The organism is Paenisporosarcina quisquiliarum (genome assembly GCF_027563315.1).
GTDB classification, from domain to species: domain Bacteria; phylum Bacillota; class Bacilli; order Bacillales_A; family Planococcaceae; genus Paenisporosarcina; species Paenisporosarcina quisquiliarum.
Genome location: NZ_JAMKBJ010000011.1, coordinates 1 through 88,977 on the forward strand (window position 1 = coordinate 1; position 88,977 = coordinate 88,977).

At 38.5% G+C, this 88,977-nt stretch carries 95 protein-coding genes and 1 other annotated feature; of the genes, 88 read left to right on the forward strand and 7 right to left on the reverse strand.

What is annotated here, in order from left to right; all coding sequences use genetic code 11:
• Window positions 1-559: 559 nt before the first annotated feature.
• The 25 genes from M9R32_RS12215 (at window position 560) to M9R32_RS12335 (ending at window position 21,289) form a co-directional block, all read left to right on the forward strand.
• On the forward strand, window positions 560-982 hold the full coding sequence (locus M9R32_RS12215; RefSeq protein ID WP_269927015.1) for a hypothetical protein: 423 nt from the start codon (window positions 560-562) through the stop codon (window positions 980-982).
• A 60-nt stretch (window positions 983-1,042) separates the two neighbouring features.
• Window positions 1,043-1,486, forward strand: coding sequence for a type II 3-dehydroquinate dehydratase (aroQ, locus tag M9R32_RS12220; RefSeq protein WP_269927016.1), 444 nt, complete (start codon window positions 1,043-1,045; stop codon window positions 1,484-1,486).
• A complete protein-coding gene (locus M9R32_RS12225) occupies window positions 1,487-2,548 on the forward strand; it encodes a M24 family metallopeptidase (protein ID WP_269927017.1) in 1,062 nt (353 codons plus the stop codon).
• Window positions 2,549-2,564: 16 nt separating this feature from the next.
• Window positions 2,565-3,125, forward strand: a complete 561-nt coding sequence (gene efp / locus M9R32_RS12230; RefSeq protein WP_269927018.1) for an elongation factor P — start codon at window positions 2,565-2,567, stop codon at window positions 3,123-3,125.
• 167 nt (window positions 3,126-3,292) lie between these two features.
• Window positions 3,293-3,493 (forward strand): SpoIIIAC/SpoIIIAD family protein, encoded by a 201-nt coding sequence (locus M9R32_RS12235; protein ID WP_269927019.1) that lies wholly within the window; start codon window positions 3,293-3,295, stop codon window positions 3,491-3,493.
• A 3-nt stretch (window positions 3,494-3,496) separates the two neighbouring features.
• Window positions 3,497-3,874 carry a hypothetical protein gene (locus M9R32_RS12240; RefSeq protein ID WP_269927020.1) on the forward strand — a complete coding sequence of 126 codons (378 nt, stop codon included), beginning with the start codon at window positions 3,497-3,499 and terminating at the stop codon, window positions 3,872-3,874.
• A gap of 29 nt (window positions 3,875-3,903) precedes the next feature.
• Window positions 3,904-4,809, forward strand: coding sequence for a stage III sporulation protein AE (locus tag M9R32_RS12245; RefSeq protein WP_336283212.1), 906 nt, complete (start codon window positions 3,904-3,906; stop codon window positions 4,807-4,809).
• Window positions 4,809-4,970: a hypothetical protein gene (locus M9R32_RS12250; protein WP_269927022.1), complete on the forward strand. Its 162-nt coding sequence runs from the start codon at window positions 4,809-4,811 to the stop codon at window positions 4,968-4,970. The genes M9R32_RS12245 and M9R32_RS12250 overlap by 1 nt, the downstream gene beginning before the upstream one ends.
• 56 nt (window positions 4,971-5,026) lie before the next feature.
• Window positions 5,027-5,467 (forward strand): hypothetical protein, encoded by a 441-nt coding sequence (locus tag M9R32_RS12255; RefSeq protein WP_269927023.1) that lies wholly within the window; start codon window positions 5,027-5,029, stop codon window positions 5,465-5,467.
• Window positions 5,464-6,006, forward strand: a complete 543-nt coding sequence (locus tag M9R32_RS12260; RefSeq protein WP_269927024.1) for a SpoIIIAH-like family protein — start codon at window positions 5,464-5,466, stop codon at window positions 6,004-6,006. The genes M9R32_RS12255 and M9R32_RS12260 overlap by 4 nt, the downstream gene beginning before the upstream one ends.
• 480 nt (window positions 6,007-6,486) lie before the next feature.
• Entirely contained in the window at window positions 6,487-6,999 is a 513-nt protein-coding gene (accB, locus tag M9R32_RS12265) for an acetyl-CoA carboxylase biotin carboxyl carrier protein (RefSeq protein ID WP_269927025.1), read from the forward strand.
• 10 nt (window positions 7,000-7,009) lie between these two features.
• Complete coding sequence (accC, locus tag M9R32_RS12270; protein ID WP_269927026.1) at window positions 7,010-8,362, forward strand: acetyl-CoA carboxylase biotin carboxylase subunit; 1,353 nt, start codon at window positions 7,010-7,012, stop codon at window positions 8,360-8,362.
• A gap of 15 nt (window positions 8,363-8,377) precedes the next feature.
• Window positions 8,378-8,785, forward strand: coding sequence for an Asp23/Gls24 family envelope stress response protein (locus M9R32_RS12275; RefSeq protein WP_269927027.1), 408 nt, complete (start codon window positions 8,378-8,380; stop codon window positions 8,783-8,785).
• A 126-nt stretch (window positions 8,786-8,911) separates the two neighbouring features.
• Window positions 8,912-9,301, forward strand: a complete 390-nt coding sequence (nusB, locus tag M9R32_RS12280; protein ID WP_269927028.1) for a transcription antitermination factor NusB — start codon at window positions 8,912-8,914, stop codon at window positions 9,299-9,301.
• Between the two features lie 19 nt (window positions 9,302-9,320).
• A complete protein-coding gene (gene folD / locus M9R32_RS12285) occupies window positions 9,321-10,181 on the forward strand; it encodes a bifunctional methylenetetrahydrofolate dehydrogenase/methenyltetrahydrofolate cyclohydrolase FolD (protein ID WP_269927029.1) in 861 nt (286 codons plus the stop codon).
• A gap of 90 nt (window positions 10,182-10,271) precedes the next feature.
• Window positions 10,272-11,630 carry an exodeoxyribonuclease VII large subunit gene (gene xseA / locus M9R32_RS12290; RefSeq protein ID WP_269927030.1) on the forward strand — a complete coding sequence of 453 codons (1,359 nt, stop codon included), beginning with the start codon at window positions 10,272-10,274 and terminating at the stop codon, window positions 11,628-11,630.
• Window positions 11,627-11,869: an exodeoxyribonuclease VII small subunit gene (locus M9R32_RS12295; protein WP_269927031.1), complete on the forward strand. Its 243-nt coding sequence runs from the start codon at window positions 11,627-11,629 to the stop codon at window positions 11,867-11,869. The genes xseA and M9R32_RS12295 overlap by 4 nt, the downstream gene beginning before the upstream one ends.
• A complete protein-coding gene (locus tag M9R32_RS12300; protein WP_269927032.1) occupies window positions 11,866-12,747 on the forward strand; it encodes a polyprenyl synthetase family protein in 882 nt (293 codons plus the stop codon). The genes M9R32_RS12295 and M9R32_RS12300 overlap by 4 nt, the downstream gene beginning before the upstream one ends.
• Before the next feature lie 87 nt (window positions 12,748-12,834).
• On the forward strand, window positions 12,835-14,739 hold the full coding sequence (gene dxs, locus M9R32_RS12305) for a 1-deoxy-D-xylulose-5-phosphate synthase (protein ID WP_269927033.1): 1,905 nt from the start codon (window positions 12,835-12,837) through the stop codon (window positions 14,737-14,739).
• Window positions 14,736-15,554 (forward strand): TlyA family RNA methyltransferase, encoded by an 819-nt coding sequence (locus M9R32_RS12310; RefSeq protein WP_269927034.1) that lies wholly within the window; start codon window positions 14,736-14,738, stop codon window positions 15,552-15,554. The genes dxs and M9R32_RS12310 overlap by 4 nt, the downstream gene beginning before the upstream one ends.
• 593 nt (window positions 15,555-16,147) lie before the next feature.
• Entirely contained in the window at window positions 16,148-16,597 is a 450-nt protein-coding gene (gene ahrC, locus M9R32_RS12315; protein WP_269927108.1) for a transcriptional regulator AhrC/ArgR, read from the forward strand.
• A gap of 16 nt (window positions 16,598-16,613) precedes the next feature.
• On the forward strand, window positions 16,614-18,308 hold the full coding sequence (gene recN / locus M9R32_RS12320) for a DNA repair protein RecN (protein ID WP_269927035.1): 1,695 nt from the start codon (window positions 16,614-16,616) through the stop codon (window positions 18,306-18,308).
• A 145-nt stretch (window positions 18,309-18,453) separates the two neighbouring features.
• Window positions 18,454-19,380: a SpoIVB peptidase S55 domain-containing protein gene (locus tag M9R32_RS12325; protein WP_269927036.1), complete on the forward strand. Its 927-nt coding sequence runs from the start codon at window positions 18,454-18,456 to the stop codon at window positions 19,378-19,380.
• A 263-nt stretch (window positions 19,381-19,643) separates the two neighbouring features.
• Entirely contained in the window at window positions 19,644-20,435 is a 792-nt protein-coding gene (gene spo0A, locus M9R32_RS12330; RefSeq protein WP_269927037.1) for a sporulation transcription factor Spo0A, read from the forward strand.
• Window positions 20,436-20,563: 128 nt separating this feature from the next.
• The gene (locus M9R32_RS12335) at window positions 20,564-21,289 is read left to right on the forward strand and encodes a glycerophosphodiester phosphodiesterase (protein WP_269927038.1); all 726 of its coding nucleotides are present in this window, start codon (window positions 20,564-20,566) and stop codon (window positions 21,287-21,289) included.
• Window positions 21,290-21,357: 68 nt separating this feature from the next.
• Here M9R32_RS12335 and M9R32_RS12340 read toward each other — a convergent pair whose 3' ends face one another.
• The gene (locus M9R32_RS12340; RefSeq protein WP_269927039.1) at window positions 21,358-21,609 is read right to left on the reverse strand and encodes a DUF2627 domain-containing protein; all 252 of its coding nucleotides are present in this window, start codon (window positions 21,607-21,609) and stop codon (window positions 21,358-21,360) included.
• Window positions 21,610-21,916: 307 nt separating this feature from the next.
• Here M9R32_RS12340 and M9R32_RS12345 point away from each other — a divergent pair, with 307 nt between their 5' ends.
• The 13 genes from M9R32_RS12345 (at window position 21,917) to M9R32_RS12405 (ending at window position 39,367) form a co-directional block, all read left to right on the forward strand.
• Complete coding sequence (locus M9R32_RS12345) at window positions 21,917-23,968, forward strand: sigma-54-dependent Fis family transcriptional regulator (protein ID WP_269927040.1); 2,052 nt, start codon at window positions 21,917-21,919, stop codon at window positions 23,966-23,968.
• Between the two features lie 135 nt (window positions 23,969-24,103).
• Complete coding sequence (yqiS, locus tag M9R32_RS12350; RefSeq protein WP_269927041.1) at window positions 24,104-25,009, forward strand: phosphate butyryltransferase; 906 nt, start codon at window positions 24,104-24,106, stop codon at window positions 25,007-25,009.
• A gap of 30 nt (window positions 25,010-25,039) precedes the next feature.
• Window positions 25,040-26,134, forward strand: a complete 1,095-nt coding sequence (gene bcd / locus M9R32_RS12355) for a branched-chain amino acid dehydrogenase (RefSeq protein ID WP_269927042.1) — start codon at window positions 25,040-25,042, stop codon at window positions 26,132-26,134.
• Window positions 26,135-26,214: 80 nt separating this feature from the next.
• Window positions 26,215-27,303, forward strand: a complete 1,089-nt coding sequence (gene buk / locus M9R32_RS12360; protein WP_269927043.1) for a butyrate kinase — start codon at window positions 26,215-26,217, stop codon at window positions 27,301-27,303.
• A 16-nt stretch (window positions 27,304-27,319) separates the two neighbouring features.
• Entirely contained in the window at window positions 27,320-28,750 is a 1,431-nt protein-coding gene (gene lpdA / locus M9R32_RS12365; RefSeq protein ID WP_269927044.1) for a dihydrolipoyl dehydrogenase, read from the forward strand.
• Between the two features lie 29 nt (window positions 28,751-28,779).
• Complete coding sequence (locus M9R32_RS12370) at window positions 28,780-29,790, forward strand: thiamine pyrophosphate-dependent dehydrogenase E1 component subunit alpha (protein WP_269927045.1); 1,011 nt, start codon at window positions 28,780-28,782, stop codon at window positions 29,788-29,790.
• A complete protein-coding gene (locus M9R32_RS12375; RefSeq protein ID WP_269927046.1) occupies window positions 29,790-30,773 on the forward strand; it encodes an alpha-ketoacid dehydrogenase subunit beta in 984 nt (327 codons plus the stop codon). Before M9R32_RS12370 ends, M9R32_RS12375 begins: the two co-directional genes overlap by 1 nt.
• A 20-nt stretch (window positions 30,774-30,793) precedes the next feature.
• Window positions 30,794-32,110, forward strand: coding sequence for a dihydrolipoamide acetyltransferase family protein (locus M9R32_RS12380; RefSeq protein ID WP_269927047.1), 1,317 nt, complete (start codon window positions 30,794-30,796; stop codon window positions 32,108-32,110).
• Window positions 32,111-32,286: 176 nt separating this feature from the next.
• On the forward strand, window positions 32,287-33,942 hold the full coding sequence (locus M9R32_RS12385) for a methylmalonyl-CoA mutase family protein (RefSeq protein ID WP_269927048.1): 1,656 nt from the start codon (window positions 32,287-32,289) through the stop codon (window positions 33,940-33,942).
• Complete coding sequence (scpA, locus tag M9R32_RS12390; protein ID WP_269927049.1) at window positions 33,932-36,085, forward strand: methylmalonyl-CoA mutase; 2,154 nt, start codon at window positions 33,932-33,934, stop codon at window positions 36,083-36,085. Before M9R32_RS12385 ends, scpA begins: the two co-directional genes overlap by 11 nt.
• Window positions 36,085-37,179, forward strand: a complete 1,095-nt coding sequence (gene meaB, locus M9R32_RS12395) for a methylmalonyl Co-A mutase-associated GTPase MeaB (RefSeq protein ID WP_269927050.1) — start codon at window positions 36,085-36,087, stop codon at window positions 37,177-37,179. The genes scpA and meaB overlap by 1 nt, the downstream gene beginning before the upstream one ends.
• Before the next feature lie 62 nt (window positions 37,180-37,241).
• Window positions 37,242-37,682: a BrxA/BrxB family bacilliredoxin gene (locus M9R32_RS12400; RefSeq protein ID WP_269927051.1), complete on the forward strand. Its 441-nt coding sequence runs from the start codon at window positions 37,242-37,244 to the stop codon at window positions 37,680-37,682.
• Between the two features lie 692 nt (window positions 37,683-38,374).
• Complete coding sequence (locus M9R32_RS12405) at window positions 38,375-39,367, forward strand: aromatic acid exporter family protein (RefSeq protein WP_269927052.1); 993 nt, start codon at window positions 38,375-38,377, stop codon at window positions 39,365-39,367.
• Between the two features lie 21 nt (window positions 39,368-39,388).
• On the opposite strand, the gene prli42 is transcribed toward M9R32_RS12405, so the two are convergent.
• On the reverse strand, window positions 39,389-39,484 hold the full coding sequence (prli42, locus tag M9R32_RS12410; protein WP_269927053.1) for a stressosome-associated protein Prli42: 96 nt from the start codon (window positions 39,482-39,484) through the stop codon (window positions 39,389-39,391).
• A gap of 127 nt (window positions 39,485-39,611) precedes the next feature.
• Here prli42 and mce point away from each other — a divergent pair, with 127 nt between their 5' ends.
• From mce to rnz, 5 genes are all read left to right on the forward strand, one after another.
• A complete protein-coding gene (gene mce, locus M9R32_RS12415; RefSeq protein ID WP_269927054.1) occupies window positions 39,612-40,022 on the forward strand; it encodes a methylmalonyl-CoA epimerase in 411 nt (136 codons plus the stop codon).
• Window positions 40,023-40,027: 5 nt separating this feature from the next.
• Complete coding sequence (locus M9R32_RS12420) at window positions 40,028-41,575, forward strand: acyl-CoA carboxylase subunit beta (protein ID WP_269927055.1); 1,548 nt, start codon at window positions 40,028-40,030, stop codon at window positions 41,573-41,575.
• A gap of 12 nt (window positions 41,576-41,587) precedes the next feature.
• Complete coding sequence (locus tag M9R32_RS12425; protein WP_269927056.1) at window positions 41,588-42,712, forward strand: M20/M25/M40 family metallo-hydrolase; 1,125 nt, start codon at window positions 41,588-41,590, stop codon at window positions 42,710-42,712.
• A gap of 87 nt (window positions 42,713-42,799) precedes the next feature.
• Window positions 42,800-44,065 (forward strand): DNA polymerase IV, encoded by a 1,266-nt coding sequence (locus tag M9R32_RS12430; RefSeq protein WP_269927057.1) that lies wholly within the window; start codon window positions 42,800-42,802, stop codon window positions 44,063-44,065.
• A gap of 1 nt (window position 44,066) precedes the next feature.
• Window positions 44,067-45,014, forward strand: a complete 948-nt coding sequence (gene rnz, locus M9R32_RS12435; RefSeq protein ID WP_269927058.1) for a ribonuclease Z — start codon at window positions 44,067-44,069, stop codon at window positions 45,012-45,014.
• A gap of 40 nt (window positions 45,015-45,054) precedes the next feature.
• Here rnz and M9R32_RS12440 read toward each other — a convergent pair whose 3' ends face one another.
• The gene (locus M9R32_RS12440) at window positions 45,055-45,732 is read right to left on the reverse strand and encodes a YdeI/OmpD-associated family protein (RefSeq protein WP_269927059.1); all 678 of its coding nucleotides are present in this window, start codon (window positions 45,730-45,732) and stop codon (window positions 45,055-45,057) included.
• Window positions 45,733-45,986: 254 nt separating this feature from the next.
• Between M9R32_RS12440 and M9R32_RS12445 the strand changes: the two genes are divergently transcribed.
• The 12 genes from M9R32_RS12445 to M9R32_RS12500 all read left to right on the forward strand — a co-directional run bounded on the left by M9R32_RS12445 (window position 45,987) and on the right by M9R32_RS12500 (window position 52,949).
• Window positions 45,987-46,199: a hypothetical protein gene (locus M9R32_RS12445; protein ID WP_269927060.1), complete on the forward strand. Its 213-nt coding sequence runs from the start codon at window positions 45,987-45,989 to the stop codon at window positions 46,197-46,199.
• Window positions 46,200-46,273: 74 nt separating this feature from the next.
• Window positions 46,274-46,714 carry a hypothetical protein gene (locus M9R32_RS12450; RefSeq protein WP_269927061.1) on the forward strand — a complete coding sequence of 147 codons (441 nt, stop codon included), beginning with the start codon at window positions 46,274-46,276 and terminating at the stop codon, window positions 46,712-46,714.
• Window positions 46,715-46,750: 36 nt separating this feature from the next.
• Window positions 46,751-47,284: a GrpB family protein gene (locus M9R32_RS12455; protein ID WP_269927062.1), complete on the forward strand. Its 534-nt coding sequence runs from the start codon at window positions 46,751-46,753 to the stop codon at window positions 47,282-47,284.
• A gap of 391 nt (window positions 47,285-47,675) precedes the next feature.
• Window positions 47,676-47,990: a hypothetical protein gene (locus M9R32_RS12460; RefSeq protein ID WP_269927063.1), complete on the forward strand. Its 315-nt coding sequence runs from the start codon at window positions 47,676-47,678 to the stop codon at window positions 47,988-47,990.
• Between the two features lie 72 nt (window positions 47,991-48,062).
• Complete coding sequence (locus tag M9R32_RS12465) at window positions 48,063-48,506, forward strand: hypothetical protein (protein WP_269927064.1); 444 nt, start codon at window positions 48,063-48,065, stop codon at window positions 48,504-48,506.
• Between the two features lie 236 nt (window positions 48,507-48,742).
• Window positions 48,743-49,288 (forward strand): sigma-70 family RNA polymerase sigma factor, encoded by a 546-nt coding sequence (locus M9R32_RS12470; RefSeq protein WP_269927065.1) that lies wholly within the window; start codon window positions 48,743-48,745, stop codon window positions 49,286-49,288.
• On the forward strand, window positions 49,263-50,360 hold the full coding sequence (locus M9R32_RS12475; protein WP_269927066.1) for a DUF4179 domain-containing protein: 1,098 nt from the start codon (window positions 49,263-49,265) through the stop codon (window positions 50,358-50,360). Before M9R32_RS12470 ends, M9R32_RS12475 begins: the two co-directional genes overlap by 26 nt.
• Before the next feature lie 300 nt (window positions 50,361-50,660).
• A complete protein-coding gene (locus M9R32_RS12480) occupies window positions 50,661-51,539 on the forward strand; it encodes a GNAT family N-acetyltransferase (RefSeq protein WP_269927067.1) in 879 nt (292 codons plus the stop codon).
• 28 nt (window positions 51,540-51,567) lie between these two features.
• Window positions 51,568-52,119, forward strand: coding sequence for a GNAT family N-acetyltransferase (locus M9R32_RS12485; RefSeq protein WP_269927068.1), 552 nt, complete (start codon window positions 51,568-51,570; stop codon window positions 52,117-52,119).
• Between the two features lie 20 nt (window positions 52,120-52,139).
• A complete protein-coding gene (locus tag M9R32_RS12490) occupies window positions 52,140-52,568 on the forward strand; it encodes a YhfM domain-containing protein (protein ID WP_269927069.1) in 429 nt (142 codons plus the stop codon).
• Window positions 52,569-52,605: 37 nt separating this feature from the next.
• Window positions 52,606-52,788 carry a hypothetical protein gene (locus M9R32_RS12495; RefSeq protein WP_269927070.1) on the forward strand — a complete coding sequence of 61 codons (183 nt, stop codon included), beginning with the start codon at window positions 52,606-52,608 and terminating at the stop codon, window positions 52,786-52,788.
• A 32-nt stretch (window positions 52,789-52,820) separates the two neighbouring features.
• Window positions 52,821-52,949, forward strand: coding sequence for a hypothetical protein (locus M9R32_RS12500; RefSeq protein WP_269927071.1), 129 nt, complete (start codon window positions 52,821-52,823; stop codon window positions 52,947-52,949).
• 175 nt (window positions 52,950-53,124) lie between these two features.
• On the opposite strand, the gene M9R32_RS12505 is transcribed toward M9R32_RS12500, so the two are convergent.
• Window positions 53,125-54,381 (reverse strand): TolB domain-containing protein, encoded by a 1,257-nt coding sequence (locus M9R32_RS12505; protein ID WP_269927072.1) that lies wholly within the window; start codon window positions 54,379-54,381, stop codon window positions 53,125-53,127.
• 228 nt (window positions 54,382-54,609) lie between these two features.
• Here M9R32_RS12505 and speD point away from each other — a divergent pair, with 228 nt between their 5' ends.
• Window positions 54,610-55,410 carry an adenosylmethionine decarboxylase gene (speD, locus tag M9R32_RS12510; protein ID WP_269927073.1) on the forward strand — a complete coding sequence of 267 codons (801 nt, stop codon included), beginning with the start codon at window positions 54,610-54,612 and terminating at the stop codon, window positions 55,408-55,410.
• Between the two features lie 44 nt (window positions 55,411-55,454).
• On the opposite strand, the gene namA is transcribed toward speD, so the two are convergent.
• Both namA and proC read right to left on the reverse strand, forming a co-directional pair.
• Window positions 55,455-56,477, reverse strand: coding sequence for an NADPH dehydrogenase NamA (namA, locus tag M9R32_RS12515; RefSeq protein WP_269927074.1), 1,023 nt, complete (start codon window positions 56,475-56,477; stop codon window positions 55,455-55,457).
• Between the two features lie 49 nt (window positions 56,478-56,526).
• Window positions 56,527-57,339 (reverse strand): pyrroline-5-carboxylate reductase, encoded by an 813-nt coding sequence (proC, locus tag M9R32_RS12520; RefSeq protein ID WP_269927075.1) that lies wholly within the window; start codon window positions 57,337-57,339, stop codon window positions 56,527-56,529.
• 45 nt (window positions 57,340-57,384) lie between these two features.
• Window positions 57,385-57,594, reverse strand: a binding site (T-box leader).
• A 229-nt stretch (window positions 57,595-57,823) separates the two neighbouring features.
• On the opposite strand from proC, the gene M9R32_RS12525 reads away from it, so the two are divergent.
• The 9 genes from M9R32_RS12525 (at window position 57,824) to M9R32_RS12565 (ending at window position 64,992) form a co-directional block, all read left to right on the forward strand.
• Window positions 57,824-58,768 carry an MBL fold metallo-hydrolase gene (locus M9R32_RS12525; RefSeq protein ID WP_269927076.1) on the forward strand — a complete coding sequence of 315 codons (945 nt, stop codon included), beginning with the start codon at window positions 57,824-57,826 and terminating at the stop codon, window positions 58,766-58,768.
• Entirely contained in the window at window positions 58,755-59,507 is a 753-nt protein-coding gene (locus M9R32_RS12530; RefSeq protein WP_269927077.1) for an SDR family NAD(P)-dependent oxidoreductase, read from the forward strand. The genes M9R32_RS12525 and M9R32_RS12530 overlap by 14 nt, the downstream gene beginning before the upstream one ends.
• Window positions 59,508-59,666: 159 nt before the next feature.
• Complete coding sequence (locus M9R32_RS12535) at window positions 59,667-60,875, forward strand: argininosuccinate synthase (RefSeq protein WP_269927078.1); 1,209 nt, start codon at window positions 59,667-59,669, stop codon at window positions 60,873-60,875.
• Complete coding sequence (gene argH, locus M9R32_RS12540; protein WP_269927079.1) at window positions 60,872-62,242, forward strand: argininosuccinate lyase; 1,371 nt, start codon at window positions 60,872-60,874, stop codon at window positions 62,240-62,242. Before M9R32_RS12535 ends, argH begins: the two co-directional genes overlap by 4 nt.
• A 153-nt stretch (window positions 62,243-62,395) precedes the next feature.
• On the forward strand, window positions 62,396-62,857 hold the full coding sequence (locus M9R32_RS12545; protein WP_269927080.1) for an immunoglobulin-like domain-containing protein: 462 nt from the start codon (window positions 62,396-62,398) through the stop codon (window positions 62,855-62,857).
• 149 nt (window positions 62,858-63,006) lie between these two features.
• The gene (locus M9R32_RS12550; RefSeq protein WP_269927081.1) at window positions 63,007-63,234 is read left to right on the forward strand and encodes a helix-hairpin-helix domain-containing protein; all 228 of its coding nucleotides are present in this window, start codon (window positions 63,007-63,009) and stop codon (window positions 63,232-63,234) included.
• 116 nt (window positions 63,235-63,350) lie between these two features.
• Complete coding sequence (locus M9R32_RS12555; RefSeq protein ID WP_269927082.1) at window positions 63,351-63,842, forward strand: hypothetical protein; 492 nt, start codon at window positions 63,351-63,353, stop codon at window positions 63,840-63,842.
• A 47-nt stretch (window positions 63,843-63,889) separates the two neighbouring features.
• Window positions 63,890-64,453 carry a signal peptidase I gene (lepB, locus tag M9R32_RS12560; RefSeq protein ID WP_269927083.1) on the forward strand — a complete coding sequence of 188 codons (564 nt, stop codon included), beginning with the start codon at window positions 63,890-63,892 and terminating at the stop codon, window positions 64,451-64,453.
• Window positions 64,454-64,482: 29 nt separating this feature from the next.
• Window positions 64,483-64,992 (forward strand): hypothetical protein, encoded by a 510-nt coding sequence (locus tag M9R32_RS12565; protein ID WP_269927084.1) that lies wholly within the window; start codon window positions 64,483-64,485, stop codon window positions 64,990-64,992.
• Window positions 64,993-65,125: 133 nt separating this feature from the next.
• On the opposite strand, the gene M9R32_RS12570 is transcribed toward M9R32_RS12565, so the two are convergent.
• The gene (locus M9R32_RS12570; RefSeq protein WP_269927085.1) at window positions 65,126-65,359 is read right to left on the reverse strand and encodes a hypothetical protein; all 234 of its coding nucleotides are present in this window, start codon (window positions 65,357-65,359) and stop codon (window positions 65,126-65,128) included.
• Window positions 65,360-65,586: 227 nt separating this feature from the next.
• Here M9R32_RS12570 and M9R32_RS12575 point away from each other — a divergent pair, with 227 nt between their 5' ends.
• From M9R32_RS12575 to M9R32_RS12685, 23 genes are all read left to right on the forward strand, one after another.
• On the forward strand, window positions 65,587-66,453 hold the full coding sequence (locus M9R32_RS12575) for an ABC transporter permease subunit (RefSeq protein ID WP_269927086.1): 867 nt from the start codon (window positions 65,587-65,589) through the stop codon (window positions 66,451-66,453).
• A 4-nt stretch (window positions 66,454-66,457) separates the two neighbouring features.
• Window positions 66,458-67,540, forward strand: coding sequence for an ABC transporter permease (locus tag M9R32_RS12580; protein ID WP_269927087.1), 1,083 nt, complete (start codon window positions 66,458-66,460; stop codon window positions 67,538-67,540).
• A 4-nt stretch (window positions 67,541-67,544) separates the two neighbouring features.
• The gene (locus M9R32_RS12585) at window positions 67,545-68,135 is read left to right on the forward strand and encodes a hypothetical protein (RefSeq protein ID WP_269927088.1); all 591 of its coding nucleotides are present in this window, start codon (window positions 67,545-67,547) and stop codon (window positions 68,133-68,135) included.
• Window positions 68,136-68,137: 2 nt separating this feature from the next.
• Window positions 68,138-68,530 (forward strand): hypothetical protein, encoded by a 393-nt coding sequence (locus M9R32_RS12590; RefSeq protein ID WP_269927089.1) that lies wholly within the window; start codon window positions 68,138-68,140, stop codon window positions 68,528-68,530.
• 134 nt (window positions 68,531-68,664) lie between these two features.
• The gene (locus M9R32_RS12595) at window positions 68,665-69,081 is read left to right on the forward strand and encodes a hypothetical protein (RefSeq protein ID WP_269927090.1); all 417 of its coding nucleotides are present in this window, start codon (window positions 68,665-68,667) and stop codon (window positions 69,079-69,081) included.
• 143 nt (window positions 69,082-69,224) lie between these two features.
• The gene (locus M9R32_RS12600) at window positions 69,225-69,434 is read left to right on the forward strand and encodes a hypothetical protein (RefSeq protein ID WP_269927091.1); all 210 of its coding nucleotides are present in this window, start codon (window positions 69,225-69,227) and stop codon (window positions 69,432-69,434) included.
• Between the two features lie 59 nt (window positions 69,435-69,493).
• Complete coding sequence (locus M9R32_RS12605; protein WP_269927092.1) at window positions 69,494-69,781, forward strand: hypothetical protein; 288 nt, start codon at window positions 69,494-69,496, stop codon at window positions 69,779-69,781.
• Between the two features lie 201 nt (window positions 69,782-69,982).
• Window positions 69,983-70,198 (forward strand): hypothetical protein, encoded by a 216-nt coding sequence (locus M9R32_RS12610; RefSeq protein ID WP_269927093.1) that lies wholly within the window; start codon window positions 69,983-69,985, stop codon window positions 70,196-70,198.
• Between the two features lie 779 nt (window positions 70,199-70,977).
• On the forward strand, window positions 70,978-71,598 hold the full coding sequence (gene lepB, locus M9R32_RS12615; protein ID WP_269927109.1) for a signal peptidase I: 621 nt from the start codon (window positions 70,978-70,980) through the stop codon (window positions 71,596-71,598).
• A 239-nt stretch (window positions 71,599-71,837) separates the two neighbouring features.
• Complete coding sequence (locus tag M9R32_RS12620) at window positions 71,838-73,184, forward strand: 3' terminal RNA ribose 2'-O-methyltransferase Hen1 (protein WP_269927094.1); 1,347 nt, start codon at window positions 71,838-71,840, stop codon at window positions 73,182-73,184.
• A gap of 2 nt (window positions 73,185-73,186) precedes the next feature.
• A complete protein-coding gene (locus M9R32_RS12625; protein WP_269927095.1) occupies window positions 73,187-75,796 on the forward strand; it encodes a polynucleotide kinase-phosphatase in 2,610 nt (869 codons plus the stop codon).
• 523 nt (window positions 75,797-76,319) lie between these two features.
• Window positions 76,320-77,570, forward strand: coding sequence for an MFS transporter (locus M9R32_RS12630; protein WP_269927096.1), 1,251 nt, complete (start codon window positions 76,320-76,322; stop codon window positions 77,568-77,570).
• A gap of 592 nt (window positions 77,571-78,162) precedes the next feature.
• On the forward strand, window positions 78,163-79,419 hold the full coding sequence (locus M9R32_RS12635) for a Y-family DNA polymerase (RefSeq protein WP_269927097.1): 1,257 nt from the start codon (window positions 78,163-78,165) through the stop codon (window positions 79,417-79,419).
• 233 nt (window positions 79,420-79,652) lie between these two features.
• Entirely contained in the window at window positions 79,653-81,407 is a 1,755-nt protein-coding gene (locus M9R32_RS12640) for an ABC transporter transmembrane domain-containing protein (RefSeq protein WP_269927098.1), read from the forward strand.
• Window positions 81,407-83,191, forward strand: a complete 1,785-nt coding sequence (locus tag M9R32_RS12645; protein ID WP_269927099.1) for an ABC transporter ATP-binding protein — start codon at window positions 81,407-81,409, stop codon at window positions 83,189-83,191. Before M9R32_RS12640 ends, M9R32_RS12645 begins: the two co-directional genes overlap by 1 nt.
• Before the next feature lie 97 nt (window positions 83,192-83,288).
• Window positions 83,289-83,516, forward strand: coding sequence for a hypothetical protein (locus tag M9R32_RS12650; protein WP_269927100.1), 228 nt, complete (start codon window positions 83,289-83,291; stop codon window positions 83,514-83,516).
• Window positions 83,517-83,711: 195 nt separating this feature from the next.
• Window positions 83,712-84,233 (forward strand): RNA polymerase sigma factor, encoded by a 522-nt coding sequence (locus M9R32_RS12655; RefSeq protein WP_269927101.1) that lies wholly within the window; start codon window positions 83,712-83,714, stop codon window positions 84,231-84,233.
• Window positions 84,217-84,894: a hypothetical protein gene (locus M9R32_RS12660; RefSeq protein WP_269927102.1), complete on the forward strand. Its 678-nt coding sequence runs from the start codon at window positions 84,217-84,219 to the stop codon at window positions 84,892-84,894. Before M9R32_RS12655 ends, M9R32_RS12660 begins: the two co-directional genes overlap by 17 nt.
• A 389-nt stretch (window positions 84,895-85,283) precedes the next feature.
• Complete coding sequence (locus M9R32_RS12665; protein WP_269927103.1) at window positions 85,284-85,961, forward strand: hypothetical protein; 678 nt, start codon at window positions 85,284-85,286, stop codon at window positions 85,959-85,961.
• 110 nt (window positions 85,962-86,071) lie between these two features.
• Window positions 86,072-86,617: a hypothetical protein gene (locus tag M9R32_RS12670; protein WP_269927104.1), complete on the forward strand. Its 546-nt coding sequence runs from the start codon at window positions 86,072-86,074 to the stop codon at window positions 86,615-86,617.
• 179 nt (window positions 86,618-86,796) lie between these two features.
• A complete protein-coding gene (locus tag M9R32_RS12675; protein WP_269927105.1) occupies window positions 86,797-87,501 on the forward strand; it encodes a DUF5694 domain-containing protein in 705 nt (234 codons plus the stop codon).
• Window positions 87,502-87,637: 136 nt separating this feature from the next.
• Window positions 87,638-88,075: a hypothetical protein gene (locus tag M9R32_RS12680; protein WP_269927106.1), complete on the forward strand. Its 438-nt coding sequence runs from the start codon at window positions 87,638-87,640 to the stop codon at window positions 88,073-88,075.
• 181 nt (window positions 88,076-88,256) lie between these two features.
• Window positions 88,257-88,685: a hypothetical protein gene (locus M9R32_RS12685; protein WP_269927107.1), complete on the forward strand. Its 429-nt coding sequence runs from the start codon at window positions 88,257-88,259 to the stop codon at window positions 88,683-88,685.
• Window positions 88,686-88,977: the final 292 nt, after the last annotated feature.

An 88,977-nucleotide genomic window follows, 5' to 3' on the forward strand; every position in this document is an offset into this window, starting at 1 on the left:
TCATGGAAGTTTAAATTATCTTTCACCTTGCCAGTTTTTAAGACGTTTTCAAGAAAATAATGGCCATTCACAAAAGATTAGTCTTTAATTTTTAAAGATGGTGTCTAAATAGAGGGGGCCAAACCGTCAACGTCTATAATTCCTACGTCAACTTCAATTTCTCCTACGTCAGCGTCACTTATTACAATTAAGCGTAATGTTTGTCCTACAGCAACAACTGATAACGCGTTCACACTATATACGATATAGAAATAAGCTTCGCACAACCGGATAAAAATTGAAGGGACCAGCCAAAATTCCATCTTTAGCTGGTTTTTTCTCGAAACGAGGTGTCGAATCTTTCGTTACCCAAAAGCACTTACACATGGGACGATGAGATTCCAGGCAAATGCATCGAGAAAGACTTTTCCTAGTCAGATTCTATTTTTAAACAAGTCTTTTTTCATCCTGAGAAAGTTAAGTTACCTATTGTACTAAATTTTTTGAAAAAAGACTATATCTATGAATAGAGAGAGTGAGGTTAGTCAAAATTGAGGAGATAGAAAGGATAGTGATAAGAATGAAAGCAATACACTTTATAACAATATCTTCAGCACACGCCTTGGTCTTCACCATTATGTTGAAGTTTCTGTTTGTATTTGATTATATTACATGGAATCCAATACGTTGGACTCAAAAATGGCAAGTGTTTTCCGCGGCACACCCATTTGTGAAATGGATACTTACTTTCCTCGTTATTTTTTTAGTTATTAATATTACGATGGGCCTGTTTTTACTGATTAAAAAAATGCCTGCATTTGCCACTTCAATCGTTGTCGGATTGGCCATTTGGATTTTGTTGGAATGGAGTATTTATCAAGATTTTTCACATATCAGTTGGAACTCGATTCCTATTGTAGCTTCGATATTAATCATAAGTCGAGCGCTTGCTGAGACAATTGTTTATTATGATCAAGAGGTTTACGAGGACAAACGAAAGTAGTTGCTGCAACTATTTGTTATGATAAAATGAAGGGGGCACGATGGAACTGGAGGGAAAAAGATGAAAATTCTTTGTTTAAATGGACCGAACCTGAATCGTTTAGGTAAACGTGAACCTTCTATTTACGGACATGAGACATTGGAAGATTTGGAACAAATGATGATAACCCGAGGAAAGCAATCGGAAGTTCACGTCCAATGCAAGCAATCGAACCATGAAGGTCAATTGATCGATTGGCTTCATGATGCTGAAGATGATGAAATAGATGGCATTATTTTCAACCCGGGAGCGTATACGCACACAAGTTACGCGATTCGTGATGCCATTTCTTCTATAACAGTTCCGGTAATAGAGGTTCATATTTCCAATATCCATAGCAGGGAAAGCTTTCGTCATCAATCTGTCCTGGCTCCTGTATGTGTCGGTCAAATTTGTGGTCTGGGAACATTCGGTTATACATTAGCACTAGAAACATTTTTACATAGAAGAAAAGGGGAATCTTAAATGGAGAAATTGTCTAAATTACGTTCAGCATTAGAGGAACATCAGATTGATGCATTGCTTATTACAAGCGGTCACAATCGCCGATACATAACTGATTTCACGGGGACGGCTGGTGTAGCAATCGTTTCTAAAGATCAAGCGGTTTTTATTACGGATTTCCGTTATACGGAACAAGCAGCAAAACAAATCCAGAACTTTGAAATCGTTCAACATACGAAAACGATGTTGGAAGAAGTCAGTGTGCAACTGGAAAAAATGAATGTGAAAAAAGTAGGTTTCGAGAAAGACGACATGAGCTATGCGATGTATGAGAGCTATAAAAAAGCAGTTAACACAGAACTTGTACCCGTATCTGGCCTTATTGAGAAAATCCGCTTGATTAAGACGCCTCAAGAGATTACTATTATTAAGGCTGCCGCTGATATTGCCGAAGCGGCTTTTGAACACATCCTAACATTTATTGCACCTGGCAAAACGGAATTGGAAGTTTCCAATGAACTTGAATTCTTTATGCGCAAACAAGGTGCAACATCTTCTTCATTCGATATCATTGTAGCATCAGGACTTCGATCAGCACTTCCACATGGAGTTGCAACGGATAAAGTCATCGAAAAAGGCGATTTTGTTACATTGGACTTCGGTGCATTGTATAATGGATATGTATCTGACGTAACAAGAACTGTAGCTGTCGGGGAACCGAGTGAAAAATTGAAAGAAATTTATCAAGTTGTCTTAGATGCACAATTATTGTCTCTGGAGAAAATTAAACCAGGTATGACTGGTATTGAGGCAGACGCAATCGCTCGTGATTATATTAAGTCCAAAGGATACGGGGAAGCGTTCGGTCATTCATTAGGACATGGTATCGGATTAGAAGTACATGAAGGCCCTGGATTATCGTTCCGTTCGGAAACAGTTCTCGAAGAAGGTATGGTGATTACGATTGAGCCAGGCATTTATTTACCTGGTATCGGTGGGGTTCGTATTGAAGATGATGCAGTTGTGACAGCGACAGGACTTGAAAAATTAACACATTCTACAAAAGAGTTACTTATCTTATAATTTTGGAGGAACACTCATGATTTCAGTAAACGATTTTAAAACAGGTTTAACAATTGAAGTAGACGGCGGGATCTGGCGCGTACTAGATTTCCAACACGTAAAACCAGGTAAAGGTGCTGCTTTTGTTCGTTCGAAATTACGTAACATTCGTACTGGCGCAGTGAATGAGAAAACATTCCGTGCTGGTGAAAAAGTGGAAAAAGCTCAAATTGATAACCGCAAAATGCAGTATTTATACGCAAATGGCGATACACACAACTTCATGGATACTGATTCGTATGAACAAATTGAACTTGATTCAAACCAAATCGAGTACGAATTGAAATTCCTTCGTGAAAACATGGAAGTTCAGATCATGCAATACCAAGGGGAAACTCTAGGGGTTGAATTGCCAAATACAGTTGTTTTGGAAGTTACAGAAACAGAACCAGGTATTAAAGGCGATACAGCAAGTGGCGGAACAAAACCTGCGATTTTAGAAACAGGTCTTTCTGTACAAGTTCCTTTCTTCATCAACCAAGGTGATAAATTAATCATCAACACATCAGAAGCGGCTTACGTTTCAAGAGCTCAATAATTAAAGGATTAATATGCGAACACAAGCTTGGATTCGCATATTCCTAATGACACGTAAAATAAAAAAAGAGTTGCTAATTGCACATTGTGCAGTTGGCAACTTTTTTTCATGTCTTCGCCCGTTTTTGCATACGATGAATAGACAGAGGAGGGGACAAGTCGGAATTTATGGATGTAATTCGAGTGGCGGGAATTGGATTGATTCTTGCATTGTTGCACCTTTTCTTTGAACAGACGGGGAAAAAAGAATTCTCATTTTTTTTATTTGTATTTGGATATCTGTATATGACCGTGGAAATGTTGCGTTTTCTACGTTTCTTCTTTGAAGAAATCACCACTTTTTTCGAATGGCTTACCATTTCGGTGTAAGATATGCAAATCATCCTGGTCACAATCGTAATTATGTTTCTGATGTTGTTGCTAAAGCAAATCCTTCCGCAATTTTCACCTCTGATTCTCAGCTTTTTCTTTTTTATTTTACTCTCAAATATTTTATTCCAAACGCTCTTTCCAATCGTTAGACATGTACTAGAACAAGCACCGAAAGAAGCACTTCCCATTGCACGGGTACTGTTAATCTCTGTATTCCTGACATTTTTAGGAGAAGCGTTGATTGAATGGTGTCGAAATTTAAATCTGAATACGTTTGTTCCAATCATATCTGTAAGTTGTCATGTATTGATTCTCACCTATTGGTTGCCACTCATACAGCAAATGTTTAATACGCTGACTCGGCTTTTGATCGAATAATTTTAGGTGTAAAAGAGGTGGGAAGGTTCATGCTTGAACCCTTGTATACCTATTTTTTTGGTGTAACCCGATACTTTATCGTACTACTCATCGCAATTATTTTTGCGATGATTATCGATATTTTATTTCCTGAGGCCAAACGATGGACAAGGTTATCCCTTTTTTGTATTGCGGTGCTGTACACTCTGACGCCAGCAATTGATGCGATGCATATTATGCAGCAATTTGCGCGACAGATGGTAACTGTTTTTATGAGTGTCTATCCCGTATTGACGGCTGGTTTGTTGATGAATAGCGGAACGATGGCATTTTCTATTTGGAATCCTGCACTCTATGTATTTATTCAATTTACCGTGGTGCTTACCGAGAGAATTCTTATCCCGTTATTAATGACCACTATCCTGCTAGATTTCATCAGTCGTTTCCATCCGGCTACCCCGTTTTCAAAACTGACCGATATTATACGGACGTCTTTACTCAGTATCGTTTCCGCAGTTGTCGTTATCTATAGTTTTTTCATTTCAATTCAAGGCTTCATTTCCTGGAACATCTCAAGTGCAGTTACAGAACCCATCAAAAAAATCATTCAACAAAACATTCCGTTTGTGGGTTCTTTTTTTTCCGAGAGTTTAAGTACATTTACACGTTTTTCATCATCCATCACCTCCATTACCGGTGGTGGTATTGCATTTACCATACTCCTGGTTGTGTTGATTCCTACATTAAAAACAATCAGTATTGCATTTTGCTATCGATTGGTGGCCGCAATTATTGAACCATTCGGACCTGAGGATCTGGCCAGTTTTCTGGATGATATCGGCAAATCGATTTTCGTCTTAAGTATTTTATCTTTCTTGATTGCCTTCGCCTTTTTCTATACGGCCATTTTCATTGTGATATTGGTTAAATTCTCGATGCTGATGAGGGGTTCATAATGGCTGATTGGTTAAAAGGATTAGTGTTCATTATTCTTCTCAGTGAGATCCTTCAGGCAATTTTTCAGAACTCTGATTCCACAGATAAGATTGAGGAATATACCAAACTGGGACTAGCCATGTATATCTTATTGTTTATCTCTTCTTTTTTCTATGAATAGTTGAGGAATGCTTGTCATATAGTTTATCAAATGCCTGTCTCACTTAAGAGAGGAGCGTGATTCCATCCATTAAAACGAATCGAATGAAAAGCGGGATCCTGCTCGCTAGTCTCTTGGTATTCATGGTGTTTTTCTTGTTCAGTGAATCCATATTCACCAAGCAATCTAACACATCCAGTCAGTCACAAGATGCAATAACGCAAGAAAACTCATTGAAAACGGCATTGGAAAAAATGGCTGGGGTAGGTGAAGTCGAATTATTCTTTTATACAGGCACGAACGAGCCTCATCAAACAGTTACGGAAAAACCTAGCTTTGCCTTGTTTGATCAGACAACCAGTGATCAATCAACTATTCAATCCGTATTGGTAGTAGCCAGTGGAGCGGATCAAGCAAAAACCAGATTAATGTTAAAAGAATATTTATCGGCAGTTTTATTGCTGCCAGAACATCGAATTGTCGTCGTCCCGATGGATGAGAAAGGGGTTTCTAAATGAAAGTCAAAAAACGTACAGTGTGGATGCTAACTCTATTAAGTTTGGTAGCAGTAATTTCGGTGTATTACGTGAACGAACCCAACAATATGCCCTTTGATGGTTTAGCTATTTTCTCAGATGAAGAACTTGATCAAATGAAGGTCGATGACACAACTGCAGATGAATCAGTGACACCAGTATATGCTCAAAGTGCGTTATTTGAAGAAATGAGAATGGAATTACAAAACGAACGCAGTCAGTTAAAAGAACAATTGACAGCAAGAATTGCTTCAAACGAAATGTCGGCTGACGAAGTGAATGAAGCGTACTCAACAATGGATGATTTAACAGTACGCGAATCAACGGAAGCTATGCTTGAAATGCTCATTCGTTCACTAGGATATTCAGATGCCTTGGTACAAACAGATACAGGTAAAGTGGATGTAACCGTTATCGCTGATGAACTTGGAAAATCCCAAGCAAATGAAATTATTCACACTGTCATGAAACAATGGGAAGATGCGAAAAAAGTAACGGTAACATTCCAACCAGCTTCATAATGAACGAAAAGGGCCGAATTTAGGTCCTTTTTTTTTCGAATAAATGAGATTAGTAGTGTGTTACTTTTGGTGAGCAGACGCTCAGTCTGACTTTTAGCGATTGACATCTGAAAAAATGAAGATGACGTCTGAAAATCGAGGCACGACGTCTGAAAAAACGATCATGACGTCTGAATCACCAATGATCAATTCTCGTTAAAATTTTCCGCACCATGCACTGCTTTATATTCCAGGAATAACCACGCAAAAAGGTATTTGTTCTGTTGTCAAGACTCTTATTGTTATTTTCAGGTTTCAATAATAAGAGCAGAATTGTATTTATAAGCTACAATAGTGGATTAATAATTAATATCTAACTTCTCCGAACTTTCCGAATTAGTACCAACTCTTAAAAAGTTTTGGTTATCTATTTCAAATTTTCTCAATAACGTCTAAAATAGAAGAGGTACGTAATTCGATACGAGGTAAGGGGAGTTCGGAATGTTAAAAGTACAAGAAATTCGTGAAATTATTAAATTAATTGACCATTCATCAATCGATGAGTTTATTTACGAGTCTGAAGGCACAAAAGTGAAACTGAAAAAAAATGGTGTACAGGTAACTACTGAAACGGTGGTTCCTCAACCGAAACCAGCAGCACCTGCTGTTGAAACTCCAGCTTCAGTAGAAGTAAATCCAGCACCGGTTGCTCCAACTGCTAAAGAAGCAAAAGCTGATGTTGAAGTTAAAGAATCAGCTGTAAATGATGCTTCTCTACATCAAATCACTTCACCAATGGTAGGGACATTCTATCAATCTTCCTCACCGGATACGCCGGCGTATGTTCAAGTAGGCGATAAAGTAACGGAAGATGGCGTTGTATGTATCGTAGAAGCAATGAAATTATTCAACGAAATCGAAGCAGAAGTGTCTGGCGAGATTGTAGAAATTTTAGCAAAAGATGGACAACTCGTAGAGTACGGCCAACCTCTGTTCTTAGTAAAAGCGAACTGAGGGGGAACGGATGATGAAAAAAGTTTTAATTGCCAATCGTGGTGAAATCGCGGTTCGTATTATTCGTGCGTGTAAAGAGTTGGATATTGAAACAGTTGCTGTCTATTCGGAAGCAGATCGTGAAGCGTTGCATGTTCAAATGGCGGATGAAGCTTATTGTATCGGTCCAAAACAATCGAAAGATAGTTACCTGAACTTCAGCAATATCATTAGCGTTGCAAAGTTGACGGGTTGTGATGGTATTCATCCTGGATATGGTTTCTTGGCTGAAAATGCAAGTTTTGCTGAGCTGTGTGAACAATGCAATATCACGTTCATCGGTCCAACTTCTGACGCTATCTCAAGAATGGGTACAAAAGATGTTGCGCGTGAAACGATGCGAAAAGCTGGCGTTCCTGTCGTGCCTGGCTCTACAGGCATTGTAGCGGACGAAAAAGAAGGTTTGGAAATCGCCCGTGAAATAGGCTTCCCAGTCATTATTAAGGCAACTGCCGGTGGTGGCGGTAAAGGGATTCGTGTGGCACGTACGGAAGAAGAACTGGTCAAAGGCATTCAGATTACTCAAAAAGAAGCTGCGGCTGCTTTCGGCAACCCGGGTGTCTATATTGAAAAGTTCATTGAAATCTTCCGCCATGTTGAAATCCAAGTTTTGGCTGATAATTTCGGAAATGCAATTCATTTAGGTGAACGTGATTGTTCAATCCAACGTCGTATGCAAAAACTGGTAGAAGAAGCGCCGTCTCCAGCTTTATCTCCGGAAATCCGTAGTCAAATGGGCGATGCGGCTGTAAAAGCTGCTCAAGCAGTGAACTATCGCAGTGCGGGAACAGTTGAATTTATATTCGACCATATTAATCAAAAGTTTTACTTTATGGAAATGAATACACGTATTCAAGTTGAACATCCTGTTACTGAAATGGTAACTGGCATTGATTTGATTCAACAGCAGCTTAAAGTAGCTTCTGGCGAAACGTTAGCGTATACGCAGGAAGACGTGACCATTAAAGGATGGGCAATTGAGTGTCGTATCAATGCAGAAAATCCTTCGAAAAACTTCATGCCTTCAGCTGGTAAAGTTGAAATGTATCTAGCGCCGGGCGGTAACGGTGTACGTGTGGATTCAGCAATGTATTCAGGCTACAGCATTCCTCCATACTATGATTCAATGGTGGCCAAACTGATTACTTTCGCGGATACCCGTGAAGAAGCAGTTGCAAAAATGAAGCGTGCGCTAAGTGAGTTTGTTGTGGAAGGCGTTCATACAACAATTCCTTTCCATGCGAAATTGATGGACCATGAAGAATTCAAATCTGGTGATTTCGATACGAAGTTTTTAGAGAAATACGACGTCATGAATTCCTAGGAAAGGATGATTGAAATGGCTGAAAAAACAACAACAGCTTATTTGCAGATGACTCCTGCTGGTAAGGAAGAGTTAGGTAAGATCGAAGTAGCTCCTGAAGTACTCGAAGTAATCGCAGGCATTGCCACAACAGATGTTGAAGGAGTGGCAGGTACACGCGGAAGTTTTGCAACAGGAGTTGCCGAGCGTTTAGGCAAAAAAGTTCACGGTAAAGGGATCAAAACTGAGTTGACTGACCAAGGTCTTTTTGTTGAAATTTATTGCACCGTGAAATATGGCGCATCAATTCCTAAAGTAGCTAAAGAAGTGCAAAGCCAAGTGCGTCAAGCAATCTTGAATATGACACTGCTTGAAACACAGGAAGTAAATGTTCATATTACGGGCGTCCAGTTTGAACAGCAAAAAGAAACAACTAACGAATAACCTTAAACATCGTTCGGTCAATCCGAACGATGTTTTTTTCTGAACATTCGAACTTCCCTTTGAGGATGTCTTGTGTACGCGAAATATGCTATGATGTGTTCGAATGCATATAAAAGGAGACTACCCATGAAACGTAGAGAAGCTCGTGAAAAAGCGTTGCAAACTTTGTTTCAGTTAGAGAACACGGAGTTAACAATTGAAGAAGCAATGAGCCACGTTTTAGATGGCGACAATGATTCTTTCTATGAAAAACTTGTTCGTGGAACGACTGAACAGCTGGCGCAAATAGATGAATCACTTAAAACAAAATTAGAGAACTGGTCTTTGGATCGTTTACCTAAGATTGAACGCACAGTATTGCGTTTGGCAGTTTATGAATTGTTATTTATGCAAGATGCACCTTCAAAAGTCGTAATGAATGAAGCGATTGAATTATGCAAAACGTTTGGTGATGAGAAATCAAGCAAGTTTGTAAACGGAGTTCTATCTAAATATACGGTCGAAACTTCTAACTGACAACAGGGGGAATTAAGACATGTCGAGTGCATTAATTAGCGGAAAAGAAATTGGACAAGAGATACGCGATGATTTAACCGAACGAATCATTTACTTGAAAAATCAAGGCATTACTCCGGGCTTAGCGGTTATTTTAGTTGGTGATAACGCAGCTTCGAAGACCTATGTTTCCAATAAACAAAAAACGTGTGAAGCACTTGGCATGAATTCTCGTTTACTTTCTTTTGAGGCGGACTTAACGGAAAGTGAACTTTTGCAAACGATACATTCTTTAAATCAAGACCCTAGCATTCATGGCATTTTAGTACAATTGCCGTTACCGGTACACATTGGAGAATCAGCTGTATTGGCTGCCATAGATCCAGCGAAAGATGTGGATGGTTTCCATCCCATCAGTGTTGGAAAAATGATGCTCGGACAGGAAACTTTCCTGCCTTGTACGCCATATGGAGTGATGAAACTCCTGGAATTCTCTGGGATAGATCCCGCAGGCAAACATGCAGTTGTAGTAGGACGCAGCCACATTGTCGGAAAACCAATGGGCCAATTACTTTTACAAAAAGATGCAACCGTTACTTATGCGCATTCCAAGACACCCAATCTAAAAGAAATTACCTTACAGGCGGACATACTTGTGGTTGCAGTTGGTAAAACAAAAATCATAACGAGTGATTATGTTAAAAACGGTGCCGTCGTCATTGATGTCGGCATGAATCGGGATGAAAATAATCGTTTATGTGGGGATGTGGATTTTGAAACGGTAAAAGAAAAAGCGTCATACATAACTCCAGTTCCAGGTGGAGTCGGACCCATGACAATCACCATGTTAATGGCCAACACCGTGCAATCCGCAGAAAATGAGTTGCGTCAAGACAAATGAAGTTAAAACAGGTAAAATAAAGGGAAGAAGCTGTTTTTCTTATAGAAAGACAGCTTTTCTATTTCTTCTTCGTGAGGAGTTTGAATGCACGTGACTGCAACTTCATATTTAACAGTGAAAGCACTGACTAAATACATAAAAAGAAAATTTGATGCGGATCCCCATTTGCGTAATGTTTACGTCAAAGGGGAATTATCCAATGTCAAAATACATACGAGTGGACATATTTATTTCACCATAAAAGACGATCAAACAAGGATGCCTGCCGTCATGTTTGCGGCTCAAGCAAGAAGTTTGAAATTCAGACCAGAAAGCGGAATGAATGTCCTTTTGCAAGGTGATGTAAATGTTTATGAAGGGTCAGGCCAATATCAGTTATATGCTCAAGTAATGCAACCAGATGGAATAGGTGAATTGTTTGTGGCGTTTGAACAACTGAAAGAAAAACTGGCGAAAGAAGGGCTTTTCCATCCTTCGAGAAAAAAACAGATTCCTAAATACCCTCAAAAAATCGGGGTCATCACAGCTTCCACAGGAGCGGCGATCCGCGATATCGTTACGACGTTAAGTCGACGTTATCCGTTAGCGGAAGTTATTATTTTTCCTGCTTTAGTTCAAGGCGCGGGTGCGGCACCGAGTATCGTCAAAGCATTAAAACGTGCTCATAGTTATCCTAATTTGGATGTTTGTATCGTCGGGCGGGGTGGCGGTTCGATTGAAGATTTATGGGCTTTCAACGAAGAAATTGTTGCAAGGGAAATCGCGAACAGTACCATCCCTATAATTAGTGCTGTAGGTCATGAAACGGATACAACAATCGCTGACTTTGTGTCTGATCTGCGCGCGCCAACTCCCACTGCTGCAGCAGAACTTGCTGTTCCAAATCAACTGGATTTGCTCGAACGAGTATCTAATAGAAAGTCACAAATGGTTTCAATTGTGACAGCCATCTTATCGCAGGAGCGAAAAAGATTAAATCGGGTTGTATCTGCATATCCTCTTGCATACCCAGAAAGATTGTATCGCCCATTTGTTGAAAGGCTGACGCGAGCCAATGAACAGTTGGAGAAAAATGGACGGGCAATTTTACAACAAAAACAACAACAGCTTGCGCAGCAAACCATGCGTTTGACTTTGCAAAACCCGCAGAGAATGGTATTACAACATCAAAAAAATGTAATCAGTTATGAACAACGATTGCAGCTGGCTGCTCAAAAAAATGTGCAGGCTAAGGGTCGATCGTTCAGTAACATGATTCAGTTACTGGAAGCATTAAATCCATTGAAAATAATGGATAGAGGCTACAGTCTAACGTACCAGAATGACCAGGTTGTCAAATCAATTGAAGAGATCAATCCTACTCAGCCACTTCATATCAAATTACAAGATGGAGTCGTAATTGCATCGATAGAATCTATTAACAAACAGTCTAAAGGAGAATCATCATGACAAAAAACACTGTATCTTTTGACCAAGCCATTGAACAATTAGAAGAAATTGTGCGTCAGTTGGAGCAAGGCGATGTCCCTCTTGAGGATGCCATTTCTCTTTATAAAAAAGGCATGGAATTGTCAACGGTTTGCCACGAGAAGCTGCATAATGCAGAAAAACAATTGATTTCCATTATGGATGATAGCGGTGAAAAAGTTCCTTTTGATGCTATTGAAAATGAGGACGCAACCCGATGACTTTTCTTCAAACTTTTACCGAAGTGCATATTCCTAAAATCGATCAGCAATTGACTAAGCAAATCCAGTCAATAAATGCACCTGATATTTTAAAAGAGGCCATGAATTATTCTTTGGCGGCAGGTGGCAAAAGAGTAAGACCTTTATTTTTACTAGCTGTCCTTGATTTTTTTAAAGTGCAACATTCTGAAGCAACAACTGTTGGAGCAGCAATAGAAATGATCCATACCTATTCTCTCATCCATGACGACTTACCGAGCATGGATAATGATGACTTCCGCAGAGGGAAATTGACCAATCATAAAGTTTATGGCGATGCAATGGCTATATTAGCTGGAGATGGATTATTAACTTACAGTTTCGGTGTTCTTTCACGTCTGAAATCCGTTTCACCCGACAATAAACTTGAACTCATTCAGCTAATGAGCGAGGCAGCAGGAGCTGAAGGAATGGTTGGCGGACAAGTTCTGGATATTGAAAGCGAAAGAAAAACCATTTCAGTAGAAGAATTGGAAACCATACATATCAACAAAACTGGTGCACTTTTGACATTTAGTATTGTAGCGGGGGCAATTTTAGCTTCTGCTGATGCTCATGCAAAGAAGGCATTGAAAGATTTCGGTTTCCATATCGGACTGGCCTTTCAAATACAGGATGACATTTTAGATATCGAAGGCACAACGGAATCTTTAGGGAAAACGGCTGGAAAAGACGTTGCAAGCGAAAAAAATACGTATCCAGCATTATTGACTCTCGATGGAGCAAAAATGAAACGCGATTGGCATTATAACCAAGCCATCGAATCACTTCGCCTTATTTCAAGTGAACCTGGTCTATTAGATGAATTAGCTGCTTTTATCGTTAATCGCAACAAATAGTTATCAGGTAAATGTTTGTACATTCAGTTGACATTGATATAATGAAAGATAATAATCGCAAGTATTGTGTAAAGGTGTGTGATGTCGATGGATTTAAATACAATTACAAGTCCATCCTTTATAAAAGATTTAACTCACGAAGAACTATTGACGTTAAGTGAAGATATACGTTCGTTTCTAATTGAAAAATTATCGATCACTGGTGGACACATCGGTCCAAACTTGGGTGTCGTCGAACTGACTGTATCTCTTCACCGAATTTTTAATAGTCCTGATGATAAATTTATATGGGATGTTGGACATCAAGCGTATGTCCACAAAATTTTAACGGGTCGGGCTAATCAATTTGATACACTTCGCCAATTTAAAGGGTTGTGTGGTTTTCCAAAACGCATTGAAAGTGAACATGATGTTTGGGAGACAGGTCACAGCTCTACTTCCTTGTCAGCAGCAATGGGTATGGCGGCTGCAAGGGATATCAAAAAAGATAAAAATCATATTATCCCAATTATCGGTGATGGTGCCCTGACAGGCGGAATGGCACTGGAAGCATTAAATCATATCGGTCATGAAAAAACGGATATGATTGTTATCTTGAATGATAATGAAATGTCGATTGCACCTAACGTTGGTGCACTTCATACCGTACTAGGAAAACTTCGTACAGCCGGTAAATACAACAAAGCAAAAGATGAGTTAGAGTACTTGCTGAAAAAAATTCCAGCAGTAGGCGGGAAATTGGCAGCGACGGCCGAACGAGTAAAAGACAGCTTAAAATATTTACTAGTTTCAGGTGTGTTTTTCGAAGAACTTGGATTTACGTATTTAGGTCCTATTGACGGACATAATTACGAAGATTTGCAAGAGAATTTATTATATGCCAAGAAAATGAAGGGACCAGTATTGGTTCATGTCATTACGAAAAAAGGCAAAGGGTACCGCCCTGCTGAAGAAGATAAAATCGGTACTTGGCACGGAACAGGTCCTTATAAGATGGAAACTGGTGCATTCGTAAAATCATCGACAACTGCTCCGTCTTGGAGTGGATTGGTAGCTGAAACCGTGCGTAAACTTGCTCGTGAAGATGAGCGAATTGTCGCTATTACACCTGCAATGCCGGTAGGTTCGAAATTAGAAGGCTTCGCTTCTGAATTCCCTGGACGCTTCTATGATGTTGGAATTGCTGAGCAACATGCAACTACAATGGCTGCAGGTCTTGCTACGCAGGAAATGAAACCGTTTTTAGCGATTTATTCAACTTTCCTTCAACGCGCATATGACCAAGTATTACACGATATATGTCGACAAAATTTAAATGTCTTTATCGGTATTGACCGTTCAGGTTTAGTCGGTGCAGATGGTGAAACACATCAAGGCGTATTCGATATATCGTTTTTACGACACTTGCCAAACATGGTAATTATGATGCCTAAAGATGAAAATGAAGGCCAACATATGGTGAAAACCGCCATTGATTATAATGATGGCCCGATTGCTTTGCGCTACCCAAGAGGAAATGGTATTGGAGTTCCGATGGATGCAGATTTAAAAGCGATACCAATCGGTTCATGGGAAGTTTTGAAAGAAGGTACGGATGCGGCGATTTTAACATTCGGTACAACAATTCCGATGGCAATGGAAGCTGCAGCACGACTATCTCTTGAAGGTATTCAAGTAGAAGTAATTAATGCAAGGTTCATAAAACCACTAGATGAGAGAATGCTCCATCAATTAGTTGAGCGCGATCTTCCACTATTCACAGTTGAAGAAGCGATTTTACAAGGTGGTTTTGGCAGCAGTATTTTGGAATTCATACAAGATCATGAGTATACGGGCGTCTCTGTCAGTCGTATGGGGATTCCAGACCAATTTATTGAGCACGGAAACGTCGATGAATTGTTAAATGAAATACATTTAAATTCCGATGAATTAGTCACGCGTATACAAAATAAAATGAATAAGATTGGTAAGGCTGGTACTCACGTATTATGATAAAAACCCCAAAAGAAAGAGTCGATGTCCTTTTAGTGGAACGTGGACTTTGTGAAACAAGAGAAAAAGCAAAACGAGCTATTATGGCTGGAACTGTTTATACGAATGAACTTCGTTTAGAAAAACCAGGCGAAAAAATTGCCATTGATTCTCCTTTGCAAGTGAAGGGGAATGAACTGCGCTATGTCAGCAGAGGCGGCTTGAAACTTGAAAAGGCACTTGAATTTTTTCAATTGGATGTAAAAGATAAGTTAATGCTCGATATAGGAGCCTCCACTGGCGGTTTTACTGACTGCGCCTTGCAAAACGGAGCACGTCACTGTTATGCGTTGGATGTAGGTTATAATCAGCTTGCCTGGAAAATCCGCCAAGATGAACGAGTAACGGTTATGGAACGTACCAATTTCCGTTATGTAACAGCAGCTGACTTAGCAGAAGGTATGCCGGAATTTGCAACGATTGATGTTTCATTTATTTCGTTGAAGCTAATTTTGCCTGTTCTAAAAACTTTGCTGGTGCCTGGCAGCGATGTCATAGCGCTGGTAAAACCTCAATTTGAAGCAGGAAAAGCAAATGTCGGGAAAAAAGGCGTTGTGCGCGATCCCAAAGTGCATGTAAACGTACTTCAAACAATCGCGAGCTTTGCACAACAAACCGGCTTCACGCTAAAAAATGCTTCTTTCTCACCAATTACAGGTGGGGAAGGGAATATTGAATTTTTGTTTCACTTAGTAGCTACTGAGGAAAATGAAACAACCTTTACAGAAGAACATTTAAAAGAAATTGTGCGTGAAGCACATTCACAACTATCATGACACGGCCTACATTGTAGGTCTTGTCAGACGTATACAAACAAAAAATTGAGTGAAAATAGCTACACTATAGAAAAAGTACCAATGCATGCAAATGTTGATTTCCTTTGCGGCGGACGCGTTTCGCGGGCACGGTTTCAGTCTCCTCGTCACTTCGTTCCTGCGGGGCCTTCAACTCGTGCTGTTCCCGCTGAAGTCGCCGCCTCCACTCCAATCAACAGAAATCGCTTTTAGCAGTGTTTCTCTTTCATAATATTTATTTAGGAGTAGGAAAAGTGGTCGGCTATTTCTGAAGACTCCTGCGGAAAAAACGGAACAAGCTAGACCCCACAGGCTCAGTTGTCATAGACAACTGAGCCGAGGAGGCTGGCGTTACGTCCGCGGAAAGCGAAATAAATAGCCGACCACCTTCTTATTTTGATCTAGGGTAAAGAATAGAATCCGACTTTTTTATACTGTAATTATTATTAATAATCTTTTATCGTCAATCTGACACGGCCTACTTTGTAGGCCGTGTTTTTCTTGTACGCAAGACCAGTAAATGGTACGATATTAATAATTAAGCATAATTATTCATTTTTAGGAGTGACCATATGATGAACAAGGGGCAAAGACATATACGGATTCGCGACATTATTTCGAATCATGAAATTGAAACTCAAGATGATTTAGTAGAGATTCTGAAAAATGCCGGATACAATGTAACGCAAGCTACTGTTTCCAGAGACATTAAGGAACTTCACTTAGTCAAAGTTCCTTTACAGGACGGACGTTATAAATATAGCCTGCCGGCTGATCAACGATTTAACCCGATGCAAAAACTGCATCGTGCATTAACGGATGCTTTTGTAAGTATCGACGGTGCAAGTCATTTTCTTGTAATGAAAACGTTGCCAGGGAATGCCCATGCAATTGGCTCTTTAATCGATCACTTGGATTGGAAAGAAATACTTGGGACGATCTGTGGAGATGACACATGTTTAATCATTTGCAAAGATACCGACGAGCGAGATATCATTCGGACAAGATTACTTGAAATGCTTTAAAAAGAGGTGATTCATTGTGCTAAAAGAATTATCAATAAAAAACTTTGCCATAATTGAAGAAGTATCAGTGAGCTTTTCTGATGGTTTGACGGTTCTAACCGGCGAAACAGGGGCAGGAAAATCGATCATTATTGACGCTGTTCACTTACTGGCCGGTGGAAGAGGTTCGCAGGAATTTATTCGACACGGAGCAAAAAAAGCAGAGCTTGAAGGATTGTTTTTCATACAGAATGCTCAGCATCCTGTTTTTCAGAAACTGCAGGATGTCGGAATTGAAGCAGATGATGATTCTGTAATTTTACGTAGAGATATTAACGATCATGGTAAAAGTGTTTGCCGGGTCAATGGGAAATTAGTTACTATTGCGATTTTGAGAGAAATTGGCGGGTCATTGATTGATATACATGGACAACACGAAAGCCAGGAATTGATGGATGAGCGTTTACATATTTCCTTGCTTGATCAATTTGCAGGAAGTAAAATACACCGAGCAAAAGAAAGTTACAATGGTCTTTATCAAAGATACATAAAGTTGAAAAAAGAATTAGCTTCAGTCAGTGACAATGAACAGCAAATTGCCCAAAGAATTGATTTGTATCAATATCAGATCAATGAAATTGATGCCATGCAATTAATTGAAAATGAAGACGAAGAACTCCAAATGGAACGTAAGAAGTTTCAAAATTACCACAAGACATTTGAACGTATTTCTGCTGCATACGAAGCTTTGAATGGGGAGTCAAAAGGTTTAGATTGGATCGGAAATGCCATGAGCGAACTTGAAGACATTGCTTCATTTGATGAATCGTATAAAGAGCAAGCAGAACTTGTATCAAATTCTTTCTATTCACTCCAGGAATTGTCCTATCAACTGAAAAATGAGATGGACGAATCGGAATTTGATGAAGAACGGTTAAATGTCATTGAAGAAAGATTAGCTGCGATTCAATCATTAAAAAGAAAATACGGGAATTCTATAGAAGAAATTCTTTTATACCGACAGAAGATAGGTGATGAACTGGATGCTCTTGTGAATAGAGATGAACGCATTCAGCAACGTCAAAAAGCGTTAGATCAGGTGGAAAAAGACTTGGAAGTTGAATCTAAAGAACTAACGCTAATCAGAAAAAAAGCAGCAAAAAAACTGAGCGAAGCTATAGTTGTACAGCTTCGTGAATTATTTATGGAAAAAGCTACTTTTGAAGTAATTTTCAAATCTACGAACGTTTTTGATAAAAACGGAAAAGATGATGTATCTTTCTATATGTCAACAAATGTAGGGGAACCTGCAAAACCGATATCAAAAATTGCTTCGGGCGGAGAGCTATCAAGAATGATGCTTGCCCTAAAAGGGATTTTTTCAAAACACCAAGGAATTACTTCTATCATTTTCGATGAAGTGGACACAGGTGTAAGCGGAAGGGTTGCTCAGGCAATTGCTGAAAAAATAGCTAACATTTCCCGTTCTTCACAAGTATTGTGTATTACGCATTTGCCTCAAGTTGCTGCGATGGCTGATCAGCAATTATTAATTGAGAAACAAGTTATGGGCGAACGGACGATGACGAAGTTAACGGCAGTAACTGGAAAAGACCGCGTCCAAGAGTTAAGTCGTATGATGTCCGGTGCTGAAATTACTTCGTTGACGCTGGAACATGCCAGTGAATTATTATCAATTGCAGAGCAACGAAAAAAAATATCGCATGTATAAAATCGTCAAGCACTGCTGCTACAGCATGTGCTTTTTTTTTTCGAAAATTTACCGTTCATAACAATGCGGTTCAGACACATAGTAAGAACATCCTGTTAAACGGAGGTGAAATATGCGATGTGTTGCGAATAAAAGGATTGTAACCATGTTTTTGGGATTCTTGCTTTTGCTACCAGCTCATTCGTTGGCCGAGAAGAATGACAATGCTTTAATCCCGCTTGGACAGTCTATAGGTGTGCAATTAAAATTAGAAAAACCAACATTTGTTCATGACGTTCTAATCAATGATAAATGGTGGTTCAAAAGTGGAGACCAAGTAATTTCTTTAAATGAAAAAACCATCGGCTCTATTGCCGATTGGAAAAAATTAAGCAAAAATGTAAATGAAGAGCAAGTATCCATCGAAATCCTTCGTGAAAATAAAAGAAAATCTGTATTAGTATCAACAGATAAGTTGGAAAGTATGCTTCCTTTCATTCGTGATCACACCGAAGGTATTGGAACCATCACTTACGTTGACCCAAAAACCAAGGAATATGGAGCTCTTGGGCACCAAATAGTGGATCAACAAATTTCACAACCTCCGCCATTTTTGGGTGGAACGATTTTCTTATCTGAAATTGCCCGAATACACAAAAGCACGCCTGGTAATCCAGGATACAAAATTGCCAAACAGGCAGCTGTTCATGTTCAGGCAGGCAATGTAAAACAAAACACGGTTTATGGTGTTTTTGGGGAATTGCTTGAATCTGATATGCAACAAGGAGACGCAATTCCGACGCTGACTGCCAGAAATATAAAAAAGGGTAGTGCGGAGTTGTTTACGGCAATCGATGGAAATGATGTTCAAGCTTATGATATCGAAATCATAAAAGTCGAAGAAACAACATTTCAGTTCATCGTCACAGATCAGGAACTGATTAAAAAGACCGGCGGAATTCTCCAAGGGATGAGTGGTTCTCCAATTATACAAAATGGGAAATTTGCTGGAGCCATCACACATATGGTGGTGGATAATCCTGTTAAAGGAGCAGCCATCCCAATCCAAGAGATGATGAAAAAACATCCATGATAAAATTTTTTACCACACTGTAAAAAGTGTGGTATTTTTTTGCGTTATTGTTTATGATGTATGTAACGATTATTCGACATTTTGTTAGAAAAACTTGACAATAGACGAAAATTGTCTAAATCATCCAACTAAGTACTCGTTTTTTAAATCATTAAAGGGATTGCGTTGTAAATGTCGAATTAACTTTGCAGTGTGAAATTGGTAGAATGTGCCGTGTAACAAACAACCATGTTCGCAAGAGACGTTTTAAGTGGGAAATACCATTGGAAAAAATAAAGGTCGCAATCGCAGATGATAACAAAGAATTAGTGAAAACTCTTGAGTCCTATTTGTCGAGTCACCCTCAAATCGAAGTAATTACAACTGCTCCAAATGGAAAAGTGATACTTAGCATGATGGAAAATGAGTTACCAGACGTATTGTTACTTGATATTATCATGCCGCACTTAGATGGTTTGGCAGTACTTGAAATGATGCAGTCAAATGAAAACCTTGCAAAAGTGCAAGTAATTATGCTGACAGCTTTCGGTCAAGAAGATGTAATGAAACAAGCAGTGGAATTAGGTGCTTCCTACTTTATGCTAAAACCATTTGAATTTGATCGCTTGGTTAATCAAATACTTCAAGTGGCTGGCCACAAAACAGAAAGTGCACCACGCACAAGCATTCTGCAAAGCCAACCGCAGCCGAAAGTGAATCAAAAAATGATTGATACAACAATCACGGCAGTCATTAAAGAAATTGGTGTACCGGCTCATATTAAAGGCTACGCATACTTGCGCGAAGCTATTCACATGGTCTATGAAGATATCGAATTATTGGGATCGATTACAAAAGTCCTCTACCCAGAGATTGCAATTAAATTTAATACAACGTCTTCCCGAGTAGAACGTGCAATCCGTCACGCGATTGAAGTGGCTTGGAATCGTGGAAACTATGAATCTATCTCCAAAACTTTCGGTTATACAGTGCATCATTTGAAGAGCAAACCAACAAACTCTGAGTTCATTGCGATGATCGCGGACAAAATTCGTTTGGAAAATATGGCTAGTTAATTTTAAAACACAGATGTCGTTTTTTTGGCATCTGTGTTTTTTTGCCCCAGTTCTATGGAAAAAGATGCATATATTAGGGAAGAGAGGGTAAATAAAAACTATACATATAGACAAGGTGTTGACGATAGATGATGAGAGTTCCGATATATGCACATCGAGGTGCATCTGCATACGCACTTGAAAATTCATCTGCCGCTTTTACAAAAGCGATTGAACTGGGAGCGGATGGGTTAGAAATTGATTTACAGTTAACAAAAGATTTAGTACCCATTGTTACTCATGATTTGGACTTTTGGCGGTTAGCTAAAATTCGAAAAAATGTTTCGTCAATGTATTATGAAGAAGTTAAGAAATTAAAATTAGGAACCTCTTTTTGGCGTTTGGTAAATGGGGATTCTATTCAAACTTTTGAAGAAGTATTGGCATTTGCTGCAAAAAATGAACTTGCTCTTAATGTAGAGTTGAAAGAGACTTTTTTGAATGCACCTGAACAAATTGATCTTCTGTTCAAACGTTCGTACACTCATTTGAACATTCATTTTTCGTCTTTTCATTATGAGTTACTAGAACGAATTAAAAAATGTAATCCGATGTTACAGACAGCTTATATCGGGACGAAAAAAACAAATTGGGAAGAACTCGGTCGGTTGACTGCAGCTGATGCGCTTCATATGCATAAAAGGCACTACAATCAGAAAAAACTCGATTTGGCCTTTAAATCGAACATGCCATTACGGTTTTACGGAATTGATGGGAACGAAAAATATTTAGTTGATCCGCACCCGGTCGTATTAGGGTGGATTACGGACTATCCAGATAAAGTATTAATGAAACAATTAAAAAAGGAATCCTGAGTTCGAACTCGGGATTCCTTTTTTTATGGAACTTAACGTTTGCGGGACTTTCTATAAAACTATATGTTCTACAGTTTTTTAGGTTTTTCTTTAGCGAATTTTGCTTGCACTTTTCCATTTTTTCGGTCTCTATGCAATAAGAAACCTGCGAAAAATCCAAAACCAATAACTAATAAAACAATGCCGATCAGTAACTGTAACCATAAAAATGGGATAGGACCAATTAATTTACCGAAAATGGTATCGCGTATAAGTTTAATTCCTCCGGCCGCCATTAAACCGGGAATCAATAATACAAGAAAGGCTAACATTCGTACCAATAGTATTCATCTCCTGCTGTTGTGATTGGCTTCTGATATTTGTTCTATCGATTTGCAATAATTTAGCGAGAAATTTGAACCCACGAAGATGTAGACCCAAGCTTGCTAGACCATGTCGGACTAACAGGCTAAACAATTATACAATAGAAAATAGCATAACGAAGAAATAATAATCTATTATAGTTTAACATGAAATCAAAAGTTCGTTCCAATTTCCTAGCCGCGAAATCGTTGCTTCACACTTGTCGATAAGGTATGATAAAAGGAGCTTTTGCAATAGATTGCACAGGATGAAAGAGGGATTTGAATGTCTTTGCAAAATGTTTTAATAATTGGTGGCGGCGTAGGTGGTACTGCGATTTTAAAGCTATTACTATCAGCTGAATTTTTTTGTGTTAAGCGAGTAGTAGATATTAATGAACAAGCACCAGCCATTCAGATTGCCAAGGAGAATAACATTCCGGCAAGTGCCGAGTGGAAGCCCTATTTAACAGAAGAGTTACATATGATTTTTGATTTAACTGGCCAGCCTGAGGTCTTCGAGGAACTTTTAAAGGCACGTCCTGCCCGTACCGTGTTAATACCTGGAGCGGTAGCGAATATGTTGATTCGATTGTTGCGGGAGAAGGACCATTTTATTCAGACAATCCGCGAGGAAACCCATAAGCAACAATTAATTTTTAATTCGATTGAAGAAGGCATGATTGGTATTGATGCCAGAGGATACGTCAATTTCTTCAACAAAAGTGCTGAACGCATGACGGATATTTCAATGGACCGAGCATTGGGCAAACCGATTTATGAAGTGATTCCTTCCAGTGAGTTACCCCGTATTTTTGAGACGGGTCGAACGGAAGTCAATCGTGAATTAATCCTAAGCAATGGCACGAAAATTGTCACTTCAAGATTTCCTGTCATAGATGAAAAAGGTGAACGTATTGGTGCGTTTTCCGTATTCAAAGACATTACGGAAGTCGTAAATTTAGCAGGGGAAATAACCAATCTAAAAGAAATTCAGACCATGCTTCAAGCCATTATTCAGTCCAGTGACGATGCAATCTCTGTTGTGGATGAAGAAGGTAAAGGTCTTTTGATTAATCCAGCCTATACAAGAATAACAGGTTTGCAAACGGACGATATTATAGGGAAACCAGCCACTGCAGATATTAGCGAAGGGGAGAGTATGCATTTAAAAGTATTGCAGACACGTAAACCGATTCGCGGAGTCAATATGCGAGTTGGCCCTTTAAAGAGAGAAGTCATTGTTAATGTTGCGCCGATTATCGTCAACAATCGATTGAAAGGCAGTGTAGGTGTTATTCACGATATGACGGAAATCAGTTCACTGATGAAAGAACTGGATCGTGCACGAAGCATCATTCGTACTTTGGAATCGAAGTATACTTTTGATGATATCATCGGTGATTCACATGAAATGCGCATTTCGATTGAACAAGCTAAATTGGCAGCGAAAACACCGGTTACCGTTCTATTACGTGGAGAATCGGGAACTGGAAAAGAACTTTTTGCCCATGCAATTCATAGTTCGAGTGATCGGAAATACAATAAGTTCATTCGTGTAAATTGCGCGGCTATTGCCGAACATTTGCTTGAGAGTGAATTGTTTGGCTATGAAGAAGGAGCTTTTGTGGGAGCAAAACAAGGTGGCAAAAGAGGACTATTTGAAGAAGCCAATCATGGCAGCATCTTTTTGGATGAAATCGGTGAACTTTCAAGTAATACGCAAGCGAAGTTACTTCGCGTCCTGCAAGAAAATGAAATTGTCCGCGTTGGTGGAACGAAATCAATTCATATTGATGTAAGAGTTATCGCTGCAACCAATATACATATGGAAAAAGCGATGCTTGAAGGAAAGTTCAGGGAAGATTTATATTATCGATTAAATCGAATGCCGATACAAATTCCTCCACTAAGAAACCACAAACAGGATATCCCGGCAATTGCTGAGCGTTTATTGGTGAAGCTTAACCAGGAATATGGTCGAAATGTCGAAGGTATATCCGAAGTAGCTTTACAAAGACTGATTGTTTACTCCTGGCCAGGAAATGTACGCGAACTGGAGAATATCATAAGCAGGGGCATGATATTCATGAAGCCGACTGAATCCATTTTGGATGATCATCACTTGCCATTGTCCATGTTAAAACATCAGGAACCTGACGCCAGCAAACCTGCGCAGGAAATCCTGCCACTTGCTGACCAAATGGAACGTATGGAAAAAGAAATTCTTTCTTCCACGATGGAAATGGCAAAGGGAAACAAATCAAAAACCGCCAAACATTTAGGTATCTCGCTTCGAACTTTATACTATAAATTAGAAAAATATGGGCTTGAATAGTATTGTGTGCAATAAATTGCATGGTTTGCAATCATTTGCATACCTAAAAGTACGAATTCTTGCCAAATAAAGCGTTTTCACGATTGTTATCAAGGTACTTTTTATGCTTAAATTATGAATGTTGAGGTGATTCCATTGAATCTAAACGATTTAATCCGACAAGCTTCGTCTTCCGACGATAATGTGGTTGCGGTTGCATCTGCTGCTAGCTTGGAAGTACTAGAAGCGGTTAACTTGGCCATTGAACAAGATATGGCAAGTTTTCGACTTTATGATGATGAACACAAATTAAAAGAAATGATGGTCATGCACTATCCCCACTTGTTGCATCATCCAAAAATTTACACACAACATGTAAAAGATGATCAACAAGCAGCGATTGCGGCAGTCAAAGCTGTCCATTTGAATGAAGCGAATGTATTAATGAAAGGTCATATTCCAACAGCTGTGATTCTTAAAGCTGTGTTGAATCCGGATTTCGGACTCAGAACTGGAAGTGTGCTTTCACATGTTGCAGCTTTTGAGATAAATGGTTTTGATCGTTTGATTTTCGTAACGGATGCCGCTATGAACATTGCACCTGATTTACAGCAAAAAGCACAAATTGTGCAAAATGCTGTTAAAGTAGCTCACGCAGTGGGTGTCGAAACACCAGTCGTTGCGCCATTGGCAGCGGTTGAAACGGTAAACCCATCGATGCAACCGACTCTGGATGCAGCCGCTTTGGTGGCGATGAATATAAGAGGACAAATTAAGGGCTGTGTAATTGATGGTCCGGTTGCCCTTGATAATGCAATCTCAGTTGAGGCAGCTCATCACAAAGGTTTAACTGGTCCGCACGCTGGACAAGCGGATATTCTGCTTGTGCCGAATATTGAGTCCGGAAATATTTTATACAAGTCACTTGTCTATTTTGCCCGTGCAAAAGTTGGCGCAGTGATAGTAGGAGCAAAAGCTCCAATTGTCCTGACTTCTCGGTCTGACAGTGCGGAGAGTAAATTAAACTCGTTAGCATTAGCAATTTGTACATCTAAGAATTAAGGTACGACCAAATCAAAGGAGGAATTTAAAATGGAAATTTTTAAATATATGGAGACTTATGATTACGAACAATTGGTATTCTGCCAAGATAAAACTTCTGGTCTAAAAGCAATTATCGCAATTCATGATACAACATTAGGGCCTGCACTTGGTGGTACTCGTATGTGGACTTATGCTTCTGAAGAAGATGCTATTGAAGATGCACTTCGCCTTGCAAAAGGTATGACGTATAAAAATGCAGCAGCTGGATTAAACCTTGGCGGTGGTAAAACGGTAATTATCGGTGATCCATTAAAAGATAAAAACGAAGAAATGTTCCGTGCGTTCGGTCGTTTCATCCAAGGCTTAAATGGTCGATACATCACTGCAGAAGATGTTGGTACAACTGTAGCGGATATGGATTTAATCCATGAAGAAACGAACTACGTAACTGGAATCTCACCTGCATTTGGTTCTTCAGGTAACCCATCTCCAGTAACAGCATACGGTGTTTACCGTGGAATGAAAGCTGCTGCAATGGAAGCATTCGGTAGCGATTCACTAGAAGGCAAACGCATTGCAGTTCAAGGTGTTGGTAACGTTGCATATAACTTATGCCGTCACTTACACGAAGAAGGCGCGAAATTGATTGTTACGGATATCAATAAAGCAGCAGTTGATCGCGTTGTTGAAGAATTCGGTGCTATTGCTGTGAATACAGATGAAATCTACTCACAAGATGTAGACATCTTTGCTCCATGTGCACTAGGCGCAATTATTAACGACGAAACAATTCCTCAATTGAAAGCAAAAGTTGTTGCTGGAGCAGCTAACAACCAATTAAAAGAAACAAAACATGGTGATCAGTTACACGAACTTGGTATCGTATACGCACCTGATTATGTAATCAACGCTGGTGGCGTAATTAACGTTGCTGATGAGTTGAACGGTTACAACCGTGAACGTGCAATGAAACGTGTAGAAACAGTTTACGACAACATTGCAAAAGTAATGGAAATTTCACGTACACAAGGAATTCCAACATACGTAGCAGCTGACCGTTTAGCTGAAGAACGTATTGCTCGCGTTGGTAAATCACGCAGCCAATTCTTACAAAACGGAAAACATATCTTAAGCGGACGTTAATATAAAAAAGTAAGAGCAGATACTTTCATTTATGGTTGTATCTGTTCTTATCTTTAAAGACATTTTTGGGAGGAATCATTGTGCAAGAACATTCATATCGCATTCTTGTCATCAACCCGGGTTCCACATCTACAAAAATTGGTGTTTTTGAAAACGATGTATTATTGATGGAAAAAACGATCCGACACTCTTCCGAGGAAATTGGACAATTTTCTTCTATCATTGATCAATATGAATTTCGTAAGCAAACCATTTTAGAAGCTTTGGATGAAGAAGGAATCAATATTTCGAAGTTATCTGCTGTATGTGGCAGAGGCGGGCTCCTTCGTCCGATTGAAGGCGGAACTTATGCGGTTAATGACGCAATGCTAGCAGATTTAAAAAAAGGATACTCAGGTCAACACGCTTCCAATTTAGGTGGGATTTTAGCATTTGAAATTGCAACAGGTTTAAATATTCCATCTTATATTGTCGATCCAGTGGTCGTCGATGAGTTGGCTCCGATTGCACGCATTTCAGGATTCTCGTTAATTGAACGAAAATCGATATTTCATGCATTAAATCAAAAAGCTGTTGCACGACGATATGCTAAAAAGTGCGGCAAAGCCTATGAAGACATGAGACTGATTGTCACTCATATGGGTGGCGGTATAACAGTCGGTGTTCATGAAAATGGGCGAGTAATTGAAGTGAATAATGGATTACATGGTGATGGACCATTCAGTCCAGAACGTGCAGGAACAGTTCCTGCAGGCGATTTAATCGACCTTTGTTTCTCAGGGGAATATTATCGTCATGAAATTATGAAAAAATTAGTCGGTCAAGGTGGACTAGTTAGCTATCTTGGAACGAATGATGCTGTAGCGGTTGAAAAACGCATTGCAAAAGGCGACAAAGAAGCTGAACTTGTATACGAGGCAATGGCTTACCAAGTTGCCCGTGAAATCGGCTCAGCAAGTGCCGTACTTGAAGGTAAGATTGACGCCATCATTTTGACGGGTGGTCTGGCTTATGGCAAAGATTTTGTTGAAGCAATTTCAAAACGCATTAACTGGATTGCTGATGTAGTTGTCCAGCCTGGTGAGAACGAATTGCAAGCACTATCTGAAGGGGCCATTCGCGTATTGAACGGTGAAGAACAAGCAAAAGTATATCCGAACCTCAAATAAAAGGAGGCCGAAAGTTATGGCTCACAATTACGATATCGTTATTCTTGGAGGCGGAACAGGCGGGTATGTAGCAGCAATCCGCGCGGCTCAATTAGGTCTTAAAACAGCAATTGTTGAAAAAGGGAACTTAGGTGGAACTTGTCTACATAAAGGCTGTATTCCAAGCAAAGCTCTACTTCGCAGTGCTGAAGTATATTCGACAACAAAAAATCATGCAGCTGACTTTGGTGTAAATACTGGAGAAGTTTCTTTAGATTTCTCACGTGTACAAGCTCGTAAAGAAAGCATCGTGTCACAACTTCATCAAGGTGTTCAAGGATTGATGAAAAAAGGCAAAATTGATGTATACGAAGGTACAGGCAGAATGTTAGGACCTTCAATCTTTTCACCATCTCCAGGCGGCACAGTTTCTGTTGAAATGAACAACGGCGATGAGAATGAAATGCTTATCCCGAAAAACGTCATTATCGCAACTGGTTCACGTCCACGTACACTACCTGGATTAACAATTGATGGAACGCATGTCATGAGTTCCGATGAAGCACTTGCAATGACCGAATTGCCGAAATCGATTTTAATCGTAGGTGGCGGTGTCATTGGAATTGAATGGGCTTCTATGTTGAATGATTTCGGTGTTGAAGTGACTGTCATTGAATACGCTGATCGTATTATTCCTACGGAAGACGCTGACATTTCAAAAGAAATGCAGAAGTTATTAGCGAAAAAAGGCATTACATTTGCAACAAGTGCAAAAGTTTTACCGGAAACATTGGAAATAGCAGAAGGAAGTGTAACGATTTCTGCCGAATTCAAAGGAGAAACAAAAACATTTACTGCTGAGAAAATGTTGGTATCGGTTGGCCGTCAAGCGAATGTTGAAGGCATTGGAATCGAAAATACGGATATCGTTGTCGATAAAGGATTTATCCAAGTAAAAGACACATTCCAAACAAAAGAATCACATATTTATGCAATTGGTGATGTAATCGGAGGATTACAGTTGGCACACGTTGCTTCACATGAAGGAATTACTGCAGTGGAACACATTGCTGGCCAAAAAACGCACGCGATTGATTACAATTTGGTTTCACGTTGTATCTACTCGAATCCTGAAGCAGCTAGCGTTGGAATTACTCAACAGCAAGCAAAAGATCAAGGGTTTGATGTGAAGGTTGGTAAATTCTCTTTCAAAGCCATCGGTAAAGCGCTTGTCTACGGTGAATCAGACGGCTTCGTGAAAATTATTGCTGATAAGAAAACAAATGATATTTTAGGTGTACACATGATTGGACCGCACGTGACAGATATGATTTCTGAAGCGGGTCTGGCTATGGTTCTAGATGCAACACCATGGGAAATTGCGAGCACAATTCACCCTCATCCAACACTTTCAGAAGTGATGGGCGAAGCAGCGTTGGCAGTAGAAGGTAAAGCAATTCACATGTAAAAATCACAGATTAAAAGGGGGATGTACAGATGCCAAAAAATCGTCATGAAGAACTAGGGTTATCTAATGATGACGTACTGAAAATTTTTGAAACAATGCTTATGGCACGTCGAGTGGATGAGCGTATGTGGTTATTGAACCGCGCAGGGAAAATTCCTTTCGTTATTTCTTGTCAAGGTCAGGAAGCAACACAAGTAGGTGCTGCTTTCGCACTTGATAACACAAAAGATTATATTGCTCCTTATTACCGTGATATGGGTGTTGTTTTACACTTCGGTATGACAGCTCGCGACTTAATGCTTTCTGCTTTTGCAAAAGCGGAAGATCCAAACTCAGGTGGACGTCAAATGCCTGGTCACTTCGGACAAAAGAAAAATCGTATTTTGACAGGTTCTTCTCCTGTTACAACACAACTTCCACATGCGGTTGGTGTAGCATTAGCTGGTAAAATCCAACAAAAAGACTTCGTCACTTTCGTAACACTTGGTGAAGGTTCATCCAACCAAGGAGACTTCCACGAAGGTTTGAACTTTGCGGGTGTTCATAAATTGCCTTGTATCACAATGGTAGAAAACAATAAATATGCGATTTCTGTACCTTATGACAGACAGGTAGCAGCTAAAAACGTTGCAGACCGTGCAATTGGATATGGTATGCCTGGATACACTGTTGATGGAACGGATCCTTTAGAAGTTTATAAAGTGGTTAAAGAAGCTGCAGACCGTGCACGTAACGGAGAAGGCCCAAGCCTTATCGAAGCGGTATCTCACCGCTTGACTGCTCACTCATCTGATGATGATCACCGTCAATATCGTACTGCAGAAGATCTTGCTGAAGGGCAAGCTGCTGATCCAATCGGAAAATTCGCTGCATATTTGACAGAATTGAACATTTTGACTGAAGAACTCGAAAAAGAAATGAATGACCGCATTATGAAAGAAGTAAATGAAGCAACGGATTATGCAGAAAACGCTCCATATGCTGCACCTGAAGATGCTTTAAAATACGTCTATGCTGAAAAAGACGGGGGGAACGCATAATGGCAGTTATGTCTTATATTGACGCGATTACACTCGCAATGAAAGAAGAGATGGAACGTGATGAAAACGTATTCGTCCTTGGTGAAGACGTTGGTAAAAAAGGCGGCGTGTTCAAGGCTACTCAAGGCTTATACGATCAATTTGGAGAACACCGTGTGATGGATACTCCGTTAGCAGAATCTGCTATTGCTGGTGTCGGAATTGGTGCAGCAATGTATGGAATGCGTCCGATTGCAGAAATGCAATTTGCTGATTTCATCATGCCTGCTGTTAACCAAATCATTTCTGAAGCTTCTCGTATTCGTTACCGTTCAAATAATGACTGGTCTTGTCCAATCGTATTCCGTGCACCTTTTGGTGGGGGAATTCATGGAGCTCTTTACCACTCACAATCTGTTGAAGCAATCTTTGCTAACCAACCAGGTTTGAAAATCGTTATTCCTTCAACACCATACGATGCAAAAGGCTTATTGAAAGCAGCAATCCGTGATGAAGATCCAGTTATGTTCTTCGAGCACAAACGCGCTTACCGCTTAATCAAAGGCGAAGTGCCTGAAGATGATTACACAATCGAAATCGGAAAAGCGGATGTAAAACGTGAGGGTGAAGACATCACTGTTATTACTTACGGTCTTGCTGTCCACTTCGCATTGCAAGCTGCTGAGCGTTTGGAGCAAGATGGTATTTCAGCTCACATTCTTGATTTGCGTACAATTTATCCATTAGATAAAGAAGCAATTATTGAAGCGGCTTCAAAAACAGGAAAAGTTCTTCTTGTTACTGAAGATAATATGGAAGGTAGCATTATGGGAGAAGTTGCAGCGATCATTGCTGAAAACTGCTTGTTTGATTTAGATGCACCTATCAAACGTTTAGCTGGTCCAGATGTACCTGCAATGCCATATGCACCTACAATGGAGAAATTCTTTATGATCAATCCAGATAAAGTCGAAAAAGCAATGCGTGAACTTGCAGAATTTTAACCTGAAAGGAGGAGTTACAATTGGCAATCGAACAAATTAAAATGCCCCAGCTCGGTGAATCCGTAACGGAGGGAACAATTGAAAAATGGTTGGTCCAACCGGGTGATAAAGTGAACAAGTATGATTCACTAGCTGAAGTCAATACAGATAAAGTAACAGCTGAAATTCCTTCATCATTTACAGGTGTGATCAAAGAGTTGATCGCAACTGAAGGTCAAACTTTGGAAGTTGGCGCAGTTGTTTGTACAATCGAGACAGAAGGTGGCGCAACTTCAGAAGAATCTACTTCTGAAGAAGTTCCTGCTGAAAAAGAAACAGCAGCTGAAATGCCAGCAGCTGAATCTAAAAAGGCTGCAGCTCCTGCACCAGTACGTGATAAAGGGTCGAAAGCACGTTATTCACCGGCCGTACTAAAACTTGCTCAAGAAAACGACATCGATTTATCACTTGTTGATGGAACTGGGAATGAAGGTCGTATCACTCGTAAAGATTTACTAGCGATAATCGAAAGCGGTAATATCCCAACAGCTAAGGCTGAACAAGCTGCTCCTAAAGCAGAAACTGCAGCACTGGCTCAAAACACAGCTCCAGCTGCTAAACCAGCGGCTGCACCTGTAAATGTACCAGTAGCTGTAGGTGATATCGAAATCCCTGTAACGGGCATTCGTAAAGCCATCGCTGCCAACATGTTACGTAGTAAACATGAAGCTCCGCATGCGTGGACAATGATTGAAGTAGACGTAACAAATCTAGTTCAATACCGTGATTCCATCAAAAATGAATTCAAGAAAAAAGAAGGCTTCAATGTGACTTATTTCGCATTCTTCGTTAAAGCTGTTTCTCAAGCTTTAAAAGAATTCCCAATGATGAATTCAATGTGGGCTGGCGATAAAATTGTACAGAAAAAAGACATCAACATTTCGATCGCTGTTGCTACAGAAGATGCTTTATTCGTACCAGTTATTAAAAATGCTGATGAAAAAACAATCAAAGGCATCGGTCGTGAAATCAATGAGTTGGCAGGCAAAGTGCGTGCTGGTAAATTGAAATCTGACGAAATGCAAGGTGGTACATTCACAGTAAACAACACCGGTTCATTCGGTTCGATTCAATCAATGGGCATCATCAATTACCCACAAGCAGCAATTCTACAAGTAGAATCAATCGTCAAACGTCCAGTTATTATGGATGGCGGTATGATTGCAGCTCGCGACATGGTTAATTTATGTTTATCTCTTGATCACCGTGTGTTGGATGGCTTGGTTTGCGGACGCTTCTTAGCTCGCGTGAAAGAAATCTTAGAAAACATGACGAAAGAAAACACGTCAGTTTATTAAAAGTCAGTGTAAGGCGACCTCAAGTTAGACACCAGCTTGGCGCATGCAACTGGACATAAATATAACCCGATGCCGAAACTCTCGGTCATCGGGTTTTTTGTGCTTTAATCATAGCCCAAACTCAGTTAGACTAAGAGTGAACAACAGTTTCGAAGGAGGGAAGCGCAAGCGACCACATGACAATCGAACAAATGAAAAAGACATCTTTTCCGAAAGCGAATTTTGAAAATTGGCAAGAAGAAGCTGTTCGTACGTTAAAAGGAAAGCCGTATGAGCAACTGATTACTCCAACATTTGAAGGCATCGACCTACAACCACTATATACGGCTGAATATTTACAAAAAACATTGAATCACTCTGCCGTGATTTCGCATTCGAAAAAACAAGCAAATTGGCTAATTGCACAAAAAACAAAAGCCAATTCTGCATCAGATTTCTTACATAAAGCAAAAGAACAATTAAGTCTTGGGAATGACATGATAGTTTATAAAGGCACATCGTCTTCATGGTCCTGGACCGCCAATGAACTAGAGCAATTGGCTGAAATGTTGACTTACCATCCATTCCATTTATCGATAAAAGCAAATGACGATCAAATCATGGAAGTTTTTGACGGTATGACAGAACTTCAGTTAAATGAACTGGTAGGCTACTTAGATGGTCCAGTCTCTGCACCTACTCTAAACACAGTACTAACAACGAGTACGATTCACTACGCTGGTGGAACGGCCGTTCACGAATTGGCCTATGCATTGCTTGTGCTCTCGAAACAAGCAGAAAAACAAACAGATTTATCAAAAGTAGCGATACAATTTGAAATTGACACGAACTTCTTTATGGAAGTCGCTAAATTACGTGCATTCCGCGTTTTATGGAAAGCGTTTTCAAGTGCTTACAAACAAAACGAAAATGCGATTTCTGTCTTTGCTAATACTTCTATGAGGTCTTATTCAAAATTAGATCCAACAGTCAATCTACTGAGAGCAGGAAATGCTACATTTTCAGCAGTGCTTGGTGGAGCGGATATCATATCGGTTGTGCCTCATGATGAATTGACAGGAAGTTCACCAACTTCAGAGAGAATTGCCCGAAATGTACAACTGGTAATTCGTGAAGAGACCATGGTCAATAAGATGATTGATCCTTCGGCAGGTTCATACTATGTCGAATCTTTAACTGCGGAACTTGTTCACCAAGCATGGGATTTGTTCCTGAAAACGCTTGAAATGAAACAGTCAGATCAAGAAGATTACTTACTGTCACTGGCTAGAGATGTCCAATCATCCAGAACTCAGGCAATTGCAAAGCGCAAAGCTTCATTAATTGGAACGAATGTTTATGCTAATCCGACAGATGCTGTCGTAACTACACATTCAGATGATGAAATTGAAAGGTTAGCGGTTCCTTTCGAACAGCTTCGAAACTATTTTAGTGAACAACCTCTACGTACTGCTGTTGTGATGTTTGGAGTTTTGAAAGACGTGAAACCAAGAGCTGATTTTGTCCAGGGATTCCTGCAAGCGGGTGGCTTGAACCCAGTTATGAGCCCGGTATTTGCAGATGCTCAAGCTGCATGGCATTGGGTTAAATCGAACCAGATGGAATATGTGGTATTTGCAGCGAAGGATGAAATCACAAACGAAATTCTGCCACAATTCTTAAAAGTTGCCGATCTATCTACAATTATTGATGTTGCTGGTCGACATGCGGTTGAAAACCAATGGCGTGAACAAGGTCTGAATGGTTCTATTTTTGCAGGTCAGGATGTCATTGCCAAAATGCAGCAATTGATAGATGTTAAGAAGAACGGGGGCCACGAAAATGAAGCCTGATTTCAAAAAAGTTCAGCTGGACCAATTTGTCTCACAACAATATGAGTCACAAGCATCTGACGAATCCTACTTAACGAATGAAGGCATTCGTCTGGCTTCAAGATATTCTAAAGAAGATATAGAAAACCTCGATCACATGACGGATTTCCCGGGTATAGCACCAAATACGCGCGGACCTTATCCTACGATGTATGTATCACGTCCATGGACTGTCCGACAATATGCAGGCTTTTCAACTGCGGAAGAGAGCAATGCTTTCTACCGCCGAAACTTGGCAATGGGACAGAAAGGGCTTTCTGTAGCATTTGATTTGGCGACCCATCGTGGATACGATTCTGACCATGAACGTGTAACAGGAGACGTGGGGAAAGCAGGAGTAGCAATCGATTCGATAGAAGATATGAAAATATTGTTCGACGGTATCCCACTTGATCGAATGTCAGTCTCCATGACAATGAACGGGGCTGTATTGCCGATTTTAGCCTTTTACATTGTGACAGCTGAAGAGCAGGGAGTATCGCATGAGCAATTAACCGGTACGATTCAAAATGACATTTTGAAAGAATACATGGTACGTAACACATATATTTATCCACCGAAAATGTCGATGAAGATCATCGCGGATATTTTCGAATATACGTCGAAGTATATGCCGAAATTCAATTCAATTTCGATTTCTGGGTACCACATGCAAGAAGCTGGTGCCACTGCAGATATTGAACTTGCCTATACATTGGCAGATGGTTTGGAATATGTCCGTACTGGCTTGAAAGCAGGAATCGACATTGATTTGTTTGCTCCCCGATTGTCGTTTTTCTGGGCTATTGGCATGAACTATTTCATGGAAGTAGCAAAAATGCGTGCAGCAAGAAGAATTTGGGCACAAATGATGCAAACATTCGATCCGAAAAATCCGAAATCTCTAGCCCTGCGTACGCATTCGCAAACGTCAGGTTGGAGTTTAACGGAGCAAGATCCGTTTAACAATGTCACGCGTACTTTAGTTGAAGCCAATGCTTCTGCTATGGGTCATACCCAGTCCCTTCATACGAACGCATTGGATGAAGCAATTGCGTTACCAACGGATTTCTCTGCACGTATTGCGCGTAACACCCAGCTGTTCCTGCAGGAAGAAACGATGATGACGAAAGTAATTGATCCGTGGGGCGGTTCGTATGCTGTCGAGAAGTTAACAGATGAATTGATGCAAAAAGCTTGGGCATTGATTGAAGAAATCGAAGATCTAGGTGGAATGGCAAAAGCGATTGAAACGGGATTACCGAAAATGAAAATCGAAGAAGCAGCCGCTAAAAAACAGGCGCAGATTGATTCGGGCAAAGAAATCATCATCGGTGTTAATAAGTTCAGACTGGCTGAAGAAGAACCAATTGATATCTTGAATATTGACAATACTGTAGTGCGTCAAAAACAAATTGAACGTATCGAAAAAATGAAACAAACTCGAAATGAAGATGACGTGCAAAAGGCTTTAACGGCTCTGACAAAAGCAGCTGAAACAGGGGAAGAGAATTTATTGGCATGTGCTGTTCAAGCTGCACGTGTTCGTGCTACTTTAGGCGAAATTTCTGATGCAATTGAACGTGTATCAGGTCGACATAAGGCGGTGATTCGATCCGTGAGTGGTGTATACAGTTCAAACTTTTCAAATGAAGAGGAAATCCAGGCTGTCAAAGATATGACGGAAGACTTCAAGGAAAACGAAGGGCGTCGTCCAAGGATTTTGATTGCCAAAATGGGGCAGGACGGACATGATCGCGGAGCAAAAGTCATTGCTACTGCCTTTGCTGATTTAGGTTTTGATGTTGATATTGGCCCATTGTTCCAAACACCTGAAGAAACAGCGGGACAAGCGGTTGAAAACGATGTACATGTTATCGGAGTCAGTTCACTTGCAGCTGGGCATATGACGTTAGTACCTGCACTACAAAGTGAACTGAAGAAAATGGATCGTGAAGATATTCTGATTGTAGTCGGGGGCGTCATTCCGGCTCAAGATTATGCATTTTTACGTGAAAATGGTGCCGCTGCGATATTTGGTCCAGGGACAGTCATTCCGGTTGCAGCAGGGAAAGTTATAGAAGAAATCTACAGAAGACTTGGTTATGAGGAAGTGAGCGAATAATGGACAGTCAAGAGAACCAGCAGAATAGTGCTATGCATGTAATGGGCGGATTAAAGTCAACTCATGACGGCATGGGGCAAACGTCTCGAAAGCAATTTCGACGATCTCACAAAAAAGAGATTTCTGTCGATGATTTTTCCCGTGAAATTCGTCAAGGTTCCAGGCTCCATTTAGCTAAAGCGATCACGTTGCTTGAAAGTACAGTGTTGGAAGATAAACGAACAGGTCAACAGTTATTGCAGGAATTATTGCCTTATACGGGAAAGAGTATTCGTATTGGAATCACCGGTGTTCCAGGCGCAGGGAAAAGTACATTTATTGAGGCTTTTGGGAAATATTTGTGTGACCAAGGATTTAAAGTGGCTGTCCTCGCCATTGATCCGAGTTCGAGTCTGTCTGGAGGCAGTATATTAGGGGATAAAACCCGAATGGAAGAGCTCGTTCGACACGAAAATGCCTTCATTCGACCTTCTCCTTCAGCAGGAACGCTTGGTGGCGTTCACAAAAAAACGCGCGAAACGATGTTGCTTTGCGAAGCTGCTGGTTACGATGTCATTTTGATTGAAACGGTTGGTGTGGGTCAAAGTGAAACGATTGTCCGAGGCATGGTCGATTTCTTTATGTTATTGGTTCTGACAGGTGCAGGAGACGAACTGCAAGGGATGAAGAAAGGCATTATGGAATTGGCCGATTTATTGATTGTGCATAAAGCGGACGGGGACAATGCAAAAGTGGCGAAAAAAACGGTTGCAGAATATGAGCAAATTCTTCACTTCTTGCAGCCTGCGAGTCCAGGGTGGACGACCAAAGCAATGCCAGTATCTTCGACTGAAAAGATGGGGATACGCGAAGTGTGGGAAGTTATCGGTTCTTTTAAAGAATCATTGATCGATTCTGGCGTATATGGTGAACGCCGTCAGTCTCAGACTAAAGAATGGTTCCATACAATGATTATGGATCGCTTAATGGATGAATTTTACGGAACCCCAGATACGAAATCACAAGTGAAATTACTGGAAAAAGAAATTTTACAAGGTGATTTGACCGTGTCAAACGCTGTCGAACATTTATTTACAAACACGAAGAAAACATAGATTTTGCGCGACCATTCATGACCTGCTATTATTAAAAGTGAAGTTTGAGAGGAGTTTTACAAATGAATATGGATTTTAACTTATTGATGAACGATATAGTACGTCAGGCACGTGGAGAAATGGAAGCAAGTGGGTATGAGCAATTGACTTCAGCCGAAGAAGTTGATCAAGCATTTGCACGTCCAGGTACATCCCTAGTGATGATTAACTCTGTATGTGGTTGTGCAGGCGGTATCGCTCGCCCTGCAGCTGCGAACGCAGTGCATTATGACAAACGACCAGATCACTTAGTAACTGTATTTGCAGGACAAGATAAAGAAGCAACTGCCCAAGCTCGTATGTTGTTTGGTGACGAACATTTGCCATCATCTCCTTCTTTTGTTCTTTTAAAAGACGGACAACCTGTTGCTGAAATTGGTCGTCATGAAATTGAAGGTCACGATCCAATGTCAGTGATCACACACATTCAAGCACTGTTTGAAGAACATTGTGACGAGCTATAAGGAAAAAAAGAGCACTTAGTCGGTGCTCTTTTTTCTACTTTAATTATAGGTAGGCACTGTTAAACTTTAATGTTTTGTGCTTTTTCCGCTTGCACCACGTTCCAAAGGAGCCAACTTCGTGAGCTTCGTTGCCAAAAATATGGACAAATCTTCTTTGGAAAAATTCTTTCATGCAGGTTGCTAGGTGCGCAAATGCATTCCTTTTATTTTAAGGCTATGTTAAATGTTGTTGTTGATATTCCGCAAAACAGCTACGCTTTCCGCGGGCTTGCGCCGAACTAACTCGGACATAATGTCCGAGTGGATTTCAGCACTTCGCTGTTCCCGCAGGAGTCTTCACTGTTTTGGCTCCTGCGATTACTCGTCGCAGTGATGCTTCATATCACTAGATCGTAAGTTAAGTCATTTCACTGTTTACTTTAATGATTGTAGTAGAATACGGCGACTCCAGCGGAATCAGCGTGTCCAAACTAGACCCCGCAGTGAGCACCGCGAATGAGGAGGCTAGTGGACCACCCGCGGAAAGCGTCCGCATGGAACGAAAATCAACAATATCGTTTAACTTGATCTATTTTTAAGAAATTCTGCTAATTTTAATACAGAATTTATTTATAATGCTAAATAGAATTACTCATTGTTTAACAAATGATTACGTAAGAAAAATCACTTTTCTTTTCGAAAGTTGGTGAATTATGAATTTCCGACGATTTAAAATCGGTTATCGGACATTAAAGACGGCTGTTGGTGCGAGTATTGCCATGCTCATTGCCATGTTTTTAAACTTAGACTATTACAGTTCTGCCTTTATTTTGACCGTTTTGTGCATTCAGCCTACGAAACGTAAGTCAGTGCGCGCTGTATATTCCCGTATTATTGCGAGCATTATCGGAGTAGGATTTGCTTTCGTCTTTTTTGAAGGAATCTCGTATCATCCACTCGTTTTTGGTCTTATTTTAATATTATTTATACCAACTCTTGTTTCTTTAAAATTTCAGGATGGCTTTGTTTCGAGTGTTGTCATCCTTCTTCATTTATTCGATTCAAAAGAATTGACATGGTCACTACTGTGGAATGAAGCGCAATTAATGGCTGTTGGTTTTGGTGTGGCACTGCTAGTTAACATTTACATGCCGTCTATAGAAAAGGATTTAAAAAGCTTTCGTTTGGAAATTGAGTCTCTGTACTCGAAAATATTCCATGAAATTGCGTTTTATTTGAGAAATGGAGACTCTGACTGGGATGGGAAAGAGCTTGTAGAAGCTTCTGAAGTCATTGAAAAAGGAAAGGCACTTGCTTATCAGGATGTTGAAAATCATTTAAATCGTAGGCAAAATCTGTACTATCTATACTTTGATATGCGCGAACAACAGTTCGAAATAATTGAAAGAGTGCTACCGAAAATCACAGCATTGCCCGTCAACATTTCACATTGTTACATTGTTGCTGATTTTATGGAAGAACTGGCAGATCACGTGCATTCAGGTAATACAGCTAACAAATTTATATCAAAACTTGATGAGGTTAAAGAAGAATTTGCAAAAATGCCATTACCAAAAGATCATGAAAACTTTCTGGCGATGGCAGCACTGTACCAGTTCATCGAAGAGATGGATCAATACTTACACATCAAACGCAGTTTTGTTGGCTTTAATATGAAAAAAAAGACAGCTTCGAAGGAGTCATAACAATCCTTCGAAGCTGTTTTTTTAAAAGAACAAACTTAATCCGAACAAGACACTTGATAACACCATCATGATAATCATTAAATAAATGATAAACTTGCGGAAATTTGCATTGCGCATGCGAAACAACTCCTTTATCCTAGCTATTCTTAAGTTTAGTAGAATTTGAAAAAATTCACAAGAGGTAGAGTTTTCAAAAAGAAATCGGTACAATAGAGGATGGAGAAAACAGAAGGGTGTGGCTATTTTGAAAAAAGTCGATCATATCGGCATTGCAGTTAAAAATCTAGATGAAACAATCCCTTATTATACAGAAACATTAGGTTTAAAAGTCTTGAAAATTGAAGAAGTGACTTCCGAATCGGTTCGTGTAGCATTCATTGATGCAGGTAACGTCAAACTTGAGCTATTAGAGCCGATGTCTGAACAAAGCGCCATTCATTCATTTATTGAGAAAAAAGGGGAAGGCATTCACCATATTGCGTTCGGGGTAGAAGGTATAGAAGAACGTATGAATGAACTTCGTGAAAAAGGCGTTCGAATACTGAATGAACAGCCGAAGATTGGAGCAGGCGGTGCTCAAGTTGCATTCCTACATCCAAAGTCTTCTTACGGTGTACTTTATGAATTGTGTGATAAAAGCGGGTTAAAGGGGTAAAATACATGGACATTTATGAGAAAATCAGTGATTTATATGATCGCAAGCGTGAAATCGAACTTGGTGGCGGAGACGAAAGAATTGAAAAACAACATGCAAAAGGGAAACTAACGGCACGTGAACGCATCGACTTATTGGTTGATCCGGGAACTTTTGTTGAATTGAATCCATTCATTGAACACCGTACAGTCGATTTTGGCATGGCCAATCAAAAAGGGCCAGGGGACGGAGTCGTTACAGGTTACGGAAAAGTAAATGGTCGTGCTATTTATTTATTCTCGCAGGACTTTACTGTCTTTGGTGGAGCTCTTGGTGAAATGCATGCGATGAAAATTGCCAACGTTATGGACTTAGCTGCTAAAAATGGAGCACCTTTTATCGGGTTGAATGATTCTGGTGGTGCACGTATTCAAGAAGGTGTCGTATCTCTTGATGGTTATGGCCATATTTTCTATCGCAATGCCATTTATTCCGGTGTCATCCCACAGATATCTGTCATTATGGGACCATGTGCTGGTGGAGCAGTCTATTCACCGGCAATCACGGATTTCGTATTTATGGTCGATAAGACAAGTCAAATGTTTATTACCGGTCCAAAAGTTATTGAAACTGTAACAGGAGAAAAAATATCTTCTGAGGACTTGGGCGGTTCCAAAGTACATAATGCCATCAGTGGGAATGCTCATTTCAGAGCTGAAACTGAACAAGAAATACTTCAACAAGTAAGAGATTTGTTGAGTTTCTTGCCACAAAATAACGATGAAAAACCACCTCGCCTGGAAGCAGACCAAGCGGATGATTATCGACCTGATTTAACAGATATCATTCCGTTTGATGCCATTCGACCTTATGACATTCGTAAGGTGATCGAACAAGTGGTGGATCAGGACTCGTTCATGGAAGTTCAAAAAGAGTTTGCACGTAATGTGGTAATCGGACTGGCGCGTATCAAAGGTGAAGTTGTAGGATTGGTGTGTAACCAACCGAAAGTTATGGCTGGCGGTCTGGATATCAATTCTTCTGATAAAGCGGCAAGATTTATCCGTTTCTGCGATTCATTTAATATTCCGATCATCACGTTTGAGGATGTAACCGGATTTTTCCCGGGAATTAAGCAAGAACATGGAGGAATCATTCGTCACGGAGCGAAGATTTTATATGCTTACTCAGAAGCGACGGTTCCGAAGATGACAGTCATTTTAAGAAAAGCATATGGCGGTGCATACGTGGCATTGAACTCTAAATCCATCGGTGCTGACTTAGTGTTCTCATGGCCAAATGCGGAGATTGCAGTAATGGGTCCACAAGGGGCTGCGAACGTAATCTTTTCCCGGGAAATCGCGCAAAGCGACAATCCCGAACAAACGCGCGCGACAAAAATCGAGGAATATCGCGAAAAATTTGCAAATCCTTATGTAGCTGCAGCTCGAGGAATGGTGGATGATGTCATCGATCCACGCGATACACGTATTAAACTTATACAGGCGCTCGATATGATGAGAAATAAAAAAGAAACTCGACCTGCCAAGAAACATGGCAATATTCCATTATAAAGGAGTTTTAATATGACAAACCAACGTTTAATTGATGAGTTTTTGGAACTGGTACAAATAGATTCAGAAACAAAACATGAGCAAATTATTGCCCCTATTCTAAAAAGTAAAATGGAAGACCTTGGTTTCGATGTCATTGAAGACGATTCGGCAGCACGCAGTGGCCATGGTGCTGGCAATTTAATTGCAACATTAAAAGGAACACTTTTAGATGTTGATACAATTTATTTCACAACACATATGGACACAGTAGTGCCAGGAAAAGGCATCAAACCTGAACTTCGCGAAGACGGCTATATTTATTCGGATGGGACAACCATATTAGGCGCGGACGATAAAGCAGGTATCGCGGCGTTATTCGACATGGTCAAACGTCTGAAAGAAGAATCCATTGAGCATGGGGACATTCAATTCATCATTACAGCTGGTGAAGAAAGTGGACTTGCAGGCGCAAAACAATTGGACGCTTCTTTGATAACCGCTAAATATGGATTTGCGGTCGATTCAGATGGAAAAGTAGGGGGAATCGTTACGGCGGCTCCTTATCAAGCAAAAATATGGGCAAAAATTTTAGGCAAAACTGCTCATGCTGGAGTAGCCCCAGAAAAAGGGATCTCTGCTATTAACATCGCCTCAAAATCAATCGCGAAAATGACATTAGGTCGAATCGACGAAGAAACAACAGCCAATATCGGACGATTTGAAGGTGGCAGTGCAACAAATATCGTATGTGATGAAGTCAATATTCTTGCAGAAGCACGTTCGATTGTGCCGGATAAATTGGATACACAAACGGCTCATATGAAAAAAGTATTTGAAGAGACAGCTGCTGCAATGGGTGGAAAAGCAGAAATTGATGTTCAGTTAATGTACCCTGGCTTCCGTTTTGGTGAAGATGAACATGTGACGCAAGTAGCCATTCAAGCAGTTAAAAACATTGGACGCACACCAAACCTTGGAACAAGTGGTGGCGGCAGTGATGCGAACATTATTGCTGGCTTCGGTATTCCAACGGTTAACTTATCTGTAGGCTACGAAGAAATTCATACGAAAAATGAACGTATGCCAGTAGAAGAACTTGAGAAATTGTCTGATTTACTTGTGGAAATTGTTAAAGTTTCAGCTAACAAAGCTTAAAGTACTGATAAAATCGAGATTTCAGGATAACCTGATGTCTCGATTTTTGTTATGATTAAATTCAGTACATGAAGAGGCGATGAAGATATGACGGACATAAAACGCAATAAATCTCGTATTATTTTTCATATCGATATGAATAGTTTTTATGCGTCAGTTGAACAATCGTATGATCCAAGCTTAAAAGGGAAAGCGATTGCCATAGCCGGAAATCCGAAAGAACGACGAGGGATTTTGGTAACTTGTTCATATGAGGCGCGTGCTCGTGGAGTATATACAACGATGAGTGTATGGGAAGCAAAAAGAAAATGTCCCGAACTGATCTTGTTGCCACCAAATTTCGAGCGTTATCGAATTGCATCACGTGCGATGTTTGATTTATTAAGAACGTATACAAAACAAGTAGAACCTGTTTCGATCGATGAAGGGTATATGGATGTCACAGAAATCGATAGCCCTATGACGGCACTTCAAATTGCTGCAGACATTCAAATGAGATTAAAGCAAGAGCTGGATTTGCCATGTTCGATTGGCATAGCCCCGAACAAGTTTTTAGCGAAAACAGCGTCAAACTTAAAGAAGCCAATGGGAATTACAGTCCTTCGAAAGAGGGATATAGATAAAGTTCTGTGGCCATTACCTGTGTTGGACATGCATGGGGTTGGAGAGAGCACGGGGAAAAAGTTGAATAGTATCGGATTGAACACAATCGGCGATATTGCAAAGGCTGAAGAGGGTATACTGAAAGAAGCACTTGGAAAGAATGGCATTCGATTAAAAAACCGTGCAAATGGTCTAGATGACAGAATTGTCGACCCAGATTCCGTATATGACACGAAAAGTGTGGGTAACTCCACGACACTTCCAAGTGACGAGACCGACTTAATGGAGTTGCGAAAAGTTTTTCAAACCTTGAGTGCAAAAGTTGCGAACCGGTTGGAAGCAAAGCGGCTTGCGGGTCCTACAGTTTCCATTCAAATTCGGGATGCAGATTGGAGAAATTCGTCTCGAAGCCAGTCGTTTCGCAATTTGGTTTATGAAAAAGATAAGATCTTTGAAGTGGCATGGTCTTTGTTTACTAAAAATTGGGACGGTCAACCAATCCGTTTGCTTGGAGTGACTGTTAGCAATGTAGTGGATCGTGTAGACTTTACCGAGCAATTGTCCATCTACAACTTTGAAGAACATGCAAAAGAAGAACCTATATTGAAACTAGTGGAAACGCTCCAATCAAAATTTGGCAAAGATATGATTACAAGAGGTCATACACAAGTTAGAAAACCGACGTATGAATCGAAGACGAGTTTCAGTAATGACTTTTTAGACGATCACAAAGACAGGGAGAACAAGTGATATGGAATTGCAATTTTTAGGCACAGGCGCTGGCATGCCTTCCAAACAACGAAATACAAGTGCACTTGTATTGAAATTGATGCAAGAAAGAGGAACGTTCTGGTTGTTTGATTGTGGTGAAGCGACGCAGCATCAAATGTTGCACACAACCTTAAAGCCAAGAAAGCTCGAAAAAATATTTATTACCCATATGCATGGGGATCATATTTTCGGATTGCCAGGATTGCTTGGTTCACGTTCTTTTATGGACGGGCAAGAACCATTAACTATTTATGGACCGATTGGTATTGAAGAGTGGATTACAACGACACTTCGCATATCTCGTACCGTTTTGCAGTATAAAGTGAACTTTGTCGAAATTCAGGAAGGTATTATTTTCGAAGATGATCAATTTACTGTTGAAGCCAAACTGCTTCACCATGTCATTCCATGTTTTGGCTATCGAGTTCTACAAAATCCTTTGCCTCCGCAATTATTAATCGAAAAAGCTGTTGAAATGGGTGTACCGAAAGGACCGTTGTTGGCAAAACTTAAATATGGGCAGGATGTAGTTTTAGAAAATGGTCAAACTGTATTAAGTCAAGATGTTACCGCAGGGCCGGTTAAAGGATTCTCTATAAGTATTCTCGGGGATACACGCTATTGCCAGGCTTCGATTGAATTAAGCAGAGATGTCGATATCGTCATACATGAAGCAACCTTTGATGCTGGTACCGAAGAACTGGCAAAACCATATGGCCATTCAACCATTACGCAGGCAGCACAAGTTGCGAAAGAGAGCGGAGCCAAACATCTTATTGTTCAACATATCAGTGCCAGATTTTTACCGAGCCAGGCTGAAGAACTCCGAAAACAAGGATTATCCATCTTTCCTTCCATCCAAGTAGCGGAGGACTTTGCGGAATATGAATTGAAGCAAGATGAATTAAAACGAATCAAAAATAAATAAGCGTACCTGGATGTGATCATTCAGGTACGCTTTTTTGCGATTATTTTTTCTTTCTTCGATATAAATCCATCGATTTGTAGCCTTCCCCAAGTACGTTCTCCATTTCCAGTAAGCGTTTTTCCTGGGTTTCAACTCTTTTTGCACTATACACAAAACGTGCCCAATCTTTTTGGTAGCCGTATGTCAATTGATTATAGGCATTCAGTAAATCTTCCTTGTTGCTTAAATATTCTTTAATATGGTCGACATACTCGATATAGTCATCCACACACTGGCTATTTTTTGTGCTGTCCGCTTTTTTCGGTTTCTTTGGCAATGATTTCAAACCGACAATTGTAAACGTTTCATTCAAACTGACCATACGCGAAAATTTAATCTGACTATTTCGCACGTAACCATCTTCATCCAGTGATAAATCTTCATAAAAGCGATCGCGCTCTATATATTCTTGATAGGTTGGATTGTTCTTTTTAGGATAAGCAGAGTACAGGTAGCCATTGTCTTCAACCAAATTCTTTTCAATGACTGTGTTTAATTGTTTTGTGAAATCTTCCATAGTGAAAGTGAAGATAAACACGAACTGGTAGCGAGTTTCATTGATTTTCGTATCATAGTGCAATTCGTCAAAATCATGGACTGTTTCCGGCTTGTTCAAGATTAATTTGGTAGAGTATTTATGTATGCCTAATTTTTCAATAACACTTTTCGTAGAATTCATCTTAATCTCCTCTTGATTCTCTTCATTTATGTCTTAAAGCACCTAACGATTTCCATAATATACAAAAAACATATGATATTATTAATCCCTTTGTTATATTTAGAATAAACGAAATAGAAAAAATATTCCATATGGGGGATTAACTTTGAAAATGCAGGGAGAAAGAAAATACATTTAGAGTCGATGAATTGGAACCCTATATTGATAATTCTTTAATGTACTTTGAAATAAATTTTTGAAAGGTTGGTTGGAACTTGAGTAATAAACATGAAAACCCTAAGGTAGAAACCAAATTCGAACAACCTAAGAAACATCATAAAATCCCTTCCATTGAATTTGCAGATGCCGTTAACCGATCAATGGTTGGTGATTTAGGGGCACTAGCTAAAGGAGGTTGTATGTCGACAATCAGCACGGTGGTATTAGCCATTGTCGTCATATTTCTTTTGTCTAAATGTTCTCTATAGATAACTTTGAATTATTGCAACTTATTTCTTTGTAAATCCGTTGATTACAATAAACCGATTGAAGGAGAATTTCTGTGAAGTTTATCATAAAACATTTTTTCATGATCTCATTAATGATGTTTGTACTGGTTGGCTGCAGCAATGTAGTTTCACCTACATTAACTAGAGTCTATTTCGAAATCACTAACCCCGAGCATAAGTCAGAAGGAACATGGATGATTCTTGATGAACAAAGTTTGAGTAATATTGATCAAGCATTCGAAGAAATTAACTGGGAACCGAACAAAATTCCATCTATGTCCCGTGAGGAAGATGTTCAAGTTACACTGTGGTGGGAAACTGATAAAAATATGCCCGAACGGTTATATGAATATAAAATTTGGTTCAATGCGGATAATACAGCAACAATCATAGGTGAGAGCGATAAAGAAGGCTACGGTCATTTATCGCAAGAACAGACCCTGGTTCTGAAAGAGCTTTTGTTAGATACTACTGATAGAATCCAAGCACCATAAATCAATCTTTAATATCACTAAAGGGGGAGTATGGATTTGAAACTGGGATTGAAAAAAGATGAGGTTTTATTAGTACCACATACATCTGAATGGGATGCAGAATTTTTCAAGATAAAACAGCAGATACAAAATCATACTCAAATTGAACATGATCGGATTGAACATATCGGCAGCACATCTATTAAAGGGATTATGGCAAAACCAATTGTGGATATTGTGGTTGGTCTTGATGAAATAAACCAAATTGAAAAATCAGTAACGGATGGTCTGAAAAAAGCTGGTTTTTTAAGGTTACGGGTAGAACGTCCTGGTGAAGTAGTGTTTGCAAAATTTACAGATGACACATATGACGAGAAAACACATTTCATCCATTTGGTTGAATATGAAAAAGAACTCTGGAAGAATTTGATTTTCTTCAGAGATTATTTAAACTCGCACGAAACAATTAGAAAAGAATATGAGCAACTCAAATTGGAGTACGTTCAGAAATCTGATACAGGCATTCTGGCGTACACGGATTATAAAGAAGAATTCGTGAAACGAATTTATGCAAAGAGACTAAGTGGATGAGATCGGCATCAGCATTGATTTATACTTTATGTTTTTATAATGACGATGTAATAGGAAGGATACTTTAATGAAATCCAAATCTTCCGGGTGGATAATTTTTCTGATTTTCTTCATGTTTTTTGTTTTTATGTTTTTTATTGAAGTGTCTGTGTATTCTCTTTTACCTCCAGAACAAGGCGGAATGAGTTTTTTGATGGAGTTTAAGAATATCTGGTACCGTTCAATATGGTTTTATGGAATATTATTGCTAATTTCATTATTTCTATATTTAAAGTTTCTACGTAAAGGAGAATAAAGGTTTAGTGAATTACAACTTTGTTATTGAACTAACATGGCAGCTTTGTTGAACACTTTACACATTATCCATCTGATTTTTCAAGGGGGTGTTATTGTGAAAAATAAAATCGCAATAAGTTTATTATTATTGATTTTTTTATTTATTGCTGGCTGTTCTGATTATCAAGAGGACTTTACATTCACAGGAACAGTAGAGGAGATCCTTGTTGAAGGAGAAAAGTTAGTTATTAAAGAATATGACGGGTTAGATGAAGGTAGAAAAGACGGAAATGTTTACGAAATCCCTGTAGATAATGTAGAGAGATATAACATTGGGCAGAAACTTGAAGTAACTGTCTCTTCTAATACTGATGCAGATGTTTGGGATTTAGACCGTATGAAGTTTGAAATAAAAAGAGTCGAGGATTAATTTTCTTGAACTAATGATGCAGGATAGATGAGGAAGCGTTTAAATAATTTCAAGTGGATGGGAGTGCGGACTTTGATTGTCAGAAAAATAGTTTCTGCGTGTACCTCTAGTGCAATTATGCTTATTATTTATTCAGCATTTGAAGAAATTGCCGTGAGTCTTTTTTTAGGGATGTACCTACTACCAATTGTTTTAATATATGGGACAACATCCTCTATTTTTTCTGACTTAATTACTAAAAGATTAAGAGGTTTTTATCGAATGTTTATGGCGTTCATTATTCATGTATTTATGGGCGCAATATTAGTATTATTTCCAATGCAACTGTGGGCACATGAAGGATATATACTTATTTTAGATGTAGATAGTTTATTGAATAACTTCTTCTTTGTTAGTGCAATTCTGTCTGCTTTCATTTTTTGGTTCGTTGATGAATTAATTAGAAGTGATAAATGTAGAAAAATACAGAGTAAATTTAGGGGAGTTCTAAATAAGATTGGTGACTTAAAAATATAACATCCCGATTTATATACCTTTTCTTCAACAAACGACAAATTTATTCTCATTTTAATCGTTAACAAGTTAAAAGGATTGGACCCAAATTAAGCGGGTACAATCCTTTTCCATTTGTATATTAATGAGATACCAGATCCTTTGAATCTAGTTTCTATATAGATAGATATAAGCATACAAAAAATTGAAACGTTTTAAACGTATTATTGCTCTAATTTATATGAAGGGGGATGAGCAGAATGCAACACGAAGAGCAGAGTGTTGTTGAGGCAATTCAAGGCGATAAATTGGCTCTCCAACAATTGTTAAAGCAAGAAAAAGAAAAGCTTTATCGGATGGCATATGTATACGTAAAAAACGAAGAAGATGCAATTGAAGTTTTTCAGCAAACGGTACTGCAAGCAATGGAATCCATAAATCAATTGAGAGAGCCTATATATTTCTCAACGTGGTTGACGCGGATCTGTATAAATAATGCCATTGCAATGCTGAAGAAGCAGAAAAAGATTGTCGTGATGGATGAAATCGTTGAGCAATTAGTTGATGGTAGATCGGAGGATCTTGCTCAAAAATTGGACATTGCAGATGCTCTCAGTAAATTACCGGAAAAATATAAAACGACGATACTGCTAAGGTTTTACCAAGACTTCTCAGTTAATCAAATTGCGAATGTACTCGATTGCCCTGAAGGCACGGTGAAAACGAATATTCACCGTGGTCTATCCTTACTAAAACAAAGTATTAAAGGAGTGTATTCAGATGACAGAAAAAGAGATTTCAATTAAATCATCGCTTGAGACAATCCTTGTGCCGACACAAAAGCTCGACCAAATCATTGACGACACCTTATTTAACCCACCTGTTCAAAACAAAAAAAGTAAAAAACGTATTTATCAAGTGGCTGCGGCGGCTGTTCTGATTCTTGGGATTGGGACTACATCTATGATTTCCTCACCGGCATTTGCAAACTTTGTTGCCCAAATCCCAGTCATTGGGAATGTGTTTGGCTATTTTGCGACGGATAATTATGAATCGTACTCTAGCTTTAGCGAATCAGTCGGTTTGACTCAAAGTAGTGAAGGCATCGACATAGTCATTGACCAGGCTCTCTTCGATGGGACGAGTGTGACGCTATCATTTATTTTAAAGTCGGAAAATCCATTGGGAGATACACTTCAAATCAAGGGGCAGCCAGTTGTCAAAGGCGTGGATGGAAAAAATACAAATTTGAAATTCGAATATGTAGAAAATGTAGGCTATGTTGGCTTGTATACACTCACACCAAATTTTGAGAGTGAGATGGCGCAGGTAAGTATCTCTTGGGAACCCGATACGATTATAACGGAAAAAAAAGAAGTCGAAGGTAATTGGGCCTTTGAGTTTGCGGTCAGCCAAATTTCTAAAGAACCCATTATTCTTGATGAAAAAGTAAAGACTGACGGAGTGACGGTTCATTTAAAAGAACTTACTGTAACCGATGTTTCAGTCAATATTGAATATCAACAACTTGTCGAACCTAGCTTGTTAGAAGAATGGGAATTTGTAGAAGCTGAATTAATCGCCAGTGACAATTTAGGCAATGTGTACAAAGTGCCTTATAACGGTGGCTCTACAGATGGATCAGCACGAACACGAGAGGATTTTAATTGGACGGCTACGCTGCGGGGATTAAATTCACAGGCAACTTCCTTAACTTTATATCCAATTGCCCAAGTCAGTCGCTTTAACACCGAAACAGAGGAATCTGAATCGAAACATCTTGAATTTGATGCAATTAAGGTCGATTTAATCAATCAGTCCCATTCCCTTGTGGAGGATCCAACAATACCAACGTTGCCGGAAGAGGACTTGGATTAATTTTTCTAAACTGTAAAGGACTTAGCTGTTCAGTTTTATATTAATTTGGAATAAAGTGGGAATTAATATTGCAATAAAAAAAAGCATCCAATCATACTAATTGGATGCCTTTTTTGGGTTCAATACTGATTGGCTTAGACTTTAATTCGGTGTTTTTTTATATATTAGATTTAGGCAGGTTTCAATTTTAGTTTTTTTAGTTTTTGGAAAGTAAAACCAAAATAACAGATGTTTTCCATATTAATAAAGGATATAATTAAGTTAATTATTCAGAAAACTTTATTAAGGAAAGGGTTTATCATGATCGAACTTAAATACTCGAAAGACCTTGAGGCTGTTTCTAGGTTCATTGCTAACATGAATAAAATTACCCAACATCATGTTGGCTATTGTGGAATAAATGAAAAAGAGATTTTACACACATTGTTGAATGATTTCTCAGATTTCCCCTTGGAAGAATCATTAGTGGTAGCCTACGAAAATGACACAATGATTGGTGTTCTTGGTTTTGATATCGATGGGAATACAAGGAATGCTGAAATTTGGGGACCTTTTGTCAACCATGATGAATGGCAGCAAGTCTCCATCATGATGTGGGATCAATTAGTAAGACAACTTCCATTGTCCCTTAACAATGCACATGGTTTTTATCAGATACATAATTCGAATTGTACTTCTTTTATGAAGCGGCTAGGGGCAACAAATAAAGGTGAGCATTTGATTCTGACAATCACTCGTTCACATCTTCAACCATCTATTGAAGCAAAGTGTGAGGTAGCAGAAATGACATCCGACGAATATGATTCTTTTAAATTGTTGCATGAGGAAGCATTTAAGCATGCTTATTTCACAGCTGAAGAAATAATCGAAAAAATCAATAACGGACATAAAGTATTTGTTGCAAGTTCAGAAGGTAAATTGCTCGGTTATGTATTTTGTGAAGCGAATCCGAACTTTTCAGAAGGGGATATTCATTTCATTGCCGTTACTCCTCATGCAAGGAACAGAGGTATAGGAAAACAATTATTAAACGAAAGTCTGAAATTCTTATTCTCCTTTCATGAAATAAATGAAATAACTTTATGTGTTAAAAGGAGTAATGAAGCAGCCATTTCCATTTACAAGAAGGTGGGTTTTGAAGAAGAACATCAACTTGTTACATATGAACTCACCATTTAGATAATGTTCGATTAAAGGAGTTTTTTCGTTGGAAATCAAAATTGAAACGGATAGGTTAATTATTCGCCCATATGAAAAAGAAGATTATGAGAATTGGTATGCGGAATATGACAAAAGGCTTCCATCCCAATATAAATATGATGATGGACGCCCTTCAGATATGCCGTCTTCCTCTTTCGACTGGTTTTGCGCCTGGATTGAAGGATTTCATAAAGCAGCAAGTAATGATGAAATGTACCAGTACGGTGTCTTTCGTAAAGAAGATGGAGTGAATGTCGGCAAAGTTGAATTATTCAAGATCTTAAGGCTGGATTATCAGTGGGCAATGATGGGGTACTCCATTCATAATCAATACTGGCAAATGGGCTATGGTTCCGAAAGTGTATCAGCCACCAAGGAATGGGCGTTTAAGAACTTAGGTTTTCATCGAATTGAATTGCATATTAATACAGACAATTTACCTTCCATTCGTCTTGCAGAAAAAAACGGTTTTAAATTGGAATGTACGAGAGAAAAATTCGCATTTGAAAATGGCGAGTGGACAGATTTTCTTATTTATTATCAACTCTGTAATTCATAAAGTGAAAAGGGTGTTACTCGATGAATGTCAACAAGATGTTATTTTTGGGAGTATTAATTCTTTTTCTTTTGGTTTCTTGTGGTGATGTACAGGAGCAAGTAGAACAAATTAATCTCCAATACTGGGATGACCATAAAGAAACAGTAATTTATAGAAACGACGAAGACACTATGGATACTTTTATACAAGCCGTAGAGAATGCAAAAAAAATGGAGAAACAAAAAATAATTAAGACCGAACCCCTGCTTTCTTTTTATATGCAAAAGGATGATCGAGTGGAAAATTACCATCTATGGATTAATACTGATAAAGAAGGCTTCATTCAACAATTACATCCACAAAGAAACGAAACTTTTCGTCTGGATGAAAGTGCAATTGAAAAATTAGCTTCATTTCTAATTGAAAAAGAAAACATAGAACTGATTGAAAAACAAATAGAATTTGAATAATTGTGGAGATGCAGACAAGAAAAGGGGAGAAATCTAAATGTATTGGTTTATTGGAGCTCTGTTCACATTATTAATTGGCATGGGTGTCTATATTGATTGGAGAAGAAAGAAGATTAATAATCATCCATTTAAATCAACACATCCACATGCGAAGCCAGGGGATGATTCGAATTACCGGATGGGGGATAACAACAATCATTCGGGTGGCGGAATGAATTAATACCTTTAGAATTTTAGGAAGGAAGTGCATGTATGGGGTTGGTATTAATCGTCGTTATTGCATATTTACCAATTTTTTATCGCATTCATAGACGACTTCATGTATTGGAGCAAGAAGTAGAAAGATTGAGTCAAGAAAAGAATATTTCATTAACTAGATAATTCTTATGAAGGAAGCCCGTCTTGAGGAAGGAATCTTGATGATGGCAGGAAATATACTTTATATTCCATACACCATTTTCATTGTTCTTTCAATTATTGTACTTTATCATGCACAAGAAAAAAGCCAACTCTTTCTCCAGAGTTGGCTTTAATTTTGTATAAGATACAATCCTTCTCATGATGAAGGATAGAAGGAGTACGGTCCAACATCTTCTATCCAAATGTGCGCGTTTTCACCATTCGGATCAGCTATCCATAAATCCCCTTTAGTATTCGCGATATCGATTTGTCTTACCCAAGTGATTTTATTAATCGAAGGCAAGAATTGTGGATAATAATCACCTTGATCTTTTGGTGGGTTAGTAATTTTTAATTGTTTCTGACTGTCTAAAGGTAAAAAATATAAGGATGGTTTAGGGCGCTTTTCAGGGTCATTTGACCATTCACTTTCTTTCACCCTGGATACAATAAGAGAACGCTCGTTAACCCATGTAAAGCCCATATCTGCATATTTTTTTGGTGTAAGGGTCAAAGTATGGTATGCAGGGAGTTCCGTTACTTTTAAGTCTTTATTTTTGAAACCAAATACAATTCGTCCTCCACCGGCGATGTAGCCGAGTAAACTATCCTTAAATGACCACTTTGGATTGAATTCGAAGATGACCTCGTCAAGAACGGTAAATTCTTTCCCATCTGCTGAAATGACACAAAGCATATTACTGTCCATCGACCAAGAAGCGGTAGGCGACACAATAAAAGATATCCATTTGTTATTTGGTGAATAAGCAAATGATTGGGCATTGATTGAAGGGATTTTGATTTCATCTTTCTGGAGTTCTTTTGGAAGCACAAAGAATTTATTCGCATTTTTAGATAAATCGCTGATGTTTTGATATCCAGCGGTTAATGAAATAGTGTAAAGGATTGGATTTGTCCATCCGTCTGGCCTTAAGGAAGCACTTGATGATGCGATAAAGCCCTTCCCATTCGGCTGCCATGCATAATCGTCAACACCGAGAGCGATGTTATAAAAACTCGTTAAGTCAGATATGTTCAACACACCACCGTTTTGAAACGCAACAATATTTTCAGTTGGTGACCACTTTGGATTATATCCATCATAAAAAATTTTACTTTGCTTTTTGGTTGTTAAATCATACACCCACAATTCATTTTCAATAACTCGACTTTCATTTATGGTAGCAGGTACTTCTTTTTGATAAAGAAGCATTTTCCCATCAAAAGACCATTGTGGGGGATTAGGATAATTTGATTTTTGATCGGTCACCTTTTTTTCTAACCCTTTATCTTTGATCCACAAATAGCCATCCTTAATATAGGCGACTTTTACTGACGAATCAGTTGGTGCCGCATTCGTCGTGGACGGGTATAAAAAACAAACGATCAAAAACAGATAAACAAACCTAGCCATATCATCACCTCTTAGATGTTATGTTGTACTGAACACTAGAACTTACACATGTAAAAATGGGAAAGTTTTTGCCGTTTAGTAAAAAGTGATATAATTGTCTGTATGTTTCACAATAATGGATTCGGGAAAAATATAGCCTGTGAAGAATACAAATTTTTTTCACCATCTATTTTTTAACTACTTTGCGAAATTTGTCTAATAATCAGTCGAGAAGGGAATTACATAAAAATGAGTTTAACTCCAAATGAAAGAATTAAATTACACGGTTTTAATAATTTAACTAAAACATTAAGCTTCAACATGTATGACATCTGCTACACAAGAACGAAGGAAGAGCGAGAGGCGTATATCAATTATATTGATGAACAATATAATGCAGAGCGTCTGACAAACATCTTAACCAACGTTTCAGATATGATTGAGGCAAACATTTTAAACATTGCCAAACAAGATTATGAACCACAAGGTGCCAGTGTAACAATTTTGGTTTCAGAGGGACCAGTTGACGAATCCCCATTGGAATCATTCAAGCAATCTCCAGGTCCTGATGCGGTAGTTGGACATTTAGATAAAAGTCATATAACGGTTCACACATATCCTGAGTACCATCCTGATGAAGGTATCAGTACATTCCGAGCAGATATCGATATTTCAACATGTGGCGAAATTTCTCCATTAAAAGCATTGAATTATTTGATTCACTCTTTTGAAACCGATGTTATGGTTATTGATTATCGTGTTCGTGGCTTCACAAGAGACGTAGAAGGTCATAAACTCTTTATCGATCATGACATCAATTCTATCCAGAACTACATTCCTGAGAGCGTTCAAGACGTTTTCCAAATGATCGATGTGAACGTCTACCAGGAAAATATCTTCCATACAAAATGTAAGCTGAAGAAATTCGATCTGAACAATTACTTATTTGGATACAAGGAAGATACGTTGTCTGAAGAAGAAAAGATTGAGATTACGAAGAAGCTGAAAAAAGAAATGGATGAAATTTTCTACGCAAAAAATATGGCTTAAATAGATAAAAAAGGACCCAATCGGGTCCTTTTTTCTATCCTGTCTTATAACCATCCGCGCTCATATTGTACCGGTGACTTGATTTCCGTGCGAAGTTCTTTTGCTGCACGATAAGGCCAATATGGATCCCTTAATAATTCACGTGCTAAAAAGATTAAATCTGCACGTTCATTTTTGAGGATTTCCTCGGCTTGAAGTGGGGAAGTGATCATTCCTACTGCACCTGTCGCAATCGGTGTCTCATATTTAATTGTTTCAGCAAACTTCACCTGATAGCCGGGGAATGAATCGATTGTTGCCGGGACATTCGCTCCCGAACTGACATCGATTAAATCAACGTCTTGTTCTTTCATCCATTTGGTCATTGTTACATAGGATTCTGGTGTCATGCCGCCTTCCGTATAATCATGTGCAGATATGCGGACAAACAATGGCCCTTCCCAAACACTGCGAACAGCGTCAATTACTTCGCGAAGTAATCGGTACCGGTTTTCGTCGCTTCCACCGTATTCATCCGTGCGTTTATTTGTCAGTGGGGATAAAAACTCATTGATTAAGTAACCATGTGCACCGTGCAGTTCAATGACATCGAATCCAGCTTCTTTCGCACGAATTGCACCATCTTTAAAAGCATTGACAGTTTTAGCAATATCATCTGTTGACATTTCAACTGGTGTTTTATATTGATCATTAAAGGCTAAAGGGGAAGGGGCAAAAATATCACCATCCACCGTCGCTTTACGGCCTGCGTGTGCAAGTTGGATGCCTGTTTTTGAGCCATGCACTTTCATGGTTTGAACGAGCTCAGATAAACCGGCTGTGTGCTCATCACTCCATATGCCAAGATCCTGTGCAGATATTCGACCTTCAGGTAAAACGGCAGTAGCTTCCAAAATGATTAAGCCAACTTGCCCCACAGCACGAGTTGGGTAGTGAACACGATGCCAATCTTCAACTTGCCCATCTTGATTGTGACTTGAATACATGCACATCGGTGCCATTACGATTCGATTTTTAAACGTCACATTTTTAATTGTATATTCTTCGAATAATTTAGCTTTTGCCATAAAATGCTACTCCTCCTTTATGTATATGAGGTAGTATAGCAAATTTACCCTAAATATAGCGCTTCCCAAGCTCACGGGAACGTGATTCAGCTTCGTTCAAGCAACTGCCAAGCATGTCGATAAACCCTTTTTCCTGCAATGCTTGAATCCCGGCTTCTGTTGTTCCACCAGGACTTGTGACATGTTCTCGCAAAGTAGCTGGAGAATCGGTTGATTGTTTTAACATCTCAGCTGAACCGGCCAATGTTTGGACGAGTAAGTTACGAGCAACGTGTGGGTCAAGGCCGCTCGCGACTGCAGCTTTTTCAAAGGCTTCGACAAAGTAATACACGTATGCTGGTCCGCTTCCGGATAAAGCTGTAATGACATGCAGCTGATCTTCTTCTACCTCGATGACGGATCCAATTGTACCCAGTAGTTTCAAGATTTCCTCTTTGTCTGTTTGAGTCATCATTTCATTCCAGGCTACTGCACTTGCAGACATTCCGATCGTAGCAGATGTATTAGGCATACAACGGGCAATTGGACGTTCGCCAAGTCCTTGAGCGATTGTTGTTATAGGAACTCCTGCAAGAATTGATAGCACCACAGCAGTTTTGGAAAGGTAAGGGGCTACTGCCTGCATGCCCGCCTGAACATCTTTAGGTTTCATCGCCAGAATAATCAATTCGGCTGTTTTTAAAACGTCTTTGTTTTCAGAAACGACTTGAACGCCGTATGTTTCGTTAAGAGAAGTCAACTTTTTGCGATCGGATTTGTTCATGACAAATACCTTTTCCGGGGCAACAGTCGCCTCTTTCATCCAGCCATGAATCATCGCTTTCGCCATTGAACCCGCTCCAACAAACACAATCGTTTTCATTGTTACTCCTCCTTTTTTGTATAAAAAAATGCGCTCCCGTCCTAATAAAAGGACGAAAACGCATGTTTCCGCGGTACCACCTTGTTTTGCCCCGCGTGGAGCACAACTTGTTCCTTCTTATCGCGAAGGTACGGCCATGTTTGCATGGCGGCTCCAAAGTAGGTTCATCCTGTGAGCGGAAGTGTGTCTTTCAGCCGGTGAACACACTCTCTTCATTCCTTCAACACGATTACTGATCTTTATCAAAGCCTGAACGTTCTAAATTATCGAAATTATAGGCTTGCAAATGAATAGATGTCAACTGAAGAATAGTAAAAAGAATTCTGGGTAATTTCAGTATATGCAATAAGGGTGTGATATTTCCCCATTTCATTTTAACTTTGTGATTCGATCGTGCTTTACCATTTATTATTTGAAAAGTGACGTGAACATGGAAAACTTGTACAATGGAGTGAATAGTGATTCATTTTAAGGAGAATGCCATATGATCCACAAACTTATTTTGCCTACACCTTTTGCGGTTGGAGATGTTAATGCCTATCTATTAAAAGGAGATTCGCTTTCGCTAGTTGATGCTGGTCCAAAAACACCCGATGCGTATGCAGCACTCGAACGTGGAATAAAAGAAGCGGGCTATTCGTTCAAGGACGTAGAACAAGTATTTTTGACCCACCATCACCCCGACCATGCAGGCTGGATCGATGCTTTTCCAAATGCCAAAGTATATGGCCATGCCTATAATGATCTTTGGTTGACGCGGGATCCAGCTTTTTTTGCCTATCATGATGAATTTTATTTAGAACGTTTGATTGAAGAAGGCGTTCCGCAAAAATATCATGCATGGGTCGAAAAAATGAAACGTCCAGTCGCTTTCATGGGCAATCGCCCACTTGATATGACAGTGGAGGAGGGCGATGCACTTCCAGGGCATCCAGGTTGGACGGTTGTGGAAACACTAGGTCATGCACAGAGCCATGTTTCTTTTTGGCATGCTGAAAGTAAAGAAATGATCGGCGGGGACCATATATTAGAAAAAATTTCATCAAACCCTTTGATTGAACCACCTTTAGATCCAAGTGCCGGTCGACCGCAAGCGATGATTCAATACAACGAATCATTAAGAAAGGTCATGACCATGCCTGTAGAGAAAATATACAGTGGTCACGGGAATGAAGTATATAATGTCCATGCATTGATTGCACATCGATTGGAAAAACAGCATGACCGTGCGATGAAAGTACATGCGATGCTTGCCGAGACACATCTAACTATTTTTGAAATCACTCAAAAATTATTCCCATCTGTTTATGAGAAAGAGCTCGGCCTGACACTTTCTGAAACGATTGGACAAGTAGATTATTTACTTGCTGAAGGACTCGCAATTGAATCACGAGATCAAGATGGGGTATTCACTTATGGACAAGCCTAAAACAGTTCTGATTACAGGTGCGACAAGTGGCGTAGGTATGCAAGTCGCAAATGATTTAAACAAACAAGGATACACCGTTTATGCAACAGGTCGTTCTAAAACTGCGCTTGAAAAACTCAGTTCTCTTGGTATTCATACAATAGAAGCTGACTTGTTGACTGATCATGGTTTAGAGAATGTTAGTCGTCAATGTCCGGCTCCAGATGTCATTGTTTTTTCCGCTGGCGTAGGAACGTTTGCTTTGGCACATGAGACTTCTGACCAACAAATTGATGACATGATGACCATCAATGTAACAACACCCATGAAATTGACGAGCAGGTTTTTACCTTTCATGTTAGAAAGGAAATCAGGGCATCTTATTTATGTCGCTTCACAAGCGGGGAAAATTGCTACACCAAAAGCTTCCGTCTATGCAGCGACGAAGCACGCCCTTCTTGGTTATGCTAACGCTACCAGAATGGAAGTCCAGCCTTACGGAATCCACGTGACGACAATCAATCCTGGACCTATCGATACACCATTCTTGGATTTAGCGGATTCAACTGGCACATATAAAAGTTCGCTGAAAAAGTTCTTGTTATCAGTCGGGGAAGTTTCAAGTGCGATTGTAAGAGTAATTGAACGTCCTGTACGTGAAGTGGACTTGCCTTGGTATATGGGCATTTCGAGTAAAGCATACAATCTGGCTCCTTCACTAATTGAACGGGTGGGACGAGATTTTTTCATGAAAAAATAAAAATGGGTAAAAGAGCAGCCAAAGTGGTTGCTCTTTTTTTGAATAATTAAACTTTTAAAATGTATGAGTATTCACTTGTATACATTTTTATTACATGTTATCATTCGTGTATATTAATTCATAATCAATGAATAAACATACATTCAGGAGGAATGACATATGAACAAAAAAGTAGTTCTCGCATATTCAGGTGGATTAGATACATCCGTAGCAATTCCATGGTTAAAAGAACAAGGTTATGATGTAATCGCTGTTTGTCTAGATGTTGGTGAAGGAAAAGATTTAGAGTTCATTAAAAAGAAAGCCATTCAAGTTGGGGCTGTTGAAAGTTATATGGTTGATGCAAAAGAAGAATTTGCAAATGAATATGCATTGCTCGCACTTCAAGCTCATACTTGGTATGAAGGAAAATACCCTTTGGTTTCGGCATTATCCCGTCCATTGATTTCGAAAAAATTGGTTGAAATCGCGCACCAGACAGGTGCAAATGCCGTAGCTCATGGCTGTACAGGAAAAGGCAATGACCAAGTGCGTTTTGAAGTATCGATTAAAGCACTGGATCCATCGCTTGAAGTGATCGCACCTGTCCGTGCATGGGGCTGGTCTCGTGAAGAAGAAATCGACTACGCAAAGAAAAATAACATTCCGATTCCAATCAATTTGGATAGCCCGTTTTCAATTGATCAAAATCTCTGGGGACGTTCGAACGAATGTGGCATTTTGGAAAACCCATGGGCTGCACCTCCAGCGGATGCTTATGATTTAACTGTTGCACTCGAAGATACACCAGATACAGCAGATATGATTGAAATTACATTTGAACAAGGTGTACCAGTCGCATTGAACGGTGTAGCATATCCACTAGCTGAGCTTATTTCCGAGTTGAATATTGTAGCTGGAAAACACGGCGTCGGACGTATCGACCATGTTGAAAATCGTTTAGTTGGAATAAAATCACGCGAAGTATATGAAGTTCCTGGAGCACACACACTATTATTAGCTCATAAAGAACTTGAGGACATTACGCTTGTAAAAGAACTAGCACATTTCAAACCGGTTATTGAGAAAAAATTAACCGAACTGATCTACGAAGGATTATGGTTCTCTCCTTTGAAAGTGGCTCTTGAAGCATTCCTGAAAGAAACACAAGTGTATGTGAACGGTGTGGTGCGTGTGAAATTATTTAAAGGTCACGCCATTGTCGAAGGTCGTAAATCGCCGAATTCGTTGTATGACGAAAAACTTGCGACTTATACAACGGATGATGAATTCAATCATGAATCTGCCGTAGGCTTCATCGAACTATGGGGTCTACCGACAAAAGTTCATGCCATGGTTAACAAAGGAAAAGAGAAGGTGTCGGTATGACCAAACTATGGGGCGGCCGTTTTCAAAAGTCTGCTGAAGAGTGGGTGGATGAATTTGGCGCATCCATCGGCTTTGATCAACAACTCGTCATGGAAGATTTGGCGTGCAGCATGGCACATGTAAAAATGCTTGGCGACTGCGGTATTTTACCTGCTGAAGACGTAAGCAAAATTATCGAAGGTCTCGGGCAATTGAAAGTAAAAGCCGCGAATGATGAGCTGGTATTTGAAGTTGCTAATGAAGATATTCATTTAAATCTGGAAAAGATGTTGATCGACTTAATTGGACCGGTTGGTGGTAAGATGCATACGGCTCGCAGTCGAAATGACCAAGTCGCAACTGATATGCACCTCTTCCTGAAACATCGTGTTGTAGAAATTATCGAGAGCATCAAAGCTTTTCAAAAAGCTATATTGACTCAGGCAGAACAACATATTGAAACGATTGCACCTGGTTATACGCATCTGCAACGCGCACAACCGATATCGTTTGCCCATCATTTGATGGCTTACTTTTGGATGCTTGAGCGTGATCAGGAACGTTTGTCCGAATCACTTAAACGTATTGATATTTCTCCATTAGGTGCCGGTGCACTTGCAGGTACGACATTCCCAATTGACCGCGAAAAAGCAGCCAATACTCTTGGGTTTGAGCAAGTGTACCAAAATAGCATGGATGCCGTGAGTGACCGTGATTTCATCGTGGAATTTTTAAGTAATGCATCACTTGTGATGATGCACTTATCGCGTTTCGCTGAAGAAATCATTCTGTGGTCGAGCCAGGAGTTTCAATTTATTGAACTCGATGATGCGTTCGCCACAGGCTCCAGCATCATGCCTCAAAAGAAAAACCCCGATATGGCGGAGTTAATTCGCGGGAAAACGGGTCGTGTGTATGGGAACTTATTTAGTCTGCTTACAACGCTAAAAGGATTGCCACTCACGTATAACAAAGACATGCAAGAAGACAAAGAAGGCATGTTCGATACGGTTCAAACTTTGAATGGATCACTTCAAATTTTTGAAGGAATGGTCAGAACCATGACAGTCCATACAAAGCGATTAAATGAAGCGGTGCATCAAGACTTTTCAAATGCTACGGAACTGGCCGATTACTTAGCAACAAAAGGCATGCCATTCCGTGAAGCACATGAAGTCACAGGGAAGCTTGTATTCCTATGTATCCAGCGCGGCATTTACTTGTTGGACCTAACGATAGAAGACTTGCAAGAAGCCAGTCATTTAATTCAACCCGATATCTATGATGTACTGTCACCCGAAGCGGCAGTGAAGCGAAGAAATTCGCTTGGTGGAACTGGCTTTGACCAAGTCCGTATGCAAATTGAAAAAGCAAAAACATTAGTATGAAAACATCCCACTTGTTAAGCAGTAGCTGACAGGTGGGATGTTTTTTGCTTATATGCAATAACTCGATTGATCAAGTTGAATGCTAATATATCTTTAGTGAAATTGTAACTTTATGAACTTTCCCCCGTCTTATTTCAAAAGGTGGGAAATATTGTGAAGACGAAGAGAATAATGATTACATACATTAGCATTGCTTTACTTATGTTGGTTGGGTGTGAAGAGAAAACTAGTAATCCAGTTGGAGAAGTGCAAAAAGTAGTAATTCTGACTCATAAAGCTGAGATTCAAGAGGTCCCAAGCTCAAGAGACGGGATTACGTTAGAAATGGAAAAAGTTCAGTATAAACCGTATGATAAAGAAATTACTTTAAACGTTATCAATGAAAGCACTAAGGATTTAACTGAAGGAAATCATTTCTACCTACAGAAAAAAGAGAATGGAATATGGTTTGAAATCCCGTATAAGAAGAAGATGTTTACAGAAGAAGGATTAATAATCAGAGAAAAAGCGTCAATGACTCTTAAGGTGAGCGAACTAAAGTATGAGTTTTCTCCAGGCGAATACAGAGCTGTTTTTAATAAACTAGCTGCTCCATTCGAAGTGACTTTAAACTAAAGCGAGCTGCCTCTATTTGGCAGCTTTTTGTGTGGAATTTTTATGAAAATCAATGAAACAGGACATTAATTCATGATTAGAACAAATTATGATAAACATCTTTTCTTAAACTCTCGATCCCATATGTAGAATAAAAGGAGGAAGATTTTATGAATCAAAAGGATAATCGCGAAAATAGTAACATCCCAACCTCAATAGGTGCGCCAGCAAGACGTGCACTAGATGGAGCTGGATATCTCAAGCTTGAGCAATTTACCAAAGTAAGTGAGGCTGAGGTACTGAAACTACATGGAGTGGGTCCAAAAGCGCTTGATATAATCCGACGCACTTTAATGGACAAAGGATTAACTTTCGCAAATGGTTCTGAGAATAAATAACTCAGTTCTGTATTGAAACTTTTACTTTTTCTTTTCGTCGTCAATATTAGATTAATTTTGAAAATGAATATTTTATTTCGGATACTGTTTGAGAGTCTACTTGAGGGGATGGAAGAATGGATAAGAGAAAGAAAAGATTATTCTCCTTCTTGATTTTAGTGATAATAATCGCAACAGGTTTTTTTATGAACGGAAAAATCACAACAGTGTTTGAATGGAAGCTAAATTGGGATATATCCTTGCCTTTACCGAAGAAAATTGAAGTCGTTTATACGAGTCGAGATGGTTTTCCTAGTGAAGGTGCCACCTATACTATTTTGGATTACAATCATAATCAAATCCAAAAAATATTAGAAAAAGATATGTGGTTATCAATTGATGAAACGTCATTGGATACGGTAAGAATACTTATTCAGAAATTCCAAAAAGAAGGAACCAATCTGAACAACAATGTAGAAGTAAATAAACAGGAAGTATTCATAAATAATCCTGTGCAATTCACACAAGACGATCAGTATTCTTATAAATTAATTGAAGATAATAGCTCTTTACTCGTCGTATTAAATAAGAATAATAAAAAGATATATGTAATGGAATCGATTCAATAATGGTTACTGATTAATATTAACTAAAACAAATTCCAGGAGGCCATAGGATGGAACAAGTGAAAAAAGAAAAAAATGAAATCTGGGAGTGGGCAAAAGCATTGCTTATTGCCTTTGCAGCTGTATGGTTAATACGTCATTTTTTATTTACACCAATCGTTGTCGACGGTGAATCAATGATGCCGACTCTTGAAAATGGAGAACGGATGATTGTTAATAAAATTGGCTATGAAGTTGGAGAGCCAAGTCGCTTCGATATCTTAGTCTTTCATCACGCACCTGAGAATAAGGATTATATTAAACGAGTGATTGGATTACCTGGAGATCATGTCGCTTACAAGAATGATCAACTATATATCAATGGCGAACCTCAGAAAGAACCATATTTGGAATCAAATAAATTACAAGTGAACGGTGGAACTCTGACAGAAGATTTCACTCTTGAAGAGCGGACAGGGGAGAAAGTGATTCCAGAAGGATACTTGTTTGTTATGGGGGACAATCGTAGAAACAGTACGGATAGTCGAATTATTGGTTTAGTCCCGCTAGCGGAAGTGATAGGTAAAACTAACATAATCTTTTGGCCACTTAAGGAATTAGGGATGGTTGAATAATTAGCTGAAAGACAAGGAGAATCTTCTTAGTGAAAAGATGGTCTATGAATAAAATGATCCTTATTTTATCGGTATTTTTAGTGGGATGTGCTCCAAATTCTCCCGAAATCAAGGATGGAAATGCGCATGTAACCAAAGAAATGGACGAGGTGATTTCAGATTATATAGTTGAAAAATACAAGGGTATATATTATCCTTCAGAAAAACAATTTGAAGTTCACAGAATCTATGGAACTAGTGAATATAAAGAAATAATCAACGTATACATGTGGTCATACTTCGGTGGATTTAATAAGGATAGTGGTACCAACAATCAGTCTGGACACTCGTTACCTGTCTTCATTCAATTAAAGAAAGTGGATTCTGGATATGAAGTAATTAAATATACTGAACCAAAAGACGGGAATCAATATGCATCTTCCATAAAGAAGATGTTTCCGGAAAAATACGTGAAAATGGCAGTGAACGATACCGAAACCATTGAGGATTTAGAAAAAGAGATGAAAGAACAAGTGGAAGGCTGGCTACAAGAGAAATAAAGAATCATTTTTTTTCACTGCTTTTTAAGTAATAGCGATTATAAAATATGTAAAGCACCCAGCGATTGTATCATTCGTGGGTGCTTTACATATGTGGTCAAATATACAATTTAAAAAGTTTATATCAGTTACTTTAATGTGGCAACCCTTTGTTGGTAGTTGAGTTGTTTGATGGAGTACCTGCCTTGTTTTTTGATTTATTGGTTAGACCATTTACAGCATTAGCAGTTTTATCTACTGTATTCATGGCTGCATTTTCGGTTTTTTCTAAAGCACTATGCACTGCATGGAATGCTGCTCCAGCAGTGTCTTTAACTCCTTTGGAAATTTGGTTACCTTGTTGATCTGTATTTTGTTGGTTTGTCATAATTTCACCTCCTGAATAAAAATTAGGATATGTTATTTCCCTGACTTTATTCTAAGTGAAGATGCATCATAAGAATTTTTGGGAATTTCTTTTTCATGTCAACGCAAACAAACAAAATAATAATTATCTGAAAAAACTAATTAATAGCTATTACTCCAAAAAAATATATGGTAATCTTGACTTCAAGTGACAATTTTTGGATTATAAATTTAAGGTGGAGAATTGTTGTGATTTCAAGTTTTAGAGTCTTATCGCGTTTTCTTTATGTAGTCGTTGGAATTATTTTGTTAAGTGCATTTGTAGGGTTATTTTCTAATGGAATTCAGCTTGATTTTACGGTGTTTTTGAAAAATGTTTTGCATATCATCAAGTCTCTTATTTTTCCTGACAACTTAATTATTTTAGGACCGACTAATCAGGAGTATTCAATATTCTTAAATTTTTGGGATTATTACTTTTACTCATTAACCATTTTCATTTCAGCGCTATGTATTGCTATAATCTGCGGTTTATTTATTACTTACCTCACAATCTTGCTTCCACAAAAAATAAACGATTTCGTTTCTAAATTTGTATCCTTACTCGAATCCCTACCAGACTTATTCATCATTATGCTCATTCAATTTTCCGTTATTTTATATTTCAAGCAGAGCGGTCATTTATTATTTCCTGTAGCTGGTTCATCCCAAAACCAAACATATTTTCTGCCGGTTGTTACGTTAGCTTTAATTCCCTCATTCATGATTTTTAGAATTAACCTTCATTTAGTCAGTGATGAGTGGAATAAATCATACGTAGAATTGGCCAGAAGCAAAGGGTTTAATAAAACGGAGATTTTCTTTTTCCATGTGCTGAGAAATATAGCACCAAGCATTTTTAGTCATAGTAAAACAATTGTTCTGTATTTATTATCTTCAATGGTTATTTTTGAAAAACTTTTTAACATCTATGGAATCTTTACATTTATAACGAGCTATCCAAATCCGAATGTGATCGCCTTCACTTTGATACTGTTTTTTGTGCCTGTTTTCCTCATATACGCCCTTATTACTAGCCTTATAGAAAAATATACGGGTCAAAGATTGGAATGGTGATTGTGTGTATATTTTAAAAAGACTTCTCTTTAATAAGTTATTTCTTTCCGGCTTCCTCATCATCAGTGGTTTGTTTGTAGTTAGCTTGCTGTATTTTTTCTTCTTTAATGACCGAATTCCAACAACGTCATTACTTTATGATAGCCAGGGGAAACCGTTACCTGCACCTTACAGTTATAAAAACTTTCCCCCCTTTGGAACAGACAACTTCGGAAGGGATTTATTTATCGTCATACTTGTTGGGGCTAAATATACGATTGCAGCCGCTTTGCTGATTACATTTCTTCGTGTTTTCCCGTCCGTTTGGATTGGGTTGTTCATTCATTTCTTCCTGCAGAAGATTGAAAAACCCCTTAAATCAATGGCTGATGCTCTAAACTACTTCCCGATGACTTTGTTGGCATTTCTACTTTTGAATGGCATTTTAATATCAGAAGTAGGGATGTATATGGTAGATGGTGCTCTAGTTAGCGGACCGGAACCTTTGCCTTATTGGAGCAGGATACTTTTCTATATCCTTATTTTTGCCCTTCTTTTTGTTCCAACCAATTCAATCTTGATTGCCAATGAAGTAAAGACCATTTATAAAAAGGAATTTATCGAAAGCTCCAGGACGCTTGGAGCAACTAATTGGAGAATTGTAAATAAACATATTAAACCTTTTCTCGTTCCTCAACTAGCAATTATTTTCTTAAGAGATTTCATTCACACGCTGATTTTGATGTCCCATTTAGCCGTTCTAGGGTTATTCATAGGGGGATATACCCGCCGTGGTGACTTATTTGGCTACACCAAACAACTCTCCAATTCAAACGAATGGGCAGGATTGCTAGGAATGTGGTGGGAATACTTATGGACGTCCTATCCGTGGATTTCTTTCATGCCAATTTTATTTATTTGCCTATTAATCCTATCTGCAAAAGGGATGATGGAAGGTTTGACTAAAGTGTTAGTAGCTGTCGACAGTACGAGGGAGCCTGTTCAAAAACAAAATGAAATTGAATATAGTAAGGGTGATCATCCTTTCGAAAGAGTTCAATTAAGAGCCGCTCGACCAGCACAAGAAATGGACTGTAAAAGGGGTTAATTTAATGAAGTGTACATTAGAAATCAAGACAGAAGCTGCCTATTCATTGAACTTTTTGATTTATATACAAAATATATTTCTAAATCAGAAAAGCAATAAAGAACAGTACAGATTCCCTTCTGTTTTTTCGGAAATTTCATTTGAAGAAGATTTTGAAAATCGTTTCAGAAACTTGTGGGATGAAGTGAAACATAAAATAGCTGAACATCCAATGAATGATATTAAGCTTTTTATGGATGAAAAAAACTTGTTTTATCAATGTTTATTTGAAAAAAGTGACGAAAGTTTAGAGACTTATAATGAAATTCACTTTTCTTTTAGAGTCTGGTGGGACAGCTTTGCCGGTCGTTTCACGCTTGAGAAGTCTACAGACGAATTAGTGAGAAAATTATATCTAAATCTAGAGAAATTCTTGAACAATAATTCCATAGCGCCTGAAAATTTGTTAACGATCAGCTTAATTTATGACGAATGCTCATTAATCCGATTAGATGATACAACCTCTTATTTCATTATATCTGCTGAGGATTTTGTAACGAAACAGAAAGAGTTATTGGAGAAATTACATAAATTGTTTAAAGAGGAGAACAGTTAATCTTGATTATCAATAAGTCGAATTTATTATTCATATTGCTATTGTTTTTTATTCTATCAAGTTGTGGTGTCGCTGATGGTGGGAAGGTCACAGCCAAAGATGTGATAAAACAAAATTCTGAAGCAGATATTATACAGTTGGATGGTTTCATCTATAGTAATATGACCGAATCAGAATGGTTTCAGGAACGAAAAGAAAAATTAACGAAACATACTCTTTTAGGTGAAACACAAAAGCAATCAACTAGTCGTTTCGGCTTTAAGGATTGGACGGCTACAAAATTGCAGGTAGGGACAAAAATTTACTCTGCAAGTGAAAATGGATCGGAACTTGATATTCTAATTGTCGAGTACGAGGATAAAGTTTTCTATTATATGAAATTGCTAGAAGGATAAGTTAATTGTAAAACTAGTGAGTGAAGGATGTGATTGACCTGACGAAAAGATATCTTTTCTTGTATCTGATCCCAATTTTATTTATTAGTCTTATTGGCTGCTCTAATCAACCTGATAAGTTGGAAATTAAAGAAATGCCTACGGATTTCAATTTCAGTCTGATTTATGGTACTTATGGAAAACAAAAAATCGACACATTCAACGATACGATTGTAAAAGACTTAGTTGAGGACGGCACGATTGAAGTAAACCTCGCTTTTACAGAAGAAGAAATGGAACAGGTTTATCATGAAATGATGACTATTGATATTATGGATGATTCAAAATTCACGGTGAGAGAAGAAGAGGTGTGTGAAACCGAACCACCATCTTATACAATCTGGAATATTCAAATGGATGGCAAGACTAATTCTTTTTATACCCAGACTTATTGTGATGGGTATCCAGAGAATGTATTGGAATTGTTGAAACTGGAAGATTATATTCATAGCATTCTTTTAAACAAAGATGAGTACAAAGCTTTGCCAGATTCTAATGGTTACTATGAATAAATTGTATCTTCTCTAAGTTGTTGTTTTTTAAGAAATGGGGGATAACATGAAGAAAAAGATAAGCATTCTCGTGGTAGGTGTAGGTATTTTTTCTTCTATTACATTCTACACCTCATATGGCACTTCGAACGCATGTGTTTTTTATGAGTCATCCAAAAGCGGCAATGACATCCGGTATTATAGATGATCATTTTCATAATAAAATTGATCAAGAAAAATTTGCAGAGTTAAACGCTAAAGCATATACCTTAACTAAACCACCAATAGAAAAAGCCACTCAAGGTGAGTTGAGAAACTTTCTTGTTAGAAAGATTGGTTTTCTCTATTTCGCTGAATTCTACGGTGAAGCTTAGAGTTTTTTAAAATTTAACAATATATTTTTATGGGATAGTTTTTGAATGGAGGAAGAAAAATGAAGCATCTAATGTTAATCGTGTTATTCGCACTATTAGGTTATTTTCTATTCATCTTGGGACCGGTCATTGGTGGTTGTATTGCTTTTGGGATAATTGTGGGCTTCTTATTTAGAGGAATATCCTTGCTAACTAAAATTAATAGTAGACTCGTTCATCTAACACCTTCACCATCCATAGATGACAATAATACTGAAAACGAGGGCACTTCTCATCATCTTAAAGATAAGGATGCGTACTTAAAATATTTAAAAGAAAAAAACAATCTAGCTAAGAACATGGAATAGAAAAATAAAGCTTACGTCTGAAATATAGATATAAAACTAAATTTAATAGTAGTTAAATTTGCTAAGAATCTCTCCCACATTCCCCGCACTATTTGAGACCACCCTCTATTTATTTCCTAAAGTTTAGCCCAACAGTTTGTATAAAACTATCATAAGTTATAGTGTGACAACATTTTAATAGAGAAAGGAGATGAGAATAATATGGGATGCTTTCAAAATAATAATGGAACAAGAGATTCTGTTGCAGGTGCTTTTGATACGAATTTTAAAGTTCCAGTAAGAGCTTCTATTGATGGTGAAGATTTTTGTCGCGCCGTACGCCGCTGTTTAATCAATGATTTGGTTGCTGGTGCTCAAGATGATCGAGATGATCGACGAAATAATAACCGTCGCAAGAATTGTGGTTGGCGCTGGTAAACCTAGTTCCAGACTATAGCTGAAGATAATGTAGTTATCTTCAGTTATTTTCTTATGCAAGAAATTAGTCCATCTTTTCTGCTTTTGCAGCAAGACTGCTTTTCGTGGTGGGATGTAAGAAGCCCCTGATTAGGAAACGATGAACGCAGAAAACAGCGGAACTATTTCACAGAACAAGCTCAATATTTAACATTAGGTGATTAAAGCATTATAGAAATCAAATAATGGCTGTGATGAAGGGGTGTGTTAAAAGTGGAAGTAACAATATTTGTGATTAATTTTCTGTGGATCTTTGTTCTAGCAAATGTATTATTTTTAGTAGCTCGATTTATTTTCAACAAATATAAACAAGTAATTTCAGTAATTTATTATTTCATATTATTAATCATGATCCATTATTTTGTCATTGCTCAGCGAGATTATATATTCATCGATTATCCTAAGATTGCCTACCCACTGTTAGCATTGATGTTGCTCGCGTATTATATCTTCTTCAGAGAATTATATTCATTGATAAAAACAAAGAAATTAGAAAAAGACACATCAGCTAAATATTAGATAATCTTGAAAATGGTTGATTCTTAAATTAATAATTAAGTGCATTAGTTAAACTCGATGGGTTGCAATTGCAGCTCTTTTTCATTTCCATTTGAGAAGATCCTTAAATTAATGTCATGTTTCTTTTTCTAATATTAATTCACAGAAAATTCATTAAACAATGTGTTGTCTCTAAATGGTGTTGGTATAATATGTAAAGAGGAGATGGTGAATTGAAAATAGTGATACTTGTTTTGCTCAGTCTATTGTTAGTGGGGTGCACGCCAGAGACGGAAACCATGACGGATGAAAAAACTTCGCCAGAAATCAAAATGGTAACACCTGATGAAAAACACCTTTTAGTCGATTGGGGTTCCGATTCCATGGATAGAGGTAATCACGATTATAATTCGATAACTCATAGTAAATTAGTGGTAAGTCCCAATTATGAATCTCTGGAACGCGGGGATGTTGTTTTTTATAAGATGGTCGAATCAGAAATGAATAAAAATTCAATGATTCCAGAAGATTATTTGGGAAGAGTCGTGGGACTACCTGGTGAAACCGTTAAGATCATGCATGGTCACGTATATATCAACAATAATCGGTTGGATACCTTCTATGGGGAAGCTACAAGAACAGGTCTGACTGAAGAGGAATACTTTGAAAATAATGATTTGAGCGGTGTAGTAGACGTAGAGAGTGTAAAGAGATATTTTAAAACCGAAATGAATCCAATTCAAGTAAAAGAAGGCACAGTTTTTGTATTAGTTGATCAGTGGTGGCGGGGGACTGACAGCAAAGATTTTGGCTTGTTACCGGTTGAAAGAATACAAGGAACAGTTTTGGGGTATTCAAAGTGATTTTTGTTCTTGGACTAACGGGGCGTATCTTTGGGTTGCTTAGGCAGCCCTTTTTTATTGAACTATGAATCAAGTTCAAGTATGTATTGGTATTGTTAGGTTTGCTAGAAATACAATCAATGAACGATATTAAAAATCAGACATTCAGTTCATTAAGAATGCACGAGTTAATTAATGAATGATGTGATATATTTACTTCTATACTTTTAGGGTTTCGTTGTAAGAGAGGAGCATACTAAATGCAACTAACAATTCAAGCATCAGGTGACAATGTTCAAGCAATATCATATTTATTAGCAAAGAATCCAAACAACCTTTATGAGAGAAATCACAAAGGCCATCTCGTAAGGATATTTTATAGTAAGTTTACGGAGACAGAGTTGGAAGTGACGATTTTTGTCACGCCAGATCCAATTGAATTGCTAAAAAACAATTCAAATTCATATGACATTACACACTACATAAACGATCGGGAGTTTGCAGTAAGTAGCATCTTTTGTTCATTTATCAGGTCTGCTTTAGGGACGGCATTGAATGGGCAACCAAAGGAAGAACATTTAAAGTGGGTAAATCATCCTTTTTCTTTTAATTTTGAGTTTGGACCAGTGGTTTCTTCTCTATCAGATGAAAAATTAATGAATTTATTTGAACCGATAGGATATGAAGTAACAATTAGCCGTCCAGAAATTGAATACTCATTTCCCATTAAGACCAAGAGTTCTGCAAGATATCTTTCTATAAAAGGTATGAAGACGCTGCAAGAAGGATTAAGGCATCTATTTGTATTGATTCCGGTCATTGATAACTACAAGCACTATTTCATTGATGAAAAAGAAATTGAAAAACTGGAGAGGTATGGGGAAGGGTGGCTAGATCTGCATCCGTTGCGTGACCTAATTTATCGCCAAGCTCTTAGGTTTAAAGAAATTTATAGCTTAGTGGAAAATTCGAGTAATGATGAGAAAAAGGTAGAACCAGTGAAAAAGGTTCGCTTAAATGAGTTACGCTATGAAAAGATTGTTAATGCCGTAAGCCAATTGAAACCAAGAAGTGTCGTTGACTTTGGGTCGGGTGAAGGCAAACTTTCAGTGCAGCTTGGCTTTGTGGAAGGCATAACAGAAATCCTGGCAGTGGAACCGTCGGAATCTGCCTCACTTAAAGCATTGGAACGATTCAATAAAGTGAAGAATAAAGAGAAATTTGTAATACCGGAATTACTTTGGGGTTCTCTTTTTTACTATGATGAAAGATTGAAGGACAAGGATGTCATCATTTTGTGCGAGGTAATCGAGCACATAGACGAAAGCCGTTTGCCGAAAGCGATGGACACGTTGCTACACGACTATCAGCCAGGTGCCTTGATTATCACTACACCAAATAGAGAATACAATGAGCTTTACGATATGGAAGAACATCTTCGTCACAATGATCATCGTTTTGAATGGACTCGAGCGGAATTCCGTCAATGGTGCACAGAGCGGAACCACAGCAATGAGTATGAACTTCTGTTTGATGGAATTGGCGAGGAGCATCCTTCTCACGGTTTCCCAACACAAATGTGCATTTTCAAAAGAAAGGAGGACTAACTATGCAAATCAGATTACCACATGCAGGAATAGTGTTGCTGGTTGGCCCATCCAATAGCGGTAAATCCACCTTGTTGAAAAGCATGATTGAAAAAAAAGAGATTCTTCCTTCAGAGGTCATAAGTTCAGATGACTTTCGGGTTTTGGTAAGTGATATTGAATTCATTGACTGGCGGGACAGACCGAAAGATGAAGCAGACAATTTGATGGATGAATACCAGACAATCTCCAGGGAAGCTTTTTCAATGATGGATTCAGTTATTGATGCAAGGGCAAGGTTGAACAAACTGACCTTTGTGGATGCTACTCACCTTCATCCGGATGACCGAAAACGATATATTGCCTTGGCCCGGAAAAACAATGTCCCTATTTTGTCAATCGTGTTTGATATACCAGAAGAGGACTTGCTTTCACGGGATGCAGGAAGAGAGAATCCTCGTGGAAAGAAACGCATTAAACAACAGTTTCAAACATTCAAAAGGGAAAAGAATTACCTGAAAAAAGAAGGATACATGTCCGTTTATTTGATAAGAGAACATGATAATCTGCAATTCATAAGATCTAAAAATCCTGTAGAAAAAGATATTCAGAATGGAATCGATATTATCGGAGATATACACGGCTGTTTTGATGAAATGATTTGCTTGCTGAATCAATTGGGCTATGAAAAGAATGAAAAAGGTCTTTTTCTTCACCCGCATGGCCGAAAATTCGTTTCCATTGGTGATGTCATGAGTAGAGGACCCCAGTCACTTAAAACCATGCTTTTTGTCCATGAACACGTTGAGCAAAACCTTGCCTATATGATTGACAGCAATCATGGCTGGAAAATTGCAAGGTGGTTGGATGGAAGAAATGTTTCCTTGAACCATGGAGACGAAAAAGTGGAAGAAGAATTCAAGGCATACGAAATGGAATATGGAAGAGAAAAAACAGAAGAGATTAAACTGGTGCTTAAGGAGTTTCTTCTTCGAGCACCCTCCCATTATGTATTTACGAAGAACGGGATCCAGACTCTGATTTGTACTCATGCAGGGATAAAGGATGAATTCATTGGTAAGCAATCTGAAGCAATAAGTGATTTTTGCCGATATGGAGATACGGATGGATTTGATGATAAAGGAAAGCCAGTCCGTAAAGATTGGTTTATAAATCATAAGAAAAGTTCCCTGGTTGTTTGGGGTCATGATCCCAAGCCTACTCCACTTCTGATTAATAATACGATTAATATCGATCAAGGTGTGGTGTTTGGCGGTTCATTGACTGCTTATCGATATCCCGAAAGAGAATTCGTCTCCGTAAAAGCAAAGGAAGACTACTCCGGAACTCCTGACAATCCATTAAAAGAATGGGAGAAAAACCGCTTGAACCCGCCGAATATCGGCAAGTTTATCAATGGCTATTCTGTGCTTACAGAAGAACTAGGAGAAGTTAAAATACATCAGGAAATCGTAAAATCTGCAATTGATACGGTATCTCATTTCACAATACCAATTGAACAATTAATCTACATTCCACCAACCATGAGCCCAACTCCAAAACCATCTGCTTTAGATGGATTCCTGGAGCATCCTAAAGAAGCAATCGACTATTATAGGAGCCAGGGGATTCAAACGTTGGTTGCGGAAAAGAAACATATGGGAAGCCGTGCAATTCTTTTCTTATTTAAAGATACAGAATCCTCCAAAAAGCATACTGGTATAGATTCACTGGGAGTTATCTATACAAGAACAGGCAGACGATTTTTTGATATCGCTATTGAGGAACAAATAGTTGGTCGGATTAATCAAAATTTGCATGAAAATGGCTATTTTGAAAAGTATGGTACTGACTATTTATTACTGGATGCTGAAATCATGCCTTGGAACTTGAAAGCAAAAGAGTTGATTAGTAGTCAGTATTCGCATGTTTCGGAAAATGCGATACTAGATCGCATGAAGCTGAAGGAAAAGATTGAATCCGCATTTAAAGGGAATGACGCTTTAAAAGGGAATGACGCTTTAAAAGGCTGGTTGGAAGAATACGAGCAAAAGCTTGATAACGCCTATACTTTTAAAGAGGTTTTCCAAAAATACTGCTGGGAAATAGAAGATGTGGATTCCATTCGTATTGCGCCATTCCATGTTCTTGCTCATAGTAACCAGACATTCTTTGACCATCCCCACACATGGCATATGGAAATGAATCGACAATTTGCAATGATATCCAGCCTGTTTATGGAAACGGAATACAAAATCATTACGGATGAGGCAAGTGAAGAAGAAGTCATTCATTGGTGGCTGGACATAACAAGCGAGGGACACGAAGGAATTGTAATTAAGCCGGAGTTCTTCATTGCTAGGAATAAAGGGAAGTTGCTTCAACCTGCAATAAAAGTACGGGGAAGAAAGTATCTCAATATTATCTATGGGATGGACTATTTGCTGCCGAACAACCTGGAGCGTCTTAAAAATAGAAATACAGGTAAAAAACAAAAATTGGCCCTTAAGGAATTCTCGCTAGGAGTAGAAGGCATTAAAAGGTATAAAAATGGTGAATCCATTGAACGAGTACATGAATGTGTTCTTGCAACATTGGCAATGGAGTCAGATCCTGTAGACCCACGATTATAGTATGGGTAGACATACATGATACAAATGAAAGGAGCTCAAGTCTTATGGCTTGAACTCCTTTTTGGTATTAGGGTATACATCCATCCGACTCACCTATTGATTTCATCACTTCGTTACGTTTTATAAATTTGTTATCGAACTCGATGAACAAGAAATCAATATAGAACTTATTGGAAATGAAAATATTTCCATCTAATTATTGAATAGAAAAATAAGCAATGGTAAAATGTAATTTACTAAAAGTAATGGAGGTTTTCCTTTTGACAACATCTATGAGACTTAGAATCCAAACTTTATACCGTTAATTGCATATGGTCTATGCTCTGCTTAAGTGTAGAGTAAATGGGATTAGTCTGTCTCTTTAGGAAAACTTGATTTTATGTTTATCAAAAAAGAGGTTGAATCCACCCTCTTTTTTTGTTGTCTAAAATTGTATGTAACTACTCTTTTTCGATACGAACAAAAAAGACCTTAACCATTTACTTTTCATCGTAGGAAATATACCGAAAAGGTCGTGAAGAAAATGAATATGGAATATGAAAATTGGAAAAAGAATATTATTATCTTTTTAAGTAGCCAGACGATATCACTTTTTGGTTCCTCGCTGGTTCAATATGCGATTATGTGGCATATAACACTTACTACACAATCAGGAATGATGATGACACTGTTTATATTATGTGGTTTCATCCCTACTTTTATTTTATCGCCTTTTGCCGGAGTGTGGGCAGATCGATACAATCGAAAGGTACTCATCATCTTATCGGATAGTCTAATTGCTGTTGCAACTCTCGTCATGGCAATTGTCTTCTTAATGGGATATGAGACGGTTTGGTTACTGTTTGCCATGGCTGCTATTAGAGCGATAGGAACAGGTATTCAAGGTCCGGCAGTAGGGGCTATTTTGCCGCAAATAGTTCCTGAGGATAAACTGACAAAGGTAAGTGGAATTAACGGAAGTATACAGGCTATTATTATGTTCGTGTCTCCTATGGTGAGTGCGGCAATGCTGACTATGGCTACATTAGAAATTATTTTCTTTATAGATGTGGTAACTGCAGCTATAGCAATCGTAACTTTGCTTGTATTCTTAAAAATCCAGGTACATGCAAAGGCATCCGAGGTACAAACAACAAGCTATCTTACTGATTTTAAAGCAGGTTTAACGTATATTAATAACCACGCTTTTTTGAAAACGTTCTTTTTGTATTTCGCGGTGTTATTTGTTTTGATGGCGCCAGCAGCATTTTTAACTCCATTACAAGTGACTCGTAGCTTTGGTGATGATGTATGGCGGTTAACCGCAATTGAAATAGCCTTTTCGATTGGAATGATGGCAGGCGGTGGCATTATTGCTTCGTGGGGTGGCTTTTCAAATAAGGTGCATACGATGACACTTGCCAGTATTATTATGGGGATTTGTACGATTGCATTAGGGATTATGCCAATGTTTTGGGCTTATTTACTCTTCATGGCGATATTCGGCGTGACAATGCCAGTCTTCAATACACCGACGACTGTCCTGATCCAAGAGCGAGTCGAGGGTGATTACTTAGGTAGAATATTTGGTGTATTCGGGATGATCGCTACCTCAATGATGCCTATAGGAATGCTCATTTTTGGACCTATGGCAGATGTAGTGAGAGTTGAATGGATTCTATTGGGTACGGGAGTGCTTATGTTAATACTTGGCGTGTTATTTGGAAGAAACAAAGTATTATTAAAAGCAGGTGAGCCTGTAGTTGTTCCAAAGTCATCTGATTTAACCTTATAATAAATACATTTAGGACTTGATAGCCTGGCAGATCTAGCAGTTACACAAGGGAGGATTTTTAGTGGAAACTGAAGTATATATAAAAGATACTCCCATGTTAATTATGTTTGGACTGATTTTCCTTATCATTTTCGGATTATGGTTAATGAAAAGAGTAAAATCATACGATTTTAACAATAAAAGCACAATATATTTTATGTGGAACAACTCTGACGTAATTGGAGGTTTTCTAATAGGAATAGCCTTACTAATTATCGTCGTTTTTTTCTAGTGGTGCTGCTACAATTTGCATTCATTCATGCTGCGTGATTGATTTCTGGTGCGTTCGATATTTTTCGAACGCTTTTTTCTTTGGGGAATTTTTGTGTTTCTTAATTTTGTGCAACCTGGAGAGCCATTGTGTCTACCTGGCCGAGTGTTCTGTCAACCTAGATTCCCATTCTGTCTACCTAGAACGCCATTCCTTCAACCTGCAAGTTACACCACTTCAAAAGTGAAAATATTTTCCATCCATTGATTAAGAACGTTCGTTCGGGGTATAATTCATTTAGGAATAAAAGAACGTTTGTTCGTTTTTGAGGAGGAGAACATCATGTATGAACAATATCCCGATCGGAAAATCGTTTGTCTCGATATGCGGAGTTTTTATGCAAGCTGTGCAGCAGCGGATGAAGGACTTGACGTGATGAAAACCCCGATTGCGATTATTGGGAATCAGCAACAGAAGGGAAGTGTCGTGTTAGCGGCTTCCCCCCCATTAAAAAAAGAATTTGGTGTGAAGACAGGTACGCGTTTATTTGAAATTCCGGATCATCCAGACATTCGGCTGATTGAACCGAAAATGGGATTTTTTGTACGAGTGTCTATGGAAATTACCCGATTGCTTAGTGAGTATGTGCCGAAAGAAGCGATTCATGTTTACAGCGTGGACGAAAGTTTTATCGATTTGGCTGGAACGGAACGATTATGGGGACCTGTCGAGCAAACCATCCAGCGCATTCAGGACGATTTACTGGAGCAGTTTCAATTGCCATCTGCGATGGGCATGGGTCCGAATATGTTGATGTCGAAGCTGGCGCTTGATTTGGATGCCAAAAAAACAGGATTTGCTCGCTGGACTTATGACGATGTCCCAACAAAGTTATGGCCGGTATCGCCTCTTCGCGAAATGTGGGGGATCGGACCGCGAATGGAAAAAAACTTGAATGCCATGGGGATTTTTTCAGTTGGGGATCTCGCGAAAACGAAGTTGTCGACGCTTGAAGCGAAATTCGGGGTAATGGGAAACCAACTGTATCATCATGCCTGGGGGATTGATTTATCGGATCTTGGAGCACCTCTTATCGAAGGCCAAGTCAGTTACGGAAAAGGGCAAATTCTATTTCGTGATTACCGGAAAAAAGAAGACATTCTCGCAGTTGTCCTTGAAATGACGGAAGACGTGGCGAGACGTGCGCGGGAAGCGGGAAAAGTCGGGCGTACCGTTCACCTCGGTGCGGAGTACAGTAAAGATGCTTTTGGCGGCGGGTTCCATCGTTCCCGTTCGATGGAAGAAGCCACAAACGACACAATGAAAATTTACAAGATGTGTGTAAAGCTACTGGAGGAACATTTTGATGACCGTCCTGTCCGACGTTTGTCCGTCACTTTATCGAATATGGAGCCGGAGCATTCGATGCAGCTCAGCTTGTTTGAAGCGGAAAAGTGGCGTAAGCGAAAGCTTGGTTCTGCCATGGATCACATTCGCAGCAAATATGGTTCGGCCGCTTTACTGCGTGCCGTTTCCTATACGGATGCCGGCACAGCCAGAGCTCGTTCCAAATTAATCGGGGGACATAAGGCCGAATAACCCAAATTGCATACAAGGTTAGGGATAGACAATATGTAGAATGTCATTTAAAACGACAGAAAATGGTCGGTGAAATCAATGGCATTCTGCAATTTTTTTAGCCAAGAAACGATTATCTTGGCTTGATTTTTTTCTGCATTTTATTCCGAAAAATTACCAAATAGTATCTTCTCTAAATTCGGAACATTTGCTAAACTAGTAAAGTCTGTAAAAAAGAATCGGGGGATTACTGCGTGAAAGTATTTTTAGACTTAGGGTGGTTTTTTAAAGAGAGAAAAAAACAGTATATCGTCGGCATCCTGATGTTGATGGTTGTTGCGTTTTTGCAACTGCTGCCACCTAAAATAATAGGGTATGTCGTCGATGAAATTCGATTGGGTACTTTGACAGGCGAAGCGCTTGTGAAGTGGCTATTGTTACTGGCAGGAGCAGCTCTAGCCATGTATATCATTCGTTATTACTGGCGCATGATGATTTTTGGCTCGGCAATTTTACTTGCCCGCCAATTGCGAGAACGTTTATTCCAACATTTTACGCGCATGTCACCACGTTTTTATCAAAAACGCCGTGTTGGCGATTTGATGGCACATGCGACCAATGATTTATCAGCTGTTCAACAAACAGCAGGAGCGGGCGTCTTGACGTTGGTGGATTCACTCACTACTGGCGGATTTGTTATTGCAGCGATGGCGATTACAATCAATTGGAAGTTAACGCTCATTGCATTAATTCCCATGCCAATCATGGCGTATTTGACAAATTACTATGGGAAAATGCTACACAACCGCTTCCACTTTGCCCAGGAAGCGTTCTCAAACTTGAACGATAAAGCACAAGAAAGTATTTCGGGAATTAAAGTCATCAAAACATTTGGGCAGGAAAAAGAAGACATTCAAGACTTTGTCCAGTTATCGGATGACGTGGTGGAAAAGAATATTCATGTAGCGAAAGTAGATTCGCTGTTTGATCCTACAATTTCGGCAATAGTCGGTGCATCATTTTTCTTATCTATTGTGTTCGGTGCGCGATTTATTGTTGCTGGTGAAATGTCTATCGGGGACTTAATCGCATTTACAGCGTATCTTGGATTACTTGTCTGGCCGATGCTTGCTTTTGGCTGGTTGTTTAATATTGTAGAACGTGGTCGTGCATCTTACGATCGGATTCGTGCATTGCTAGCTGAACCAATTGATATTGATGATACAGAGCAAGCACTGGATGTAAAAGCGCAAGGCGACCTTGAAGTTCATATCGATGAATTCAAGTTCCCGGAAGATGAACGTGCGGCATTAAAAAATGTACACTTCACATTGAAACGCGGGGAAACGTTAGGAATTGTCGGTAAGACAGGATCGGGGAAAACGGCGATCTTGAAGCTATTATTACGTGAATTTGAAGGATATGACGGGTGGATTACATACGGAGGTCATTCAATCAATGCTTATAAAAAAGAACGACTTCGTTCAGCTATTGGTTATGTACCACAGGATCATTTCTTGTTTTCAACGACGGTTGCTGGAAATATTGCCTTTGCGAATACCAGTGCCCCAATAGAAGAAGTGTATGAAGCTGCTCAGCTCGCACACATTCATGAGGACATTCTAAAATTCACAAATGGTTATGAAACCATCGTTGGTGAACGAGGCGTATCGTTATCAGGTGGACAGAAGCAACGGATTTCAATTGCTCGTGCATTGATGATGAAACCAGAATTGTTAATTTTGGATGATTCGTTATCTGCAGTTGACGCAAGGACAGAAGAAGCCATTCTTGAGTCACTGAAAGCAACTCGTATTGATGAAACAACGATTATCACAGCACATCGATTAAGCGCGATTCAACATGCACATCAGATTATTGTGCTTCATGAAGGGACAATTGTTGAAAAAGGTTCCCATGAAGAACTCATGGAACGAAAAGGACGGTACTATGAAATGTATCAGTTACAACAATTAGAAGCACTAGTTGAAATGGGAGGTGAGGTGTAATGGAAGAACAGCCAAAACTAACCGGAAAAGATCAAGGCATTATCTTAAGAAGGCTCATTTCTTATTTGAAGCCACATAAGAAGGTCATTACATTTGCCTTATTCCTCCTTGGACTTACCGTAATCGGAGATGTTGTTGGACCAATCTTAATCAAAACGTTCATTGATGATTATTTGACCGTTCAAAACTTTCCAACAGGACCATTAGTAGGCCTTGCGGGTGCCTATTTATTCATTCAAATCTCTAATGTTTTCATCAGCTATTTCCAGCTACTGAAATTCCAGGAGATTGCACTGAAAATCATTCAGCAGATGCGTATTGATGTCTTTACGAAAGTACAGAACCTCGGGATGCGTTATTTTGATAAAACGCCCGCCGGTAGCATTGTTTCTCGCGTAACGAATGATACGGAAGCCATTAAAGATATGTTCGTCAGTGTCTTGGTTGGATTCTTGCAAAGTGGATTTTTAGTGGTCGGTGTTTATATCGCGATGTTTATTCTGAATGTCAAGTTGGCGCTCGTTACCTTATTGTTATTGCCGATATTATTTATGATTATCAAAACATACCGTCGATACAGCTCAGTGTTTTACCAAGATTTACGTGAACGTTTGAGTCAATTGAATGCCAAACTGGCAGAATCACTTCAAGGAATGTCCATGATTCAGGCTTTCCGACAAGAACCGCGATTGAAGGATGAATTCAATGACATCAATGAACAGCACTGGAAAGCTGGCAAGCGTAACATCAAAATGGATAGTTTGTTACTGCGTCCCGCGATCGATCTGGTGTATGCACTTGCACTAATCATGTTGCTGAGCTATTTCGGGGTTACTTCTTTCAGCAATACAATCGAAGTGGGTGTGATTTACGCATTCGTGACGTACATCGACCGATTCTTTGAACCGATTAACCAAGTCATGCAACGTCTATCTATTTTCCAGCAAGCAATTGTTGCTGCTTCACGCGTTTTCAAATTGCTAGATGAAGAGGAACTAGTACCAAATCAGACGAATACGGATGCTCGAATTGATGCAGGAAAAATTGAATTCCAAAATGTAACATTCTCATACGATGGACAAACAGATGTATTGAAAAATATATCCTTTACCGCAAACCCTGGCGAAACGGTAGCTCTTGTCGGTCATACAGGTAGTGGGAAAAGTTCCATCATCAATTTATTAATGCGTTTTTATGAATTCGAACAAGGTGATATTTTGATAGATGGTCAATCTGTTAAGGCTTTCAAGGCTCAGGAATTACGAGATAAAATGGGTCTCGTGCTTCAAGATCCGTTCTTGTTCTTCGGGGACATTGAAAGCAATATCCGTTTGCATAATCAAAATATGACAGACGAAGAAGTCCGAGCTGCCGCTGAGTTTGTTCAAGCTGATGGTTTTATCAATCAGTTACCTGAAGGCTATAAGCAAAAAGTGACCGAACGAGGTTCAACATTCTCGAGTGGTCAACGTCAGCTTGTCGCATTTGCACGCACGATGGCAACGGATCCAAAGATTTTAGTCCTGGATGAGGCAACTGCTAACATCGATACGGAAACAGAAGTGGCGATTCAATCTAGTCTTGAAAAAATGCGTCAAGGACGAACTACGATTGCAATTGCACACCGATTGAGTACGATTCAAGATGCAGAGCTGATTTTGGTTCTTCATCAAGGAGAGGTTGTCGAACGGGGCAATCACCAGCAATTACTTGCCAGCAAAGGGCTTTATCATAAAATGTACTTGCTGCAGAACGGGATTGTCGAAGAAACGGTTAAAAATTAAAAAGATGGAAAATGTCTATCAAATTGATTAGATTTGATAGACATTTTTATTTTTCCAAAATTGATTTTCAATAAATTCAAAGGGGAATTAAGGATTCATGTCTAATATAGAATTAATGGGCACAACAGGAAAATGGATTGGGATAATATCCATAATATTATTCATTTTATGTTTCTACTTCACACTTACATTTTTTCAACACTTACATAAAGAAGATGAACGCATTACAAGGCAATCAAAAATAGCAGCAACACTGTGTATCGCATTGGCTTTAATCATTCCAGTGGTGTACAACTTCTACATATATACCGAAATGATGAAGTAATGTGAAAAAATCTGTTCATAGGCTAAATATTCAAAAGGCTTTACTTTCATAGGAAGTAAAGCCTTTTTCTCATTGAAATACGTATACATACAGAAATTTAATTATTTTTATTTCATTTTGAAATAAAGAGCTACTTCAAACGACTTATTAGCATCTAAAGATTAGGGGGGGATAGTTGTGAGGTCAGAGCCTTCGTTGATCGAAGAGCTATACGATGAGTTCCATAAAGATGTTTACCACTTTTCATTGTACTTTACCAACAATAAAGAAGAAGCAGAAGACATAACACAAGAAACATTTATTAAAGTGATGAAAAACCTTTATCAGTTAAAGGATATGAGTAAAAGAAAGACATGGATTCTTTCAATAGCTAGAAACACCGCGGTTGATTTAAAACGAAAACAAAAGTTATTAAATTTTTTCCCGCAAATTTTACTTAGGAATCAACAGCACTCTTTTCAAGAAGAATCAAATGATAAACGATTAATGAATAAAGAAAATTGGAGTAACATTCAAGAAGTATTATTGCATCTTAAGCCTCATTATCGGACCATCGTTATTCTGAGAGCGTTGAAAGAGTTAAGTGTAAAGGAAACAGCAGAAATTTTGGGATGTAGTGAAGCAAAGGTAAGTGTGGATTTCCATCGAGCAGTTAATAAATTAAGAAAAGAATTACATGTCCAAGAAGGGTGGGACTACCTTGAAGAATCAAAATAAGAATGAGTTAAACTATGATTTTATTAAGTCTTTAGTGGAAAGACCTGACTTGGATCCGGACATGGCTTTCGTTAACAAACTGAGAAAGAAAATTACGAAAGTAAATATAAATTCAAGTTTGCTGAGCCGGAGTCTTTCAAAAAGGTTGAAAATTATTGGCGTTGTTTTGATGGCGATTTCGACTCTTTACGTGCTGTTCCTTTCATTTGAAAATGAGAATCCATCGCTTGGAACGGAAAAAGTAGAGGATACACCTATTTCCACCATTCATCATTATGATATTGATGATTTATTATCAAATCACCCTAGTTACAACCAAATGTATAAAGAAATACTAAAAGAAACGCAATCTACAAAGGCCGCAGAAATGTTTGTCCTATATTTAGAAGCATTAAAACAAGGAGATATAGAGGAATTTAAAAAATACTCTATAATGGATCAAGATTTTAAAATAAAACCACTGATTGATGACTATAAACAAGTTGATTTTGAGACGCTAGCGATTGAAAACATGATATGGAGTCAAGCAGAACCAAGTATTGAATTGCAAATTAGTTATCAACGTAAGAATACAACTGCAGAAGAATTAAGATCACTGCATGTTCATATAAACGATGGTGTGAATATGGATGTATATGAGCAATTCGATTGGAGAAAGTGATTTTTAAAGATGATGAAGAAGATACGGAATTTGAATTGTATACATGGAAAAAACTTTTAGGATGTAAGCTAAATAATGAAATAACCCATCTTGTGCGTCTAATTTAAAGCTGGGTTATTTTTTATGGTTAAAAGTTCATTTAGTTGGTAAGGAAGGATGCGAAATGCGTGTACGCTATAGCGCATATTTCATTAGGCTCTGTTAAAGAAAAAGGTTGATTAATCATTAATGGATATGGAAAATGGGTATTCCTCTATAATATCGAAGCTGGATATTAATGTTAAAATAAATATAAGATTGTGAAAGTGTTCACTTAAACTAACGCAGCAGGTTAGTTTAATAAGAGGTAATGTAATAATTACAAGAAACAGTCGAAAAGGGGTTCTGGAATGCCTATCCTTAGAGAATTTGATTTGGATATACCATATGTTAAAACCGATGGCAGTATAGAAGACTATGAGAAAAACTGGAAACAAAAACGAAGAGAATTTCGAGATGAAATAAGATGTATAGCATCTTTATTTGAATTCCATTTTGAAAAATTCAAAACGGAGAAATGTTGGAAAGTAATAGTCGAATGTGTTGAAACAATATCAAATGAACGAGTTATCGGTGAAGATATTTGTACAGTACAAGTTGAACTAAATATTGATCAATACTTTCAATTGTCCCAAGTAGAAAAGAAAAAGTTGATTTTAAAGTTACTAAAAAAAGGTATTGATGAAATCATTAATGAAAAGAGTTGGAACAAACAACCTTTCGAAAGTGCTTATCAAAAAGTCATTGATTGCAATTATATTAACAAACGTATATGGAAACAACCGAAGAAAAGTCCTAATCGAAAACATATTGCAGAAGTGTTCTGTGAACACGATATTGATAAATTTGAAATTAGTATCATTGTCAAAAGTAATACAGGTGAAGTAATTAAACGTGAAAAGTTAATTACAGAAAGGCCAAACGAATGGGCTTTTACAAAGCATTTTGGGAAATTAAAGTGGATATCATCCAATGAAGTAACTTTGGTTAATAAAAATGAATCAAAGCAGTGGATTGTTCAAATATAAATAATTTATTATCGCCTACGAATAGTACTTATTGAACTAACGCAGCAGTTTAGTCGAAATTGCAATTACATAAAATTTATAAAGAGCAAAGTATCTGAAGGAGTTTTGTGATGTTTAAAATAAGTACATTTCTAGTTGAATTTTGCAGTGGTGATGAGCGGCATATATCCTTAGAGGATTCTTTGAAATTAAGAGAAGTTTTTGAACACCAAAAATTTACTCCTGAGTATATTCAATTGCATGTAATGATTCAGTATAATGATCAAATTGTTGTAGGAAATGATATTCCTAGTGGGTTAGATTTATGGGAACAAACTTATACATCTGCTGTTGAAGGCTATTTAGACGAACGTAAGGTAGAAATAATGTATGGTATCGATCCATATATTATGAAGTTGAAATCAATAAGCAACAGTTTATTGGAATTTTCTATTGAGGGAGAATGGGAACCTGTCGAAGTGTTGGCACAAGCTATATTACCTGAAAGAGATTTCTTAGATGCCATTTTAGATGGAGCAGAACAATTTTGGAAAGTTTTACTGGAGTTTAAGGTATTTGAGGAAAAAGAAATAAGAGAGTCAACACCAAGTGATTATCCAGTCCAGATGATTGAAGAAATAAAAGAATTAAGAGAACGAGTAAAATCATTGAACTAATGGGTGCGTTGATCCAAGAAGGATTAACGCATTTTTTGTTGAACTTATTGTACAAACGAAGCAGATTAGTTAAAGAGTGTTGTGTAACTTTTCTTCAACCGTCGAGCCATATTGTTTAAGCTGAATGCGCGAAGAATGATTATTATGATTGGTGGGATACTTAAAAAGGGGGATCTTCATTGAAACAGGAAAAGGCGAAAGTTCTTGTACTTGGAACTTTTCATATGTCCGAACATAAGGGGTTAGATTCTGAAAAAAGGCAGATTGAAATCGAGGAATTAGTATCTAAATTAGAGAAGTTTAAACCGACAAAAATTGCAGTTGAAATGGTACCAGAGGATAGTGAATATTGTAACGAGAAATATAAACAATATAAATTGGGTACATACCAACTACAAATGAATGAAATATTTCAAGTAGGCTTTCGGTTAGGTTTAAAGCTGGAGCATGAACAGATTTATCCAACTGATTGGATGGGAAATTCAGATATGGATTATGGAGAAGTTGAGAGTTGGGCAAAGGAAAATCAACCAGAACTTTTAAATGAAATATACGAGGGTCTTGAGTTCCCTGAATTGTCGGAAGGCAAAAGTGTAATAGACTATTACAAAGAATTAAACGCTCCCACCTTACTTAACAAGTTGCATAAAATATATGTAAATATAGCACGCATTGGTGAACTTAATAATTATGTTGGTATGAACTGGTTAAGTTGGTGGTATAAAAGGAATCTAATAATGTTTGGTAATTTAACCCGTCTTATTGATTCTAAAGAAGAACGTATTTTATTCATAGTAGGTGGTTCGCATTCTACTATTGTCACAAAGTTTATTGAAGAAAGTGAAGTTTGTGAGGTTGTCCAACCACTAAGTTATCTATCCTAAAAAAGTACTTTCTTTAGACGGATATTCCATAATCGTGCTCGATTGTTTAAAAAGCGTCTCTGTTCTTACTAAACTAACGCAGCAGGTTAGTTGAAGAACAAACTAACGAACTTATTCAATAAATGGGGGATATTCCATGCATCCGATTGAATTAATTGAATTGATGATAGTCGGTGGAATTTTATTTGTTATTCTATTAGTTTCTTTTATTTTGAAAGGAAAATGGAGGAAAATTATTCAGGGATTGGCTATATTATATTTGATGTCTTTTGGTATCTTTTATTTCGTACGTCCATATTGGATTGATTTGCAAATTGAAAAAAAAGTAGGTTATATACAGAGGCATTTGGAAGAACAGTACCCTGGGGAAACGTGGGGATATTGGACAGTGCCACATCGTGAGGACGGCTATGAACAAATGAATCCATATCATATAGGTGTAATTTTTGATACTGAACCAGAAGTAGAATATATATATTTTGCTCGTGATAAAGATAATATTATCCAAACAGGCTATTCATCTCAAAATGAATTACAAAGTGACCTAATTCATTTAGAAATTTTAGAAGAATAATTACTGCTTATTATTAAGTTTTATCTTTTCGTATTGATTTGAACAATAATCTTCATTATTTTCTTAACCATATTCAACTAACGGGTGCTTTTACTTCAAGAAGGAGTAAAGCCTTTTTTCTTATTGAAGTAAAGCAGCAGGTTAGTTTAACTGTGTAATGTTATTAGAGAGGGCGACATATATGAAAAAATTAATATATCGATTATTTACAATTGCTAGCATTTTAATTCTTACAGGTTGTGGTGGCCAAAATACTACCTTAACTTGTAGCAAAATTTTTGGTGAGAACAACAAGCATGTTTATAAATACTCATTTAAAGATGGAAAAGCTTATCTATTTGATTGGACGCTTACTATACCAGCTACTGATATAGCAGATGCAACCACTTATGAAAAAGAGTTCAATAAGATTAATGAGGTAACTGGTTGTACTGGCAGATTTACAAAGAACGATGACGGAGCTTATACAACACATCAAGTGTGTGATTTAAGTGAAATGTCAGACAGCGATATTAAAGAGGTGTTTATGAATACAAGAGAAGAGTTAGAAAATACCAGAAAGGAAATTGTTAAACATTTTGAATATGATGAAGGTATGAAGTGCGAATAAATAAGTAACATAATTTAATTGAAAGTTTGGGATGTAAAATAAGCTTTATCGACAGAAACAAGAGAAGCGATGATCAATTGTGAATCATCGCTTTTTTCGATTATTTAAGAGAGTATTTGGATATTTATGTTAAAATTAGTTGATGAATGTGAAGGCTTTCACTTAAACTAAACCAGCTAATAGTTTGTCAATATTTTTTGATAGAATAAATCTATACGTGGTATATTAAAAAATGCGTATGCCAAATAACCTCCCAGTATCCTAATTGGAAGGTTTTGAGCTATTTTCTAAG

What these genes read in the sequence shown, in the direction of transcription:
- M9R32_RS12505 (WP_269927072.1), bottom strand. Translation starts at nt 54,381, where the DNA reads ATGGCTAGGTTTGTTTATCTGTTTTTGATCGTTTGTTTTTTATACCCG.
- M9R32_RS12595 (WP_269927090.1), top strand. Translation starts at nt 68,665, where the DNA reads ATGCCTACGGATTTCAATTTCAGTCTGATTTATGGTACTTATGGAAAA.
- M9R32_RS12240 (WP_269927020.1), top strand. Translation starts at nt 3,497, where the DNA reads ATGCAAATCATCCTGGTCACAATCGTAATTATGTTTCTGATGTTGTTG.
- M9R32_RS12665 (WP_269927103.1), top strand. Translation starts at nt 85,284, where the DNA reads ATGCCTATCCTTAGAGAATTTGATTTGGATATACCATATGTTAAAACC.
- M9R32_RS12295 (WP_269927031.1), top strand. Translation starts at nt 11,627, where the DNA reads ATGACAAAAAACACTGTATCTTTTGACCAAGCCATTGAACAATTAGAA.
- rnz (WP_269927058.1), top strand. Translation starts at nt 44,067, where the DNA reads ATGGAATTGCAATTTTTAGGCACAGGCGCTGGCATGCCTTCCAAACAA.
- M9R32_RS12570 (WP_269927085.1), bottom strand. Translation starts at nt 65,359, where the DNA reads ATGACAAACCAACAAAATACAGATCAACAAGGTAACCAAATTTCCAAA.
- M9R32_RS12470 (WP_269927065.1), top strand. Translation starts at nt 48,743, where the DNA reads ATGCAACACGAAGAGCAGAGTGTTGTTGAGGCAATTCAAGGCGATAAA.
- M9R32_RS12300 (WP_269927032.1), top strand. Translation starts at nt 11,866, where the DNA reads ATGACTTTTCTTCAAACTTTTACCGAAGTGCATATTCCTAAAATCGAT.
- accC (WP_269927026.1), top strand. Translation starts at nt 7,010, where the DNA reads ATGATGAAAAAAGTTTTAATTGCCAATCGTGGTGAAATCGCGGTTCGT.
- M9R32_RS12630 (WP_269927096.1), top strand. Translation starts at nt 76,320, where the DNA reads ATGAATATGGAATATGAAAATTGGAAAAAGAATATTATTATCTTTTTA.
- lepB (WP_269927083.1), top strand. Translation starts at nt 63,890, where the DNA reads ATGGAACAAGTGAAAAAAGAAAAAAATGAAATCTGGGAGTGGGCAAAA.
- M9R32_RS12260 (WP_269927024.1), top strand. Translation starts at nt 5,464, where the DNA reads ATGAAAGTCAAAAAACGTACAGTGTGGATGCTAACTCTATTAAGTTTG.
- prli42 (WP_269927053.1), bottom strand. Translation starts at nt 39,484, where the DNA reads ATGCGCAATGCAAATTTCCGCAAGTTTATCATTTATTTAATGATTATC.
- aroQ (WP_269927016.1), top strand. Translation starts at nt 1,043, where the DNA reads ATGAAAATTCTTTGTTTAAATGGACCGAACCTGAATCGTTTAGGTAAA.
- M9R32_RS12475 (WP_269927066.1), top strand. Translation starts at nt 49,263, where the DNA reads ATGACAGAAAAAGAGATTTCAATTAAATCATCGCTTGAGACAATCCTT.
- M9R32_RS12245 (WP_336283212.1), top strand. Translation starts at nt 3,904, where the DNA reads ATGCTTGAACCCTTGTATACCTATTTTTTTGGTGTAACCCGATACTTT.
- M9R32_RS12620 (WP_269927094.1), top strand. Translation starts at nt 71,838, where the DNA reads ATGCAACTAACAATTCAAGCATCAGGTGACAATGTTCAAGCAATATCA.
- M9R32_RS12605 (WP_269927092.1), top strand. Translation starts at nt 69,494, where the DNA reads ATGAAGCATCTAATGTTAATCGTGTTATTCGCACTATTAGGTTATTTT.
- M9R32_RS12440 (WP_269927059.1), bottom strand. Translation starts at nt 45,732, where the DNA reads ATGAATTCTACGAAAAGTGTTATTGAAAAATTAGGCATACATAAATAC.
- M9R32_RS12610 (WP_269927093.1), top strand. Translation starts at nt 69,983, where the DNA reads ATGGGATGCTTTCAAAATAATAATGGAACAAGAGATTCTGTTGCAGGT.
- M9R32_RS12685 (WP_269927107.1), top strand. Translation starts at nt 88,257, where the DNA reads ATGAAAAAATTAATATATCGATTATTTACAATTGCTAGCATTTTAATT.
- M9R32_RS12215 (WP_269927015.1), top strand. Translation starts at nt 560, where the DNA reads ATGAAAGCAATACACTTTATAACAATATCTTCAGCACACGCCTTGGTC.
- M9R32_RS12530 (WP_269927077.1), top strand. Translation starts at nt 58,755, where the DNA reads ATGGACAAGCCTAAAACAGTTCTGATTACAGGTGCGACAAGTGGCGTA.
- folD (WP_269927029.1), top strand. Translation starts at nt 9,321, where the DNA reads ATGTCGAGTGCATTAATTAGCGGAAAAGAAATTGGACAAGAGATACGC.
- M9R32_RS12525 (WP_269927076.1), top strand. Translation starts at nt 57,824, where the DNA reads ATGATCCACAAACTTATTTTGCCTACACCTTTTGCGGTTGGAGATGTT.
- speD (WP_269927073.1), top strand. Translation starts at nt 54,610, where the DNA reads ATGAGTTTAACTCCAAATGAAAGAATTAAATTACACGGTTTTAATAAT.
- M9R32_RS12495 (WP_269927070.1), top strand. Translation starts at nt 52,606, where the DNA reads ATGTATTGGTTTATTGGAGCTCTGTTCACATTATTAATTGGCATGGGT.
- M9R32_RS12650 (WP_269927100.1), top strand. Translation starts at nt 83,289, where the DNA reads ATGTCTAATATAGAATTAATGGGCACAACAGGAAAATGGATTGGGATA.
- M9R32_RS12225 (WP_269927017.1), top strand. Translation starts at nt 1,487, where the DNA reads ATGGAGAAATTGTCTAAATTACGTTCAGCATTAGAGGAACATCAGATT.
- accB (WP_269927025.1), top strand. Translation starts at nt 6,487, where the DNA reads ATGTTAAAAGTACAAGAAATTCGTGAAATTATTAAATTAATTGACCAT.
- M9R32_RS12670 (WP_269927104.1), top strand. Translation starts at nt 86,072, where the DNA reads ATGTTTAAAATAAGTACATTTCTAGTTGAATTTTGCAGTGGTGATGAG.
- efp (WP_269927018.1), top strand. Translation starts at nt 2,565, where the DNA reads ATGATTTCAGTAAACGATTTTAAAACAGGTTTAACAATTGAAGTAGAC.
- M9R32_RS12405 (WP_269927052.1), top strand. Translation starts at nt 38,375, where the DNA reads ATGAATTTCCGACGATTTAAAATCGGTTATCGGACATTAAAGACGGCT.
- M9R32_RS12550 (WP_269927081.1), top strand. Translation starts at nt 63,007, where the DNA reads ATGAATCAAAAGGATAATCGCGAAAATAGTAACATCCCAACCTCAATA.
- M9R32_RS12585 (WP_269927088.1), top strand. Translation starts at nt 67,545, where the DNA reads ATGAAGTGTACATTAGAAATCAAGACAGAAGCTGCCTATTCATTGAAC.
- dxs (WP_269927033.1), top strand. Translation starts at nt 12,835, where the DNA reads ATGGATTTAAATACAATTACAAGTCCATCCTTTATAAAAGATTTAACT.
- M9R32_RS12375 (WP_269927046.1), top strand. Translation starts at nt 29,790, where the DNA reads ATGGCAGTTATGTCTTATATTGACGCGATTACACTCGCAATGAAAGAA.
- M9R32_RS12400 (WP_269927051.1), top strand. Translation starts at nt 37,242, where the DNA reads ATGAATATGGATTTTAACTTATTGATGAACGATATAGTACGTCAGGCA.
- M9R32_RS12430 (WP_269927057.1), top strand. Translation starts at nt 42,800, where the DNA reads ATGACGGACATAAAACGCAATAAATCTCGTATTATTTTTCATATCGAT.
- M9R32_RS12490 (WP_269927069.1), top strand. Translation starts at nt 52,140, where the DNA reads ATGAATGTCAACAAGATGTTATTTTTGGGAGTATTAATTCTTTTTCTT.
- M9R32_RS12235 (WP_269927019.1), top strand. Translation starts at nt 3,293, where the DNA reads ATGGATGTAATTCGAGTGGCGGGAATTGGATTGATTCTTGCATTGTTG.
- M9R32_RS12635 (WP_269927097.1), top strand. Translation starts at nt 78,163, where the DNA reads ATGTATGAACAATATCCCGATCGGAAAATCGTTTGTCTCGATATGCGG.
- meaB (WP_269927050.1), top strand. Translation starts at nt 36,085, where the DNA reads ATGGACAGTCAAGAGAACCAGCAGAATAGTGCTATGCATGTAATGGGC.
- scpA (WP_269927049.1), top strand. Translation starts at nt 33,932, where the DNA reads ATGAAGCCTGATTTCAAAAAAGTTCAGCTGGACCAATTTGTCTCACAA.
- ahrC (WP_269927108.1), top strand. Translation starts at nt 16,148, where the DNA reads ATGAACAAGGGGCAAAGACATATACGGATTCGCGACATTATTTCGAAT.
- M9R32_RS12370 (WP_269927045.1), top strand. Translation starts at nt 28,780, where the DNA reads ATGCCAAAAAATCGTCATGAAGAACTAGGGTTATCTAATGATGACGTA.
- M9R32_RS12500 (WP_269927071.1), top strand. Translation starts at nt 52,821, where the DNA reads ATGGGGTTGGTATTAATCGTCGTTATTGCATATTTACCAATTTTTTAT.
- M9R32_RS12535 (WP_269927078.1), top strand. Translation starts at nt 59,667, where the DNA reads ATGAACAAAAAAGTAGTTCTCGCATATTCAGGTGGATTAGATACATCC.
- argH (WP_269927079.1), top strand. Translation starts at nt 60,872, where the DNA reads ATGACCAAACTATGGGGCGGCCGTTTTCAAAAGTCTGCTGAAGAGTGG.
- M9R32_RS12645 (WP_269927099.1), top strand. Translation starts at nt 81,407, where the DNA reads ATGGAAGAACAGCCAAAACTAACCGGAAAAGATCAAGGCATTATCTTA.
- M9R32_RS12555 (WP_269927082.1), top strand. Translation starts at nt 63,351, where the DNA reads ATGGATAAGAGAAAGAAAAGATTATTCTCCTTCTTGATTTTAGTGATA.
- M9R32_RS12625 (WP_269927095.1), top strand. Translation starts at nt 73,187, where the DNA reads ATGCAAATCAGATTACCACATGCAGGAATAGTGTTGCTGGTTGGCCCA.
- proC (WP_269927075.1), bottom strand. Translation starts at nt 57,339, where the DNA reads ATGAAAACGATTGTGTTTGTTGGAGCGGGTTCAATGGCGAAAGCGATG.
- M9R32_RS12385 (WP_269927048.1), top strand. Translation starts at nt 32,287, where the DNA reads ATGACAATCGAACAAATGAAAAAGACATCTTTTCCGAAAGCGAATTTT.
- M9R32_RS12345 (WP_269927040.1), top strand. Translation starts at nt 21,917, where the DNA reads ATGTCTTTGCAAAATGTTTTAATAATTGGTGGCGGCGTAGGTGGTACT.
- M9R32_RS12325 (WP_269927036.1), top strand. Translation starts at nt 18,454, where the DNA reads ATGTTTTTGGGATTCTTGCTTTTGCTACCAGCTCATTCGTTGGCCGAG.
- M9R32_RS12250 (WP_269927022.1), top strand. Translation starts at nt 4,809, where the DNA reads ATGGCTGATTGGTTAAAAGGATTAGTGTTCATTATTCTTCTCAGTGAG.
- M9R32_RS12420 (WP_269927055.1), top strand. Translation starts at nt 40,028, where the DNA reads ATGGACATTTATGAGAAAATCAGTGATTTATATGATCGCAAGCGTGAA.
- M9R32_RS12425 (WP_269927056.1), top strand. Translation starts at nt 41,588, where the DNA reads ATGACAAACCAACGTTTAATTGATGAGTTTTTGGAACTGGTACAAATA.
- M9R32_RS12310 (WP_269927034.1), top strand. Translation starts at nt 14,736, where the DNA reads ATGATAAAAACCCCAAAAGAAAGAGTCGATGTCCTTTTAGTGGAACGT.
- namA (WP_269927074.1), bottom strand. Translation starts at nt 56,477, where the DNA reads ATGGCAAAAGCTAAATTATTCGAAGAATATACAATTAAAAATGTGACG.
- M9R32_RS12680 (WP_269927106.1), top strand. Translation starts at nt 87,638, where the DNA reads ATGCATCCGATTGAATTAATTGAATTGATGATAGTCGGTGGAATTTTA.
- M9R32_RS12600 (WP_269927091.1), top strand. Translation starts at nt 69,225, where the DNA reads ATGAGTCATCCAAAAGCGGCAATGACATCCGGTATTATAGATGATCAT.
- lpdA (WP_269927044.1), top strand. Translation starts at nt 27,320, where the DNA reads ATGGCTCACAATTACGATATCGTTATTCTTGGAGGCGGAACAGGCGGG.
- M9R32_RS12275 (WP_269927027.1), top strand. Translation starts at nt 8,378, where the DNA reads ATGGCTGAAAAAACAACAACAGCTTATTTGCAGATGACTCCTGCTGGT.
- M9R32_RS12335 (WP_269927038.1), top strand. Translation starts at nt 20,564, where the DNA reads ATGATGAGAGTTCCGATATATGCACATCGAGGTGCATCTGCATACGCA.
- bcd (WP_269927042.1), top strand. Translation starts at nt 25,040, where the DNA reads ATGGAAATTTTTAAATATATGGAGACTTATGATTACGAACAATTGGTA.
- M9R32_RS12480 (WP_269927067.1), top strand. Translation starts at nt 50,661, where the DNA reads ATGATCGAACTTAAATACTCGAAAGACCTTGAGGCTGTTTCTAGGTTC.
- nusB (WP_269927028.1), top strand. Translation starts at nt 8,912, where the DNA reads ATGAAACGTAGAGAAGCTCGTGAAAAAGCGTTGCAAACTTTGTTTCAG.